The following is a 115,343-nucleotide window of genomic DNA, read 5'->3' on the forward strand; positions in this document are numbered from 1 at the left end:
AAGTTTCCGCTGCCGTCGAGTTCGCCCGAAGCGGCCGTCCGGCTCGCACGGTTGTAGAAGAACAACCGCCCATCCACGGGCACAATATGAGTCCAGTCGCCGAATCCCGACATATCGGCGAGATTGACGAAGTTTCCGCTGCCGTCGAGTTCGCCCGAAGCGGCCGTCCGGCTCGCACGGTTGTAGAAGAACAACCGCCCATCCACGGGCACAATATGAGTCCAGTGACCGAATCCCGACATATCGGCGAGATTGATGAATTTTCCGCTGCCGTCGAGTTCGCCCGAAGCAGCCGTCCGGCTCGAGTCGTTGTAGAAGAACATGGTTGCCACCACCTGTCGTTGGAGCTGTTTTGGGAGGTCACACCATGGTCGAAGGCGGCAGTTGGTGCGCCTAGGGTAATGCGCTACCCGAAACTCGAACGGCCCCGGATGAAGGTGCGGCGTCCACGGCATTTCGGCTCGCGGAACCGCGCTGTTCGATATCTGGTTTTCGACAAGTGCGAAAGCTCGGCCACGCATCGACCGCCAGCTTCCGAAGCGTGACCGGAGGTTTGTCGAAAATCCCCGAAAGCTTTGTGACCGTAGCGCGGTTTTCCCCCCGCGCGAGCCCGAAGGCTGCACCATGGATACGTGCGGTGCGGCGAGTGCCGCATTCTCTTCCCGTTGTGTTCAGGACTCATACCCGCCACACAGGAGGAACCGAGATCCATGACGACTACCCGGAATTATCGGTGTACCACCCATGTCGCGACCGTCTTCGCAACGATGGCGACAGCGCTGGTCGTAACGGCTGCCCCCGCTCTCGCCGCCGCGACCATCGACATCTCCCGCGCCGGACCGACCATAGTTCAAGTCACCTACAGCTGCGATAACTCCGACGGAGTGACCAGCATTCAGGCGATGATGGGCGAACCCACCGCCGACGGCCCCGCCGCCCAGGGCATTCAGAACGCCGTCACCTGTGACAATACCCAGCACGACGCGAGCATTCCGATGACAGAAACCCCCGGCCAGCCACCGCTGCGATCGGGGCAAGTCCAGGTGCGAGTCGCACTCGTCAACAGCAGCGACACCGTCGTATCCGGGCAGGCGAAGCTATTCGCCATGCAATAAGGGAACCTCTCACGCCGGGCGTGGTGCGGGTGGCCGATCCTGGGTTTCTATGTTGGTCGGCTTGCTGGGCAAATGTCGTCCCAATCGAGCTTCGCTGTCCTCGACGCCGTCGCCGAGCACGGCGTCGCCAAGGTCGGCATCCCCGATATCAGCCGCCGCGCCGGCGTGCGCGACAGCTCCATCTACCGGCGCTGGGGAACCCGGGAGAACCTGGTCCTCGACGTGATGCTCACCGCGAGGGAGCGCACCCTGCCGCTGCCCGATACCGGCACACTGCACGGTGACCTGACCGCGTTCGAAGTTGCGGCGAATCTCGCGAGCCGACCTTGTGCGCGAGCGTGTTCCGCGTCGGCTCAGGTGTTGGGTCGACGCAATTCAAGGACGCTGCCGCTGATCCTCGCGATCCAGGGGTCAGTAGTAATGGCGTCTGCCCCCGACGGCCCGACCCGTCGACCCCAATAGGAACAACACGAGCCCGATGATGAGAACCACGATCCCGATGGTCCACAGGATCGGGATGCTGAATATGAACCCGACGATAAGAAGAATGATTCCGAGAATGATCATGGCCAGCTACCTCGTTTCGCTGCTGTATTCGAAGGGTCTCAGAAACCCTCCGGTGCTGGTATCGGTTACCCAGCCACGGCCACGGGAAGCAACAGCCACGATGATCAACCCGTGTGCTGCATATTCCAGTAGACGCCTCGAGATTCAGGATGTATACACCCCGCCTATCGAGCTCGATCGCGCTTTGCTCGCCAACGCACGACCGGCAACGGCGATAGGCCCATTCGCGGGAGTTGCGCGGATTTTGCGGCGAGCGTCGTCCGGCAATCCGAGTTGATCGAGGAAGATTACGCGTCAGGGCGTGGAATATCACCGCGCCACGCGCCGGTTTCCTGCTGCCGGCCTTCGATGAAGTGCTTGAAGCGCTGCATGTCGCCATTGACGCGGTGCTTCAGCACGCCGAGCTTATCGGCGGCGCTCTCCACGAATCCCTCCGGATCGATCTCCATTTGCGCGGTGATCCGCGTGTGGGTGTCGTCCAGACGATGAAAAGTGATCACGCCCGCGTGATCGGGACCACTGTCGGACTTCCACGCGACACGTTCGTCGGGATGCTGCTCGGTGATGGTCGCGTCGAATTCCCGGGTCGCGGGTCCAACGTGGATCCGCCAGTGGGTGTGTTTGTCGTCGAGCTGGTCTACCGCCTCCACGCCGACCATGAACTGCGGGAATGTCTCGAACTGTGTCCATTGGTTGTAGGCGGTGCGAACCGGTACTTCGACATCGACGGTCGCGGCCACGGTGCTCATCTCAGTTCCTTTCCGAGCTCGTCCCGATGCCGCCGCGTACGCGTCCGGCCGGGGTGGAATGTGCGCTCATGGACAATCAGTGGCGAAAGGCGTCCTTGACCTTCTCACCCGCATCCTTGAGGTTGGACTTGGCCTGATCGACCTTGCCCTCTTGCCTCTTTTCCTCGTCGTCGGTCGCCGCGCCGAACTTCTCCTTGGCCTTACCGGAGAGTTCCTCGGCCTTATTCCTTGCCTTGTCTGCAGTGCCCATGATTGCGGCCCCATCGTTCGAAGGTGCCCGGCCTACTGGCTCCAGCCGGTCTTCTGGCGATAACCCGCATTCCGACAGCCAAACAACGCTGCCGGACAGACTTGCCGCGGCACGCAGAGATAATGTCCCGTTCAGTCGGTGAGTTGGTATGTCGCGAAGATGCCTTTGTGGTCGCTGACCCACTGCGCCGGCGAGGCGACGAAGTTGTCCTGGCTTGTCTTTTGCAGTCGGGTACCGCGCACGATGGACCCGCGCGGGCCGATGATGCCGACGGCAGACAGACACAGTGCGGCGCCATGAGCGAAGATGTAGTCGACGCGGTCGCGTTCGTCGGCCTCAGGAGCCCAGGCGAGCTCGCAGACATCCACATCGATGTTGTCAGAGGGCCAGGTGAGTCCCGGATGGGTGGCCGGGTCTGGATACATCGATCGGTAGGCATCGATGAAACCAGCTTCTTGCAGGCGTCGAGTGGTCTCCCACGCCGACACCACCCCGTTGTGGTCGAACAACTTCGCTGTGGCGGGGGTCCAATCCAACAGGGACGGCTCGTTCAGATCGCCCCCCATGATGACCGAAGACCCGTCGGCGATTTCGGCTTTCGCGTCGGCGAGAAAGTTGCTGATGACCTCTGGGCGGCCCGAGGCCGCGTTGATGCGCTGAATCACGGCCAGGTCGGTCACCGGGCCGTCGGGCAGCTTGTTCCACTCGTGCTCGGCGAACTCGCCCGGCGCCGGGGCTCCGGGACCGTAGCCTCGGGGCAGGTTGGAGGCGTACCAGCGATACTCCAGATGCGCGGAGTAGACGGTGAGGCGCTTTCCGTCGATGTTCAACCGCGCCTTGACCATCCATTGCAGATCGGCGCTGTCCTGGACCGGAAACACCGTCAGAATTCCGGTGTCGTGCGAGGCAATGGCATTGAACTCGCGCCCCCGCCGCACCAGTTCGGCCGCGACGGCCGTGGTGGCTTCGGTTGCCTCCGAAAGCAGGACGATCGAGGCCTGTGTCGAGATGATGAGATCGGTGATCAGCTGAATACCAGTGGAAATCTTGCTACCGCTGTGCCACGTGTTCAATGCCAGCACCCGGATCTCGTGTGCCGCGGGTGCAGCAGCCGCGGAAATCTGCGAACCAGCCTCGAGCGCTCCGCCCGCCCCTGCCCTTGCCGACCCCAAGTCGCTTCGCCTCATCAACCCATCATGGCCTCCCACATCACGTCGGCGATCGGGCTCGAGTGGATTCCCGAGGTGCGTCCGCTTCGTTCGTACGCCCGCTCAGTCGATACGCATTCACAGCGAGTGGCTGCATCGCGAGAGTCGAGTAGTGAACTACCCGTGACCAGGCACGATGGCGGATGGAAACTGACGATGAGCATCGCGATCCGAGAACGTGTGGGAGCCGGGGCCATGGGTGGTGACATCGAGGTCTGGAAAGACAGAGTGCTGTCGGTCCTGGACACCGTGCCCGTGGGCAAGACGGTGAACCAGAAGAGATTGCTGACGATGATCGCCGCGCGGTTTGCCGCCAAGTTCGAGGCACGCGAACGCGATTCGATGGCCGGTGAGCCGATGTGGTGGGTCGCGGTATCCGACGCCCTGAGCAAGCTTGGTGACGACGGACTCGTCGTGACGGGATCACCGATCGAACTGACCGCGCTCGGCCGGAGCGAGGCGCCCGCCGCGATCGCGCGCGCGGCGGCCTATGTTCCGACGCGGGGGCGGATGACGGCAACCGGTGCGCCGGGCAGGTTGCCGATCGCGGGTGTTATCGCTCCTCCGTTGCGTGCGCATCTCGAGACTCGCAGATCGGGACACGCCCGAGCGGCGGAGGCGGGTACCGCGTTACCTGCCGGGGCCGACGATCCGATATCCATCATGGTCGAGCTCAACTCGAGCTACGGCCGCGGCCTCAATGCCGCGTTCAACCGGCTCAAAGAGCTGTGGAAGCTCGTCGCGGCCGGCGGTGCCCCCTACCGCCTCACCGACGAGTACGCAACAGGGCGGTTGGCCCCCGACCAGATCGAGGGGCTGGTGGCCGCGGATGCCGTGGCGTCTGACATGTCGGCGCGGGCAATGCAGCGCATCTGGCCGGACTTCGAGATCCACGGTCAGATCGACCAGTCCTTTGTGACGATCAAAGCCGAAGCCGCCCAACGATCGTTCAACGCGTACGGCGAGGGAATCGTCTGGGCCGTCGTGGATTCGGGCATAGATCGCAACCATCCTCATTTCCTCACCAACGAAACCCTCACCCATCCATCGGTGCGCGATCTGCATCGCACGTGCCCCGGAGACGGACCTCCCGTTCGTGACGGCGCCCTGCTCGACGAGGAGGGCCACGGCACCCATGTCGCCGGAATCATCGCCGGCGGACTGAATGGATGGGCGAAAAAGGTTGTCGTCACCGAGAATCGGTACAACACCGCCGACGGAGCCGAGCTGCGCAGGCGGACGGTCGTCGAGCCTGCGCGCCTGTCCGGGATCGCACCACGGGCGAGGCTGGTGAGCCTCAAGGTACTCGGTGCGAAGGGCAACGAGACAGCGCGGGTCGGGCGCGTGATCCAAGCTCTGTCATATGTGCGCAGGGTCAATGCGGCCGGCGACAACGCACCCCGGATCCACGGCGTAAACCTCAGCCTCGGTTACGGATTCGACCCGGCGTGGTACGCGTGCGGGAGCAGCCCGCTGTGCATCGCGGTCGACAACCTCGTCCGCAGTGGCGTCATCGTCGTCGTCGCGGCCGGTAACTCGGCCTACGTCAGCCTCTTCGTCGAAGACCAGAACGCACCGACCCGGTTCAGCACCGGAATGACGATCAACGATCCGGGAAACGCCAAACGTGCGGTCACCGTCGGTTCTACGCACCGGGATGCGCCACATACCTATGGGATCTCCTACTTCTCGTCGCGGGGACCGACGGGCGACGGGCGGATGAAGCCGGACCTGGTCGCTCCGGGCGAACGCATCACATCGGCTGCCGCGGGTGAGCTCGGCGCAGACGCCTTTCGATCGTTGGGCAGACACGAGGAAGGCGCGGCGGTGTATATCGAGCAGAGCGGTACCAGCATGGCCGCCCCGCATGTGTCAGGTGCCATCGCGGCGTTCCTGTCGGTCCGGCGCGAATTCATCAGTGACCCCGAATCGGTCAAGCGGATCTTCGTCGAGTCGGCGACGCCGCTGGGTCGCGACCGTTATCTCGAAGGCGGAGGACTCGTCGACCTGATGCGCGCTCTTCAATCCGTCTGAACCTGGCGACGAAGGAGTTAAAAGATGCCAGAATTTGTTGGCGATAAGCCACTTTGGATCGTTTCGTTCGATAAGGACGGCGATGTCGATCGAGACGGCGCCGACGCACTTGTCGCGGGCGTACGCCAGCGCGGCCTCACCGACCTGATCGTGTTCTCGCACGGCTGGAACAACGACCGCAGCAAGGCGGTCGACCTGTACCAGCGATGGTTCGGAAAACTGGACACGTTGCCGTCCGCCGCGACGCGCCGGATCGGCTACGCGGGCGTGATCTGGCCGTCGGAGCGCTGGTCCGATGAACCGATCGGGGACTTCGCGCCCGCCGTGGCGCCCACCGGGGCCGCGGCCGCACGCCGCCGGGACTCTGTTCCCGCTGGATCACCGACGCTCGACGCCGACACTTTGCAGATGTTGAAGGCGACCTTTCCGGACGGGGCGCAACAGCTCGATCGGATTGCCGAACTGCTGGGAACCGAAAAGCCGAACCCCGGCACCATTGACGAGCTGTTTCGACAAATGCGCGAGTTCAGCATCGCCACTTTCCCAGGAAGCACCGACAGCGAAGGCCCGAAGGACAACGCCGACACCGGATTCCCCGCGATGCTCAGTACGAACAACGATGCGTCAGAGGTGTTCCGGGACTTCGCGATGGAGCTGATGAGATCGGGCGTCGACCTCGATTCGGCGCAGGGTGGCGCCGCCGGAATCGGCGACATATTCGGGAAGGTGCTGCGGGGTGCCAAAGAGGCGCTACGGGCGCTGACCTACTGGCAGATGAAGAACCGCGCCGGTGTCGTCGGCGAGAACGGCCTGGGACCGCTTCTGGGACGGTTGCATCGGGAATTCCCGAGTTTGCGCATCAATCTGATCGGCCACAGCTTCGGCGCCCGGGTCGTGTCGTATGCCCTGGCCGGACTGCCCGACGGCCTGGTCCCGTCCCCGGTGAAATCTGTCACGCTGCTGCAGGGTGCGTTCTCGAGCTTCGCTTTCGCGGACCCGTTACCGTTCGACCGGAACCGGCGTGGCGGTCTGGCCGGACGATCCAACCGGGTAGACGGGCCCGTTTCCGTCTGCTTCTCGAGCCACGACGGAGCATTGAACAATTTCTATCCACTTGCATCGAAGGTCGCCGGAGACAACGCCGCAGGAGCGCACGGTGACAATCCGTGGACAGCGATGGGAGCCGTCGGCGCGTTCGAGGTAACCCAAGTCGAATTACGAGGCGTCGGCGACGATTATCCGTTCACCGCGGGCGAACTGATCAATATCGATGCGTCCGACACCGTAGTGAACGGCCAGCCGCCGTTCGGTGCGCACAGTGACATCGTGCACGAAAACCTCGCCTGGGTTGTCGTGAAAGCAAGCAAGCTCGACACGCCATAACACGAGTTCGACCGCGGCGAGCGCCGTGTCTGCGGAGAACACAGACTCCGTTCCGCGATCGTCCAAGTGGAGGTGCGCAAGACAAGAGGGAGATACCGGTGGGCAACCTGATGAGTTTCAAGGAGATCGGCGGGTTTCGGGTCAAACTATGGCGCGGCGAATCGATGTGCTTGATGGGATTCGACGTCGATGACCCCGAGCCCGACTTCGTCGGTTTCGCCGTCGAATACCGCGAACCGGGCGGACGGAAATTCCTGAACCTGCATAACCGATTGTCCTTCGATCCGCAGGACGCGGTCACAGGTTTTCGCACCCACCCGACTCTGGAAGCGCCGCTGCAGACCTACCGATGGGTGCACTTCCCATTCCAGCCCCGCGCCGGCACCTATACCTACCGCGTCACCAAAATGCACATGCCCAACGACGGCCAACTCGTCGCCGGCGAGCAGATCCAGCTGCCGATCGATTTGGGACCTGTGACCATCGACGGTTTCCTCGACGTCGGTTTCGCACGAAACTTCGCTTCGTCACAGGCCTTTGTGGAAAAGCGCGAGGAACTCGATCTGCCCGCCGACATCATTCCGGCCGAAGCCAGCCGCGGCCTCGAGTTCGCCGAACGCAAGGCAGCGATCGCGAGCAAGAAGGAAAACATTTATGAGTGGCTGGGTTTCGAAGCCGATCGGCTGCTGTTCGATTTCCTGGACTGGGCCGTCGCCGACCGCCACATCACTGTCGACGCGATGGCCTACGACCTCAACGAGCCCGACATCCTCACCCGGTTGGAGAAGCTGAAGAAGCGGCTGCGCGTGATCGTCGACGACTCCGGCGAGCACGGCGAACGCTCCAGCTCTGAAACCAAGGCGGCCACGCGCCTGCGGGCCAGCGCCGCCGACGTACACCGCGGCCACTTCGACGGTCTGCAGCACAACAAAGTCCTGATCGCCAAGCAAGACGGTGTGCCGGTACGGGTGCTGGGCGGGTCGACGAATCTTTCGTTCCGCGGCCTCTACATCCAGGCCAACAACATGTACGTGTTCACCGACGACGCGATCGCCGCGCTGTTCGCCGAGATGTTCGAGCGGGCCTTCACCGACATGGACGAGTTCGCGGCGTCCGAATTCGCCAAGGTCTGGCACTCGGTCAACCAGCGCGGGCGACCGAGTGTCGGGCTGTGCTTCTCCCCGCATCTCGACCCGGAATTGGCGCTGGCACCGGTGGGCGGTGCCATCGACCAAGCCGGCTCATCGGTGCTCTATTCGTTCGCGTTCATGAATCAGACCCGGTCCGGCTCCGTGCGCAAGGCCCTGGACCGGCTGATGCGCAAACCGCTGCTGAGCTACGGCGTGGTCAACGAATCCAGTGGCATGCAGATCAAAAAGCCCAGCGGCGAAACAGGTTTGGTCGACTTCGACTTCCTGTCCGAACATGCACCGCCACCGTTCAAGGCGGAATGGTCTGGCGGCAAGGGCATCAACATTCACCACAAGTTCGCCGTGATCGATTTCGACCGACCAACGGCCAAGGTGTACACCGGGTCGAGCAACTTCTCACCATCGGGCGAGCACAACAACGGCGATCACCTGATCGTCATCGAGGATCAACGCGTCGCGGTCGCCTACGCGATCGAAGCGATCCGGGTTTTCGACCACCTGAACTTCCGCAACCGGATGAGCGCGGCGGAGAAGGCGCGTAAGAGCCGCCTCAAGCGCCCACCGGACCCGATGCTGCTCGAAAAGCCAACCGCGATATCGAAGAAGCCCGAACCGTGGTTCGCCAAGTTCTACGTCACCGGCAGTCCCCGCGAACGCGACCGCAAGACATTCTCCCGCCGTGACCCCACCGACGATGACCGGCAGACACCCACATCGGACGCGGAGTCGGCAACCTCATTGCCGCACCACAAGGCCACACGCAGGCGGGCTAGACGCGGAGCAGAAGGTAAGCGGCCGTTACCGAGCCGATGACGGCGGCGCCGTAGCAGACCACGATGATCAACACGCTGAACCGCTTAAGCCGCAAGCCGTCGTACAGCATGTACCGGAAGCGGTGTGCCCAATGGAATAGAGCCAGCACACAGAGTCCGAAAAGGACCAGCCGGGTGAGAGGATGACGCAACACCGACAGCAGGTATGCGTAGTCCGGCTCGGGAAGCCAACCCAGCGGGAAGGCGAGGCCGAACAGAAACAGCAGCACAGGTATGAGCAGTGCCGCGGCCATTCCGCCGGCGCTGAACATCAGCCACCCCAACGGTTCCAGGGACTTCCTTTTCGTCATCTCAGCACCACCAACAGCACGATCACCGTGAGCAGAGCCCACGCCAGGTAGTGCAGCCCGAGGATCACGACCGGTGCGACGGGTCGGCTCCGCACACGCACCACCATCGCCTTGGGCGCGAGGTTGAACCAGGTGACGGTGTGCATGAGCACGAACAGCAGGGCGATCAGGTTCAGCGCGAGCACCCCCGGGCCTGCACTCCAGTTCAGGAACCGCTGGTACTGCTCGCTTCCCGAACTCACCGCGTTGACCAGAAGCAGGAGGTACACCACGAACCAGGCGACGAACAAACTGCTGAGTTCGCGCAGGACGAAGATCAGGTACGAGCGGCGTCGCACCCACCAGAACCTGGAGATCGGCTTTCGATACAACCGGGGTGTCGTGGTCATCGTGCCCGCCATGGCATGAGGAAGTCTCGCAGCGATTGCGTTGCCGCGGTGAGCTTGTAGCGTTGGATCGCCCCAGCCGGGTCGACCCCCTTCGGGCACGCGGTAGTGCACTCGCCGACAAGGGTGCAGGACCAAACTCCCTCGGCCGACGCGAGAACGTCGCGCCGATCTCCGGCTCCCTCATCGCGCGAGTCGAGGTTGTAGCGTTGGGCCAGTGCGATCGCCGCCGGACCGAGGAACACGGGATCGAGCGCGTAGACGGGACAGGCCGAGTAGCAGAGCATGCAGTTGATACACATGCTGTACTTCTTGTAGTCGTCCATTTCCAGCGGCGTTTGCAGGTACTCGCCGTCTTCGAGTCGCCCGGGTTCCGCCCTGATCAGCCATGGCTTCACCTCGGTCAGCTTGTGCATGAAGTCGCCGATCTCTACGACGAGATCCCGGATCACCGGGAAGTTGCGCAATGGCTCGACTCGCACCGGCCCCGGCGCGTAATCGGTCAGAAATGTGGCGCAGCTCAGTTGTGGCTCGCCGTTGACGGTCATGCCGCAACTACCGCAGATGCCCATCCGGCAGGACCAGCGGTAAGACACTGTTCCGTCGAGATAGTCCTTGATGTAATTGAGGCCGTCGAGCACGGTCCAATCTCTGCGCAGCGGAACCTCATACGACTGCAGTACCGGTTCGTCGTCTCGATCCGGTCGGTAGCGCGCAACCTGCAGGGTTATTTGGTCCTCCATCGCCATCACCTCCCGTATACGCGTTCGCCAGGAGGCCAGCGGGTGATCGTTACCGGGAGGTGCGAGACTCGGCCCGAACCGTCCGGCTCCCGATGGATCACCGAATGGGCCAGGAAACGCTGGTCGTTTCTGGCGGGGAAATCGGTTCGTTGGTGCGCACCCCGGGATTCCTCCCGCGCCAGCGCGCAGGCGATGATGCACTCCGCCACATCGAGCATGCACGACAACTCGAGCATCGCCACCAACTCGGTGTTGAACGCCCGGCTGTGGTCATCGAGGCAAGCACTGCCGAACCGATCGCGAAGCTCGCGCAACTTGTCGGCAGCCGCGGCGAGAGAGTCGCCGTCGCGGTAGATCCCAGCACTGGTCTCCATCGTCTCCTGCATCTCGGTGCGGATGCGCGCGATGTGTTCGGATCCCTCGGCGTGGCGCGTGAGCTCCCGTTCCAGCCGGTCCTGTTCGGCGCGACCTCGCGCCATGACCGCCGACGCCTGGGCGGCCGTGGCCGAGCTCGCGTACTCGGCGGCGGCACGACCGGCTCGCGCACCGAAGACCAGCAACTCGGGAAGGGAGTTCGAGCCGAGCCGGTTCGCGCCGTTGATACTGACGCAGGCAACCTCCCCAGCGGCGTACAGCCCCGCCAGTGGTGTCGCGCCATGGATGTCGGTATGGACGCCGCCCATCATGTAGTGGACGACGGGGCGCACCGGGATCAGCTCCCGGACCGGGTCGATGTTCTGGTATTTCGAGCACAGCTCGCGCACGAACGGCAGCTTCGTATCGATGAGATCCGCACCGAGGTGGCGTATGTCGAGGTGGACGACGGGTCCATACGGCGTGCCGATGGTCCGGCCCTTGTCGAGTTCGTGCACGAAGGCCTGTGACAGCCGGTCGCGTGGTCCCAGTTCCATACTTCGCAATACCGGCACCGGTGACGGCGTCCCGAGGTCGTAATCCTGCAAGTAGCGGTAGCCGTCTTTATTGAGCAGCCAGCCGCCCTCAGCGCGCGTTGCCTCGGTGATCAGGATGCCTGTGAACGGAAGGCCGGTCGGATGGTACTGGACGAACTCCATGTCCTTGAGCGGCGCGCCTGCCCGGTATGCCAGCGCCATACCGTCGCCGGTCTTGATATTGGCGTTGGTGGTGAACGGATACACCCGGCCGCAGCCACCGGTGCACACGATGACCGCGTTGGCGTGAATGGTTTCGATGCGTCCGGTGGCCAGTTCTATGGCCACGATGCCGCCCACCTTGTCGTCGTCGACGAGCAATGTTGTCGCGAACCACTCGTCGTACCTGACGATGTCCGGATAGGACAGTGTGGTCTGGAACAAGGTGTGCAGCAAGTGAAAACCGGTCTTGTCGGCTGCGAACCAGGTGCGGAGATTCTTCATGCCGCCGAACGCCCGGACCGCGATGTGTCCATCCGACCGGCGGCTCCAAGGGCAGCCCCAATGCTCCAGTTGGAGCAGCTCCCGCGGTGCCTCCTCGACGAAGGCCTCGACAGCGTCTTGGTCACAGAGCCAATCGCTGCCGGAGATCGTGTCGTACGCGTGCTCGTCGAGGGTGTCGTCGCGACCAGCGACTGCGGCGGCGCCCCCCTCGGCGGAGACGGTGTGGCTGCGCATCGGATAGACCTTGGAAACGATCGCGATGCTCAACTGCGGGTTGTGTTCCGCGATGGCGATGGCCGCGCGCAAACCCGCGCCGCCTCCGCCAACGATCACGACGTCGTGAAAAGCGGTCATGGTGCCACCCGGGGTGTGGTCGGTCAGGCCTCGAAGTCGGCGCTTTGCTCGTCCATCAGGATCTTGCCGTCATGGCGGACCGTTCTGATCCGAACGCTGCCGTCGTGGAATTCGTGCCGAATCCGGCGGCAGCCACAGTCGTAAGTCGTATCGTCGATGACCAAGCCCGCGTCGTCGTCTTCGCGGTGGCGAGCCCCGCCCCTCAGTTTCCCGCACGGGGCGCGTTCCTTGCTGAACTGCTCGGTGGCGCTGAGCATTTCCACCTCCCGGCAACCCGGTGGCACACCTGATTGATAGGTGTAGGCACATGAGTTTACGCGCATTGCGCCGAGGCCGCAGGAGGCATTTGGGTCTGCCGGACGTAGCTATCCGCTATGTCAGTCGAATCTCCTTGCGCGACAAGACTATCCATACTTCTCAATGCCCGTCAACGAGGTAGCACGCCATGAGCGTCAGATCTAGTTCGGTTCCAGACTGAGCCGATCGCAGGTTTGCTGAGAGTGGGCCGAATGCCGAGTACCGAGGAGCCGCGACGGCCCGGTCAGCCGCCGAGCCCGACCTCGATTACTCATCGAGGGGCTCGCCGCTGCCGCGGGTATCACCGAAGCACCATTGCGACTACCGGACGGTGCCGTCACTCGGTCGCGAAAGATCAACATGCCGCAGACATTCACGGTGTCGGCTGACAACCTATGGGCCGTATCGGGCGAACGACCTTGCAGCAGTGGAGCATTCGCAAGCGTCGTTCAACTCGGCGACCCCGCTGACCGCCAGGCTTGGCTGAGCGCCGCCATCCAACGCCTAGATGACGGGTGACGCACCGACCTCGCCGCATTACGGCGGAAGCGAGCTGGTGACGATGCCCCACCGTCGACGTTCGCCCCCTGGCCAGACCCGCAGAATCAGACCCGGCACAGGCGAGGAATCGGCGCCGCCGGTGCGGCGAACGCCCGACTACCGGTAGCAGTAGGAATCGGAAGAGGCGTCGCCGCCCTGGAGGCGCACCTGGTGCACCCGCAGACCTCGAAAGTCCTCGTCGTGGGGGAAGAACGACTCGTCGATGGTCATTCCGCCGTCGGGATCGGTGTGCATCACGGCCATCCAGGCACCGACCCCATCCGGGTAGAACTGGTCGTCCCACGCGCTGTAGAGCGAGTTGGTGAGGTAGACCCGCTGACCGTTACGGCTGATCTCGACCATCTGGGGGCCACCCGCAAGCGGCTGGTTCGGCGCGGCCGGATGGGGGATGCGGCCCACGATCCCGCCGAGCCGGACGGACCCGGTCTCTTTCGGGCTGGCCGGATCGTGCACGTCGAACTGCTTGAGCTCCCCGGTGCCCCAGCACGAGACGTAGAGGTATGCGTCATCGACCGACAGGTCGATGTCGCTGACCAGCGGCGGCACCGCGCCGAACGGTTTCAGCGCCGGCGGCAGCAGGTCGGGATCAGCCGGCTCGGCCGGGATGGTGATCACCTTGTCGACCGCCCACACACCACCGTCGTGGTGCCAACGCCACACGGAGGCCGACAAATCCTCGGTCGAGATCACCACGCCGACGAAACCCCAGGTGGCGTCCGGATCGTGCGAAGGGCGCAGCTCGAGTGGCATCTGGTTGTGTTCCCCGAGATCGACCCGCTGCTGGTGCCGACCGGCGGTGAGATCCCAGAAGTGGATCGCGTGGCCGTACTTGTTGGCCAGCAGCAGCTCCGGCTGCAGCCCGTCCTCGATCATGGACGGGGTGCCCCACTCACTGCTGATCAGGGTGTTCTGGTTGAGATGCCACCAGGCGTCGTACGCGAGGTATTGCGGCCCGCGGTCGGTCTCCCATTGCCGCAACACATCGAACGTGCCGTGATCTAGCAGCGCGATCCCGCCCGGCCCGTCCGATCCGTCTGCCCCGCCGAGGCAGGTCATGAAAACACCGTCCGGCCCGCAGTGCAGCGTGTGCGGGCGGGAGTAGCCGGCCTTGGCCGCGAGCTCGGAGCTGTCCACGATCTTGGAAAGGGCGGGCCGACATGGGTCGGGCTGGGTGTCGAACACGTACAGGTGCGACGAGCGCAGACCCGGCACGATCAGGTAGCGCCGAGCCAGCCCCTCCATGCGGTGGCCCTCGTGCTTCAGCGCGCTGCTGCAGGCGTTCCAGCCGAAATGGTGCAGCTCGTTGCCCAGGTGGGGCACCTCGGTCCAGCCCACCACCCTGCCGTAGGTGGCCGAGCCCGGATCCACATCGACTACCGACAGCGCATCCGGCTTCTGTGCCGCCCGGTCGAACGCAACGACGTATGCGAGCCGCTCCGGCGGCGCGGCAGCCGCGTCCGCTGCGCTCCGATAGAAGGTCGGGTCCATGTCCGAGTGATCCATTTCCAGCCTCCTTCGTGTCGATGGGCGCAGACTCACGCACCTCGCCCTTCCGGCGGCTGCGAGGTCGGCCCCACCCGCCGGTCGCGTGCCGTAATGGCGCGGGGGCAGACAGTAACCAGTCTCGGCCTTTCGACAGAGATCCACCAGCTACCTCCGGGCAGACCGTGCGGTAGGCCGCAGTCGCAATCCGGGAAAGCCGGGCGGACGAGTTCGTGACGGAAGTCGAACAGCAAAAGAAAGCATGACCGAATCCGGCCCCGCTGATCTCGAGACGCGGCATCGCGCAATGTGGGCATTGGGCGACTACCCAGCCGTCGCCACCGAAGTCATCCCTGGGCTGGGTCGGCGTCTCGTCGAGGTCTGCGGTATCGGCCCGGGTCGGCGTGTGCTGGACATTGCGGCCGGATCCGGGAATGCAGCGATCCCGGCCGCGGAGACCGGTGCGCACGTCGTTGCCAGCGACCTCACGCCGGAGTTGTTCGACGCGGGCCGACGTATCGCTGCCGCCCGGGGCGTCGACCTGCAGTGGCAGGAAGCCGACGCCGAGGCATTGCCCTACGCCGATGCCGAGTTCGACGCCGTGATTTCGTGCGTGGGCGTCATGTTCGCGCCGTTCCACCAGGCGGCCGCGGACGAATTGGTACGCGTCACCAAGCCGGGCGGCACGATCGGGCTGATCAACTGGACACCCATTGCCGCAGAATCCGACCGGATCGCGCGGTTGGACCGGAAACTCGCGGGTCTCGTGTCCCTACACGACCTGGGCAACGGGCGGATGGAGTGGGAGTACCTCTTGGTCACCGCCCGCCGATCGGCCTGACCTGGCCATATGGCGTTGCCCGGAAGCCACGGCGGTCGATGTGAGGGCCGTAGAGCGGCGGCTCCCTATGAGCAGGTCGAACTCCAGTGCGGTGATCACCACATTCGGTTCGGTGCCGGCGCGCCCGCGGCGATAGCGGGCGGCGATGCGTGGCTCAGCAATCGCGGCAGCGGGCCGCTGAGATCGGAGATCCTCAGCAACATCCCCGCATGTGCGACGAAAGGGTGGCGTACCTGCGATTTACTGGAATATCTCGCACTCTCGCCCTATGCATCGTTAACCGACTGTGCGTAAACTGTGACCGAGCTGAAATCAAAAATGTTGCCGTCACCCTTGCCTAGGGCGCGAAGCCCAGGGCAGACGGATTCAACCGACGGCGAGCCGAGCACGTGATCTAGAAGGCAGATTCAGAGAACAAGATCACTACAGTCACCAAAGGAGTTGGCCATGCACAAGAAGGTCGAAGAAGCACTACATCAGGATTTCGATCGCTGGACCGAACTGGTCGACCGCGCAGCGCACGCGGAGAACGAAGTCGAGCGGGAGAAACCCGCCTTGGCTGCGACGGAGCTGCAAATGAAGTGGTCCCGTACCGCCGCCGAGGACTGGCGAACACTGCACGACCACTGGTGCGAAGGAATCGACCGGATGCGAGCAAGTGTGTGAAGTTCAAATCGCGGGATGTTGTCGCGGCACCTGTCCGCAGCGGTTCCGAGGATGCTTCGGCTAGTTCGTAGTCGTGCAAAGTGATCGGACGGGCTCTCGGTCACTGTATGCCTGTACATTTCGCTCATCGCTGTGCGGCCGATTCTGTACGGTGCACGCGACGTAGTGTGCCGGATCGGGTTACTCCTCCCGCCTCGAGGACTAGTTCGCATGGTTTGTGGACACTGCCCGCGTGCCGGATACGGTGTTGGCCAGTGCGATGGCGACGCGGCGTTCGGACTCATCGGCGAACCGGCCTGTGAGGGTGACGCGGCCTTCAACGACGGTGGCCCGCCAGCGTCGATTGCCTGTGTAGTCGTCCAGGCGCTTCTGGACTTCTACCGCTGTCCTTTCGTCCGGCTCGAGCATCAGTCGCAGTAGGTCACTGCGGCTGAGGATGCCGACCACCAGTCCGTCGTCGTCAACGATGGGCACGCTGCGCAGTCCATGTCGCGGCAAGATCTGACCGACCTCGGCCAAGGTCTTGGTCTCGGACACCGCGACGGCCGGCGCTGTCGTCACGCTGCGCACCGTCTGTGTGCGGGCTTCGTCAGCGCGTAACACGTCGCCGCTTGGTCAACATTCCCACCAGCCTGTCCTGGTCATCGACCACCGGTATCGCGGCAAATCCGTAGTCTGCCAGGGGTATTGCTGCTGCTCGAACGCTATCGCTGTGCCGCACGGTCACCACCGGTCGTTGCATCACGTCTCCGGCTGTCCTGGTCATCCTCCCTCGGTTCCGGTTCGGCAGTCTGCGCATATCCTGCACAGGCCGGCTCGGCGAGGTCTGCATCTGTTTCTCGAACGTGCCGGCCGGCTACCAGCGCGACGGGACCGGTGGCTCGTTGCGCGAACATTGCCTCGATTCGTGCTTTTATCTCAGCGGTGCTCATCGCTCTACTCGATGCGCCCTCCCGGGACCAAGTTGTTGTCATCGACGTCTCCTTTTATGCGCTTCGTGCGCGATCTGCGCAGCAGGCATGCACCTGCCGAATCGCCCTGATGGCCAGGGCTGGAAACTCTCGACCTTCTCGAAGGTTTCCGTCTATTTTGTCCGCCATTGTCGCTTCATTCGAATTGGCAACGACAACTGATTGCGGCCATTAGCGATCGTGTTTTAGTCGGCGCTCCTCGCGCCGGCACAGGCTGCGGTTATCCGGCTGACACCCTCAATGATGGTGTGAATTGCATCTGCTCCACAGTCCGTCGGTAAGGCACCGTCCGCGAACGGTTGTCGGGCGGATCCAGCCGTCGCAGCTCCTCGTCGTCGAACCGCACCTCGAGTGCGCCGGAGTTGCCCGGCGACCCCGGAGGCACGCGGTGTGCGCGCACGACGACGGTCGTTCGGCGCGTTCGCCGACCTGATTGTCGCGGGGATGGTCGGCCGACAAGACCGAATGGGCGCTGCAGCCCTACTTGCGGTGCCGTCCGGGGCGAGAAGGTAGTGACAAAGCGAGGGGTGGTAGCCGGGTTGTATCGGCCAGCGGGTCAACACGTAGCGTCGCGATGAAATGGTCCACGGAGGCGAAGCCTGCGGCGTGGATATGCGAGAGCAGTTCGACTGCGGGGATAGCTACGTCGGTTCGCTTCATACTGGCTCCCTTGCCAGGCTGATGGTGTTGGCACAGCGACAGGGACTCGATCTCCAGCGAGAGCCCTGTCCGGTGTACAGCGAACGGCAATACGTGGGTGCGCCTGCCGCCTATGGCCTTCCGATTCACCGGAGCAAGCAGAATCGTAGCGAAGGCACGGCTATCACGGAGCGGTTTACAGACTGGCTTCATGTCGGCGAATCGGCCGCTGCGGGTCTGGTCCTGTTGTAGTGGTCCGGTCCCCTTCCCTTCGCGGTACTCGAGAACCGGTTCACCCGCCCTGCTGCATCAACTGAGTTGGTACATCCCTTTATGGGCCGGTGCGGATTGTCCAGCCCAATGCCGAGGCTGGGCGCTCCATAGTCAGGCGCGGCCTGTAAAATTCGTGCCCGATCGCACCAGGGGTCTCACCAGGGCTGCGGCCCGGCACCGACGATGCCGGGCCGGCACCGTGGTCGGCGGTCGACGGCGCTGCGGTCAGCGCTACCATGGACAGGCTGATCTTCACATCGCCGAAGCCGAAATCGTCTGGTGTATCGGTGATTTCACCGATTTGTCGCTCCCGGTTAGACATCGGGGTTTTGCGGATCTTGCGCGGCGAGCTGCTGCCACACCACGTCCGCGGCGTGGAACACCTGGCAGTCGGAGTGCACATGCAGGGTCGGCTCCAGATTGCTCCCGAGGCCTTCGAAAGCGCAGGCCTTGTACTCGACTTCCGTGAATTCCCCTGGTACGAAATAGATCCCGGTGTGGGTGTCGGTGTCGACCGCGATCAGATAACGCAGGTACGCGCCGGTGACCGGCTCGAGGTTCTGCCCCGCCGCGATCCGCGACGCCAGCACCCGTCGGCAGGTGGCGTGCCGCTCGGTGAGCACGTATTCCTGCGCGCCGGTCAGATCGAAGTGGTAAGTGCGCCTACCGGGGCCCTCGACACGGTCGTGATGGTCGGTCAGGACCCATCCGTTGCACGACCCCAGTTCCGTCGCGGTCCAGCGCGCGTCGCGACTGCGGTAGATCGCCGCGGCGAGCCACAACACGAGTGCGCAGTGGCGCGGGAAGTCCCCCTCGGCCAGTACGCGTCGGCGCGCGCGTGCCAGCGCGCCGAACAACAGTGCCTCACCGGCGAATCCGGCCGTGGCATCGGGGTCAACGGCGAGAACATGGGCCTGGTCGCGGGCCAGGATCCACTGCTCGGCGTCGGACGGTTCGGTGACGGCGCATGCCTCGGCGGTGACGAGTGCGGCGACCGTGTCACACAACGGCGCGGCGGGCGCGCTGGAAAGGATCTCGTCGATGTCGGCGGGCACCTGCCGTATCCCCCACACCAGTGCGGCACGGAAGATCTGGTGCTGGGCGAGGGTGTCTGCGCCGGTGAGCTCACCGGCGAGGCTCCACAAGAGCGCGGTGGCCTCGGCCGGAGAGTGTTCGGCGGGCGGGTCGTAGAAGGCAGCGACAGCCTGCTCACGCAGCTGCCCGACCAGGTCTCGGCGGGCGGCGAAAGCGGCGGTGACGGATTCGGTCATGACGAGATGGCAGCTTCTTCCTAGTAGCATCGGAATCTGTTGTGTGGCTAGGGGTTTCGTGTTCGACTGGGTCAGCCGGATCTGATTACAGCGTGATGTGCCGAAGCGGCCGGGTTCACATCAATCCAGGCGGCAACCGTGATGGGCTCGCAGAATGCCCAGCAGCCGAGTTTCGCGCCACAGCCCGGCCACCGATAAGCACCGCCCACTGCTCCGCACCCCCTGTCGCAACTGCTTCTCCCCCAGCGCATTCCGTATCGAACTTACCCTGGAAACATCCAGGCGTGGCTGCATCAGGTGATGCCGGCAACCGATCTATTGGCTGTCCCCGTCCGAGCTACAGCCGCGCGCAGACCGTCCCTCACCGGACACCCCCGGACCTGAATCTCGTGCGACCTGCTCGTACATCGACTTGACTCTGTTTGCCCGGTCCGCGACATCGAGCTACCGGATGGACGTGCTCATCGGACACGCCCGATTATCGTGAGTGGGGCTCGGGCGTGAGATTGCCAGGGCCCGAATCACTTTCGGCCGGGGCTAGGGCCTGCCACATCGCCTGGCCGATAGCGACCACGCCGCGGGCGGGCAGGGCGACGTCGCCTATGACCGGGTTCGTGTCCAGGCGTGCGGGATACCCGAGGTCGCGGCCGTCGAGTACGGCCGTCGACTGCGTGATCAGGTACATCTGCTGGGGCATCAGGATTCCGACGTGGCCGCTCGGCATGACACCAGCCATGCTCAGATGACCCAAACCCAGTGCGGCGGCGAATATTTCCCGGGCACGCACCAGCGAACGCGACCGCCAGGTGGCAAGCGGCAGACGCCCTCCGACGGCGTTGAGCATATGCAGCGCCGCAGTCTCGTGTGCGGTCAGCGTCCAGTCCAGCGCGGGTTCGTCGACGGTGACTCGCAGCGATGCCGGTCCGATCCACGCCACTCGAATCGTGGCAAAACCGGTGTAGGCACACGCGGGACCGTAGTAGCGGGGGCAGGCGGTCTCCAGCCGGTCGCCGTCGACGAAGATCGACCATCGACCGTCGGGGTCGCGGTGCCAGACGGTTTTGTATGGGCCGAAGTCGTTTTCGGGGAAGACGCGCAAGGCGAGGATGTGGCCGCTGTCGAAGGGAAGACCGAAAACGCCCCAGCCCTTGACGTATTCGTGGCCGGGCCACGGCGCGTGGCCCCGGTATTCCGGCAGATCGGTCAACTGGGATGCCAGATCTAACATAGTACTCACCTCCGGCGCGGCGCGCCTGAGTAGCTGAATGTGGTGGCCGGGACCTCGCCGATCCCTGAATGTGGTGGCCGGACCTCGCCGATCCACTGCCGCGTCGGGATGGCGCGCCGCAGTTCGGCGTTGCTCGGCGTTGAAGCGGATCGGGCAGACGAAGTAGCGCCCACCAGCAACCTCGTAGCGCTTGCACGGCTCTCTGCGGCGGAAAATCGTCGCAGGCCACGCCGAGCGCGGTGCCTTCGAGCGCGCGGGAGGCTTCCTTCGTCAGGAACATCGGGGTCTCGCGCCCGGTCTCGGCGGCGCAGACGGCAACCAGGAATGCGACGGTGCACCTTCTTTGGGTCGTCCCAGACCCGTGGTCGAGCTGATCACGGCTTTCGACATCGCGAAACCTCACTTCATGCACTGCCGCCGGACGACAGAATGGATCATGAAACGAACGCTAGGCGCGACGGCTATGCATGTCGTCGGGTGTTCTCCCTACGAATCGGTGACCAGCGTGTCCAGCAAGCCGTGCTGGACCGCGTAGAGCGTGGCGGTCGCTCGAGTCGACGATCCGGTCTTGACGTAGATGCGTTCGATGTGGGTGCCTGCCGTTTTCGGGGTGATGCCCAGGGTGCGTGCGACATGCCGGGTCGAGGCACCCCGCGCGATAAGCACGAGGACCTCGAGCTCGCGCGGTGTCAGACCGTCCGGGCCGCAGCGGTGGCGATGGCGCGGCTGTCCCGCAGCCTCGAGGACAGCGTCGACCGCCGCCGCGTCGAGTCGACCGCGGCGCACCTCGGCACGCAGTTCGGCGAGAATCTGCTTGGGCGGCAAGGCATCTCGATACGGACGCGGCTCGGTCACGGCCCGATACGTATCGGCCGCCGCCAGCAGGCGCGCCGACACCGGGATCGACGGTCCGGTCAGCCCGCGATGTGCACCGGAGCCGTCGAGGCGCTCGTAGGCCAGGGCCGCGATAGCCCCGATGCGAGCCAGCGCGGCCGGGCGGGCCAGCACCCGCTCGGTGTAGTACGAGTTCATCCGAAGCCGCTCGAGCTCGGTCACGCTCAGTGCTCCCGGCTTGTCCAGAATGGTGGCCGGAACACCATGTAACCCGATGTCGTGCAACAACGCCGCGCGACGCACCAAGGTGATATCGGCTTCGGGGAACCCGGCGACGGTCGCAGCCCGACCGGCGAGATCGGCTACACCACGAGAATGGCCTGCCCGATAGGGCGAGCGCAGATCGGTGAAGTCGGCGATCACCTCGAGGGCCGAATCCAGTTCCGCGCCGGTAAGATTGCGCCGCAGCGCCGGATCGGCGGCAATGAGCTCCCCATAGTCCGGCTCGACTTCCGCATCCGCCAGCAGGTCGCGGGCCGAGGCACAGAACGCGTCCACCACGGCCGGATCGAACTGCGTCCCACGCCGCGAACGGGCGACCTCGATCGCGGCATCGATTCCAGCACTACGGTGCAGCACCTCGACGACGTCGGCGAGATGGAACAGCCGCATACCGAGCCCGATTCGCTCCCCGGCGACACCGCCCGGCACGCCCTTACCGTCCCATCTCGCGAAGAACTGCCGCAGGGAGTCCCCGACGGCCGGGCCCAGCCCGAGCCGTTCCGCCATCGTCGATGTGGTGAGGCAGTGCGACATCAACCCCCGCTCGATGTCACGACCGCCCGTCGCCGCGATCGTCACCGTCTTGCGCACCCGCTGGGCGAACGGTCCCGAGGACCCCGCGTGCGACAGGAAGAAGACCGCCCCGCTCGCCCCGCGCAAATCCAATTTGTAACTGTCCGCGCGAAAAGCGATGTCATCGCCGAACCACGCGGCTACCTCGGGTGCATCGGCCACACATCCGGTCCATGCCAAAACCGCGGTGTAGTACAGGTCGGACCGCTCCTCGGCGCTCAACCCGACTCGCTCTCCGAGCCGCGAAGCCAGCCGCCACGACCGCAGCACATGCGCCATCGGCTGGCCCAGGCCGAGATCCATCGCAAACGAGAACGCGGCCAGTAGCGCGGCCAGCGAAACACCCGAGTCCCGAGCGTCACGCGTCATGTTGCGAGCATAGGCGTGTCCACGTGCGCAGCGGTTGATCCCTGGATGCTCAGCTGCAGCATCCGCCCTCGCCGACAGACCATGGGCAGGGCTTCGACGGGCAGTGTCTATTTCTTCAGCCGGTCGAGCGCCATGCGGACTCGAGATCGGGCGATCGAATCGAGTTCGTCCCAGCTCGCCACAGGCTCACCCTTATCCTCACGGCTCAGGTCGACCTTGACCCGCACCGAGACGTTGCCGTCCTGTACACGCACCACATAGGCCCGTGTGGTCGGGGCTCCCTTGGGAGTCGACGACCATTTGGTCAACGGCGTGGGGTCGGCGAGATCGCACGCATTGGTGATCGTGCTCATCGCATAGATCGTCGGCACCACGTTGCCCTGCGCCGACGTTGCCCTGCGCCGACGTTGCCCTGCGCCGACGTTGCCCTGCGCCGACGTTGCCCTGCGCCGACGTTGCCGTGGCGCCTGCGGGCACGGCGCTCGCGTCCCCGCCGCGGATCCAGTAACCGACCGCCGCACCGATGCAAAGCACCACCACCAGCACGACGACGCCAGCGATGATCAGCCCGGTCTTGCTGCCACCAGTCGGGTGCGGCTGCTCGTGACGGGGTGGGCCGTATCCGGTGCCGGACTGGATCGGGTGCGGCGCCGGTGCTGGCATCCAGGCACCGGAGTCAGGGCGCATCCGGGCAGACCAGCAGCCGAGCCTGCCGCAGCGGGCCGAAGAACGCGAGGCCCGTATCCGGGTCCGGGACGCTCTGCTCGTCCTCGATGGTCGGCTCGACGCCAAGGACGCCGACGCGGCATTGCGCGGACCTGCCATCGAAAACCGTTGACCGTCAGCGGTGTTCACCGATCGTGGAGCGGTCCGGCATCGCCGGGTAGCCTCAGAATATTCTTTGATGCGGGTGGGTGCATCGTCGGCCGGCAGCTTCTGATCGTTTGTCCGACAGGGGTATCCGGCTGGACCGCAAGCCACCGCATGCCGATGAGCGTGAGCGGCGCCGCGATTACCACGGAAGCCCCCTTGACAGGTCCTCTTGCCATTGCACTGTTTGGTGATAGTTTTTTTATATGGTCGGCTAGATCTCATACTCGCCGCGCATCGAGGGAGATGTTGTGTTCAGGGCCGGAAGCGTCGCCGCTGCAAGGGTTTGCGGAGGAATTCTCGGTACACTCGCGTGTCTGGTCGCGGTGAGCACCGCGTACGCCGATGATGAACCTGGCCCATTACTGGTGGGTGACACAGCGTATTTCGCCATGGGCAGTTGGAACTGCTCGATCGGCGCGGACGGCACAGTGGGTTGCGACCTCGCAGTCCCGGCCCCATCCATGAATGTGCTGTATGCCGGAATGCAGGTGTCGATGCCGAATGTGCCGGCCGTCATAATCGACTCGACCATGTGGCCGGCACATCCTCAGTGGAACTCCAACGGCAGTCACACTGTGCCGGGCGGAAATCCGCCGCTGCCGCGCATCACACCCGCGAGTTACCACGACCCACAGTATTCGATCACATATGCCGGAGCGAATTGCCAAGTCACCTATCAAGGTGCGGCAGTATGCACATCGATGGGGCACGGGTTCAGCCAATGGGGACCAGTGCCGCAAGGCTACTGATCCCCACGAATCACCGGCTACCGATACCAGACACCGGAATCCCAATCACCGTAGTCCCACACGTTGAAATCGTAGCGACCATGCGCACCCCCGAACAGATAGCCCCACCATCCTGCCGAGGTGTCGCAGATCTGGTCGTCGTGGTTGCACACCGTCAGCACCGGGAAATCGCCGAACCAGTCGTCGACACCGGCCAGCGGATAACCGACGATCCCACTCCCGGGAGTCGACGACAGGCCACCCCAACCAGGCCCGGGGGCTCGCTTGGGATCCGACAGGAGAATAGCGTTGGCATTGCCGACATCCTGGTGGGCGGTGACCCAGGCGTGGACGATGCCCGCGCCCTCGCTGTGCCCGATCAGCCTGATGTGGTCATGCGGACATTCGCTGCGATGCAGCCAGAACAAGCGGTCGAGTTCGTTCAGTCCCGACATCGGGTCGAGCGAATTGTAGCCGACAGGTTGATCCACAAAGGGGATGAACACCGACGAGGTGTTGTCGCCGAGACCGCCGATACCGATGGCCCAGTCGCCAATACAGTTGTCGGCGTGAGCCTTCGCCCCCATCTCGTTTGTGAAGGAAAGGATGATTGCCAACAGTAATGCGGCGAAGAGCGCCGTTGCTCTACGCATGGTCGTACTTCTTAATTTATCGTGCCTCCGGGTCCAGCCCGGCTTATGTCGGGAGTACCCAGAAGTTGCTCGCGTTCTTGCTTTCTGGCGAAATAGTTACGCAGGCCATCGATATATTGTCCGTAACGCAATGTCGGAGGCCATGATCCGCAAAGGGAATCCGCCCGCCCGAGCGATACGCTCTTCGATACTCGAGCTCCGATGGTCGAACGTCGCGGGACATCGCTGCGGGGAATGGTTGTCGCGGTAGACGTTTGAGATGAGGTATTCGCAAGGCGGCCGCTGACCAACCTTTCCGGTAAGTCAACCCAAGCCTTCGAACCGGGCCGGCTTCCCAGTTCGTCGCACTCAGGTTGGCACAGGTCATGATCGTTCCCCTAGGCGGGGATCGGCAGCGGCGGGGATTTGGGGAAAGTGACGGGAAGCTCGACCAGGGCACGGTGGAACGGTCCGGGCCGCCAGACCAGTTGCGCTTTGGACCGTGCCAGCGTGAGTTCGGGCAATGCGTCGAACAGGTAACCGATGGCGGTACAGGCGATTTGAATTACCGCGATGCGTGCGGGTTTCGGGCAGGCGTGCTTGCCCGTACTGAAGGCCAGCCCCCAATCCGCGTGGAGGAATTCGCCGTTGTTCACTGCGGGGTCGTTGTTGCAGGCGGCCATGCTGATCACGACCGGCTTGTTCGCGGGCAGCCACACTCCGCCTTTGTTGATCGGCTGCGGCGGGAAGGACAGGCAGTAGTTGGCCATCGGGGGGTCGTAGACCAAGATGTCGTTGACTGCGTCGATGGCCGGTGCGCCGAATCCTGCTGCGCCGCACACGAATCGGTCGTCGGTCAGCATGATCAGCAGCGTGTTGGCGATCAGGTTCACCGTCGGCTCGATGCCGGCGCCGTAGAGGGTGATCACCTGGTTGACCATTTCCTCGTCCGACAGCGGGGGTTGATGCGTGAGCAGCCTCGTACTGATGTCGTTGCCGGGCTGAGCACGCTTCATGGCGATGAGTTGGCCCAGTGCTCGGCCGAGTATTTCGTTGACGTGGGCGGTGTCGGTGGATTCGAACATCGCTGCCATCGCCACTCGGACCTGCTCGCCGATATCGTCGGGACAGCCCAGCATCTTGTTCACCAGCGAAAAGACCAGCGGCAGTATATAGTCGCCGATCACGTCGGCCGTCCCGATGCCGCAGAAGGTGTTGATCAGCGGTTCGGCGGTCTGGATTACCTGGTCACGCAGGCCCAGCTGGTCGATGCCGTCGAGGGCGGCCTGATTGGCGGCGCGGTAGAAGGTGTGGGCTTCGCCGGTGCTGCGCAGCGCGTTGGGCCGCCACCCCACCATCGGCAAGATCGGGCAGTTTGCAGGCACGGTGCGTTCCCAGGTGCGCGGGTCCGCGGGGAAATGCTCGTGATCACCGAGGATGTCCACGGCGAGCTCGTAGCCGATCACCAGCGTCGCTTCCACACCCGGCGCGAGCCAGACCGGTACCAGCGACCCGTATGTCTTGCGCATATGCCGGTAGGCCTGGTGCGGATCCTGCGCGAACTCTGGGGTGTGGAGTGCGTAACGATCGCCGGGACCGATGTTTTCGATCGGGACCGAGAGGGCGGGAGAGGGGTTCTGCGACACGGCCGGGTTCTCCTCTAGCTGGGGACTGGGAGCGGTGGCGTCGGGCGGAAGACGACCGGTAGCGCAACCAATGCGCGGCGGAAGGAGTCGGGCAGCCAGTCCAGATGCTCGGCGGGCAGCCCGATGTCCGGCAGGGCGTCCACCACCTGAGCGACGGACTCGTGCGCGATCAGCGTCGCTATCTTCTGATCTGGGTCCGGGCATACGTGCGCGCCGGCACTGAACGACAAGGAGGACCTATTGGCCTTGCGGTCGTCGGTGTTGCCGCTTTCGATCTCTGGGGCGGTCGGGCAGCCGACGAGACTGATCAGCACCGGTTAATGCTCCTCCAGCCCGGTGCCGGCGACGAGCTTCATTTGCGTAGGGAATCGCACACACGCAATCGCCAATGGCGGATCGTGGAACAACACCTCGTCGATCCCGTCCCGCGACGACAACACCCCGCCGAGCATGTCCCCGCCGAACCGGTCGCCAGTCATGAACGGCAGCAAAGTGTTCGCGATGAGGTTCCACGTCGGCGAGGTGGCGATCTCATTCAGCATCGCCAGCTGACAGGATTCGATGCCGCGGTCATGGTGTCGGTGTGCCCGATGGTGCGCGGGGTTGCCGGACTCAGCCGGTTCAGACCATCTGGTCCCTTTTGCGGGAATTGAATGCGGCTTTGCCGCTGGCTATTTCGTGCGGCCTCGCAAACAGCTGTGTGCGCAACGGGTGTCGCCGATCATAGGGTCCATAGGCGCAGCGCTTCGATCGTGCCGGCTCGTGCCGTTGTGGTTGCGGTAGTCGGTCTTGCCTGAGGTCAGTTGCAGCCGGGCGGTTTGCCAGCGAGATATGGGAACGCTTTGCGCGTGTCAAATCGGTTGGCGCACTGGCGGATCCGGGCTGCACCACCGTCGCCGGTCAGGGCGGGAAGGGACGGATTCCAGCTCGGCGACATGTGCGCAAGCGCAGCCGAGGTCAGCCCGGCTGCGGGCAGCGCTATCGAGAGCGCGAGCCTGTTCGGATCAACTACCGATCACACGGTTCGGCGATGCCGATAGCTGTTGTGCGAGCTCGTCACTCTGCCGGATTTGCGACGATGGCGTTGCGCCACTGAGGATCCGAGCGAGATCGAGTATCCATCACGAGCTCCGCGGACCACCATGCGGGGACGCGTCCGGCGCAGATTCAGCGGCTTGCGGCTGCTGGAAAATTCCCTCGCCTCGAGGTAAAGCATCACCGGATGGGTACGGCAGTACAACTACCCGCCGTCATGCAATCACCGAATCGAGCATCTTCTTCACTGCTGAAGGCCGCGCGGGCGATCGTGGTGCCGTCTTGCGCAACTCGATCATCCGCGCACCGATCTCCTGAAGCTGCTTACGCCCCAACTGCTCTCGCACCTTCGGAAACCAGGATCCCTCTTCCTGGTCGATATGATGATCGACGCTCTCGATCAGAACGGTGGCCTTGGCGGTGAAACGCTCGTCCTCGGGCTTCATCGCTGCCAACTCCATCACCAGTACATCGGCGACATGGTGCTCTTCATAGGATTCGAGGATGTCGTCTTCGAGGTCGGGCACCAGCTTGCGCACCGCCGGATACATGCACTCGTTTTCCAGATAGGTGTGCACGGTCAACGCCTCGATGATCTTGTCGACCAGCCGTGCCTTCGTGGCGTGCGCACCGTCGCCCGCCTTCTCGAAATCACGGAACAGTTTCCGAATCCCCTTGTGGTCTTCACGCAACAGCACGATCGCATCAGTAGACACCGCGACTCCTCGGGCTCGGACACTCATGGGATGGATCTATGCCAGGCGTGCCCGCAATATCACGACCGAAACCGCCACGGCGGCCTCGCTGCACAAGCTCGACGCCATCGCCGACGAATAGGCCGATCCGGCAAGCGAACTCAGCGCGAGCTATCCCGAATTCGAACGCCACGGCTGAACATTTCACTCGGCACATCGCTCGCAGGTCGCACCTGACTCGCGCAGTGGCTGCATCGACACCGGAATCCCGGTCGGTGCGTGTGCGCCCGTTGGCCGCAGGCATATGCGGATCGTGCGCGAGATCCCAGCGACAGCCTCGTCGAGGAACTGGTCGAGATCGTGCAGGTGGGCGCGGCGGCGCCAGTTCGCGGATGATGGACCGCCGAGTCGGCCCGCCGCAGAACAGCGCGGGCCGATCCGGCGCCGAAGAGCGGGCTAGTCGCGGAAACGACGCCGAGCGAACTGTGCTACTCGATTCTCATCTCTTCGTAGGCGACAGTGACGCACTCACTCGCCAGCTCTGCATCCTCAGCGTCGAGCGAAGGCTCCGTCCAACTGGTCGGCAAGGCGCGCAGCAAGCGAATCCGCCGACCAGGCTTTTTATCAGCGTCCATCACGGTGATGGTGATGTCCTCTCTGCCGGAGTCCACGCCGCCGTCGGCCAGCGTTCGCTCGATCCAATCGGTGAACGCTTTGCTCCGATCAAGCCCCCGCGTGATCCGCACCTCCCCCAGCGTTCCCTCCGACGGCGTGCTGATACCCCTCACGTCCTGCACCGTTTCCACCCTGAAATCACCCAGATCGATGGCGAAGCTACGGCTGTCGGTCTTGTCCTGGATTTGCATGTCGACCTCCTGAATTCGTAACCGGTTGGGTTCTCTCTCATGAGGCAATGCCACTCGAGAATACGGTGTGGCTCGGGCCACCGTAGTGCGAATTCGACCAATCCCGTCGTGGTTCTGGTCGGGCCCTCGGGCGTTTGGGGCCAGCAGCATTCGCGTGGTCGATCGGGCTGAGCCGTTCGTGTCAGGTGGGCAGGTCGACCGGGTCCCTGGCACCCACACCGGAGGTGAATTCGTGCACTCGCCACGGTCCGCCCGCACGGGCATGCAGGGGTGGTGTGTCATCACCGGCGTTGTCGCGCAGCCCCGTCAGCAGCTCGCGCAGTGCCTGGGTGGCGGTGAAACGCGGTGTCCATCCGAGATCGTCCCGGGCCCGTCGGTATCGAGAATCGGCAGGTGCATCATCGCGTCGAACAACTCCGGCGGTGCGGGCACCAGATGCGCCCGCCAGGCCACCGCGAGCCCGGCGCGCACAAGCGGCACCGGCACGCGTCGAGGGCCGACACCCCTGTCGATGGCCTCGAATTCCGGGGCCCGAGATGCGGTTACTCGCCAGCCGGGGATGTGGTGGCTCCTCCGGGAGTGTCATCGGGATCGGGCGCTTTGGGCTCCGGGTCGACCACTGGACCTGCAGCGCCTCCAGCATTCGCGCCGCTCCCCTCGCCTGCACTGCTGCCGGTAATTTCGTCGGCGCTCGTTCGGCGGCCTTCGTAGGGCGGTACAGCGGGTTCCGCGTCTCCAGGAGTGAGGGTCCCACTCGTGCCGGTCCGCTCTTCCGTCGGGTTGTGGTCGTGCGTTGAGGTGACTTCCTCTTGGTCGAATGTGCCAGTCGGGCGATCTACCGATCCGCCGCCCGGCGTATCGGATCCGGTGTCTCGCGAGCCTTTGGCTCCTCGTTCCGATTGGGGTTCTTCAGGCAGATGTTCGCTAGCCATAGCTGCATCGTCTCCTCGAATGGAGCACTGGAGGATGTGCCGTCTGTTCCATGGCTAGGCCGATTGAACCGCAGTCAAGCCATCGTGACGACGATGTGATGACCAAATTGCGCAGCGAAGTTCTGCTGATCGAAGCAATCCGCCTCGTCGATCCGACACCAATCCAAATCTGATCTCCGTCTCAACATGGTTGCGATCCAGGCATAGCCAAGCTTCACTTTCCGGCTCGATGCGGTATACGCGACTTCGATGGGTTGCTGCCTCGTAACGTGACAGCCACCGTCGGGGGCGCAGCCGGTAAGCATTCGGATCTGAACTCGCACTATCCCCGCCCCCTGGGGGTAAACTCCCGTTTGCTCATTGGTGTCCATAAGGTGAACGCGACGGAGTGGTGATGAACATTTCCGATGGCGTGGTGGACGTGATCACGCGGACGGCCGATGCAACGACGGCGGCGGCCGGGGCCGTGGGCGGCGCTGCTGTCGAGGGCGTGGTCGGCGGTATCCGAGGTGCGGCGGCCGGTGTGAAACACGGCTTGGGCAGCGGTAGCCACTCGGCACCGGCGGCAGTTTTGACGTTGGCGGCGATCGGCGCCACGGGTCTGGTGGACTGGCCGGTGCTGCTGGGCGTCGGCGGCGCTGCCCTGGTGGTCCAGCGTCTCGGGCAGCGATCGGGTCGAGTGGTGGCACCCGCGGTCGGCGATCGCGCCGGACAGACCCCTACCCGCACGCAGAAGGCGACCAAACGGCCCGCCACTGCGACGAAGGCGGCCTCCGCGCCCAAGAGCACGACTCGGGCACGACGTTCGCCGAGTAAGCGTTAGTCGTCGACGTGGATCTGGGCCTACTGCTACGGACCGCGTCGTCCCTGCCCTCGCGCGTCGTCGGCGCGGGTGTGCGTTCGGCCGCGGGCGCTGCCGCCGCGAGTGTGGAGCTGGTCACTGCGCCGGTGCGCACGGTGCTCGATCCCCGGGTAGTCGAGGCGGTCACCGAGGCCGCGTCGGAACTGCTCGGGGGTAGCCCGGCCCGGCGACATTGGTGCGGCCGGCGCCGCTGCTGGATCGAAGTGCGTGGCCTGGGCGGGCGCGAGCCGAACGACGAACTGGGTCCCGCGGTCCTCGCCGCCGTGCGTTCGCATCCGGGCGTGATCTCGGCGGCGCTCAACTATCCACTCTCGCGGGTCATCGCCGAAGTAGACGACCCGACTGTCGTCGACGAGCTGTGCACCGTGGTGGCCGCTGCCGAACGCCGACATCAGTCCGGTTCGGGTCTGCGGCCGCTCGACCTGCCCGCCGACGGCATCGTGCTGGCAGGCAGCGTGGTTTCAGCGGCGGTGAACGCCGTGGGTTTGGGTATCGCGCTGGCCGGCCGGGTGGGCGGTTGGCGGCGGCTGCCAGCAGGCCTCAACGCCGCTGTCGCGCTCGTCGATTACCAACCGCGGCTGCGTCGCGCGGTCGAACAGCGCCTCGGCACGAGCGGAGCTGATAGCGCGTTCGCGCTCGCCGCGGCCGCCGCGTACACCGTCACCCAGCAACCGGCCTCGCTGGGCGTCGAGATGTTCATCCATATCGCGAAAGCCGCCGAGACTCGCGCCGCGGCCACGCTCTGGCAACGCCGCGAACCCCGTCTCGCGGCGCACGCGAGATGTGTCGACGGTGTCCGTCCCGGCGACCGACCGGCACCCCTGCCGCCTGGACCGGTCGAGCGCCACGGCGACCGCAGCGCGGTAGCGCAAGCGGCCGCCGCGCCAGCGATCGGCATGGTCACCGCCGACCTCGATGCCGCCGCCCGCGCCGTCGCCGTCGCCGCGCCCAGAGCCGCTCGCACCAGCCGGGAGTCGTTCGCCGCGACACTCGCCCGCAACCTGGCCGACCGGTACGGTGTGCTGACCTTGCGGCCCCGGGTGTTCCGACGCCTGGACCGGGTCGATGCCGTGGTAGTCGATCCTCGGGTGTTGTACGGCGAGGAACTGCGGGTCGCGCGCATCCGCGATGTGCCCGAGCACGATCGAGCCACGGTTTGGCAGTGGGCACAGGAGCAATTGGACCGTGGCGCATGGCAGCCCGGGTGGCAGCCGGTCCCGCGGCCGCTGTCCGGCAACGGCGGGGGCGGCGCGGTGCTCGTGCGGTTCGCGCATCATCCGCTGGCGTCGGCAGTGCTGCGCGAAGCGCGCCGCAGCGGTGCGGAGGCCGTCTCGGTCGACGTCGATATGCTCGATGACCTGCGCTCGTCGTTCGACGATCTCGATCCGGTGCCCGGGTCCGTCAATGAAGCGCTCGCCGACTCGGTGCATCGGTTGCAGCGGGAGGGCCGCACGGTGGCGGTGGTGTCGAGTGCCGCGGCCCAGGCACTGGCCGACGCCGACGCCGCGATCGGTGTCACCGCGGGCGGGCCACCGCCGTGGCACGCCGATGTACTCGTCGACAACCTGCCGGATGTGTGGCGGATCCTGCACGCGCTGCCCGCGGCCCGTCAAGCCAGCGAGCGCGGCGTCGAAATCGCCGCCGGCGCTTCCCTATTGGGTGCGTTGCTGATGATTCCCGGGGTACGGGGCCGCGGCACCGGCCCGGTCAGCGCCGGCGCCGCGGCAGGCGCCTGGACGGGATACCGGCTTGCCCGCGCCGCGCTCGAAAGTCCACCGCCGCCGACCGCGAGCGTGCACGAATGGCACGCCATGTCCGTCGAAGACGTGCGTAGTGTGCTGGCGCCGCGGGCCGCCGAAGCGGACAAGCGGACGCAGTCGGTGCCTGCGGCCTATCCTGGGCGATCGGTCATCGCGCCGGTGCGACGAGCGATGGGAGATTTCACCGGCGCGATGCGCGCGGAACTGTCCGACCCGTTGGTCCCGGTGCTGGCGGTGGGATCGGCGGCCAGCGCGGTGCTCGGCTCGCCCGTCGACGCGATCCTGGTCGGGTCGGTGCTCGCCGGGAACGCGGCCCTGGCCGCGACGCAACGGATTCGGGCCGAACGGCTGCTGCGACGACTGCTGGCCGCCCAAGCTCCACCGGCCCGCAAGGTAATCGATGCCGATCGCTACATGATGGTCGACGCCACCGACTTGCGCCCCGGTGACGTCATCGAGGTACGGCCCGGTGAAGTCGTGCCCGCCGACGCGCGGCTGACCGAGGCGACCGACGTGGAAGCCGACGAATCGTCATTGACCGGGGAATCACTGCCGGTGCCCAAGCAGGTCGACGCCACACCGGCCGCGCCCGTCGCCGAACGAGCCTGCATGCTCTACGCCACCACGACAGTGGTCGCGGGCACCGCCGTCGCGATCGTCACCGACGTCGACGAGCAGACCCAAGCACGTCGCGCCACCGCCGCCGCACACGAGGACAGTCCCGCGGTCGGCCTGCAGACGCAGCTGAAAGATCTGACGAACAAGACGTGGCCGTTCAGCCTCGGCGGCGGCGGATTGGTCACCGCGCTCGGGCTGTTGCGGCGCACGGGTCTGCGCCAAGCGGTCAGTAGCGGTGTCGCCGTCGGCGTGGCCGCGGTCCCGGAGGGGTTGCCGCTGGTCGCGACGCTGGCGCAACAGGCCTCGGCGCGACGACTGAGCCACGCGGGCGCACTGGTGCGAAGTCCGCGCTCGGTCGAGGCACTCGGCCGTGTCGACGTGGTGTGCTTCGACAAGACCGGGACGCTGAGCGAGAACCGACTCCGGGTGACCAGGGTGCGTGCCGCTTCCGGTCTGTCCGAGGACGATGTGCTCATCCAGGCCCTGTGGGCCACACCGCTCGCCAACGGTGAGCCACACGAACACGCCACCGACCGCGCGGTCGCCGACGCCGGGCGACATCTGAACCGCGGCGAGTCGGCCGCACATCTGCCGTTCCGGTCCGATCGCGCTTTCTCGGTGTCCGTGCACGATACGCAGTTGTCGATCAAGGGGGCGCCAGAGGTAGTGCTCGCCGCATGCGTCGATGCCGACGAGACGGCACAGCAGCAGGTGCGCGAGATGGCCGCCGAGGGGCTGCGGGTGATCGCCGTCGCCACACGGCAGCTTTCGGCGACGCAGGCACAATCGGTCCGCGACGACACCGACGCCTTAGCCGAATTATGCGGCGCCGAACTGAGATTCGCCGGATTGCTCGGCATATCGGACACGCCGCGCGCGGACTCGCCCGAGGTGCTGGCCGAGCTGGCGGCCCGCGGCATCGGGGTGCGACTGATCACCGGTGACCACCCCGTGACGGCCACCGCGATCGCCGCCGAAGTGGGCATGCCCATCGACGATGATCAGGTGATCAGCGGGCCCGAATGGGAGGCGCTGTCCCGGCACGAACAACAGCAGGCGGTACAGAGTCGGCGAGTCTTCGCCCGGATGTCACCCGAGCACAAGGTACAGATCGTCGAGACAATTCAGCGGCTGGGGCACGTGTGCGCCATGGTCGGCGACGGCTCCAACGACGCAGCGGCCATCCGCACCGCAACCGTCGGCATCGGCGTGGCCGCACGCGGCAGCGACCCCGCCCGCACCGCGGCCGACGTCATGCTGCTCGACGGGCGAATCCGTGCACTGCTGGATGCCCTCGACGAAGGCCGGCAACTGTGGCGGCGCGTGCAGTCGGCGGTGTCTGTACTACTCGGCGGCAACGCCGGCGAGGTGGCTTTCGCAATCGCCGGCACTGCCCTCACCGGCCGGGCACCGCTGAACACCCGCCAACTGCTGCTGGTCAACATCCTCACCGACGCGCTGCCCGCCGCAGCACTCGCGGTCAGCCGGCCCAGCGCCGAATCGCGGTACACCGGCCGTGGACCCGACCGAGCCGCATTGTGGCGGACGGTAGCAGTGCGGGGCGCGACGACCGCATGCGCCGCCATGGTCGCGTGGGTGCAGGCGAAATTCACCGGCCGCCGACAGCGCGCCTCGACGGTCGCGTTGGTGGCATTGGTCGCGACACAGCTGGGACAGACGCTGATCGACTCCCACAGCCCGCTGGTCCTCGCCACCGCCGCCGGCTCACTGCTGGTCCTCGCCGCCCTGATCAGCACCCCAGGAATCAGCCAACTACTCGGCAGCACGCCCCTGGGCCCGATCGGCTGGTGGCAGGCCCTGTCCACCGCCGCCGTCGCCACCGCCGTCGCCGCCATCGCTCCCCGACTGTTCGCCGCGGGCGGTCGCCAGCGGGATCATCAGTCGAGGATCTCGATGACCCCGAGCCGCCACAGCACCGCGTACACCTCGCGCAACGGCACGGTCAGCACCTGCGTCAATGCACCCGTCAAAGAATCCGAGCCAACGCCCGCGCCATTACTCATCACACTGGACACCATGCGGATGCCAGGAGTCGAATACTCGAACACACCATGACCGGGAGGCAACACATGGCCGAAAAATCATCAACCGGCCACCGAAACGCCGTCGACCGGGTGCTGGCCGCCCAAGGTTTCGCGGTGGATCTGCCGGTGCTCGGCCGTGTCCGCATCCCCAGGCCCGAACAGTTGGCGTACTACGGTGCCCTCGGTGCCCTGGCCGCCGCGGAGATCATCGAATGGCCCGTCGCGGTCGTCCTCGCGACCGGGCACTGGCTGGTGCAGAATCAGCACAACCGCGTCGCCCACGAGATCGGCGAAGCCCTCGAAGACGCGTAGATCAGCACGTCAGCGAGATCCCTCCCATCAGCGGGCATGTCGTCCCCACAATCGTTCCACTGGTGCAGTCGCGCGGTTGCCGGGCGTTTCGGCACCTGCCGCGCTGCGCAGAGCCGGTCGAACGGGCGCGCAAGGCGGGCGTCCAGCCGGGCCGCGAATCGGGAGATGACCACGAGTCCGGGCTGGTACCGCAGCGCAGAACGTGAACCTCGGCGACCTCGGTAATCCCCTCCGACCTGAGGCCAGCGGTCCGGGTCGGCGCTTTGGCCAGGATCATGCCCTGGGCGACGACGATCCGCTCGGCGTGGAAACCTTTGCCACCCACTGGCTTCCGCTGTCGGAGGCACCCGACGCCTACCGGATGTTCCAGCAGAAAACCGACGGCGCGGTGAAGCTCGTGCTCGACCCGACCTGAAAGGCGGCGCGCCGCAGGAGTCGTCACCGGCGTCATGGGCAACGTCGACTAGTCATTCGTCGCCGGGTGAAGACCAGTCGCCGAATGACTCACCGGTCGACATGAAGATCGTGCGACGGGCGACTTGCACGGCATGGTCGGCGAACCGCTCGTAATAACGGCCCAGCAGCGTCAGATCGACCGCAGCGGCCGTCCCGCCATCCCATTCATCGCAGAGAACCGCTGCCAGCAGGTCGTGATGCAGACGATCCATGGTGTCGTCCTGGCGATCGAGCGCTGCGGCGTCGCCCGGGTCACCGGACCCCAGCACCGCGGCGGCGCTGGTGGCCATCGCGACAGCGGCGGCCCCCATACGGGCCACGATCGGTTGCGTCGATACCGGGACCGCGCACGCGGGATGCCTGCGGCGCGCGATATTGGCGATATGTTCGGACAACACACCCATCCGAGCGAGGTCACCGACGAGCTGGATCGCGGTGACCACCTGCCGCAACTCGCCCGCGACCGGGGCCTGCAACGCCAGCAGCGTCACCGCTGCGTGCTCGCAATCATCGCGCTGGGTATCGAGGTCACGGCAGATATCGATGGCTTGCTCGGCGAGCTCGAGATCGGCGCGTAGCAGCGCATTGGTACCGGTTGCGACGGCGGTCCGGTCAAGCTGACACATCGCCTGCAACTGAGCGGCCAGCCGGTCGAGGTTCTCGTGGAAGCGAGTCCGCATCCCTCATCTTCACCCACCGACAACACCCACGTGGCCAAGGCCACGGATCCCGCTGGCAAGCATCGGTGGACACCGACATTTCGCATACCGGGAACCGAGCGCCGCGTACCGATGTTTCGGCGGCCGGGTTGGGGTATTCGCGGCACAGGAGGTGATGGACATGCCGAAGGCATGGTCGAACAAGCGGGAGCGGCAGTTCGAGCACATCAAGGATTCGGAGAAAGAGCAGGGTGCGTCCAGCCGGCGGGCGGAGGAGATCGCGGCACGCACGGTGAACAAGAACCGTGCTCAGTCCGGCGAGGCCCATACCGCCAGTCGGTCCTCGGTGCAGGACATGTCGCCGCAGCGGCGTGGTGGTCTCCGGTCGGGAACCAATCGACCGAAGGGCCCGACCCGCGATCAGCTGTACAACGAGGCGAAAATGCGCAATATCGAGGGCCGCTCGAAGATGACCAAGGGCCAACTGGCCCAAGCGCTCGGCCGCGCCTGATCGGATCAGGTCGACATGCAAAGGTCGAGAAAGAGCGGCGGTTGGCGATGAAACCGGTCCAAGTCGAAACGGTCACCCTGGCGCACACGAACATCGCAGCGCCGCGAACGGATTGGTGTCCCGCCCGCACGAGGGAGATGACCTGGCGCTACCCGGGTGCGGGGCCCATGTGCACGTGGGTGTCGATGCCATGAATGCAGACACCGACCCAGAACCCGAGGAGCGCCGAACCCCGGAAGGGACGGAGCCAGGCCACCGCGACTTGGTCGCACAACCTCACACCCCCGACGAAGCCGGACCGATCCTTACCGCGGAAGCGGCGGCGGCGCGGGCCAGGACGGCGCAGAACCCGCTGGGCAAGCCGGGGCGACGATTCGATCGGCGATCGCCATTCATGGTCGGCTTGACAGGCGCAGCCGGAGTGGCGGTGACCTACGGCGCGATCCAAGCACTGATGGCCGTGAGTCAAGTGCTGGTCTTGATCACCATTGCGTTGTTCCTGGCGATAGGGTTGGAGCCTGTCGTGTCGTGGTCGGTTCGGCCGTGGTTTCCACGATGGGCCGCCGTGACCGCTGTGTTCCTGGTCGCGATCGGCTTGCTGGCCGGTTTCCTTGCCGCCGCGATACCTCCGCTGGTCACCCAAGGTAGCGCTTTGGTCCACAACGCTCCGGACTACGTCGACCATCTTGCGCACCGATATCCGCTCATCGACACGCTCAACACACGCTTCCATCTGCAGGACCGTCTCCAACAATGGCTCGGGTCCGATCCCTCGAAGCTGGCCGGTGGCGTCCTGGGCGCGGGGCGCCTCGTATTCAGCATCGTCAGCGGCACGGTGATCGTCGCGGTGCTCACCGGCTACTTCATGGCCAATTTCGCACAGATTCGGACCTCGATCTACCGGCTGTTTCCGCACTCGCGCCGAGCTCGCGCGATCCTGATCGGCGACGAGATCTTCGTGAAGGTCGGCGGCTATATCCTGGGCAATCTGGTCATTTCGGTGATAACCGCAGCGTTGACATTCATCTGGCTGCTGATCTTCGATGTGCCCTATCCGCTATTGCTGGCCGTCCTGGTTGCCGTCCTGGACTTGATCCCGGTAGTGGGCTCCACGTTGGCCGGAATCATCGTGGCCCTGGTCGCACTCACCGTGTCCCTGCCCGTCACGGTGGCCACCATCGCCTTCTTCATCACCCTGCGGTTGTTCGAAGACTACGTACTTGTGCCCAGAATCATCGGCAGAACGGTGCGGGTGCCGGCGGTCGTGACGGTGGTGTCGGTTCTGCTCGGTGGAGCCTTGCTCGGGATCGTCGGGGCCCTGCTCGCCATCCCGGTCGCTGCCGCGGTGCTGCTGATCATCAGTGAAACGGTGTTGCCGTCTCTGGACGAGCGCTAGCTACCAACGGGCGGATGGCTCGCTGGCCACCCGCCCGTGATCGACCGGCGAATGTCGAGTCAGTGGCGAAAGGCGTCCTTGACCTTCTCACCCGCATCCTTGAGGTTGGACTTGGCCTGATCGACCTTGCCCTCTTGCCTCTTTTCCTCGTCGTCGGTCGCCGCGCCGAACTTCTCCTTGGCCTTACCGGAGAGTTCCTCGGCCTTATTCCTTGCCTTGTCTGCAGTGCCCATGATTGCGGCCCCATCGTTCGAAGGTGCCCGGCCTACTGGCTCCAGCCGGTCTTCTGGCGATAACCCGCATTCCGACAGCCAAACAACGCTGCCGGACAGACTTGCCGCGGGTCAAGGGCTAGCTTGTCCTGGATCAATCAGGGATTTTGGGACGGCGCTCCGGGATCGGCCCCCTGCTGCTTTTCACCTGGCTTCGAGTCCGGATCGACCTTATCCGCGCGCTCCCACTCCTTGTCCAACTCGCTTCGCGAATCCGCCGCAGCACTGCGATGCACATGCGCCTGCTGGGCGAGCTGCTCGGCCTGCGCCGCCTTGACCTGGCCTTCTGCCTTTGCCGCCCGGCTCCTGGCGGCAGTCTCCGCCGCCCGCGCTTCCTGCCGACCGACCTCGAATTCCCGTTCCGCCGCACGGTCACGGATTCTCTCGGCTTCGACCCGCTGCTGTTCGCGCCGCCTGCGCATCAACACCCATGCGCCGGCCACAAGCAAAATAACCAAAACAACAACGACAATGATCACGATCACAACGGTGGTGCTCATCTTTCGACTCCTCGCACTCACCCCCCTTTCTTTCCTAACGCCACTCGACTACCCGGGAACTGCGTAAATATGTGATCGGACACCTGAGGCGATCCGCCGCGTAGGTATCGCCGAGCATGACGAGATCATTCGCGCCTACATATCAAGCTTGTCCGGATCGAGATTCGCGTAGTCGGCTCCGCCTCGGTTGAACCACTCCTCGAGCACGCTGACGTATTCGGTCACCGCGTGTTTCGCTGCTTCCTGGCGACGGGTATCCTCACGATCCGACTCTCCCTGAGGCGGTTCGTGGGACCGAGGTGAGTTCCCCACGGATCAGTGCCAGACAGAGGGCGTATTGGGGTCGTGCGCCGATTTTCTCGAAATGCTTCTCGACCTCGTGCAGGTGGAAGCGGTGCAGTTCAGCGGATTGTTTTTGCTCGCGTTGCTGGCGCACCTCCCGCATTCCATGGTGCTGGTCCTCGAGTTTGCTTACCAGCGAATGGGTAAGGTCGGCACTTTCGGCATCCAGTGCGGTTAACCGCCACAGTTCCCGACGCTGCCGCTCGAAAACCGCCAACTCGGCGGGCATCAGCACTTCGATGCGCGACATCCTGATCTCCATGCCAGGTTCGACCGGTGGGTTGCGCTCGGCCTCGTCTAGGAGCCACCTGTTGAGTGCCGGTACGGTGGCCGATGCTGCGTCACGTTCAGGGGATGGAGGCTTCGTGAGGCTGAGAGTTGGGGTGTCGACATCGGCGCGAGAAGTGCCGTGGGACAAGGTTCTTGAACCCGGCCGGGCGGTTTGCTGCGGGTTGCTGACTGCTGCGGCACCGGCGTTGGCTCGTCGTCTTCACGGTGCCTACGCGGTTGCCGCGCTGGCCGGGGGAAGGATCGTCACCGTTCACCAGAGTCGTTGTCGGCTGAGGAAATCGAGGTCGCGCGTGCTCGGATGACCGCGGATGTTGTGGCGACTGCGGAGCTGGTTGATACGAAGGCGCCACGGTCGTTCTGGCTGTCGGCGAGTTATCTGTTGTGGCCGAACTCGAAGATGAATCCGACCAACCGCAAATCGCTGTCCATTCCGCAATGGCGCGATCAGATCAATCAATGGCGTGAGCGCCCCACAGCAGTGCTGGACGCGCCATGCGTGTTGTGCGGACAGCCTGCGTGTGGGTTCTACGGCAAGGTCGAGGTCCCGCTGGCGGCCAGTATCGAGCACCGCAATACCACCGTTCCGGGTCATGATGGGATGACGTTGTGTGTTGGCTGTTTGACCAGCTTTTACGCTCTTCCTTACGGGTGTTCGATCAAGTTCTGGACACCCGTAATCGCTTCGCGGCCTTCGCCCTGCCGGATGAGCGAAACGAGACTGCCACGACGAGCCGAACGTGACCCTCGAGGGTGACAAGCGACCCCGACGTCGGTGCACGGGGGACCGACATACACGGTGCTATGCCGCTGCGGCCCGTATTTCGAACCGCGCGGCGAGAGACCGCCTACTCCATCCGCATGACCCTCGGTCGAGGTAGCTGGAGATTCGCGACAACGCCTGCCGACGTATAGTCGAGTCTATGACCAGTGGCACCGCACCGGCGGCGGCCCGGCAGGGATCGGACCTGTGGGCGCGAGCGTTCGCGGCACTGTACGACCCGCTCCTGTGGAGAGGCGAGCGGGCTGGCATGGGGGCGCGTCGACGCCAGTTGCTCGGCCGCGCAAGAGGACGGACGGTCGAGCTCGGCAGCGGTACCGGTCTCAACCTGCAGTACTACCCCGACGACCTCGATGAGTTGATCCTGACCGAACCCGAGGCCGCGATGCGTGCGCGGTTGGACCGGAGGCTGCGCAGCACCCAACGTCGGGCGAAGGTGCTCGACGCGTCGGCGGATCAACTGCCGTTCGCGGAAGAATCCGTGGACACGGTCGTCTCCACGCTCGTCTTGTGCACTGTCGACAGCCCCGATGCGGTGTTGCGCGAGATCAAACGCGTGCTGCGCCCCGACGGCAGGCTGCTGTTCCTCGAACACGTCCGCTCGCAGTCGCAGCGACTTGCTCATTGGCAAGACCGCCTCGAGGGCCCGTGGCGCCGGTTCGCGGAGGGTTGCCGCTGCAACCGTGCCACGCTCGAGCTGATCCGGGCTTCCCGATTGGAGCTCGACGACGTCCAGGAAGCGACGTGGCGGGGAATGATGGTCCCCATTGTCCGACCGCTGATTATCGGCGTGGCGACCAAAACGGATGGCCGTCGCTCTTAGCCCGAATCCACCGACATAATCGGGCGCGGACAGTGATGGATAACCAGACAGCCGCACGGAACCGGGGTGTGCCCAGTCGGATCCAGCATGTGCGCAGGGCCGCAAGCTCCGGGTAAATCGCGAATTCGTTCTATGCGGGTTTCGGTCAGTCGGCGGCGGCGTTCCGTGGGGCCTGAAGCGCGGTGGTCCGCGCACCTGTTGTCGTGTGTCATCGCCCCACTACCCCCGTTCGCGATCCATCCGCCACCAAACACGCGCCCGTAGCTTACCGAGCTTGACTCGTCGTGCCGTTTCGAAAATTCATCTGAGCAGCGAGCGTCCCGTCGATTACACAGTCGCCGATCGACAGATCAGCCAGCATCTGGGCGCGCCACCCTGACTACAGCCATGCCGGTCGTCTCCTCAGCCATGCCCGTGACACCTGTGCCGAGTTTGCTTGGTGGCAGCGACGTTTCGATGACCGCAGTAGGACGGGTTGGCGTCGACCTTATCGCGCTGGTGTTGCTGCTGCTGGCAATGTGCTGGGTCGGGTCGTCGATCGTCTCGATCGTCGATCCGGCTCCTGGGGAGTCGCGATGGATCGCCGTGCTAGCGATGGTCGTCTTCTTCGCGATGTTGGCGGCGCCTGGGGCTGTCCCGCTCAGCATTGCTGTGTGTCGTGTTCGTCGCAACGGCAGAGTCGTTCGGGGGTCGTCGCACGCGGGTGTGGCGAGCCGGTTTCTATTGCCATCGGTGCGGGTTTGCGTTCTGGCCTACTCGCCAGCGCCGGGTATTCCGCTGCCGCCCGCGGTCGGCCGAGCGATCGACCGCGCCGTCGAGAATCGCGCCCGCGGCCCGATCCTGCTCAACCTGCGCGGCCGACGGATGGATCGCCACTGCGCAACCCGTCGGTTGCGGCGCCTGGCCGAGGTGTCGGTGGTACGGCTACCAAAACTGCACCCGCACATGCTGCGCCATACCTTCGTCACCACCATGCTCGACGCCGGCGTGGACCTGCGCGACGTCCAGATCGCCGCACGGCATGCCGACCCGCGCACCACCATGCGCTACGACCGGGCCCGCACCAACCTCGACCGGCACCCGAACTACATCCTGGCGGCCTACATGGCCTCAGCCACATGACATCTCAACCATCCGCACGTGCCGATGTCAGGTCGATCGGATCTGTCGGCGTTCCGGATGGCCGGGCGGCCGGGCGTCGCGATCAGTGGCCCGCCGACGGCTGGATGTTCTCCAGGTCGTCGAGCAGGCCGGGGTGTTTCGGCTGCCAACCGAGGACTTCGCGAGTGTGGATGCTGGACGCGGGCTGGTCCATCGCGAAGATCGGGCCGAACGGGCCGAAGGCTTCCGCAGGCACGGGCTCGACCGACAGGTTCAGTCGGCGGCCGATGACGGTGGCGATGTCCCGCACCGCGTCGCCCTCGTCGGCGACGGCGTGCCAGCAGGTACCGGCCGGGGCGGATTCGAGGGCCAGCCGGAACAGGACCGCCGCGTCGAGGGCGTGCACGGCCGGCCAGCGCTGGGCCCCGCCGCCCGGGTAACCGGCGACCCCGGTGCGGCGCGCTCGATCGGTCAGCAGGCCGGCGAATCCGCCCTTGCCCTCGTTGTGCACGGTGCGCGGCATGCGCACGGCCGTGGCGCGGACTCCACGCGTGGCCATCTCCAGCAGCGCATTGACCGTTCGGCCGCGACCGCCCACCGGTCCGTCGGTCGGCAGCGGATCGGCCTCGGTGGAGGCGCGGCCCGGCACCCAGGGCGTGCCCGAGACGGTGACGATCGGACGGTCGCTGCCGATCAGCGCCTCGCCCAGCGCGGCGACGGCGGCGCTCTCCTCGACGACGGCCTGCGCGAGCCCGTCCGGGTCGCTGTAGTCGCGGCTGAAGGCGAGGCTGATCACGCCGTCGGACTGTGCGGCACCGGCCCGCAGGACGTCGAGATCCGCGATCGTGCCACGCAGCACCTCGGCGCCAGCGCCCCCGAGCGTCTGCGCGGAAGCGTCCGAGCGGGCCAGCGCGAGGACGGTGTGGCCGTTGCCGAGCAACTCGGCGACGACGGCGGAGCCGATGGTGCCGGTACCGCCGGTGACGAAGACATGCATGAGACTCTCCCGCTCAGTGATGGGACTGTTATCTCATCACCGTAGCAGACTGATGGGACACCTGTCGCATCAGTCTGCTAGGGTGGCAGGCATGGCTCGTTGGGAACCCGGGGCGCGAGAACGCATGGTCGTCGCGGCCGTGGACCTGTTCACCGAGCAGGGATACGACGCCACCACCGTGGCGCAGATCGCCGAGCGCGCCGGAGTCACCAGAAGTACGTTCTTCCGGCACTTCTCCGACAAACGGGAAATCCTGGTGGCCGGGCAGGAGACGCTGAGTCGGCTGCTCGCCGAGGGCATCACGGACGCACCGGCGAGCGCCGGCCCGTTGGAGGCGGTCGCCGCCGGCCTGGAGCGGGCATCGAACGAGATGGGCCCGATGAACCGCGAACTCGGCCCCCGCCTGAAAGCCGCCGTGGCGGCCAATGCCGAACTCCAGCAGCGGGATGCGCTCAAGAACATCGGTCTCGCGGCCGCTATGACCGCTGCACTCGTCGCCCGCGGCGTCCCCGATCCGACCGCGGACCTCGCGGCCGAGTTGGGGGTCCTCGCATTCAAGCGCGGCTTCGCCCGGTGGACCGAAGCCGACAGTGACGACGCGACCGGACTCGCGCACCATACGCTGGCCGCCCTGGCGGAGCTTCGCACCGCAGCCGCCACGCTGGGCTGACCCGCTCCACCAACCCCGCCCAGCGCCGACAGCATGCGGCATCGGCGCACCGCATGACGAGTGCCGGTTCGGCGGCTGCGACGCCCAGATCCCCAACTGCTTCCTATCGTCCCGGGCTGGAACTACATGGTCCGCCTCTACCGCCACCAACCGCAGATCCTCAACGGCACCTGGACATTCCCCACCGCCCAACCCATCCGCTGACCCCGCGCACAGCAGCGCAAACATCCGATTCTGCCGCTGACCGCGCTGATCGAACCGGCCAGCGCGGGGCGCCGGCAGCCGGAACCTGGTGCGGTGCAGAACGTCCGCTTCTGCCGATTTCAGGACGTGATGGGCGATTCCCAGGTGCGCCCCGACTCCGAAGGGAGTCAGTACGGATTATCTTCGGCCGGCCTGCTGGGATTCGCCGCCCGCATGGACGCCGTGCAGGCCGTCGAGGTCAATATCGCGCCGGAACCCTCGAACCGGACCCTTACTATCTCAAAAATTTCTCTTTATGAGACGTCGGGTCGATCGTGGGAAGTTGTGAGATTCCGGTAGACGGTTGCGCGGGATACGCCCAGGGTGGCGGCGATCTCGTCGACGGTGTATTTGCCGGAATCCCGCATCCGTCGCGCGGATTCGGCCATCGCGGAGGTCATCGAGCTTGGTCGGCCGCGGCTGGTCCGGTGCCGCGGGGTGTCGGCGGGCCGTTCCGGGGACGGAGTGGCGTGACGAGGCTGTGGCACGCCCAGCAGTCGCCGTACTCCGTCGAGAATCGCTGCCCGCAACTGTGTTTCGGGCTGGTCGGCGAAGAACACCACCGGATCGCTGAGCGCCGCGTAGACCTGCGCGGCCCGTACCCGTGCGGTGAAATCGGCGCCGGGACCGGCGATCAGTTCCTGCGCGGTCAGGGCGATGTCGCGCAGCCGCACGTAGGTTGCGTTATCGGCCGACAGCGCCTGGTCCTGCATGTGCACCCGCAGCAGTGACCGATGCTGGAGCCAGGTATCGATCAACCCTTCGGCCACCGCCCACCCTCGCGCCTGCGGGTTCTGGATCGACCGAACAGATTCGAGCATGGCTTCGGTGTCGGCCAGCAATGGCTCGACCAAGGCGACGACGATGTCACTCTTGCTCGGAAAGTGGTAGAGCACAGCGGTTTTCGTCAGGCCGACCTGCTCCGAGATTTCCCGCACGGAGACCGCGTGGTAGCCGCGCTCAGCGAACATCACCAGCGCGGTCCGCAGAATTCGGGTACGGGAATCCTCAGTCACGGTTACCGATCCTACCCCTTGACTGACCAGAGGTCAGCAACCTATCCTTGAGCCCTGACCAATGGTCAGCTATTTTGAGACAAGGAGAATGTGGTGAAAAACGAACGGATTCTGATTTCCGGTGCCGGCATCGCCGGGCAGGTGTCGGCGTACTGGCTTGCGCGGCACGGATTCCGGCCCACCGTGGTCGAACGAGCACCCCGGCTGCGGACCGGCGGCCAAGGGGTGGATGTTCGCGATCAGGCGATCGAGGTGGCCGAGAAGATGGGAATCATGGCCCGCGTGCGGGATTCCGCGGCCGACGTCGCGGGCATGCGGTTCGTCCGCGCCGACGGCCGCGACCTCGCTCGGATCGACATGCAGGGCATCAAGGACAAGAACGGCAGCACCGAGGCGGAGATCATGCGTGGTGATCTCGTCCAGATCCTGCACGACATCACTGCGGAAAACGTCGAGTACATCTTCGGCGACTCCATCCGCGGGCTCGAGCAAGACGACGACGGCGTCACCGTCACCTTCGAACACACGCCGACACGACGCTTCGACCTGGTAATCGGAGCCGACGGCCTGCACTCGGCGGTCCGGCGACTGGCCTTCGGCCCGGAGTCCGAATTCGTCCGGCACATGGACCACTACTTCGCCTTCGGTAACACCGACTCGACGCTGGGACCCGATCGGTGGATGACGGTGTTCAACACGCCGGGGCGCTTCGCCGGGATCTACCGCTCGGGCAATCACGCGCAGGCCAAGGCGTACCTCATGTTCCGCAGCCCACGGCGCGATATCGACCCGCGCGACCAGGAGGCAGCACGGGCACTGCTCGCCACCGAGTTCAGTGGCGAAAACGCATGGCACATCCCGGCACTGCTCGAGAGCGTACTCGCCGACCCGGACGCCTACATCGACACGCTCGGCCAGGTCCGCATGAACTCGTGGTCGATCGGCAGGATCGCACTGGTAGGCGACGCCGCCTACTGCGCGTCTCCGGTCTCAGGTGCCGGAGCCGAACTGGCGCTGATCGGGGCCTACCGGCTCGCCGGCGAGCTGGCGACCGCCTCCGGCGACCACCACATCGGTTTCCACTGCTACGAGCAGGCCCAGCGACCATTGGTCGAGCGCAAACAACAGATCGGCCCCAACCTGCGACTGATGGCGCCGAAATCACGGGTCGGCATCGCCGTGCGCAACATCATCACTCGCCTGCCGCTGCTGGAATCGATGGCGGGCATGGAACGCATCATGGCCCCCAAAGCCACCGAGCAACTGCCCGATTACGACCTGCCGACAACTACGACCGCGGAATGAACGCTCTCGAGACATACTCCAGCCCAGACCGGGCACCGGTAGGGACTGCCGGGACCGGCAGTCCCTACCGCTCCCCCGCATTTTGATTCACTCGAGTCAACGGTGGATGGCTACCGACATCGGCAGGACGTAGGCCATGACTCCGCCAATAACCGTCTGGTGGTGGAGGGAATGCTGACTCGGCTACGGACCAGCCTGCCGTGGCGCGAGGACTTCTCGCGAACATCCTCTTCTGCCGCATACCGCGCTGACCGAACCGTCCAGCGCGGGGCAGCCGGGGCCGAAAGCGTCGAAACGTGCCGACAAAGCTGCGGCAAGGGTGTTCAGGACAGAAGGTCGTGCATCCCGGCTCGTCGTCGACGAGCCGATCCCTCCCAGCACCTCAACCGCCATATCGATGTCACCGCGCCACATCCTGGCGTTGCCGCTCGGATAGCGCGTACCAGCGTGCGTAGGTCTCCTGCACCACATCCTCGGCCTCGGCCAGCGAGCCGAGCAGCCGATAGGCGAGATTGATCAGCTGACGGCGTTCACTGATCACCGAGCGCAGTTGCGGATCGGTCATGGTGTTCGGCTCCTTCGGTCGATGCTTCCCTCACCGAATCCGACGAAATAGCGGCCCGAACTGTGAGACGACCTGACATTCCGACCGCCTACATCGTCGGGAGGTCGTGACAGTTTCAGCAGAGCAGGAGTTGCGGACATGATCAGAATCGCCATCATTCTCGGCAGTACCCGGCCCAACCGCAATGGTCCGCAGGTGGCGCAGTGGGTTCTCGACTCGGCATCGCGCCGCAGCGATGCCGAGTTCGAACTGATCGACCTGCGCGACCACCCGCTACCGCATCTCGACGAACCGGTGCCACCGATGTTCGGCCCGTCGGTGCATGCGCACACCCGCGCCTGGGCCGAGCGAATCGCCCCGTTCGACGGCTTCGTGGTGGTGACCCCGTAGTACAACGGCGGCGCCCGCGCGGCGGCGCAGCTGCGGACGGTCTGCAGCACGCTGGGCATGGCCGATGTGAGCCGTCCGGTGGAGATCTCGGTGCTCACCGATTTCGAGAACTACACCACCTTCACTCCGCGCGACCACCATGCCGCCGCCCTGAGCAAAATGCTGGATCAGCTCATCGCCTGGAGCGCTGCGCTCGCACGGCTACGGGTCAGCGCCGAAACCACTCTTGTCAATTCCTGAGGAGCCAATCATGACCGTATCCAACGACCTCCAGTCACGCGCTGACCGTATCGAGCCGGATGAAGTCGAGATTCGCCAGCAAATCGACAAGCTAGTCGAAGGACTGCGAGCCAAGGATCTCGAGGCCCTGAGGCAGCTGTACGCAACCGACGTCGTGTCCTTCGATATCGAGCCACCACTCCAGCATGTCGGGATAGCGGCGAAACTCGAGAACTGGGCGAAAGTCTTCCTGTTCTTCGAGAGCGTGACCTATGAGGTTCGCGACCTGACGCTCACCGTAGGCGGTGAGGTGGCATTCGGGCACGGCTTCGGCCGGCTCAGCGGCACGCTGAAGAACGGAACGGCGACGAACGGTATCTGGGTACGGTTCACCTTCTGCCTCCGCAAGATTGACGACACCTGGTTGATCACGCACGATCAGGGGTCGGTGCCGCTCGACATCCCGAGCGGGAAAGGCGTGGTCGACCTCGAGCCCTGACGGGTCGCGGGAATGTTTGTCGGGAGCCGTCGCTGTGCGGGCTTTCGCATTGGGTCGTGGGTCGTGTTTTAGAAGTCGGTGGGGCGGCCGTGCGCCCGCCTTCACCGGTCCCAACGGACGAACTGTGCAGGAGTGGATTATCGAATGCCGGATGGCCGAGGCGCGTCGACTCTTGACCGGCACGGACATGCCCGTCGGCGAGATCTCTCGCCGTGTTGGAATTGCGGACCCCGGATACTTCACCAGACTGTTCCGCCGCGCGTACGGTGTTTCACCCGCCTCTGGGGTGGCCAGCAGAAGCGATGATTCATGCCACTCGCGCGCGGCGGCCTGTGTACGAAATATTCAAATTTGAATGTGCGGGCACTCCAGCGTCGCCGCACGACGACACCGTTATCAACAAACAGTAAGCGCGACAAGCCAACGCAACGCTAAACCAGCGCCCCCCGGAACCGAACCAGCTGAATAGAGGCCATGAACGTCGGGCGGGACCGTCGGATCGGCGCCCGATTCAGCACACACGGCCAAGACAAGAGATGATGACAACGCGGGCACGGCAGCAGCTTTCAGACGATCCTGTGTGTGGTAACCAAGATCATCACCGAAAGCGGCCGCGCCCGCCCTCAACGACACGCGAAACCGCTGCTCACACAGTCACTTCAGGACTATGGCGGCCCCCTGGTACACAGATCAACCCGGTACTCACTGCGGGAAACTGCCGATCCCCGGGAGGCGCCTCAGGGCGCCTGCCGGGAGATATTGTCAGTACCTGTGGATGTTGAGGTTAAAGCGACCTCCATGGCGGCAGGCGACACGGTCGTAAAGGTGATGTAGACCGGCTGCTCGGGGCGCTTGCTGTTGTGGAAGTTGGGCCGTTATTGCTCCCGGCTGCGATGGTGCCCATTCGTATTAGCAGGTGAACTGTGATTCCTTATTGACTGATGACGGCGGGGTTGCCGTCGGTCCAACTACTACTCAGTTTGCGCGAGACGAATCGCCAGCCGTTCGTAGTGCGCCGCAACCGGTCGTGGTAGCTTCCGCCGGCGAGGAAATTTTCACCGCCGGGCAGGCCCCGACGTATGTGCTGGGCGTGGTAGTAGCACGTGTGTTCCGCCTCGTCCTGATGCAGAGTGATGACATGGTTGCCGTTTAAATGCTGGGTGGCGTCGAGCTGTTCGAGGCTGGTGCTGATCCGGGCGACAATTGCGGTCGGGCCGTCGAGTCGTTCGCTTGTTGCGCTGTATTCCCAGCGTGCGTCATCAGTGAACAACGCGGCCAGCGTTTCCCAGTCCTTGGTGTCCAGAGCCGTCGCGTACGCCACAACCGTATCCAGGATACCGGCACGGTCGGTGAGTTCCTGAATCTGCGGGGAAATCGGGGACATATGATCCGCCTCGTCTATAGGTGCACGATTTGTTACTGGTACATGAACAGCCACGATGGACAGGGGCGGAAGGAAGCACTTTATGTCCCACAGTCACATCGATGTGTCAGCCCTGGCCAGCCAGGATTGCCCGGCTCGTGCAGCTCCCGGGGCCATGTCGGTGAGGGTGTACTCGACCTTCGGCGGCACCGTTGGGTATACGGTGCGCGTGAGCAAGCCGTCGCGCTCAAACCTGCGTAGCTTCAGCGTGAGCATGCGTCCGCTGATTCCCCTTATCGATTGTTCGAGTTCGGTGAAACGGACCGGACCTTGCGCGGCCCGCGACCAAGATGCCGATACTCCGATTGCCGGAGACGTGATCGAGGACATCCGAGACCACCTCTGTTGACGCATGCCGGGTGGCCGACCCGGCACCGGAGCGCCATTGCCGCCGCGTAAGCCGAGTACGACCGTCGACCGGGTTAGTGCCGATTTGCACCCCGCCGCAACGACAACGACCTGGTATCAATCATTTCCGTACTTTGGCAGGGGGAAACCTCTTCAGGAGGCTGTCAAGATGTTGTCGAGACCTGCGGATGAGGTAGTTCAGGCGACCTCGTCTGTGGCCGTCGGCGACGGACTGGCCAGCAGCGGATACGGTCGGTTACGGATCCCATGGCCGACCGTCGAGCCCGCAACCGCACCATGCGGTAACTCCGTAGCGCCGGATTGGGCGGATTTGCTCCCCAACTTGCCCGGACAACTCGCCGCCACTCGGAAAGGCTCACTGACCGATCAGGCTCCGAACACCTTCGCGACCTCAGCGGCGATCTCGTCGGCCGAGACTTCGCGGATGTGCTTGTATACACCCCAGCGGTGACCGTAGGGATCGATGAATTGCCCGGCCCGGTCACCGTAGAAGGTGTCCGACAGCGGATGGAACTCGGTCGCACCGGCCCCGAGGGCGCGTTCGAATGTGGCATCCACGTCGTCGGTTTCGACCTGCAATGCAAGGTAATGGCCGCCGAGGGTCGACGGCGATATGATCCCCATATCCGGATGTTCGTCGGCGAGGTGGACCTCGGTGTCACCGATGCGCAGGCCGATCGCCAGAACGCCGCCCTCCGGCAACGGAATTCGGCTGATCTCCACTGCACCGAAGACGTCGCGATACCAATTCGCGGCTTCGATGGCATTGTCGACGACGAGATGGGGCGAGATTGTCGGCATGATTTCCTCTCCGGTAGTACTGACTTGTTTGTCACGGGCTGGTATGCGTCAGGTTCGAGACCGTGAGATGACGTTCTGGTTGACCGGGCCGTAAACGAAATCGTGGGACATCTCGATGAAATCTTGTGGAAAGCCGAGGTCGAAGGCTGCGGCGTCGTTGAGCCGCCGCACAGCGTCGGTCGGCAGCCGCAGTTCGAATGCCCCGAGGCTATCGACCAATTGGTCGAGCGTCCGGGCACCGAGGATCGGATGCACCCAGGCGTGCTGAGCTCGGGTCCATGCCAGGGCAACCTGCGATGAGCTGACGCCGAGATCATCGGCGACGGAGTCGACCGCTCTGGCAATCGTCAGCTCACGTTCGGAAATGGCGTCGCGGCTGATGCGCGATCCGGCGGTAGCGCCGGTGCGGGTGAACTTGCCTGAAAGGATGCCCCGGGCTGGTGGCCAGGACGAACCGGTCACGCTCGGCGGCGAGGAGGTCGCCGACGATGCGTTCACTGGAACCCTCGGTGTACCGGTTGGCGGTGTCGATGACGTTGCCGCCCGCTTCGGCGTATGCCGTGAACATCTTCCGGCACTCGGCTATCGACGCTCCCCAGCCCCAATCCTCGCCGAAGCCCATAGCTCCCAGGAAAGCCTCCGAGACTCGCAATCCGCTACGTCCCAATGTCGGGTACTTCATATCGCCTGACTATACACATTGTCTAGACAGACTGTCTAGACGATGTGTCCAGCGCCCGGTTACGATTGGGAGATGGTGACTGCAGGCAAACCGGCAGCTCGACGTCCCCGCCAGGAAGAGGGGCGCGCGGTCCGGCAGGACATTGTGGATGCGACGCGTGCGCTGCTGGCCGAACGACGTTTCGACGAGCTCAGCGTGGCCGATATTCTCGCTCGCGCCGATGTAGCGCGCGGCAGCTTCTATTTCTATTTCGGAAGAAAGCACGATGTGCTGGCCGAACTGGTCCGCCAAGCCGTCGCGGGCGGTCATGAGGCAGCGCAACCATGGCTTGGCCGGCAGGAGGCCGACGAGCGCCGAGCAGCGGTACGGTACGGCGTCAGTCAGGGTGCCCAGTTGTGGTACGAGCAGGCACCCGTATTACGAGCGATCGTCGAAAACTGGCGTAGCGACCCCGGACTCACCGCGCTGTGGCTGGAGCAGATGAACACATTCACCGCCGCGACGGCAGCCAGACTGGAAGCCGATCGCGCTGCGGGCATTCTGCGCCCCGACATACCGGATACGAACGCCCTCGCCGCGACCCTGACGTGGCTCGGCGAGCGCCTTTACTATCTCGCTGCCATCAATGTGGCCCCCTTCGACAACCAGGAAACGCTGATAGACGTGCTGACCCACATATGGATGAGCGCCCTTTATTACGGCGCTAGTCCCGGCGGTCCAGTGAGGGCCGGCGGCTGAAGCCGTCGGCCGCGATTGCCACAGCCCACCAGAACAGTCGGGGTTTCGGGAAATACAGTTCCGCCGCCCAAAACTTGCGCAAGGGTGGGCGCGCGGTCGGGTTACGCACGACCACATACCCTTCCTCGACCAAATTACTCGGCCCCGTCAGCCGGTAGGTCCAGCGCACGTTGGTAGTAGGGCCTCACGAAGTCGACGGTTCAGATGTCGAGCGTCATGGGTCTTATGTTTCTCCAGTGTCGGTGGTGAGATCGACGAAGAAAAGTGGAGACCCGACCGATTCGCGGTTCGGTGGATCTGTGGGGGATGCTGAATGGTCCAGGCCGCTGGTGTCTTCATGCTAATCCGCGAGGGAGCGGGATCGCGAGCAAGAGAGTTCTTGGGCCTACTGGTGCACAGTTGCATCGCGTGGTTCTGCAGCCGTATCGGTAACATTGACCGCAGTCCGCAGTCGCAGGATGGTCCGGGGTGCCGCTGAACGGACCTTGGCAGATGGACGACGGCCACACATCACCGACGTCCACCGAAACGACCAGCGTGGCGATGGGCTACTGGACTGGAGCTCGGGCTCGCCAGACGACATCGCCTTCATCGCCTGAGGACGGATCAATGTGCCAGCGCCCCAATAATTTTCGATGATACATATAATCAAACCTCTTGATGTACACATCAACTTCGCAGTTGCCCGCAGAACGCGGATCGCAAGGGCAAGTGGCGAAACCGGCCTGTCGGAGCACGCTGTGAGACACCAACCGCTTGGCGGCGGTAATGCGGGCCGCGCATCCTCGGATCGCGCTGTCATCGCGGGCATGCACAGTCCCGAGAGCGGCTTCGATCATCTCCGCAGTGTGAGATCGGAGTCGGGCGGTGGGCAGTCGCAGTTCTCCGCCCTGGCGCGAATTCCGAAGAAAGTAAACGAAACGCTCCTGGTCGCCGCCGCCAGTGATCGTGCGCTCAGAGCGCGCGAACGCGGTGAAGCCGGCCAAGACACCGTCGACCCGGATCTCGCAGCGACATGAGCGCTGACGCCTGGATTTCCGAGCTGATAGGCGCCCCTTCTTCGGCGTCCGATTCAGCGGATGCCGGGCGTGCGCGGATCCGGACCGAGGCAGACTTGAACGACGCAGCCCGGCGGGGTATCCGCTAATGGTGGTGCCAACGGGTAGTTCAGGCAGCTGAAGACATTGCAGCCCGGATATGCCGCGGGCCCGATACCGAAGACGGCGATCAGCAGATTCGTATTCACGTACTCGCCCGGATCCTCGCGTGGCGGCGGTTCGACATACGGACCGGGATCGGGCACCGGATGGTCCTGGAATGCCGCGAACAGTCGGCGGAAGAATTCGTGCGGCAACTCCGTGGTGTTCTGCAGGGCCCCCGCAATGCCTTGGTTGCTGACATTTCCGAAGACTCCGGTCCACACCACCGTCAAATCCAGACTCGGCACGATGAAGACGTTCTGCATGCCGAGTCCGACCATGAAGTACATGTCGGCGGGCTGGAAGCCGGAGTTCTCAGAGCATCCGAGGCCGATCCAGAACAGGTAGCCGAAGCACTTGTTCGCTGGTGACGGCTGGCGTGCCATACGCAGATAGGTCTCGGAGACGAGTTGCCGTGTGCCCCAGCGTCCGTTGTTGCTCACCAGCAGGCCGAGCTTCGCGAAATTGTTCGGCGGTATCAGCAGATGGGCGTATCCGTAGGTGTGACCGGCGCGATCGCGCGCCCAATAATAATCACCGCGTTCGATGCCGAGCGGATCGAAAAGCTCACGCTGCGCGAACTGCTGCAGCGGTTCCCCGATGGCCAATTCGATGACATAGGCGAGCAGATCGACAGCGCGTTCGCTGTAACTGAATGCCGCGCCCGGCGGATTCTCCAACGGCACTCCGAGCGCCTGCACGGCACTATTCGGATCGATCGGAATCACCCCGGTGATACCCTCGGAGAGTATACCCACCGCCAGGCCAGACGATTCGGTCAGCAGATTCTCCACGGTGATCGACCGATGCTGCGCATCACCGAGTCCGGGCGGCAGATACCGATCGATCGGCGCTGCTATATCGAGTTTCCCCTGATCCCAGGCTATTCCGGCGAGCAACGACATAACACTCTTCGTCGCACTCCAGATATTCCAGGCGACATTCCCGGTCGCGTCGTTCGTCGGCCCCTCACCGATCAGGCAGTTGTGCCGGAACACCTGCACATTCAACCGATTACGCGCGCTCGCGAATGCCACGGCGTCCGCGAGTATTCCCGAATCCAGTCCAACCTGTTCCGGGGCCGCCCGTTCTGGCTCTCGCCCGGAGGACACTCCACACGACAGCTGCTCGGCGGGCGCGGCGTGCGCGCTCCCGGCGACAACGCTCCCCGCGACCAGCGATACCGCCGCAGTTCCGGCCAGGAATCTGCAAATGCGACCCATAGCGAAAGGCTATCGTGTCCAATCGGGTCGGAGAGGACAACAGGCCGAATATGGTTCAGCCGAATACAAGCCGGGCGTCCCGCTCGACGTCGAATACCCCAAGACTCCTCTTGCAGGACATCGGCAGCGTGTCCATTCTGCGAACCATGCCCTTCTGCGACGACCACGTGAACCCGAGCCACGGGCTGAGGGGGCTATTCGTCGTATCAGGACTCCTCCCATGTTTTGCGTGCCCTGCCGAGGGCGCCAACCTGCGACAGCATTTCTGCAGGTAAATGGCCGTCTCTGAACATCTATAACGCGGAAACGTGTAGGTCGAATGGTTGGCTGAGTAGGTGCCCCAAAGGAACACAAACAAGGGCAACTACGACCAACAGATGAATCACGATTCAGGATATGCAGACAGCCGCGCCCGTAGCATTCCCGGCTGCCAGCCGCCACACCCCACCCGATGGGTTTTCGAACTTGCGAGAAATCCAACTGCCACACCAGATTCGGCCGCAACGGCATCACCGCGAACGCGCCCCTGTGCGCTGAGCAAGTTTTCTGCGTTCCCGCTGATAGTCGGCAAGAAGGGATCCGCCTTCCTCCCGGAGAATCCGCGCCACCGTACCCTCGGACACGCGGCGCCCGCCGTGGCGGAACATGGACCAAATCTTGCGGTGTCCGCGCGCCGGATTCGCAAAGGCGTGTGCCCGCACAAACTCCCAGACGACCTCCGGCACCGGGGTCGGCCACGGCTTCACCGGCTGCCAACCCGCTTTCGTTTCGTCCACCAACGACTCCAGGTTCATTCGGGCACAACGAATTTCGCGCACCACCACGAGATCGGCATGCCCCGCATCGATGCGAATCACCTCGAGCGCATCGAAGGGCCCAACCGGCCCTGCGGACCGGTGCGTCACCCCGGCGGCGCAGCGACTGGCACCCACTAGGGCCAGACCAGCAGGACGCTGGTCTGGAACGCCTCAGACCGGTCCCGTCGCCCGGCAAGGCATCGGCCGGACGAGGCCACAGGCAGCACTCGGCCTGGTCATCCGGGTACGACAAATCCATTCCGGCGCGATCGGCCTCAGATTCCTTTCGATCAGGGCTTGCATTCGGCTGCGACTCGAGTCACGATGCATCTGCATCCACAACTGTATGCAGTTTTAGGGGACGGAATTGACCCAACAACACATAGTGACGCGGCACCGGATCGCGTCCAGCGATCAACGGCATGCCGAAGTTGTCGACTTCATGCTGCTCGAGGCCGAGCTGCTCGATGACCTCGACGAACGCGAGTGGCTCAACGACATGGTGAGCCCTGACATCGTCTACGAAATGCCGGTCCGCGAGACGGTGGAACGAGCCCGCGGGTTCGGGTTCTCGTCGGACACCTTCCACCTCAACGAGAACCTCGGATCGCTCCGATCGCGCGTGGCCCGCGGCGAAACGCTGTATGCCTGGGCCGAGGACCCGCCGTCCCGCGTGCGGCATTTCGTCACCAATATCCGGGTGTCCGAGCACGAAAACGGCGATCCCGATTACCTGCGGGCACGCAGCAACATCCTGATCTACCGGACCCGCCAGGATCAGACGAATCCACAGATGCTCTCCGGTGAGCGCCGCGACGTGCTGCGCCGTGAAGACGGACGCCTCAAGCTGCTGCACCGGGTGGTGTACCTGGATCTCACCGTCATCGGTACCCACAACCTCTCGCTGTTCTTCTGACCACGATTCGGTGAGCAAGCCCTCGCCCGCGGTCCAATCCAATCCTTAGCCACCACAGCCCATTCAGCCCAGGAGCGACGTATGACGGCGGCACAGGAAAGCACGCTTTCCCCCAGAGTCCAGCAATTGATGGACCGGATCGAGACCGGATTGCCGGAGGGACGAATCCCGTCCAATATCTTCGGCAACCCCGATGTACACCAGGCCGAACTGCGCCGGGTCTTCGGCCGGGCCTGGGTCTACCTCGGTCACGAATCCGAGATCGCGGCCAACGGCGACTATATGGTCCGCCGTATCGGTGAGGACAACTTCGTCGTCACCCGTGACGAATTCGGCCAGATCCATGTCCTGTTCGACGCGTGTAAGCACCGCGGTGTGCAGATCTGCCGGGCCGATTCCGGCAACTCGTCACATTTCCGCTGCCCCTACCACGGCTGGACCTATTCCTCCGACGGCACGCTCGTGGGCGCTCCGCTGTGGAAGAACGCCTTCGGCAATATGAGCAAGGCCGACAACGGTCTGAGCAAGGCCGCGCAGGTGGAGTCGTTTCACGGGCTCATCTTCGCCACCCTGGACCCGACCGCACCCCCGTTGCGCGAATACCTCGGCGGGATGGCCTGGTATATGGACCTGCTGTTCGGCCTGGACGCCGATGGCGTCGAGGTCCTGGGTAAGCCGCAGCGGTTCGTGCTCGACGCGAACTGGAAGTCCGGCGCCGACAACTTCTCCGGCGACGACTACCACCTGGGCACGCTGCACAAGTCGGTGTACAGCATCGGCGCCTTCCCCGTGCCGTTCAGCGAGAACATGATGGGCTACCACATCCAGGCCTCACCCGGACATTCGCTCTCGTTCTCCATGGCAGACGATCCGAACGAGCCGGGACCCAAGTTCTTCGGTTTCCCGGAGGACCTGGCCGAGAACCACTTCTCCGCGGCGAGTATCAGCCCCGAGCAGCTCGAGGTCGCCCGGCGCTCACGGGTGCTGGTGGGCAATGTGTTCCCGAACTTCTCGATCCTGGCGCTGCCGATGACCGAGGACGGCGCCAACCATCCGCCGACCGGTGTGCTCACCGTGCGCTGCTGGCAGCCCAAGGGGCCCGGCCAGGTGGAGATGTGGAACTGGTTCCTCGGCTACAAGAACATGACCCCCGAGCAGAAGGACCGTGCCTACCGGGCCGGGCTGGGCACCTTCTCGCTGGGTGGGGCGTTCGAGATGGACGACACCGAACCGTGGATCACGGTCGGTCGCACCGGACGTTCGGTGGCCGCCGAGCTGCTGGATTTCGAACTGAACTACGAAATGGGTATGCCGGGAATCGGCATGGCCCACCCGGTGCAGGACTGGCCGGGCCCCGGCAAGGTGTACTGGACCCGGTACGAAGAGGGCGTCCAGCGCAATATGTACGGCTACTACGCCGATCTCATGCGCTCGGAACCGGGTCAGTGGCCGGAGCATTCGTTTTGAGCGCCCCCACCACCGATGAGGAGCAGATCCGGGCTCGCTACCGGGACGGCGGCCTGCTCGGTTCGCTGTCTCCGGGATCACGCCCGGCTCTGCTCGTGGTGGATCTGCAGTACGGATTCACCGAGGCGCAGTACGGTCCCGGGTTCGACCTCGACGGCGTCGTGGCCGCCACCCGAGAACTGATCGACACCGCCCGCGCGAGCGGGATACCGGTGTACTTCACCACGATTGCCTTCCCCGCCGACTCCGACGGGATCGCGGGCACCTGGCTGCGCAAGATGCCGGCGATGCGGTGCCTGCGCACCGGTGATCGCAGTGTGCAGATCGATGAGCGTCTGGGGATGCGTTCCGACGACCCGCTGGTGGTCAAACAGACCGCCTCCGCGTTCGCGCACACCGATCTTGCGGCCCGGTTGACGGCCGCCGGAATCGATACGGTGCTGGTCGCGGGAGCCACCACCTCCGGCTGCATTCGCGCCACGGTTGTCGACGCGTGCGCGGCCGATATCCCGGCCTTCGCGGTCCGCGAGTGCGTGGGCGACCGGGAGGAAGGCCCGCATCGGGCGGCACTGCTCGATATCGATGCCAAGTACGGCGAGGTGATCTCGCTCGCCACCGCACGAGCTATTTCGAGGGGACTCTCATGACCGCTACCCTCCAGTCGGCGCTCTACCGTGCGCCCGCCATCGACACACCGGCCCGAGTGGCCGCAGGCACCCCCGGACGGCTGGTCGTCCCCGGGGTGGAATCGCCCGAATGGGGTTTCGAGCAGGAACGTGCGCTGGGATTCTTCGGCGCGCCGGTGGATGCGGCTGCTTTTCTCGCGGAGTTGGAACTGTCCGGCCTGCGCGGTCGCGGTGGGGCCGGGTTCCCGGCCTACCGCAAATGGGCCTCGGTGGCAGGCCCCGGCGACAGTGTGGTGGTGGCCAACGGTCACGAAGGTGAACCCGCATCGTCCAAGGACGCGTGGCTGCTCACCCGGCGGCCGTATCTGGTGCTGGATGGTCTGTTGCTGGCCGCCGCGGTCACCGGTTCGAAGGAGGCCGTCGTCTATGCATCCGCGCCGGAAGTGGTTGCCTCGGTGCAGCGTGCCATCGCCGAAATCGTCACTGCCGGACTGGTTCCCGAGGGCGTGACCCTGCGGGTGCACCAGGGCCCGCCCGGATATGTGGCCGGTGAGGAATCGGCGGTGGTCCAGTGCCTCAACGGCTGGCCCGCCAAACCGACCAGCAAGCCGCCCCGGCCGTTCGAGGTGGGGGTCCGCGGCCTGCCGACTCTGGTGAGCAATGTCGAGACCCTCGCGCACGCGGCCTGGATCCGCCGTTACGGCGCCGCGGAATTCGCCACGGTCGGCAGCGCCTCCTCGCGAGGTACCTCCCTGTTCACCATCACCGGTCAGGTCGGCGAGCCCGGGGTGTACGAGATGTCGCTGGGATCGACTATGGCCGAATTGGTTTCGGCGGCCGGTGGCGCCCGGGGCCCGATGGCCGCCGCTCTCATCGGCGGCTGGTTCAACGGTGTTGCGGTGGGTGACCACAGCGCACTCGAGTGCTGCTACGACGCCATGCGTGCCGCGGGTACCGGGCTGGGCTGTGCCGCCATCACCGTGCTCGGCCCCGATGACGATCTGCTCGCGGTGGCCGAGGAATTGAGTGGCTGGTTCGCCATGGAAAGTGCGCATCAGTGCGGCTCGTGCTTCACCGGCACCAAGGCGATCGCACGGGCGTTCCGGCAGGCCCTGGCGGGTAACGATGTGTCCCGGCAGATCGCCGACCTCAGCCGGTGGGGCTCCGAACTGACCGGTCGCGGGGTGTGCGGCTTCATCGACAGCGCGGCGGCGCTGGCCCGTGCCGGAGCCGTCGAGATCGAGCGCCGCAACGCACGAAGGGAGCCCTGATCATGCGGGTGAAAGTGGACAACAGCAAATGCGACGGCTACGGCACCTGTTTCGAGATGTGCCCGTCGACCTTCCGCTCCGACGACTGGGGCTACGCCTCCGCCATCGGTGACGGAACGGTCCCCACCGGGGACGAGGCACTGGCCCGGCGCGTGATCGGGCTGTGCGGCCAGCAGGCGATTCGCGAAATCTGAAGGAGAAGAATGTATCTGGGTCTCGAACGGGGCATCGCACTGGTGACGGCCGCGTCACGCGGTATCGGGCGAGCAACCGCCGAACGCCTGGCGTCGGAGGGGATGACGGTTATCGCGGCGGCACGGTCCGTCGGCTCCGGAACCGAAACCTTCGGTTCCGGCCAGATCGTGCCCTATCCGCACGATCTGGGCGATGGCGCCGCCACCGCCGAACTGATCGATTCCGTGATCGATAAGTACGGGCCGCTGGATGTCCTGGTGCTCAATACCCCGGGCCCCCAGATCAAACCGGCACTGGACACCACCTGGGACGATTGGCAGGCCGCACACGAGTTGCTGCTGCGGCCGGTGGTCCAGCTGGCTGTTACCGCTGGAAATCGGATGCGGGACAAGGGTTCCGGGTCGATCATCCTGCTGTCGTCGACCTGGGTCCGTCAGCCGGCGGCCGGTGGCGTGCTGTCGGCATCCTACCGTTCCGCCGCGTCGGCATTCGTCAAATCGCTGGCTGCCGAGCTGGCGCTCAGCGGTGTGCGGGTGAACCAGGTGATGCCGGGCGCGACCGGTACCGACCGGATGCAGCGCATCGTCGAGATGAAATCGCAGAACAACGGTACCGAGGTCGATGAGGAAATCGCCAAGGTGGTGGCCGATATCCCGGTCGGACGTTGGGCGGAGGCATCGGAAATCGCCGACGCTGTCGCCTTCATCGCCTCACCCCGGGCGTCGTTCATCACCGGCGCCTCGATTCCGGTGGACGGTGGGGCAGTTCGCGCGAGCCACTGATCCACGAGTTCCGGAACGACAGCCGGGTTTTGCAGAAATCACATATCGAGAGGGGTATTTCCATGCCGAAGACATTGACCGAGAATTTTGTCGAGCAGTTCAAACTGTGCAAGCTGACCGCGAACGAGACTGTCGGCGTGATCGCCGAACTCGGCCAGAAGACCGAGTACGTCGATGCGGCCGTGGCTGCTGCCCGGCAGCTGGGAGCCGGCGTGCTGGTATTGCACGCCTCCAGCCTGTCCAATCCAATGCTGCCGCCGTATCAGCCGGACGGCCGCGAGGTCGCGCCGCTGCTGGCCGCCGCGGGTGAATGCGATTTCGTCGTCGACGTGACCGTCGGTGGTCTCATCCATTCCGATGTGCGTACCCGCATCACCGGCAACGGCAAGCGCATGCTGTTCGTGGCCGAACCCAATGATGTGCTGGAGCGGCTGATGGGCAGCCCGGACCTGCGGGCAGCCGTGGAATCCGGTGGCCGTAAGCTGCGGGCCGGTTCGGCCCTGCATGTCACCAGCGCCGCGGGCACCGATCTGACCGCCGATATCTCCGGCGACGGCCTGCCGATCACCCATCAATGGGGCTACGTCGACGAGGCGGGCCGCTGGGATCACTGGCCGTCCGGTTTCGTGGCCTGCTTCCCGAACGACCGCACCGCCGAGGGCGTTATCGTGCTCCAGCCCGGTGACGCACTGATCCCGTGGCAGCGTTACGTCCAGGACACGGTCACCATCGAGGTCGAAAAGGGCTACATCAGGCGGATTTCCGGTAAGGGCACCGACGCCTACGTGCTCAACGACTACTTCCAGGCATGGGGCGACACCGAGGTGTGGGCCACCAGCCATATGGGCTGGGGTCTGCTGCCGCAGGCACGCTGGTCGGCCTTCGAGGTCTACGACGCCCGCACCCTGTACGGGCAGGAATTGCGTTCCACCGCAGGCAATTTCATGTGGTCCACCGGATCGAACCGGTTCGCCGACCGGGAGACCCCGGCCCATCTGGATGTGCCGATGCGTGGCTGCACCGTGGAGATCGACGGCGAGGCCGTGGTTCGTGACGGTGCGCTGGTTGTGGAGGAGTGAGCGTGATGGACAAAGCCGCAATCGAACGGGCCATCCTGGCGATGGCCCGCGACACCGAGCTACTCGAACAGGTCAAGGCCGAACCGGCCCGGGCCCCGGAACTGCTCGGCGTGGAGCAGGAATGGGCCCTGACGATTCTGTCCGGCAATCGGGACAAACTGCGCGCCATCGGTCTCAACGACGGACTGACCATCCTGGTGAGCCGCTGGTTCAACGACAATCTCGGGGATACCACCAGCAAGGGCGGTTTCCACGTGGACGAAACCATCCCTCTGCCCGATCCGGATGTGCCCCGCAATGTGGTGTTCGCCGGCGGTTGCTCACATGTGCCGGATCTGCTGGCCCGTCCGGAAATCGACCCGGCCGACGCGGTCGGCCGACTGCGTGAGGGTTACGACCGGCTGAAGCAGGATCTCGTTGCCGCCGACCCCGATGTCGTTCTGGTGACCGCGGACTGCCATTTCCAGAGCTTCGAGACCGGTCACTATGTGGTGGGTGTCGGTAACCAGCACGTCGGTTCCATGGAGTTCTTCAAGCGCAGCGATCTGGACCTCGAACTGACCGGGCACCCGGAGTTCGCCCACGCGATCGCCGAGTCGGTCCGCGCTGCCGGACTCGAGGTCGAGGAGGCCGAACGGGTCGACCTGGACCACGGTCTGATCGTGCCGTTGCGGTTGGTGCTGCCGCGTCCGGATGTGCCGGTGATTCCGATCATCACGCAGCCGCATCGCAGCTTCTCGCCGTTCAATGCCCGCCGCTACGGTGAGGCGCTGCGCAGCCTGGTCTCCGAATCCGGCCTGAAGGTGGCGTTCCTGGCCACTGGCGGCCTGTCCCATTGGCTCGATCCCGGCCATTTCGGTGGCGTGGATGTCGAATTCGACACCTACATCCTGAAATTGCTGGAGACGGGCCGGGGCCTGGACCTGTGCGGGCTGGAACCGTATCCGCTGCTCGAACACGGCCAGTACGAGATCCAGAACTGGATGATCATGCTCGGTCTGATCGGCCCCGGTGTGCGCGGCTGCGTGTACAGCTACGAGCCGATGGAAGCCTCCGGCGGTGGCTGGACCGTGGTCAATATGGATCTGGCGCGTGCCGAGCGCGAGCGTTCGGCCCTGACTGCGGCAGGGCAGTCGGCGTGACCGACCGGACGCTGCGGGTCGGGCTCACCCAGTGGCATGCCACCACCGATATCGAGGCCAATCTCGCGACTGCCGTCCGGCTCGTCCGGGAGGCGGCCGCCGACGGCGCCGAGCTCGTGGTGCTACCGGAGAACGGCCTGATGCTCGGCAGCAATGCCCAGATGCGGGCGGCCGCTTTCACCGAGGACGCGCCCGAGATCGGCGAATTGCGCCGGGCCGCAGCGGAATCCGGGGTCGCCGTGGTGTTGGGCGGAATGAAGAACCGCACCGACGCCGGTGTCTTCAATTCCGCGGTGGTCATCGGCGCCGACGGCGAGGTGGCCGGGCGCTACGACAAGATGCACCTGTTCGACGCCAATATCGGCGGCCAGTCGTTCGAGGCGTCCTCGGTCGAACAGCCCGGCGCCGGGCCCGTGCTCCTCGAACTCGACGGCCTCCGGATCGGGCTCACCATCTGCTATGACGTCCGGTTCCCGGAACTGTTCCGGGCGCTGGCCGTCGCCGGAGCCGAGGTGCTGCTGGTACCCGCCGCGTTCGTCCGGTCCACCGGAGAAGCCCACTGGCACACATTGTTACGTGCCCGGGCCATCGAAAACCTCGCGTATGTGGTGGCTCCGGCCACCGTGCACGCGCCGGATCCCTCCTACACCGACGCCTTCGAAACCTATGGCCACGCCCTCGCGGTATCGCCGTGGGGTGAGGTCCTCGCCGACCTCGGCGAAGAACCCGCGGCGGTGCGGGTGGTCGAGCTGGATCTGTCCGCGGTGACCGCGGCCAGGGCGAAATTGAATGTCCTGGCGGGTCGCCGCAGCGCGCAGGAGTACGGGGCATCGCCACGTTCGGTGCGCGTCACGAACCGGATTCCGGAGGAAATCCAATGAGCGAGACGACCCCATTCCCACGGTCCGATCTGCCACCCGGTGTGGTCGAGGCAGCTGAATGGAACGGTATCGGTAACGAGTTCACCGGTGTGCAGTTCCGCAAGGTCTGGACCCGTAATGGTGAACGGCTGCAACTCTTCGTACCGCGCACCGGTCAGAGCATCCTGCTCGACGCCATGGCGCTGGAAGCCCTGGCCGGCCAAAGCCCGGACTTTTTCAGCCACATGATCGCGGTGGGGTTCGGTTCGGCGGACGAGTGACCATCGCGACGGGCGGCGGCACGCGCCGGGGCGATGCCGTCGAGGGCATCTATCTCGTGCTGCGGGAGCGGATCGTCAACGGCACCTACGGTCCTGGAACCGCTTTGTCACAGGTAGCGCTGGCAGCCGAACTCGCGGTGTCGCGGACGCCGTTACGGGAAGCGTTGCGCCGGCTGGAAGCCGAGAATCTGGTGCGGGGCCAGGCCAATCGGGGTGTTGTCGTTGCTCCCCTCGAGCTCGGTGATGTGGAGGACTCGTACGCGATCCGGCTACTCGTCGAGCCGGCCCTGTTGTCGGCTGTCCTGGACCGGGTCACCGCGGCGGATAGCGATGCGATGGCCGCCGCCTTGGAACGGATGCGCCGACACCGGAATTCACCCCGCGACTTTCAGCGGGCCCACTGGGACTACCACCGGGTCATGCTCGGGCGGTGCCCGGCGGCCACCGGTGAGCTGATCGACTCGCACCTGTCCCGGATCGACCGCCACCAACGGCTGTACTTTTCGCACCCGGTCGTGGTGGAGGACGTCACCGGAACCGATCAGTTGCTCCTGGACGCGGTCATTGCCCGCGATGCCGAGCTGGTCCGCCACATCCTCGGCTTCCACCTGATCGACACCGCGCTGGGACTGATCATGGCCATCGATCGCGGCCACGAGTTCCGGTCGCTGCCGGTGGCGGTCACCGCGGAGGCCGGTCGACTCGACGATCTGGATCGGCTGCGTAGCGGCGGCCGGGCCCGGATCGTGCACGCCGGCGGCGCCGGATCGGATTTGCCGATTCTGCGGACAACCAACTTGACCTCGGCTCGCTGACACACAGCCGAGCGCCGGCCACCGGCCGGGCGCGAAATGACGACACAGAAAGCAGACATACGACGATGACGAGTTCCTACCGCGTGGGCTTGATCGTGCCCAGTTCCAACACCACCATGGAGACCGAGATCCCGGCGATGCTGCGGGCGCGCGAGGAGATCCGGCCCGACGAGCAGTTCACCTTCCATTCCTCGCGGATGCGGATGCAGCACGTAACCCCGGAACAGCTCGCCGCCATGGATGCCGACTCCCTGCGCTGTGCGGCCGAACTCGCGGATGCTCGGGTGGACGTCATGGCGTACGCGTGCCTGGTGGCGATCATGTCGCAGGGCCGTGGCTACCACTGTGAATCCGAACCGAAGCTGGCCAGGGTCGCCAAGGAGGAGAGTGGTGCCGATATTCCGGTGCTGTCCTCGGCCGGAGCGCTGACCGAGGCGCTGGCCCACCTGGATGTCAAGAAAATCGCGGTGGTCACTCCTTATATGAAGCCGCTCACCGCGACCGTCTGCGACTACATCGAGCACCAGGGTTTCACCGTGGTCGATTCGCTGAGCCTCGAGGTGCCCGACAACCTCGCCGTGGGCCGGCTCGATCCACAGAATCTGCTGGAACATGCCCGGTCCGTGCAGACCTCGGGTGCGGATGCGCTGGTGATCAGCGCCTGCGTACAGATGCCATCGCTGCCGGTGCTGGACGCACTGCAGCAGCAGTTCGATATTCCGGTGTTGTCCGCGGCTGCCGCCACCACCTGGCGTCTGCTGCGCAGCCTGGATCTCGACCCCGTCGTTCCGCGGGCCGGCGCTCTGCTGGCCCCGTAAACGGATCCCCACCCCATCTCCCTTCATGACAGCCCATCTCTCGGATCTTTTTCACAGCCCAATCACGAATCGAGATTTTCATGAGTTTCGACGCTCTTTTCCAGACCGGTCGCATCGGCACGGTCGAAATCCGCAATCGGGTGCTCAAGTCGCCCAATAGTTCCGCGTCCGCCAATGTGGACGGAACGGTCAGCGAGCGGATGGTCAACCACTATCGGCGATTGGCCGAGGGTGGTGTCGGCCTGATCATGACCGAATACACCTACGTCGACGACGACGCCAGCAAGGCCATTCACAATCAGCCCGGTATGAGCCGCCACGAACACATCGCGGGCTGGGGATGGCTGGTCGACGAGGTGCACCGGGCCGGTGCGAAAATCGGTCTGCAGCTGGCGCACGGCGGCCGGCAGAAGTTCCTGGGTACCCTCCCGTTGAAATCCGCCTCCGACAGCTCCTGGGATTATGTCGAGGCGATCGAGGGCAATATTCCTCAGCCGCTGACCGTCGCCGAGATCGACGCGATCGTCGAGGCTTTCGGCGCGGCGGCACTGCGGGCGTGGAAGGCCGGTTTCGATCTGGTCGAGGTGCATGCCGGGCACGGGTACATGATCACCAATTTCTTGTCCCCGCATACCAATTCACGCACCGACGAATACGGCGGCAGCTTCGAGAACCGTTCCCGGGTGCTGATCCGGATCGTGGATGCGGTCCGGGCGAAAGTGCCACGTGATTTCCCGCTCAGTGTGCGGGTTTCGGTGACCGACTACGAGCCGGATGGGTTCCCGGTCGAGGAGACGGTCGAACTGTGCAAACTGCTCGAGGCTCATGGTGTCGATGTCATCCATGCCTCAGGTGGTCACCACGCCACCATGGAGTGGGAGGTCAGTCCCTGGTTCAACACCCGGGCTCCGCATCGCTGGGGCTGGGAGAAGATCAAAGCGGCGGTGTCCATCCCGGTGATCGGGTCCGGCTCGCTGGTCTCACCCGAAGTCGCCGAGGACGTGATCGCCTCCGGTTCGGCTGATTTCGTCTCGCTGGGCCGGGCCATGCTCGCCGATCCCGACTGGACCCGTAAGGCCCAGGAAGGACGAGTCCTGGATATCGTCCCGTGTATCCGCTGTAACGACGGATGCCTGTTCCGGGGTCTGGACAAGGGCCGCTCGGTGGGGTGCACCGTGAATCCGACTGTGGTGGAAGAGTATCGGTTCCCGATCGAGCCCGCTCCGGTCGCCAAATCCGTCGCGGTGGTCGGTGGTGGCCCTGCCGGTCTGCGCAGCGCCGCCATTCTGGCCGATCGTGGCTATCGGGTGCGCCTGTTCGAGGCGGAGGAGCTGGGTGGTCTGCTGCTGCATGCCCGGGGATCGCAGGTGAAGCAGGATATCGCCGCGCTGGCCGAGCATTTGGTGCATCAGGTGAAACAGCGCGATATCGAGGTGGTGCACACTCGGGCTACCGTCGCTGACCTGGTAGCCAGCGGCGTGGATGACGTCGTGCTGGCCACCGGTGCGCCGTTGCGGGAGCCCGAGTTCCCGATCGCCGATGGAATCGCGGTCGTCCAGGCGGCGAAGGTGCGCGCCGACCAGCCTTTGCGCGGCCGGGTGGTGGTGATCGGCGGTGGTTTCCAGGGTTGCGAAACCGCACTCCGGATCGCCGAAATGCCGGACACCGAGGTGCTCGTGCTGGAACAGCAGGATGCGCTGATGACCGGTGACGAGGTCGTCTACGACGTTATGAAGCTGCCGGTGTTCATGGACAAGGCCGGAATCCGGGTGCGGACCGGCGCCCGGGTCACCGAGGTGACCTCAGCCGGCGTCGTTGTCGCCACGGAGGCGGGTACCGAGACCGTTGCGGCCGACACGGTGGTGCTGGCGCTCGGTCGTGAGGCCGCGGCCGACGGGTCGGCCGACGAGTTGCGTCGCGCCGGAATCGCCGTTCACGTGGTGGGTTCCGCGCAGCGGCCCGGCCGGGTTTACGACGCGATTCACACCGCGTTCGCCGCCGCCCGCCAGGTCTGACTTCGGCTGAATACCGGACCGGTGGGGGACTCCTCCACCGGTCCGGTATCCGGGTCAGTGTTGCTGTTGCGGTGGGTAGCGCAGAACCAGATTGGAGGTCGTGAAATCGGGCAGTACAGGATCGGAATCGATCCAGTAGATCGGCGCCGGGCGCTTGATGTACCCGTTGTCGTGCTCGATGACGATCTGCTGGCCGCGCATCGCAAGCAGCAGCGAATCGAAGCGGTGGTCGGGATCGGCGTCGAGCACGAGACCAACCGCCGCGTCGATCAGGTGAAACTCCATGATCCGCCGGGCCGACGGGGCATTACGAGCCCGGATGGCATCGAGGAAGTACTGGTCGGCTTCGATGAAATCTTCCGGTGTCCGGCCGTGCGACAGGTAGAAGCTCTGATGCCGGTGGATCATCGTGTGCAGCGAACGGGTCAGCTCGGTGAAGGTCGAGGGATACCGGACGAGGGCCACATCATGGAACAGCTGATGGGCCTCCTGGAAGCGCCGGCTGTGTGCCCGATGTTCCCGCATGGCGTTGAGACGGGTTTGCATCTCGTCGATATCGCCGTCGGTCAGGGTCTCGATGATGGCGCCGACGGTGGGTGGTTCCAGCAGCAGGCGCAGGGCGTAACTCTGCTCGGTCTCGGAGTTCACCACCGGCGCCACATGCATTCCGCGATTGGCATGCGCAACGACCAGAGCGTCGGCCTCCAGGCGCTGCAGCGCTTCACGCAGCGGCGTCCGGCTCACTTCCAGTTCGGCCGCCAACTGTGCCTGCGACAGCCGCAGCCCGGGCTGATAAGTCCCGGCAATGATCCGGTCCCGGAGCGTGTGGTAGATCGAATCGACCGTGGTGCCAGCGCGGGTTCGGCGAGCAGAGGCTGTCATTGCCGTCATCCTAGGGCTACTGGCGGATTCACAGGCTGTTCGGTGGTCGCGCGTGTGTGCGAAACCACTTAATTGTATCCAGATATGTACACAAATGGTGGATCGGCGCTGCCGCCGATTGCCGCAGAATATGAAAGAGGTCCCGCTGTGGGCGCTTTGGATGGGCAGGTCGTCGTTTTCACCGGGGCGGGCGCGGGAATCGGCCGCGCCGTCGTGCACCGCTATGTGGCCGAAGGAGCCCGCGTGGTCGCGGTCGATATCTCCGAACAGGTCCTCGAGCTGAGTGCCGAGCTGGGTGATGCCGTACGCCCCCTGGTGGCGGATGTGGCCACCTGGGAGGGCAATGTGGCTGCGGTCGAATCCGCGCTCGCGGCCTGGAACCGGGTGGATGTATTCGTCGGCAATGCCGGCATAAGCGATGCTGCCCGCCCGCTCGAGGATATTCCCGGCGACCAGCTCACCTCGGCATTCCGGGAACTGTTCGGGGTGAATGTGCTGGCTCCGCTGCTAGGCGTGCGGGCAAGCCTGGAGGCCCTGATCGCCTCGCGCGGCTGTGTGATCATCACCGGGTCGTACGCCAGTACCAATGCCGCCGGGGGCGGGGTGCTCTACACCTCCTCGAAGCATGCTGTGCACGGTCTGGTCAAACAGCTGGCCTACGAGCTGGCGCCGGATGTACGGGTCAACGGTGTGGCCCCCGGTGTGGCCCCCACCCGCTTGCGCGGTACCACTTCGCTGGGTCAGGAGCCGTCGGATTCGGTGCTGGACGGCACCCGGGAGGCGCTGCCGTTGCAGGAGGTCCCCGGAGTCGACGCCTATAACGGGATCTTCACCCTGTTGGCCTCGCGCACGGAGACGGCGGCCATGACCGGTGCCCTGGTGACCGCCGACAGTGGCCTGTCCATCCGGGGTATCGCCAAGCCGGGCGGACGGCTCTGAAAACGGGACGTCGCAACCGGATACGTCGACGGAGCAGGCCGGCACGTCACCCACGCGCGTAGCAGCCACGGTCGGTATCGAATGCCATTGCTACCTCGCCGATCTCGTCGTGATCGAGGTCGAGGACGGGCAGCACGGATTGGTGGCGGCGTGACCACTACGGCAACCGGTCGAGCCCGGCCTGATATTCCATTCGGACGCCGGGGTCGCAACCGGTCCACGGCAGCTCACGCAACGAGCCTCCCACTACCCCGCGGCAGCGTGATACTGCTCGCGATGCTCGATCCAAGGCCGCTGCCGCTGTTCCTCACTCATCGCCAACAACTCACGCAACTTCACCCACGCCACCTCATCAACCGGCGTATAAATCTGCATCCACGCATGCGACAGCGCAGGCAGCGACATGCTCGTCAAGAACATCTCCAACTCCCCCACCGCCAGATTCCGGATCTGCTTCGTACGACTAGCCGGAACAGCGACGTCATTACGAGCCCACAAAGAAGCGAAAGTCTCACTCTCCGCGCACAATTCGGAGACGAAATCCTCCCAACTCGGATCACCGAGATTCTTCACATACGAACCACGCAGATAACCCACCATGCGCCGCAAATCATCCCAATTATGGTGATAGGTATTGCAGCACTCCGGAGTCAAAAACACCCGACGAGCCACATTCCGCTCCCCCTTCACAAACCCCGGACACAATGCCTCATAGGACTTATTGTGCGCCAGCACGTCATAACGCGGACTCAACACCACACCCGGCAACGGCTCCAAATGATCCAAAATCACCTGAAGCTCCTCCGGCAAAGCCGTACCCGCATGCGCAGTAGGCACCGTCGGCACATCCGCCAACCGATACAAATGCGCCTTCTCCGCGGCATCCAACGACAACGTCCGCGCAACCGAATTCAACACCTGCACACTGACATTGATGCTGCGCCCTTGCTCGAGCCAGGAGAACCACGGAAAGGGGTAACCATGAGCAACGCCTCCATCGAACCGAAACACGCAGCTCAGACACATCTTCCACGTGGCGGCACTCCTGGGTCCGCCGTATAGCTGGCTTAACGCGTGGCAGAGTCCTCGGCCAGCAGTGTCATGGACGGCAGACGCGGCAAACCACTACAGCGGTCCATGTTTCGGCGATGCACGCGCGTACAGCTCCGGTGTTGTAACACCGCCACGCCTCCTCTGCCAGCGGCCGAACATCAGGGCTCCACACCTGCGCTAACAACGTGTCTACATCTGCCACCGGACAAATCCTCCATTCCGCGCCCTGGTTGCGCGACCCATTTCACCTTCGTCGGCTGCCCCGAACCGATACCCCCGACCGTGAACCCTCGTTTGTCGCACCCAGTATTGTTTGGATCACGGATTACATAAGCGTTGGCGCCGTGCGGGTTCGGAGGCCAGGGCTACGTGGCGGCGATAGGATCGCCGGCTTGAAAACGGGCACGTGCCGTTCAGCCGCAGTGCACTTTGAATACCTGCCACTCGTCATCACCGATGAGGCCGCCCCAGTCGATGCAGTCGCCCTTTGCCTCGACCTTCACCGGACCCGCGAACTCGGTGTATTCGGCGTCGTCGACGACTACGGCGCGACTATCCCCTGACCGCCGGAGCCCGGCGCCCATCCGCACGGGTTTCCCCGCCTGGTCCCGGACGGTGACAACGCAATTGTTTTTACCGTTGTAGGTCAGAAAGGCGGTGCCACCGACGATGTCGTGCGAATCGATCACGTCATATCCCTTACCGCACTGACCACCGTAGGTTGCCGCGGATGCCGTCGCGGGGAGGAATACCGCCATCCCGGCAGTGATTCCGATTACGCTCGCACACACGGCAATTGTCTTCTTGGCGTTGATCACGTAGAAACCTCTTCTTCTTGACGTGCAGTCTCGCGTACGCGGGTAGCGCAAGATCTCCGAACGGCGCTCGACGCTATTGACACACCGTCGAGGGCTTACCAGAAGAAACGCTGTGCACCACATGATGGTTCACTCTGTTTCGAAATTTCCCGTTCCCCTCTGGCTGTCCGTGGAAGCATCGGACGACCGCAACCGACTCGCACCGCCCGAGAGTGATTCCATCTGCGTCAGTAGTTTGTCGTCGCGATCTGCGATCCCAGCAGGGATGCTGTCACCATCCGCCAAGATCGAGAACTCCCTGGGCAGCCTTCGGGTCTGGCAAGCGACCGCCGGAGAATTGGATCGGCATCTCGAGCGGCTGGTGAGCTTGGGGTTGCGCCGTAAAGCCATGCAGCACAAGATCGTCCTGCGCGCGATGCTGCAGATCGCCGTCCGCCACGGTGCCGTCGAGACGAACCGACCGACGGCGTCGGCGCATTCACCACTTTCGGCTCCCATGAATACGCTCATCGCTCGCGATATCCGCGCGGCCCGGGCCGCGGGCTACTGTGCCGGGCTCGATCCCGAGAGCGCCGCATCGGCGCTTGACCGCCGTGATCGAACAGCTCTGCCTCACCTGGCAGTACCAGAACGACGGTCCTCACATCGAGCTCACCGACAAGGCCGCCGTCGAGTCCTGTGGCAATTGTGGGGCCACGCGGTGTATTGGACCGACCCGCTTACGGTGAGCACATCCGACGAGTGACGCCCGATCGACCGGCACGTCCGTCCTATGCGGCGTCGATTTCCGAAGTCGTTGGGGCCGTGGCAGTCTCGAATGTGCCGGGTTGCCGGCGGACGAATATCGCGACCGGGACCGCGGTGATCAGCAGCGCGACGCCGGCGACGGTGAGGGCGAGATGGGTGGCGTCGGTGAACGCGTGCTGGATGGCGTTGCGGACCGGTCCGGCGACGGCGGGCGGGAGGGCAGAGCTGTGCTCGCCCGCTGCGGCGGCGGACACGACGGCGTCGGTGAGCGGTCGAGGCAGGTCGGCAGCACGGAGTTCGTCGCGGAGGTTGTCGGCGAACCGCGTCGTCAGGATGGTGCCCAGAACGCTGGCACCCAGTACATTGCCGACCTGGCGGAACAAGTTGACCGTGGCGCTGGCCATACCTGCCTGGTGTGGTGCGACGCTGTTGACCGCCGCCGCGGTAGCGGGTGCGATGAGCATGCCGCTGCCGATACCGGCGAGCAGTAGTCCGGGCCAGATCCGGCCGAACCCGGTACCGGGTGGGCTGGCGAGGAGCGCGAAGATGCCGGCGGCCATGACGACGAGGCCGAGCGTGAGCATCGTCGTGAACCCGATGCGATGCACGATACGGGCGGCGACGGCGCTGATGAGGACGAAGGGGCCGAACATCACCAGGAGCCGCACGGCGGCGGCGAGGACCGTAATTCCCTGCACGTGCTGCAGGTAGAGCACGGTGACCAGCGCGGTGCCGGTGAATCCCAGCAGGGTGACCGCGGCCGTACCCATCACGGCGCTGAAGGATCCGGACCGGAAGAGCTTCACGTCCAGCATGGGATCAGGATGGCGGGCTTCGTAGCGGATGAACGCCACCAGTGACACGGCCAGCACAACGTAGGCACACAGGACGCGGACCTCGGTGTATCCCAGTGAGCCGCCTTCGATCACCGCATAGGTCAGTGCCGCGATGGCGAGGGTGCCCAGCACCATCCCGATGGGATCGAGTGCCCGGGTGGGGAGTCTGCTCTCACGAATCAGTGTCACCGCGCCGAGAAGGGCAATTACACCGAGTACGACATTGATCAGGTAGATCGCATGCCAGGAGAAGGCACCCACCAGCACCCCCGCTCCCAGCGGACCGATCGCCAGGCCGATTCCGGAACTTCCGGCCCAGATGCTAACGGCCTCGGTGCGTTCGCGCATATCGGTGAAGGTGTGGCTGATGATGGCCAGGCTGGTGGGTAACACCATCGCGCCGCCGATTCCCATGATGGCCTGGGCGGCAATCAATACGACCGTGTTGTGCGCGGCGAATGCCACAGCACTGCCCGCCGCGAAGAGAGTCGCGCCGGTGGCGAAGATCAGCCGCCGGCCGATGAGATCCCCGACGGTCCCGCTGCCGAGCACCAGACTGGCCACGACCAGGCTGTAGGCACTGGCGACCCAGACGGCCATCGACGACGAGGGGTGCAGATCGGCCTGGATGGTGGCGAGCCCTCCGAGCGTGGAGGAGACATTGACGAAAGCCATCATCGGGCCGATGCACACCACGGCCAGGATCCACCACCGACCACGGGACGTTGCGTCGTGATCGGCGGATGCGGTCACCTCATTACGTGTCACGGCATTCCTCACTGAGTCGAAATCTGCTGGTCGATGAGTGCGAAGAGTTCGTCGGCACTGGCCGCCGCCTCGACGGCGGCGCGATCGCTTCCGGCCGAGGATTCGCCGCCGTGGAGCGCTTCGGCCAGCAGCGAGCGGATCCGCTCGGCCAGACGTGCCTTGTCCCGATCCGACGTCATGGTCGCGAACAGCGATTGCAGCGAGTCGATCTGGTCGTCGACCGCTGATGTGGCCGATGTGGCCGCCCACCGCGACCCCAGCAGCTTCGCTACCGCGGCGGCGGTCGGGTAATCGAACACCAGGGTCGACGGTAGTTTCATCGCTGTCTCCTCGGCGAGCCGGTTCCGCAGCTCGACACCTCCGAGCGAATCGAATCCCAGTTCGTTGAACGGGATTTCGGGATCGACGGCCGCGGCCGACGGATGTCCCAGAACCGCCGCGGCGAGTTCCCGCACGAATTCGAGTATCAGCTCATCTCGCTGATCCTCCGGCGCGGCGGCCACCTGTGCGGCGAACCGGCCGGTGCTGCCGCCCGGCACTCGACGCGCTCGAGCGGGCACCAGGCTCTCGAGCACCTCGGGCAACAGCCCGGTCCGGGCTTGCGCCGCCAGTGCCGCCCTGTCGAATTCGACACAGGCGGCCACCGGTTCGTTCGAGGCGATCGCGGCGTCGAACAGTGCGGTCCCGTCATCGATGCCGAGCACCTTGATGCCCAGTCGTTCCCACCGCGTCAGCGCGGCTCGGTCCATCGCGCCGGTCATACCGACGTCTTGGTTCCACGGTCCCCACGCCAGCGAGAGCGCGGGCAGCCTCTGGGCGCGGCGGGCGAGTGCGAGTCCGTCGAGGAACGAGTTCGCCGCCGCGTAGTTGCCCTGTCCGGGTGCACCGAATGTCGATGCGACGGAGGAGAACATGATGAAGGCCGACAGGTCGTGTCCCCGGGTCAGCTCGTCCAGGTGCAGGGCACCGTCGACCTTGGGCGCGAGTACACGGTCGATCTGCCCGGCGGTCAGTTTCTCGAGCGTGGCGTCGTCGACCACACCCGCGGAATGAATCACCGCCGTCAATCGATGTTCGGCCGCGATCGAATCGAGCACCGCAGCGACATCGGCGCGATCACCGACATCGCATGCGGCAACACGCGTTTCGGCTCCCAAGGCGGTCAATTCGGCCACCAGGTCCGCGACGCCCGGGGCCGCTTCACCCCGGCGCGACACCAGCAGCAGGTGCTCGACACCGTGCGTCACCACCAGATGCCTGGCCAGGACCGCACCCAGACCACTTGTGCCGCCGGTGATCAATACCGTGCCGTGCCCGAACATCGCACCCCGGTCGAGCGACTGAGGTTCGTCGGTGACCGCACCGCCGGACAGTCGCGGTACGAACATCTGCGAGTCGCGGACCGTCGTCTGTCCCCGATCCGATTCGACGACAGTGCGCACGACATCGGCGTCCACCATGCCGTCGTGATCGAGTAGCGCGATCCGGCCGGGATGTTCGGACTGTGCGGTGCGGACCATGCCTGCCACCGCGGCGGCGACCACATCGACCGGCTCGTCCGCCACGGCCGTCGCACCGCGGGTCACCACCACCAGACGAGCATCGGCCAGCCGCTCGTTCGACAACCACGACCGCAGCATCGTCCAGACCGTGTGAACCGAAGCCCGCACCTCGGCGGCACGTGCGCCGGAGGACGCGGTAGCGACCCCGTCGGCGAGCGAGTAGACGACCAGATCCGGAATCTCCTCGGCCGCAGCCAATTCCGCGATGTCACGATAATGCCGGTCGATCCCGGACACCCTCGCCGACCCGACTGTAGCCATGACGGCGGCGGTGGTGGCGGCGGCAGCCCGATCCGCGCGAACCCATCGCAGGTGCAGCGGCGCGGCACGGCGAGCCGAGCTCGCGGTCAAGGCCCGGACATCGACCGGGCGCGCGGTCACAGCATCGATTGTCAGCACGACCGAACCGGTGTCGTCGACGACGACCATTCCGATCTGCCCGCTGCCGTCGCGGACCACCCGCACACGCACCGCCCCGGCACCGGAACGCCACAGCCGCACTCCCGCGAACGAGAACGGCAACGGCACCTGCCCGGCGGCCAGGTCGTCGGACAGCCCGTCGATCGCCACGTGCAGACAGGCGTCGAGCAGTGCCGGATGCACGGCGAACGCCGAGGCCGAACCGCTCACCGAGTCGTCGAGTGAGACTTCGGCGAAGGTCTGCTCGCCGCGAGTCCACGCCGCGGTCACACCCTGGAATACCGGGCCGTACTCGAAACCGCGCTGCGCCAATCGATCGTAGAAAGACGCATCGCTCGACGGCACCGCACCGGCCGGGGGCCAGCTCCGCTCGTCCCACACCGGGGCGACGCCGGCGGCAGCGGTCAGCACACCCCTCGCGTGCAGCACCCACGAATGCTCCGCAGCCGAGTCCCCCTCGGCGGCGGGGTGGGAGTAGATCGCGAAGGCGCGCCGTCCCTCCTCATCGGGTGCGGCGACACTCAACTGCAGATCGACCTCGATGCCGTCGGCCAGTACCAGTGGGGATTCGAGTAGCAGTTCCTCGATGACGTCCACCCGCAGTCGTACGCCCGCGCTCAACGCCAATTCCGCGAACGCCGTCCCGGGCAACAACACCGAACCGAATACCGCGTGGTCGGCGATCCACGGATGCGTCCGCAGCGACAACCGCCCGGTGAACAACCACTCGTCCCTGCCCGCTACCGGCACCGCATTCGCCAACAGCGGGTGCCCGAATGTTCCGGTGACGACTCCTGCCTGTGGCTGCACCCAATAGCGCCGATGCTGGAACGCGTAGGTCGGCAACGCCACCCGATCCATGCCACGCCCGGCGAACACCAGCGGCATATCCGGCTCCAGCCCCGCCGCGTGCGCTTGCGCGAGGAGGGTGACGAACCCGACCGTCTCGTCGATCGTCCGACGCGACGACGCCGCCACCAGCATCGACTTCGTCTCCGCTCGCGGATGCTCGGCCAAACACTCGGCGGTCATCGCAACGAGCACCGCGTCCGCGCCGACCTCCACGAACCTGCGCACACCGGCACCGACCAGGGTGTCCACACCGGGAGCGAATCGCACGCAACCACGAACCTGCGCGACCCAGTACTCCGGATCGCACACCTGCGCACGCACCTGCGTGCCCGACACATTCGACACGATCGGCAACAACGGCTCCCGATACGTCAAACCCTGTGCCACAGCACGGAATTCGTCCAGCATGGGCTCCATCAACGCCGAATGGAACGCATGCGAGACCCGCAACCGCGTGGTCTTTCTCCCCTCTTCCGACAGCCGTCGCGCGATCTCGTCGATCACATCCGCGTCCCCTGACAGCACCACCGATTCCGGACCATTCACGGCCGCCAGCGACACGTGGTCGCCGAATTCGCCGAGCACGCGCATCGCCTCGTCCTCCGGCACGGCCACCGCGAGCATCGCCCCGTCGGCCGGCAACGCCCCCATCAACCGGCCCCGCGCCGCCACCAGCGCGCACGCGTCCTCGAGCGACCACACGCCCGCCACGAACGCCGCCGCCAGTTCACCGATCGAATGTCCCGCAACGACATCCGGCGACAGGTCGAACGATTCCAGCAGCCGGAACATGGCGACCTCGAACGCGAACAACGCCGGTTGGGTGAACTCCGTCCGATCCAGCATCTGCCCCGGATCGGCGAACATGACGTCCTTCAGCGACCCACCGAGCCGGCTGTCGAACTCGGCGCACACCTCGTCCAGCGCGGCCGCGAACATCGGAAACGCCTGATACAGGCCCGAGCCCATCCCTGTCCGCTGCGCTCCCTGACCGGTGAACAGGAATGCGGTTCTCCCCGAACCCGCCATGCCGTCGACCACCCCCGGCAGCGGCGAACCCGATGCCAGCGCGGCCAGGCCCGCGAGCAACTCCTCCCGGTCGCGCCCGACGACGGCGCCCCGCCGGTCGAGCCGTGCGCGCGTGTCCACCAACGAGCGTGCTACCGACCACAGATCGATATCCGGGCGGTCGGCCAACCATGTCCGCAACCGGTCCGCCTGTCCCCGCAGTCCCTGCTCCGACTTCGCCGACAGCATCAGCGGCACCACGGAAACATCGGCGACGGAAGGGCTTTGCCGCACATCGGGATCACCGCCGTGCACCGATACGCCGGTCGGTGACGGCGCATCCGGCGCTTCCTCGACAATGACATGTGCGTTGGTTCCGCTGATCCCGAACGACGAGACGCCCGCACGCCGTACCCGGTCACCGGTCAGCCACGGCTCGGGCTCGGTCAACACCCGCACCGACCCAGCCGACCAATCCACGTGCGGCGACAAGGCGTCCACATGCAGTGTCTTCGGCAACACCTGATGCCGCAGCGCCTGCACCATCTTGATCACACCGCCCACACCCGCGGCCGCCTGTGTATGGCCGATATTCGACTTGAGTGCGCCGATACGCAACGGCCGGTCCGACCGCTCCTGTCCGTAGGCGGCGATCAATGCCTGTGCCTCGATGGGGTCGCCCAATGCCGTCCCCGTCCCGTGCGCCTCCACCACGTCCACGTCCTGCGCACGCACACCGGCATCGGCCAGCGCCGCCGCGATCACGCGCTCCTGCGACGGACCGCTCGGTGCTGTCAGGCCATTGCTCGCGCCGTCCTGATTGACAGCGCTGCCACGGACCACCGCGAGGATGTTGTGCCCCAGCCGCCGCGCATCCGACAGTCGTTCCAGCACCAGCACGCCCGCGCCCTCCGACCAGGCCACACCGTCGGCGGCCGCCGAGAACGCTTTGGACCGGCCATCGGCAGCCAGACCGCGCTGCCGGGAGAACTCCACGAACACCGTCGGAGTGGCCATCACCGTGGCACCGCCCACCAGCGCGAGGGAGCTTTCCCCCTCACGCAGAGCCCGGCACGCCAGATGCAGTGCCACCAGCGATGACGAGCACGCCGTATCCACCGTCATCGCCGGACCTTCCAACCCCAGCGAATAGGCGACCCGGCCGGACACCACACTGCTCGCGGCGCCGGTGGCGACATAGCCTTCCACCTCGGGCCCACCCAGGCGGGTCAGGGCGTCGTAGTCCTGGTACATCACGCCGGTGTAGACACCGGTGTCGCTCCCCCGCAACGAGGTCGGGGCGATCCCCGCATGTTCCAATGCCTCCCACGACACCTCGAGCAGCAACCGCTGCTGGGGATCCATCGCGATCGCCTCACGCGGGCCGATTCCGAAGAAGCCCGCGTCGAATTCGGCCGCGTTCATCAGGAAGCCGCCCTCCCGGGCGTAGGACGTGCCGGGATGGTCGGGGTCCGGATGGAACAGCTGGGCCGTGTCCCAACCGCGATCCGGCGGAAACTCGCTGATGGCGTCCGCGCCGGAGAACACCAGATCCCACAGGTCGTCCGCGGATTCGACCCCGCCGGGATAGCGGCACGCCATTCCGACGATCGCGATCGGCTCGTCGGCTCGCACCCGGCGCGTGGTCTTGCGCTGCTTCGGCGTGGACGAGTCGCCCATCCGGGACCCGATGAAGGCGGCCACCGCCCGGGTGGTGGGGTGGTCGAAGACGAGGGTGGACGGCAACCGCAGGCCGGTGGTCGTGGTGAGCCGGTTGCGGATCTCGACCGCGCCCAGCGAATCGAAACCCATTGCGCTGAAGGGCTTCTCGATATCGACCAGATCACCCGCGGCATATCCCAGCACTGCGGCGACCTGGCCACGGACGAATTCGAGTACCGCCGCGTCGCGAGCATCCGGTGCCAGCGACGCCAGCCGCCGCGCGAGGTCGCCACCTCCGGCCGCGCGGCGCGCGGACGGCACCAGCGACCGCAACATCGAGGGCAGCATTCCCGACCCGGCAGCGACGGCCAATGCCGCCGTGTCCAGGTCGACCGCGGCGACGAACGGAGCTCCGGCGCCACCGGCCAGATCGAACAATTCGAGACCGTCGGATTCCGACAGCGGGCGAGAACCCATGCGCGACAACCGGTCCAGATCCGCATCGGTCAGCTCGGCCGCCATTCCGCTGCGCCCGCCCCATGGCCCCCAGGCCACCGACACCGCTGGCAGGCCCGCATTGACGCGGCGGAGCGCCAATGCGTCCAGTACCGAATTGGCCGCCGCATAGTTGCCTTGTCCCGACGATCCGATCACCGCGGCAACGGAGGAGAACAGGACGAACGCCGACAGATCGGAGGTGAGCTCGTGCAGATGCAGTGCCGCATCGACTTTCGGTGCGAGCACGCGGTCGACCTGCTCGGCGGTGAGGGTGTCGACGGTGCCGTCGGCCAGCACGCCGGCGGCGTGGATGACCGCGGTCGGCGCGGGGCCGTCGGAGATGTCGTCGAGCAGCGCTGCCACGGCGGCGCGATCGCTCACATCACAGGCCGCCACCCGGGTCCGGGCCCCGAGTTCGGCCAGTTCGGCCACCAGTTCGGCGACACCCTCTGCCCGCCCACCGCGCCGCGACACCAGCACCAGTTCGCGCACCCCGTGCCTGCCGGCCAGATGCCGCGCCACCAGCGCACCCAGTCCGCCGGTGCCACCGGTGATCAGCACCGCACCCAGGCCGAGATCGATTGTCCGCGCGGCGGCCGGATCGCGGCGGGTCAGCCGCGGCGCCAGCAGCGCACCCGCCCGCAGCGCCAGCTGCTTCTCGTCGGTGGCCATGGCCGCCGAGATCAGTTCCGGGGTCACCGCGCTGTCATCGTCGATGTCCAGCAGCACGATCCGGCCGGGATTCTCCGACTGCGCGCTCCGGAGCAGACCCCAGACGGCCGCGGCGGCCAAATCGGGGTCTTCGCTGGGCAACCCCGCACCATTGCGCGTCACCACCACGAGTCGGGCGTCGGCAGCGGGCAGGCGCAGCCAGGATCGCACCGAGGCCAGCACCGCGTGCACGCGATCTCGCACGATGGCCGCCGCCGACCGGGAACCGGCCTCGCTGTCCGCAGCGCGGCGGTCGGGACCATCGGCGAACCACACCAGCACATCCGGAGCGTCGCCGGTGTCGCCGGTCTCGACAGCCAGGTCCGGGTAGGTCCGTGCGAATCCGGGCACGGCCACCCCGGCGATCAACAGGCCGTCCACTTCATGGGACGCGTCGCCGGAGCCGACTCGACTCCATTGCACGTCGTAGAGCCCGCGGTCGGCAATCGATCGATCACCGCGCAGCGCCTGGCTGTTCACCGGGCGCGCCCGCAGCGATTCGACGGTCAGTACCGGAGCGCCGGTGTCGTCACCCAGTTCCAGCCGCATGCTGTCGCCGACGCGCCGGATGCGCACCTGTGCGGCGGTCGCCCCCGGGCGATACAACCGGACGCCGCCGAACGAGAACGGCAGCGGCACCTGTCCGGGCGGCAGATCCGCGGCCAGATCCTGCACCCCGGCATGCAATGCGGCGTCGAGCAGCGCGGGATGGATGCCGAATCGGCCACCGTCCACGCCGACTTCGGCGGGCAACCGCACATCGGCCACCATGTCACCGCCGCCATCGCGCCAGACGCGGCGCGCCCCCTGGAATGCGGAGCCGTAATCGAATCCGCGCGCGGCCAGCCCGTCGTAGAGGACATCGCCGGGGATCGCGTCGTCTTCCGGGTTGTCGTCGATCTTGTAGGCCGGACCCTCCATTTCACCGCCAGGGGCGAGAATGCCACGCGCATGGGTTGTTCCACTCGCGCCCGCCGATTGTTCGCCGACGATCCGGGACGCCACGACGAATCGCCTGCGCCCCTCGTTATCGGGTTCTTCGACCGCGATCTGCACGTCGACCTCGGTCCGCTCGCCGAAACGCAGCGGCGCCTCCAGCAGCAGCTCGTCGACGACCTCGACACCCAGCCGAGCGCCGACCGCCAGGGCCAGCTCCACGAAACCTGTTCCCGGGAGCAGAATCTCGCCGAAGACGGTGTGATCGGCGATCCACGGATGCGACGCCACCGACAGCCGACCGGTGAACAGCCATTCGTCACTGCCCGCCACCACGATCGACCCGCCGAGCATGGGGTGGTCGACCACCGTCACACCGGCCCGGCCCACATCGCCCCGCACTGCGGTGGGTGCGATCCAATGGCGCTGATGCTGGAATGCATAGGTCGGCAAGAGAATTCGACGCGATTTCCGGCCCGCGAACAAGGGGCTCCAGTCCACGTCCAGTCCCGCGGCGTGCGCGGCGGCCAGGAATGTGGTGAACTGCGCGACTTCCGCATAACCACGCCGGGCGGCAGCGGCCACCACGGTCCGCCCCTCGGTCCCGGGTTCCTCGGCAAGGCATTGCCGTGTCATTGCGGCCAGGACGGCATCCGGGCCGACCTCCAGGAACCGCCGGGCCCCGGTCGCGGCCAGCGCGCGCACGCCGGGCTCGAACCGCACGGCCGCACGGACCTGGCGCACCCAATACTCCGGATCGGTCAGCTCCCGCTCCACCACAGCGCCGGTCACATTCGACACCACCGGAACGCTCGGCTGATGATAGGTCAATCCCGCTGCCACCGAGCGGAATTCGTCGAGCATCGGATCCATCCGGGCGGAATGGAAGGCGTGGCTGACCCGCAGCCTGCTGGTCTTGCGCCCCCGCTCGGCGAGCAGCCGTTGGACGTCGTCGACCGCCTCCGCGTCGCCGGACAGCACCACGGCCGCCGGTCCATTCACCGCGGCGACCGACAGCCGATCGGCGTATCCGGCCACCAGCTCGATCGCCTCGTCTTCGGTGACAGCCGCCGCCAGCATCGCACCGCCGCCGGGCAGGGCGCCCATCAGTCGCCCCCGCGCCGCCACCAGCGCGCACGCGTCCGCCAGCGACCAGACCCCCGCCACATACGCCGCCACCAGCTCGCCGATGGAGTGCCCGAGCAGCACATCCGGTGTCACACCGAACGATTCGACCAGCCGGTAGGCCGCCACCTCGTACGCGAACAACGCGGGCTGGGTGAATTCCGTCCGATTCAGCAGAGCCGCACCGGCATCACCGTCGGCGGCGAACATCACGTCCTTCAGCGCTCGTCCCAGCAACGGGTCGAGTTCGGCGCATACCTCGTCCAGCGCGGCCGCGAACACGGGGAACGCCGCGTACAGTTCCCGGCCCATTCCGGGTTGCTGCGCGCCCTGGCCGGTGAACAGGAACGCCGTGCGTCCCGCGCCCACGACGCCATCGACCACGCCCTCCGACGAGGCACCGTCGGCAAGGGCCGCAAGTCCCGCTAGCAGTGCCTCCCGGTCACGGCCCACGATCGCTCCGCGCCGGTCCAACAGCGCCCGCGACGTGATCAGCGAATGGGCCACATCCCATACATCCGCATCGGGTTGACCGATTAACCACTGCCACAGCCGATCCGCCTGCGCCCGCAGGCCGGGTTCGGATTTCGCCGACAGGAGCCACGCGACGACATCGGAGTTCGTATTCGACGTAATCGTTTCGGCCGCTACCTGTTCCGGAGCAGCCCCCGCGACCGGTTCGGCGGGAGCCTCCTCGATGATCACGTGCGCGTTGGTGCCGCTGGCCCCGAAGGACGAGACACCCGCACGGCGCACCCGCTCACCCGCGGGCCACGGCTGCGCCTCGGTCAGCAGGCGCACAGTGCCCGCCGACCAATCCACATGTGGCGTAGGCGCATCCACATGCAATGTCATCGGCAACGTCTCGTGCCGCATCGCCTGAACCATCTTGATCACACCGCCCACCCCCGCCGCGGCGGACGTGTGACCGATATTCGACTTGAGCGAACCCACATATAACGGCCCGTGTTCACGCCGCACGCCGTAGACGCCGATCAGCGCGCGCGCTTCGATCGGGTCCCCGAGCATCGTGCCGGTCCCGTGCGCCTCCACCGCGTCGATGTCGCCGGGTTCCAGTCCGGCATTGGCCAATGCCTGTGCGATGACACGCTCCTGCGACGGGCCGTTCGGTGCGGTCAGCCCCTTGCTCGCGCCGTCCTGATTGAGCGCGCTGCCGCGAATGACCGCCAAGACGTGGTGCCCCAGGCGTTGCGCATCCGACAGGCGTTCGACGACCAGCATGCCGATACCTTCGGAAAATCCGGTCCCGTCCGCAGCGGCCGCGAATGCCTTGCATCGGGCATCGGTGGCGAGCCCGTGCTGGCGGGCGAATGCGATCAGATGGGACGGATCCGACATCACCGTGACACCGCCCGCCAGGGCCAGCGATGTTTCGCCGTTGCGCAGCGCCTGGCACGCGAGATGCAGGGCCACCAGCGACGACGAGCACACGGTGTCGATCGACATCGTGGGCCCCTTGAAGCCGAATGTGTAAGCGACCCGGCCGGATACGACGGAGTTTCCCGCACCGAGATAGGCGTGGCCTTCCGCCTCCGCGGTCAGTGTCGGGGAGCCGACCCGAGGTCCGTAGTACTGGTGGAAAACGCCGGTGAAGACACCGGTATCGCTGCCGCGCAGCGACATCGGGTCGATGCCCGCGTACTCCAGCGCTTCCCAGGACGCCTCCAGTGCCAAGCGCTGCTGGGGATCCATCATCGCGGCTTCCCGCAGGCCGATCCCGAAGAATCGCGCGTCGAAATCGCCTGCCGAATACAGGAATCCGCCTTCACGGGTATTGGTCGTGCCGGGAACGTCCGGATCCGGATTGTAGAGTTTCTCCAGATCCCAGCCCCGGTCGGTCGGGAACTCGCCGATGGCGTCGACGCCGGAGGCCACCAGGTCCCACAGTTGCGCGGGCGATTCGACGCCGCCGGGATAGCGGCAGCTCATCCCGACGATCGCGATCGGTTCCCGCGCACGCTCCTCCAGGTCCTGGATGCGCTTGTTGGCGGCGCGTAGGTCCCTGGCGAATCGCCGCAGGGACTGGGTCAGCCGTTCCTCATTGCTCATGATCGACCGAACTCCTCGTCAAGCAGATCCAATAGTTCGCTGCCGGAATGCTCGGCAAGGTCATCGTCGAATTCCTCGTCCTGCCATCGATCGCCGAAGTGCGACCGGAGGCGGTCGCCGATACCGAGCAGTGCGGTAGCGGCAGCGGGGTCGTCACCGGCCGCGGCGAGAGCCTGTTCGACCATCGCCTCCAGCCGGGCGATATCGACGGGTGCGGAAACGGCGGCCGGTGGGGCCGCAGGTGACGCCGAGATCAGCTGTTCGTGCAGATAGCGGGACAGTTCGACCGGGGTCGGGTAGTCGAACACCATCGTCGAGGACAACCGCAGACCGGTGCTCTTCGACAGCCGGTTGCGCATTTCCACACCGGCCAGCGAATCGAAGCCGAGCTCGTCGAATCCCTTGTCGGCCCGAATATCCCCCGCCGAGGAATGCCCCAGTACCGCGGCAGCCTGCTCGAGGACCAGCTCCAGAACCGCGCGATCCCGCTCGGCCTCCGGTAGCCGATCCAGTACCAGACCCTGCGATGGTCTTTCCTCCGCGGCGGCGGACGGAGAAGGCACCGCGATTTTTCGCAGGACCGGGGGAACCGTTGCCATATGCGCTTCCCGCCGAAGCGCATTGACGTCGAGACGGAACGGCATGAGCGCGGATACGCCCGCCGAGGTCGATCCGATCCCCACAGCGGTATCGAACAGCCGAAGGCCGTCCGCCGGCGCCAGCGGATGCACGCCGAGGCGGGCCATGCGTGCGGCACCCACGTGATCCAGGGTGCCGCCCATACCGCCCGATCCGACCACGGTGGGCTCCCACAGACCCCAGGCCAGCGCCACAGCGGGCAGCCCTTCGGCGCGGCGCCGCGCGGCCAACGTGTCCAGGAAGCTGTTGGCGGCAACATAATTGGCCTGTCCCGCGGCGCCGATGACAGCGGCCATCGACGAGAACAGCACGAAGGCCGAGAGATCAGCGTTCCGCGTCGACTCGTGCAGATTCCATGCCGCGTCGACCTTCGGCGCGAGCACGCGGTCCAGCTGTTCGACGGTGAGCGTCGCGATCGTCGCATCATCGAGCACACCCGCGGTATGAACCACGGCCGTCAACGGCTGTTCGGCCGGTATCGAATCGAGCAGTGCCCGCAACGCGGACCGGTCCGCGACATCGCAGGCCGCGATGCGCGCGTTCGCTCCGAGCTCGCACAGGTGCGTCGCCAATTCCGTTGCGCCTGTGGCTCGCTCGCCACTGCGGGACACCAGGAGCAGGTGCCGGACACCGTGCTCGGCAACCAGGTGACGGGCCACCATCGCGCCCAGACCACCAGTACCCCCGGTGATCAGCACGGTGCCGGAGCCGAATGCCGGTCTCGCGGCGGCGATCACCTCCGAGTGCCGCAGCCGCGGCACCAGCATCGTGTCCGCGCGAACGGCCACCTGCGGCTCGTCGGCCGCCAGTGCCGACAACACGGTCTCGACCGACAGCGGAACGGACGTGGACTGCTGGTCGAGCAAGACGATCCGGCCGGGATACTCGGACTGCGCACTGCGAACCAGGCCCGCCACCGTGGCCGCCGCGAGATCCGGTGTCTCGCCGGGCAGCCCGAGGCCGTTGTGGGTGACGACGACCAACCGCGACCGCTGCGACGGATCCTTGTCCAGCCACCCCTGCAGCAGGTGTAGTGCCGACCGGGCCCGCTCATGTGCGGCGACGGTGACATCCTCGTTTCGCGCTGCCGCGTCCGACCACACCAGCACAGCGGGCATCGCACGATCCGATATCAGACTGTCGAGGTCCGGATAGTGTTCCCGCACACCGGCAATCGAAGCCGACCCCAGTGCGATGACCTCGTCGGTCACCTGCACGTCGGGTGCCGGGTGAACCTCCGCCCATTCCATTTCGTACACCCCGGCGTCACCGGCGAGCGGGCGGCGGAACTGGGTGACGTCATAGGGGCGCATCACGATCTCGTCGAAGGAGACCACCGGGTTGCCGTCGCCGTCCACCGCCGCCACGGCGAGCACGTCCTCACCTTTCGCCACGGCGATCACCCGCAACGGACCCGGCCTGCGGACATCGTGGAATCGGGCGCCGCCCCACCGGAACAGCAGCATGCCGCGGCTCGGGTCGGAGCTGGGCTCCGGCCACACCAGACGGGCCATCCCCGCATGCGCGATGACGTCGATCAAGCCCGGATGCAGCAGGAAACCGTCCGATTCGACGGCCGGATCCAGCGCAACCTCGCTGAACACGGCGTCGCCACGCTGCCACGCGCGTTCGATGCCGCGGAAGGAGCGACCGTATTCGAGTCCCGACACGGATTCGATATGCGCGGGTACCCATTCCGGGTCGATCGGGTCCGCATCCGACGGCGGCCACGGCTGCGCCCGAAGACGTTCCAGCAGCGGCTCCGCCGCCGGCCGGTCACCGGTCAGAATGCCGCTGGCGTTGCGTACCCACTCTCCCTCACCGACGCGGTAGTGCACCGTGCAGTGCCTGCGGCCCGTATCGTCGGCTTGGCCGACAAGCACCTGCAGATCGATGTCGGCGCCGTCCTCGGGCGGGAAGATCGGGGCCTCCAGCGTGAGCTCGTCCACCCCGGCGCAGCCGAACCGCGGTCCCGCCGCACACAACATCTCCACCAGCGTCGTACTCGACACGACCATCACGCCGTAGCTCACGTGATCCGCGAGCCACGGATGGGTCCGGCGCGAGAGCCGCCCGGTGAGCATCCATTCGTCCTTGCCCGCGACCTGCACCACACCGGTCAGCACCGGGTGACCCGATACTCCCGGCGACGCCCCACCGGCAACCGGTTGCAGCCAGTACCGCCGATGCTGGAATGCATAGGTGGGCAACGGCACCCGCGATACCGGACGATCCGCATACAGCGGCGTCCAATCCACACCAGCACCCGCCACATGCGCTTGTGCCAATGCGGACACCAATTGCAACGGCTCGCCGACCGAACGCCGGGCAACCGCGACCACCGTCGATGCGGCCTCCACGTCCGGAATCTCGGCGAGACACTGCCGGGCCATCGCGGACAACACGGCATCCGGCCCGATCTCCACGAACCGCCGCACCCCGGCCTCGGCCACGGTGGCGATCCCGGGCGCGAACCGCACACAACCGCGCACCTGCTCGACCCAGTAACCCGGATCGGTCACCTCGGCACCGGCCACGGCGCCGCTGATGTTCGATACGATCGGGATCTTCGGCGGGTGGTAGGTCACACTGTCGGCCACCAGCCGGAACTCGGCGAGCACGGGATCCATTCGCGCCGAATGGAATGCGTGGCTCACCCGCAACCGGTTGGTCTTGCGTCCGCGTCCGGTGAGTACACGCTCGATCGCGTCGATGGCGTCCGCGTCTCCGGACAGCACCACCGACGACGGGCCGTTGACCGCCGCGATCGAGACCCTGCTGCTGTATTCGGCGACGATATCCGTCGCGTCGGTCTCCGTGATGGCCACTGCCAGCATCGCTCCACCCTCGGGCAGAGCTCCCATCAACCGACCGCGGGCAGCCACCAGACGGCAAGCATCGGGCAGCGACCACACCCCCGCCACATACGCGGCGGCCAGCTCACCGATCGAGTGCCCGATGAGCATGTCCGCGGCGATACCGAACGACTCCAGCAACCGCGACAGCGCCACCTCGAACGCAAACAACGCGGGCTGGGTGAATTCGGTGCGGTGCAGCAGTCCCTCGGTGTCATCGAACATCACCGCGAGCAACCCGGGCGCGGAATCCGCTCCCGGATCACGCGTCAGGAGAGCATCGAATTGGGCACACACCTCGTCCAGAACCTGCGCGAACACCGGGAACGCCGCATAGAGGTCCTTACCCATCCCCGCACGCTGCGCACCCTGTCCCGTGAACAGCCACGCGGTCTTCCCCGTCGCCGCGACGCCCTCGACCGCACCGGAAGACACCTTGCCCGCCGCCAGATCCGCCAGACCGGAAAGGATCTCGTCGCGCCCCGTCCCGACGACCGCACCCCGGAATTCCATATGGGAGCGGAAGGCGCTCAGCGAGTATGCGACATCGGCGATCTCTCGCTCGGGTCCGGCCACCAACCACTGCAGGAGCCGATCCGCCTGCGCCCGCAACCCTGCCTCGGATTTGGCCGATACCAGCAACGGCAACGGCAGGTCTGCCGGAGTTCGGTTGGGTGCCACCGGGATTCGTTGTGGCGGCGCTTCCTCCAGGATCGCATGCGCATTGGTGCCGCTGACACCGAACGACGACACGCCCGCGCGGCGAACACGCCCGTTGCGCGGCCACCGCTGCGGCTCGGTCAGCAACTCCACACCGCCGGCCGACCAATCCACATGCGGGCTGGGCACATCCACGTGCAGCGTCATCGGCAGAGTCTCGTTCCGCAACGCCTGCACCATCTTGATCACTCCGGCCACGCCTGCGGCGGCCGAGGTGTGCCCGATATTCGACTTCAGCGAGCCGATCCGCAGCGGCGCTCCCGGCCGATCCTGACCGTAGGCGGCGATCAGTGCCTGCGCCTCCATCGGATCACCCAGTGTCGTCCCGGTGCCGTGCGCCTCCACCGCATCGATGTCGGCGGGCCGCAACCCGGCGTTGGCCAGGGCCGCCGCGATCACCCGCTCCTGCGACGGTCCATTCGGCGCGGACAGACCGTTCGACGCGCCGTCCTGATTGATCGCCGTCCCCCGCACCACAGCAAGAACGTTGTGGCCCAGGCGGCGGGCATCCGACAGCCGTTCCAGCACCAGCATTCCGACGCCCTCGGAGAACGCGACACCATCGGCCGCGGCGGAAAACGATTTGCACCGCCCGTCCGGGGACAGACCACGCTGCCGAGCGAAATCGACGGAAAGATAGGGATCGGCGTAGATCGTCGCGCCGCCCGACAATGCCAGCGATGCCTCACCCTGCCGCAGCGCCTGACAGGCCAGATGCAGCGACACCAACGACGACGAACACGCCGTATCCACGGTGACCGACGGCCCTTCCAGGCCGAACACATAAGACAGCCGGCCCGAGATCACGCTGCCCTGGGCTCCGGTGAGCCGATAGCCCTCGAACTCGGGGGTCACCCGATTGAAATAACCCGAGAAGCACGCACCCACGAATACCCCGGCATCGGTGCCACGCAGCGAAACCGGATCGATCCCGGCATCCTCCAGGGCCTCCCACGATGCCTCGAGCAACTGCCGCTGCTGTGGGTCCATCGCCGTCGCTTCCCGCGGGCCGATCCCGAAGAATCCGGCGTCGAAATCCGCTGCGTCGTCGAGGAATCCGGCGCGGCGGGCGTATACGGTCCCGGGTTTGTCCGGATCCTCGTCGAACAAACGGTCCAGATCCCAGCCGCGGTCCGATGGGTACGCACTGGTCGCATCGATCCCCGAGGCCACCAGATCCCACAGTTCGTCCGGCGATTTCACCCCACCCGGGAACCGGCATCCCATGCCCACGATCGCGATCGGCTCATCCGCCGATGTTCGGCGCGCGACCTTCTTGCCCGGTCCGCCCGTCGTCTTCGGCTCGTGCCTCGACAGCACGTGTTTCGCCACCGCGGCGGGAGTCGGATGATCGAACACTAGGGTCGACGCCAACCGCAACCCCGTGACCTTGGCCAACCGGTTGCGGAACTCCACCGCACCCAGCGAATCGAAACCGATCTCGTCGAAAGGTTGATCGGGCCGGATATCGGCCGCCGAATCGTGCCCCAGCACAGCCGCGGCCTGCCCCAGCACCATCTCCAGCACCACGTCGCCGCGCTGCGCGTGCGGCACCCGCGCCAACCGCTCCCCCAGCGAACCCGCCGCGAAACTCGCCTCCGACCGGCTCACGGCCGGCAGCGGACGCCGCGCGAACCCGCTCAGCACCGCGGGGATCCCCACGGGATCCGAGACGCGCCGCAGCACACTCGGGTCGAACCGCAGCGGAGCCAGCCGCCCATCGTCGCTCGCGACCGCGAGAGCGGCATCGAAAAGGCGCACACCGTCGGCATTCTCGAGTTGCCCGAGCCCCCACCGGCCCAACCGCGCCAACGCCGCACCGTCCACCTCGCCGGCCATCCCGCTGCCGGAGTGCCACGGTCCCCACGCCAGCGATATGGCGGGCAAGCCCGCGGCTCGACGCAGGCCGACCAGGCCATCCAGGAATCCGTTCGCCGCGGCGTAATTGCCCTGTCCGGCCGAACCCAGCACTCCCGTGATCGAGGAGAACACCACGAATGCCGACAGATCTCGGCCGCGCGTCCACTCGTCCAGGTACCACGCTCCGTCGACCTTCGGCGCCAGCACCCGATCCACCTGCTCGGCGGTCAGCGATTGGAGGGTGCCATCGTCGACAACCCCGGCCATATGCACCACGGCGGTCACCCCACCATCGGAGTCCATGGCGTCCAACAGGTTCCGCACCGCGTCACGATCGGTGACGTCGCAGGCCACGACGCGCGCGTCGGCGCCGGCCCGCGCCAATTCGGCGACCAGCTCGTCCGCGCCTGGCGCCTGCGGGCCGCGCCGGGAGGTCAGCACCAGCCTGCGCACACCGTGCTCGGTGACCAGGTGCCGGGCGAACTCCGCGCCCAGACCACCTGTGCCACCGGTGATCAGCACCGTCCCCGCACCCGACCACGGCGACAGGGGATTGTCTTTCCGAACCTCGGTGCCGGTGCGGGTCAGCCGGGGAACCAGAATCCTGGTGTCGCGCACCGCGACCTGCGGCTCCCCCAAGGCCAGCACGGCCGCGATCCGATCGGCGTCCACCGCTTCGGCCGGGTCTTCGTCGAGGAGTATGAACCGCCCCGGATTCTCCGTCTGTGCGCTGCGGACCAACCCCCACACCGCGGCGGCTGCCACATCCATGGCAGCGTCCTCGCCGGGAAGACCGACACCACCCGTGGTCACCACCACCAGCGAGGCATCCGACAGCCGTTCTTCGGCGAGCCATGTCCCGAGCACGGCCAGTGTGCTGCGCACCCGTGCCCGCACCACACCCGGATCGTCGACGACCTCTCCGGCGATCGCCGGACGCCAGACGACGATATCCGGAACATGTTCCGCGGCAACGATATCGGCAATGTCCCTGTGTGATGCCGCGATTCCCGGCACCACCGTGTCCGCGAGGACGGCCGACGCCGGCATAGAGCCTGGGACCGCAGGCGGGGCCGTGGTCTTCCAGCCCACCCGATACAGACCGGCGTCCTGATCATCGGACAGACCGCGCCGGAACTCCTCGACGTCGTACGGACGCAGCAGCACCGAATCAACCGAAACGATCGGCCTGCCCTCCGGATCGACTGCCGCGACCGACACCGTATCCGCGCCGGTCTTCTCCGAGATGATCCGCAGGGCCGTCACTTCCGCGGGCGTCGGCCGGTGCAGACGCGCACCGCCCCACCGGAACAGCAGCCAACCGGTATTCGGATCGGACTCCGCGAAACGGAATATGGATTGCGAGAGTCCGGCATGCATCACCAGCTCCAACAGCGCCGGATGCAGGTCGTGGCCGGATTCCGATACCGCGTCGGTATTCAGCGTCGCCTCGGAAAAGACCGTGTCGCCACGCTGCCACACCGCATTCACGCCGATGAACGCCGGACCGTAGTGCAGCCCGGTATCTTTCGCGATCTGCTCGGCAAGTGCCACCCGGTCGACATCGACGAGTTCGGCATCGGCCGGCGGCCACGCCTGCTCACCGAGCCGGGATACCAAGTCCGAGTCGCCATTCCACCGTGGCGCGAGGAAACCGGTCGCATTGCGCACCCATTCGTCGCCGGACGACCTGCGGTAGAAGAACTCGAACGAACGCCGCCCGGACTCGTCCGCGGCCGCGACCAGGACCTGCACTTCGATCTCGTCGTCACCGGGACGGATCGGCGCCTGCACGATGATCTCCTCGACCACCTCGCAATCGATCCGCCCGCCGGCGGCGAGCAGGAATTCGAGCAGCAACACGCCCGGAACCACCACGACACGATGGGCCATGTGATCGGCGATCCACGGATGCGTACGCACCGAGAACCGGCCGGTGAACAGCCACTCGTCGGTCCCGGCCACGCCGACCACACCGGTCAGGATCGGATGATCCGCCGACGCCGCCGCATCGGCACTGGGCTGCAACCAGAACCGGCGACGCTGAAATCCGTAGGTCGGCAAAGCGACCCGGCGCACCGCTCGCCCCGCGAACAGCGACGCCCATTCCACCCGCGCACCCGCGACGTGGATCTGCGCCAGTGCGGTGACGAACTGCGACACCTCGTCGACGGATCGGCGCGCCGCCGCCACGATCCGCGACACCGATTCGACCTCGGCATTCTCGGCCACGGTCGCACGCGTCATCGCCGCCAGCACCGCATCCGGGCCCACCTCCACGAATCGCCGCGCACCCGCCGAGACGAGGGTGTCCACTCCCGGAGCGAACCGCACACACCCCCGCACCTGCCGAACCCAATACTCCGGATCGGTCACCGCGTCCCCGGCGAGCTCTCCGGTTTCGTTCGACACGATCGCGAGGCGCGGCGATCGATACGCGATACTTCGTGCCACCGAACGGAATTCGGCCAGCATCGGCTCCATGAGGGCGGAGTGGAAAGCGTGGGAAACGTCGAGGCGGTTGGTCTTGACGCCGGTACCCGACAACGCGGACTCGATCGCCTCGATGGCCTCCAGGTCCCCGGACAACACTGCCGAGGAGGGGGCGTTCACGGCCGCGATCGAGACTCTTCCGGCGTGCTCGGCGATCAGTTCGGCGGCCCGCTCCTCCCCGACGGCGACGGCCAGCATCGCGCCGCCTTCGGGCAGCGCGCCCATCAGCCTGCCGCGCGCGGCGACCAGAGCGCAGGCGTCCTGCAACGACCACACCCCGGCCACATACGCGGCGACCAGTTCACCGATGGAATGCCCGAGCAGCACATCCGGGGCGATACCGAAGGATTCGAGCAGCCGGAACATCGCCACCTCGAAGGCGAACAACGCCGGCTGGGTGTTTTCGGTGCGCGCCAGCACCTCGGCGGAGTCGCCGAACATCAGGTCTTTCAGCCGCCGGCCCGACGCGAGGTCGAACTGTGCGCACACCTCGTCCAACGCCGCCGCGAACACCGGAAAGGCCGTGTACAGGCTCTTGCCCATACCCGCGCGCTGAGCGCCCTGGCCGGTGAACAGGAAAGCGGTTGTGCCCGCCCCCGTGCGGCCTTCGATCGCGCCGGGCGAACCGGCCGCGAGATCGGCAAGACCGGCGAGCAGTTCCTCCCGGTCACGCCCGACCGCCACACCGCGCCAGTCCAGCAGCGCCCGGGAGGTCGCCAGCGAATGCGCCACATCCCAGGCATCCGCATCGGGGTCGTCGAGCAACCACTGTCGCAGCCGGTTCGCCTGGGTTCGCAGCGCTGCCTCGGATTTGGCCGAGATCATCAGCGCGACGACATCCGACGCCACGGGCTCGGCCGTGACGACCTGCTCGGATTCGCCTGCCGACTCGGCGGCCTCCGGATCGGCAGGGGCTTCCTCCAGGATCACGTGAGCGTTGGTGCCGCTGATTCCGAACGACGACACACCCGCACGCCGCACCTGCCCGCCCGCGGGCCACGGCTCGGCCTCCGTCAGCAACCGCATCGTGCCCGCGGACCAATCCACATGCGGCGTGGGCGCATCCACATGCAGCGTCTTCGGCAGCACACCGTGGCGCATCGCTTCGACCATCTTGATCACACCGGCGACACCCGCGGCGGCATTGGTATGACCGATATTCGACTTGAGCGACCCCAAACGCAGCGGCCCACGCTCACCCCGCGCACCGTAGACCGACATCAGCGCACCCGCCTCGATCGGATCACCCAGCTTGGTGCCCGTCCCGTGCGCCTCCACCACGTCCACATCCGACGGTGCGAGGCCCGCATTCGCCAGCGCCGCCGCGATCACCCGTTCCTGCGCCGGACCGTTCGGCGCGGTCAGCCCCTTGCTCGCACCGTCCTGGTTGATCGCCGTCCCGCGCACCAGCGCGAGCACGTCGTGGCCCAATCGCCGTGCGTCCGAGAGCCGTTCGACGACCAGTATCCCGAGCCCCTCCGAGAGACCGGTCCCGTCCGCGGCTGCCGCGAACGCCTTGCACCGCGCATCCGCCGACAGCGCTCGCTGACGCGCGAAGGCGATCAGATGGGACGGGTCCGACATCACGGTCACACCGCTCACCAGAGCCAGCGACGTCTCGCCCCGCCGCAGCGCCTGGCACGCCAGATGCAATGCCACCAGCGACGACGAGCACGCGGTGTCCACGGACAACGCGGGGCCCTTGAAACCGAACAGGTAGGAGACCCGGCCGGACAGCACACAGCTCGACACGCCCAGAACGGCATGACCTTCGGCCTCCGCCGTCAGCGCCGGCGAGCCGATGCGAGGGCCGTAGTTCTGGTGGAAGACACCGGCGAAGACGCCGGTGTCGCTGCCTCGCAACGACTTCGGGTCGATGCCCGCATCCTCGAGAGCTTCCCAGGAAGCCTCCAGCGTCAGACGCTGTTGTGGATCCATCGACGCGGCCTCGCGTGGACCGATCCCGAAGAAGCCCGCATCGAATTCGGGCGCCGAATGGATGAACCCGCCCTCGCGCGTATAGATCGTCCCGGGCACACCGGGATCAGGGTCGAAGAGTGTGTCCAGATCCCACCCGCGGTCGACGGGAAAGCCGCCGACCGCGTCGGCACCGGAGGCCACCAGATCCCACAACTGCCCGGGGGATTCCACGCCGCCGGGAAAGCGGCAGCTCATCCCGACGATCGCGATCGGCTCGCGCGCACCCTCTTCCAATTCCTGGATGCGCTTGTTGGCGGTTCGCAGGTCCCCGGTGACTTTGCGCAGATACCGGGTGAGCTTTTCCTCGTTGCTCATGAGCGACCGAACTCCTCATCAATCAGATCGAACAGCTCGTCGGGGGAATGTGTGGCGAGGTCGGCGTATTCGTCCTCATCGCCGCGCCACCTCCCGCCCAGGTGGGACCGAAGCCGGTCGCCGATACCGAGCAGTGCGGTGACCGTGGCGTCGTCGTCTCCCGCCGCGGCCAGGACCCGATCGACCATCGCCGCCAGATGGGCGATATCATCGGATGTGGTGCCGGCCGCATCCGGCGAGACGGCCACCGCCGGGGCCAACCGCTCGTACAGATAACCGGCCAGTTCGGGGGCGGTCGGGTAGTCGAAGACGAGCGTCACCGGAATCTGGAGACCGGTGGCTTTCGACAGCCGGTTGCGAAGCTCCACACCCGACAGCGAGTCGAGCCCGATCTCGTCGAATCCCTTGTCTGGCTCGATATCTGCGGCAGACGAGTAGCCCAGTACGGCCGCCACCTGTTCGATAACGAAGTCCACGACGGCCTGCTCCCGTTCGGCTTCCGGTATCAGGCCCAGCTCCAAGCCGCGCGAGCGCTTGTCGCTCACCGTATTCCGCTTCGAATGTCGCACCAGACCCCGCAATACCGCGGGGACCGGGTCGGGCAGCGCGGTCCGGTCGAACCGCGCGGCAACCAGCGCGGACTCCTGATCCACCAGTGCCGCGTCGAACAGCGCCAGCCCGTCCTGTTCGCCCAGCGCGACGATTCCCTCCCGCCGCAACCGGGCCAGGTCGGCTTCGCCGAGAGCATCGGTCAGCCCGCTGCGCTGTTCCCACAGACCCCATGCCACCGATGTCGCGGGCAGACCGCTCAGGTGCCGGTGGTGTGCCAGCGCATCGAGGAAGACGTTGGCGGCGGCGTAATTCGCTTGTCCCCGAGTGCCGATCACGCCCGCGACCGAGGAATAGAGCACGAACTGCGACAGATCCAGATCCTCGGTCGCCTCGTGCAGATTCCATGCCGCGTCGACCTTCGGGCGCAGCGTCGTCGCGAGCTGCTGCGGTGTCATGTCGGCGAGCAGACCGTCGGCCAGCGCACCCGCCGTGTGGACGACGCCGGTGAGCGGATGCTCCGGTGCAATACTCGCCAGCAGCTTGTCGAGCGCCTCCCGGTCGGCCACATCGCAGGCGACCACGTCCACCTGTGCGCCCAGCGCCGTCAATTCCTCCGCCAGGCCGGCGGCACCGTCGGCGGCGGGACCGCGCCTGCTCGCGAGCACCAGCCGCCGCACACCGTGCTCGACGACGAGATGGCGGGCCGCCATCGCACCCAGAACACCGGTACCGCCGGTGATCAGCACGGTGCCGTCGGGGCGCAGCGGGGTCGGAATAGTGAGCACGTTGCGGCCGATATGCTTGCCCTCGCCCACGAACCGGAACGCCTCCGGCGCCTGCCGCAGATCCCATCCGGTGATCGCAGGCGGTGCCAGTACCCCCGTATCGATCAATTCGACCAGGGCACTCATGATCTCGCGCAATCGATCGAGCCCGATCTCGTCGAGATGGAAGTAGCGGTAGTGCACGCCCGGGTGCTGCTCGGCGACCTCGCCGGGATCACGCCGATCGGTCGCCACCATCTCGAGGAAGCGGCCACCGCGCGGCAGCAATCTCAGTGAGGCGTCGACGAATTCGCCTTCCAGCGAATCGAGCACGATGTCTGCACCACTGCCGCCGGTGACCTCGAGGAACTTCCGCTCGAAGTCGAGGGTGCGCGAGTCACCGATGACCGCATCGTCGAATCCCATGCCGCGCAGCACATCCCATTTGGAACGGTCGGCGGTGACCAGCAGCCGCAGACCGAGATGACGCGCCAGTTGCACAGCGGCCGTGCCGACACCGCCGGTGGCGACATGCAACAGCAACGTCTCCCCCGGCCGGGCGTCGGCGAGATCGACGAGGCTGTAGTACGCGGTAATGAACACCACAGGCACGGCGGCCGCCTGTGCGAACGACCATCCCCGCGGTATCGGAGCCAGCCGCCTGCTGTCGGTCACAACGACCGAACCGATGCCCTCGATCATCCCGAAAACCCGGTCGCCGATGGCGAATTCGGTGACGTCCGGCGCCACCTCCAGCACCACGCCCGCACCTTCCATGCCGATGGTGGCGTCCGGGTTCGGATACATACCCAAGGTGATCAGTGCGTCCCGGAAGTTGACGCCCGAGGCGCGCAGACTCACCCGAACCTGACCGGGCCCGAGCTCCTGCACGGCAGTGCGGGTGTCGACCAGAGCGAAGTTGTCACCGGTCAAAGAGCCCTTGCCGAGCTGACGCAACGCCCACGCCGGGGCCCGCAGCGCGTCACCGCCTCCCATCTCGCCGCCGCGGTCGGATGTCAGCCGCGGCACGTAGGGAACGCCGGCGCGCACCGCGACCTGGGGCTCGTCCGCCGAGGCCAAGGCCGTGGCAACGGCATCGCGACAGTCGTCCCAGCGGTCCACGTCCACAACGGTGATCCGGTCGGGATGCTCGTTCTGTCCGCTGCGCAGCAGGCCCCAGACCGCCGCGCCGACGAGATCCACGGGCTCGCCCGCGGCCGTCGCGACCGCACCTCGGGTGACCACGACGATGCGCTGATCCTGGGCCAGCAGCTCCTTGCCGCGCGCCACGACCTCGGCCAGCCGACTCTGCACCGCATCGGGCACGTCCGTATCCGCTGCCGCCGTGTCGCCGCTCACGAGACCATCGAGTCGAATCACGGTCGCGGGCCGGCCGTCCACGGTCACCGTCTCGCCGTCGTCCGTGCTCGCCCACCGCGTGGCCGCGGCCACGTCGTCCGGATTCGGCGCGGGCAACGGAACCCAGCGCAGACGGTAGGTACCGTCCGCCGCCGCCGCGCCCACCGCGCCGATCTGGATCGGACGCAGGGTCAACGCCGCGATCTCGGCGATCGGTGCGCCCCGAGAGTCGGTGAGTGTGAGGGTGATTCGCTGGTCCTGCGGGTCGGTCCCGGCCGGCGCCACTCGAACCCGGGCCGACGCGGCACCGACCGCGTCCACGGTCACGTTCTCCCACGAATAGGGCACGAGGATCTCACCGGGCGCGGCAGGCGCACTCATCCCACCGAGGCCGATCGTGTGCAGTGCCGCGTCCAGCAGTGCCGGATGCACCCCGAACCGATCCGCCGACTGTGCCTGCTCCGGCAGCGCGACCTCCGCGAAGAGTTCGTCGCCACGGCGCCACAAAGCGGTCAGCCCCTGGAACATCGCCCCGTAGTCGTAGCCGCGCTCGGCCAACTCGGCGTACGCATCGCCGATGTGTACCGGCAGCGCTCCGACGGGCGGCCAGCTCGCCGCATCGGCCCCGATCGGTTCGGGAGCCGAAAGCTGTGAGGCGACAACGGTTCCCGTGGCATGGCGTACCCATTCCGAGCGTGGTGCGCCGGACGATCCCGTGCCGTCCTGGTCTGATTCGCCGTCGCTCTGCGGGCGCGAATACACCGATACGGCTCGTGCTCCCGCATCATCAGGTGCGGCCGCCATCACCCGCAGTTCAACGGCGCCATCGGCCGGTAGGACCAGTGGCGCAGCCACGACCAGCTCGGCCAACCGGGGACAGCCGACCATCGTCCCGGCATGCAACGCCAATTCGACGAAGGCCGTCCCCGGCAGCAGGGCCGCTCCGTTGATCGCGTGATCGGCCAGCCACGGGTGATCCGCCAGCGACAGGCGCCCGGTCAAGACCACCGCTTCAGAGTCCGGCATCCAGACCGCCGCACCCAGCAGCGGATGCTTCGCCTCGCCCAGCCCCGACTGGTACACATCCCGGGCGGCGCTCGGCTGCAACCAGTACCGCTTGTGTTGGAAGGCGTACGTCGGCAGATCCACCCGAGCGACGGGTCGGAGCGTACCGAGCGCCCGTGTCACGACCGGAGCCAACGCGTCGGCCGCCACGTCGACGCCGGCACAGTAGGCCTGCGCCAACGCGGTGGTGACCTGCAGCGGATCGCCCTGATCACGCTTCAGCGTGCTCAGCACGGCCACCCGATCGGCCAGACCCAGCTCTCCCGCCGTCGCCTCGATCCCCATCGTCAGCACCGGATGCGGGCTCACCTCGATAAAGGCATTCGTCCCCGCACGCTGCAACGCCGCCACCGACTCCGCGAACCTGACCTGTTCACGCAGCCCCCGATACCAGTACCCGGCATCCAAGGTCGCCGTGTCCACGTAATCGCCGGATACGGTCGAGAAGAACGGCACCGAACCCGATACCGGCACAATCGATTCCAGCTCCGCCAGCACCCGATCGCGAACGGCCTCCACCGCCGCCGAATGCGAGGCGTAATCCACCGGAATCCGCTTGGCCCACAGACCATCGGCCGCACACCCCGCCAGGAATTCCTCGAGAGCCGCTACTTCACCGGAAACCACGATCTGGCCCGGACCGTTGACCGCTGCCACCGATAGCCGGCCGCCGAAACCCGCCAACCGCTCGGCAACCACCTCGGCGGCCGCGCTCACCGAGGCCATACCGCCGTGACCCGCAAGGTCTTGTGCCACAACGAGAGAACGAAGCGCCACGATGCGCGCGCCATCGGACAGCGACAGCCCGCCCGCGACCACAGCCGCCGCGATCTCACCCTGCGAATGCCCCACCACCACCGACGGCTCCACACCCGCCGCACGCCACACCCGCGCCAACGACACCATCACCGCAAACAACACCGGCTGAACAACATCCACCCGATCCAACGACCCAGCCCCAGCCTCACCCCGCAACACCGCAGTCAAAGACCAACCCACAAACGGCGCCAACGCCGCCTCACACTCCACCACCGACTCCGCAAACACCCCACCCCCAGCCAACAACCCCGCACCCATCCCCACCCACTGACTCCCCTGCCCCGGAAAAACAAACGCCACCCGACGCGGCACCACACGACCCGACACCACCGCAGCCTCTTCCGAGACCCGCGCCACCGGATCGGCCAGCGCGGCCAACCCCGCCATCAATCCGTCGCGATCGCGACCGACAACCGCACCGCGCCACTCCAGCTGCGACCGGTGACGCAGCAATGAATGCGCCACATCCGCCGCGTCGGTATCCGGGTGCGTGCGCAACCACTGCTCGAGCCGAACAGCCTGCTGCCGCAATGCCTCCGGACTCACCGCCGACAACATCCACGACATGGCATCCGAATCGGCGGGGTCCGAATCTTGTGCGGCAATGGGAGATTCGGCGCGAGTCGGGAGCGGCGCCTCCTCCAGGATGGCGTGGGCGTTGGTGCCGCTGACACCGAACGACGACACGCCCGCGCGACGTGCACGCCCGTTGCGCGGCCACGGCCGCGATTCGGTCAGCAACTCCACCTCGCCGGCCGACCAGTCCACCTTCGGGCTCGGCTCGTCCACGTGCAGGGTTTTCGGCAGCGTCTCGTGCCGCAACGCCAGCACCATCTTCATGACACCGCCCACACCCGCCGCGGCCGTGGTGTGCCCGATATTCGACTTCAACGACCCGAGCCACAGCGGCCCACTCGATCGCCCCTGCCCGTAGGTTCCGATCAGGGCCTGCGCCTCGATCGGATCACCTAGCGGCGTTCCCGTCCCGTGTGCTTCCACCGCATCGATATCGGCCGGCTCCAGCCCCGCGTTCGCCAACGCCGTGGTGATCACCCGCTCCTGCGAAGGACCATTCGGCGCCGACAAACCGTTACTCGCCCCGTCCTGGTTGATCGCGCTGCCCCGGACCACCGCCAGCACGGGGTGACCCGCGCGCTGCGCGTCCGACAGGCGCTCGAGCACGAGCATGCCGACGCCCTCGGAGAATGCCGTGCCGTCTGCCGTGGCAGCGAACGACTTGCAACGACCCTCACGCGATATGCCGCGCTGCCTTGCGAAATCGATGGAGAGATAGGGATCGGCGTAGATGGTCGCACCGCCCGTCAAGGCCAGCGAGGTCTCCCCCTGCCGCAGCGCCTGACAGGCCAGATGCAAGGCGACCAGCGACGAGGAGCACGCGGTGTCCACGGTGACCGAAGGTCCTTCGATACCGAAGACATACGACAGCCGTCCCGACGTCACACTGCCCTGCGTACCGGTGAGCCGATGGCCCTCGAACTCGGGGGTTACCCGGTTGAAATAGCCCGAGTAGCACGCCCCCACGAACACGCCGGCATCGGTGCCGCGCAACGCGACCGGGTCGATTCCCGCGTTTTCCAATGCCTCCCAGGATGATTCGAGCAAATGACGCTGCTGCGGGTCCATCGCCGATGCCTCGCGCGGACTGATTCCGAAGAAGCCGGCATCGAAATCACCGGCGCCGTCGAGGAATCCGGCACGACGGCTGTACACGGTGCCCGGCTTGTCCGGGTCCTCGTCGAACAGCCGCTCCAGATCCCATCCGCGATCCGACGGGTACTCACTGGTCGCGTCGATTCCCCCGGCGAGAAGGTCCCACAACTCATCCGGCGACGTCACACCGCCGGGGAACCGGCAGCCCATTCCCACGATGGCAATCGGCTCGTCGGTCCGGGTCCGGCGGGCCACCTTCTTGACCGGTTCGCTCGCGGCTTTCGGCTCCACCTTCGACAACACCAGTTTCGCCACAGCCGCGGGGGTCGGATAGTCGAACACCAGAGTCGACGGCAGCTGAATGCCGGTGGCCTTGTTCAGCCGATTCCGGAATTCCACGCCACCCAGCGAATCGAAACCGATCTCGTCGAAGCGCCGATCGGGCCGGATATCGGCCGCCGAATCATGTCCAAGCACCGCCGCCGCCTGCGCCAGCACCACCTCCGACACCACGTCGGCACGCCGGGCCTCGGGCACCTGGGCCAACCGCTCGGCCAGCGCACCGGACGCGGGCTTTCCCACAGCCTTCGCCGGGCGCATCGAACGCGGTACGAAACCGCGCAAAACGGCCGGAACCGCATCGAGATCCGACACGCGCCGCAATACGCTCGGGTCGAACCGGATCGCGGCCGGACGCTCCTGCGAACCGGCGACCGCTTCGTCGAACAACCGCAGGCCCTCGGCATCACCGAGCCGGCCCAGCCCCAGCCGCTCCCATCGTGCGAGTGCGGTGCTGTCCAGTTCCCCGGTCATGCCGCTGCCGGAGTTCCACGGCCCCCATGCCAGCGACACCGCAGCCGATCCCGCCGCGCGGCGGCGCTGCACCAGACCGTCCAGGAAAGCGTTGGCCGCGGCGTAATTGCCCTGCCCGGCCGAACCCAGCACCCCGGCCATCGACGAGAAGACCACGAACGCCGACATATCGCGGTCACGAGTCAGCTCGTCCAGATACCACGCCCCGTATACCTTCGGCGCCAGCACCCGGTCCACCTGTTCACTGGTCAGCGACTCCACGGTGCCGTCGTCGACAACACCCGCCGCATGCACCACCGCAGTCACACCGCCGTCGGAATCCGTGGCGTCCAACAGGTTTCGCACCGCGTCACGGTCGCCGACATCACACGCGACCACGCGGGCATCGGCGCCCGCCCGGCGTAGTTCGGCGACGAGCTCGGACGCCCCCGGCGCCTCGGGACCCCGCCGCGACGACAGCACCAGCCTGCGCACGCCGTGTTCGGCGACCAGGTGCCGGGCGAACAACGCACCGAGACCACCGGTACCACCGGTGATCAAGACCGCGCCGTCGCCGAAAGCCGGCGCCGCGCCGGTGTCGCGCACCTCGTCGGCCTTCGATGTCCGGGTGAGCATGGGCACCAGAACTCCCGCACCCCGCACCGCGGCCTGCGGCTCACCCGAGGCCAGCACCGCCGCGATCCGGTCGGCGCCCGACCGCTCGGCCGGATCCTCGTCGAGGAGAACGAACCGCCCCGGATTCTCCGACTGCGCACTGCGGACCAACCCCCACGCCGCGGCCGCCACCACATCCGGCACCTCGCCGGGCAGCCCCGCCCCACCGGTGGTGAGCAGCACCATCCGGACATCGGACAGTCGCTCCTCGGCAAGCCAGGATTTCACCGTGGCCAGCGTGCTGTGCACCCCGGCCCGCACCGCTGCTGGACCATCCGCCGCCTGTTCCGGGACGCGCCACACCACGACTTCCGGAAGCTGTTCCGCCGCAACGAGTTCGGCGACGGAAGTGAATGACACGCCGATCCCCGGTACCGCCGAATCAGCGAGCACGGCCATCGACGGCGCCGGCGACCCGGCCGACGCTGCCGTGGCAGGCTCCCAGTGCACCTGGTACAGACCGGCCGCGTCCTCGGACAAGCCGCGCCGGAATTCCTTGGCGTCGTTGCGACGCATCATGACGGCGTCGATCGACAGGATCGGATTGCCGTTCGTATCGACGGCCGCGACGGCGATGGTGTTCACTCCGGCTTTCACCGCCATGACCCGCAGCTCCGTCACCTCCGTGGGCACCGGCGCGTGAAAACGCGCACCGCCCCACTGGAACAGCAACCACCCGGAATCGGGGTCGGGCTCCGCGGCCCGGAAAACCAAGCGGGACAGCCCGGCATGCACGACCAGCTCCATCAAGGCCGGATGCACACCGTGCCCGGACTCCGGTGCCGCGTCGGTGTCCAGCACGACCTCCGAGAAGACCGTGTCGCCACGCTGCCATACCGCCGGCACACCGATGAACGCCGGACCGTACTCGAGTCCGGTGTCCTCGGTGATCTGCGCCGGAAGCGTCAGCCGATCCACGTCCACGCGTTCGGCATCGGTCGGTGGCCACTCCTGGTCCCGCAGCCGCGACACCAACGCCGAATCGTCGTTCGGCTCCGCCGCGAACACGCCCGTGGCGTTGCGCACCCACGCCTCATCGGAGGCATTCCGATAGAAGAATTCGAACGAACGCCGCCCGGACTCATCGGCCGACTGCACCAGCACCTGCAGATCGACCGCGTCCGCGCCGGGCCGGATCGGCGCCTGCACCATGACTTCCTCGACCACCTCGCAGCCGATCCCGCGACCGGCGGCGAGCAGGAACTCGAGCAACAGCACGCCCGGCACCACCACGACGCCGTAGGCCATGTGGTCGGCGATCCATGGATGCGTGCGCAACGAGAACCGCCCGGTGAACAACCATTCGTCGGTATCGGCGAGCTCGGTCACACCCGTCAGAATCGGATGACCTCCAGAGTCGCCTGCCGCCGCTTCGACAGGCTGCAGCCAGTACCGCCGATGCTGGAAGGCGTAGCTGGGCAACGAAACCCGCTGTGCACCGCGACCGGCCGACAGCGGGCGCAAGTCCACACTCATACCTGCCACATGGGCCTGTGCCAGCGCGGACACGAATTGCGTCGGCTCGTCGGCCGCACGCCGGGCCGCGGCGACCACCGTCGATGTGGCCTCCACATCCGGGATCTCGGCCAGGCACTGTCGAGTCATCGCGGACAACACGGCATCGGGGCCGATCTCCACGAAGCGTCGCACCCCGGCCGCTACCGCGGTCTCGATACCCGGTGCGAACCGGACACAGCCACGCACCTGGTCGACCCAGTAGCCCGGATCGGTCACCTCGGCGCCAGCCAAGACACCCGACACATTCGACACGATCGGAACGACCGGCTCGTGATAGGTCAACCCCATTGCTACACTGCGGAATTCATCGAGCATCGGCTCGATCAACGCCGAGTGGAACGCATGGCTGACCCGCAACCGGGAGGTCTTGACTCCCTCGCCGGCCAGCTTGTCCTCGATCTCGGCTATCGCCGCGGCGTCACCGGACAGCACCACCGACGACGGACCGTTCACCGCGCCCATCGATACCCGGCCCTGGAACTCGGCCAGCATCCCGGCTGCCCGATCCTCCGGTACCGCCACCGCGAGCATCGCCCCGCCCTCGGGCAGCGCGCCCATCAGCCTCCCGCGTGCCACCACCAGTGCGCACGCATCCGCCAGCGACCACACCCCCGTCACACAGGCGGCCACCAACTCGCCGATCGAATGCCCGATCAGCACATCCGGCGCCATGCCGAAGGACTCCACCAACCGGAACAGCGCCACCTCGAAGGCGAACAGCGCGGGCTGGGTGAACTCCGTGAGGTCCAGCAGCGCCGCGTTCTCCTCATCGAACATCAGGTCTTTCAGCGACCGGCCGAGCAGCGGATCGATCTGGGCGCACACCTGGTCCAATGCCGACGCGAACACCGGAAACGCGCCGTACAACTGCGCGCCCATCCCGGCTCGCTGCGCACCCTGACCGGTGAACAGGAACGCCGTCTTCCCCGGGATGACCTGCCCCTCGAGGACCGACGACGCCGCCTCGCCCGAGGCGAGAGCGGCGAGACCGGCCAGCACCTGTTCCCGGTCGCGGCCCACGACCGCGCCGCGCCGATCGAAGTGTCCGCGTGTCTCGACCGAGGAATACGCGATATCGGCGACACCGGCATCGGGCCGGTCGATCATCCACTGCCGCAGCCGATCCGCCTGTGCGCGCAACGCCTCGTCGGACTTGGCCGACACCAGCACAGCAACCACATCGGTCGCCACCGCGGCGGCGTCTTCGTCCGGCGACGGTACGACCGCCGGCGCTTCCTCGAGAATCACATGCGCGTTGGTGCCGCTGATCCCGAACGACGACACACCCGCACGCCGCACCCGATCGGAGACGGGCCAGGGCTCGGCCTCGGTCAGCAATCGCACCGACCCTGCCGACCAGTCCACGTGCGGCGTCGGCGCATCCACATGCAGCGTTCGCGGCAGAGTTTCGCGCCGCAGGGCGGCCACCATCTTGATGACACCACCGATACCGGCCGCGGCGACCGCGTGACCGATATTCGACTTCACCGACCCGATCCGCAAGGGCTCCGACCGGTCCTGTCCGTAGGTGGCGATCAATGCCTGCGCCTCGATCGGATCACCCAATGCCGTTCCGGTGCCATGGGCTTCGACCGCGTCCACATCCGATGCCCGGAGCCCGGCATTGGCCAGCGCCTGCGCGATCACACGCTCCTGCGATGGACCGTTCGGCGCGGTCAGGCCATTGCTCGCACCGTCCTGATTGATCGCGCTGCCGCGCACCACGCCGAGAATGTCGTGCCCCAGCCGCTGTGCGTCCGACAGCCGCTCGACCACGAGCACCCCGACGCCCTCGGACCACGTCACGCCGTCGGCCGCGGCGGCGAACGCCTTGGATCGCCCATCCGGCGCCAGCCCTCGCTGTCGCGCGAAATCCACGTACAGACTCGGACTCGCCGACACACTCACACCGCCCGCCAGCGCCAGCGATGCTTCCCCCTGACGCAATGCCTGGCACGCCAGGTGCAATGCGACCAGCGACGACGAACACGCGGTATCGACCGTGACCGCCGGGCCTTCCAGACCGAAAACATAAGAGACACGGCCGGATATCACGCTGTGTGATGTCCCGGTCAGCCGGAAACCTTCGTATTCACCGACGACCCCGGCCGAGTATCCCGACGAGCAGGCGCCGACGTAGACGCCGGTATCGCTGCCGCGCAGCGACGCGGGGTCGATACCCGCGTCCTCGAGCGCCTCCCAGGAGACCTCCAGCATCAGCCGCTGCTGCGGATCCATCGCCGCCGCCTCGCGCGGGCCCACGCCGAAGAAGCTCGCATCGAAACCGCCGGCGTCATCGAGGAAGCCGCCCTCCCGGGTGTACACGGTCCCCGGCTTATCCGGGTCCGCATCGAACAACCGCTCCAGATCCCAGCCTCGATCCGATGGGAACGGCGCGATCACGTCCCGTCCCGCCGCGACGAGTTCCCAGAGATCCTCGGCCGATCCGACACCACCCGGGAAACGGCAGCCGATACCGACGATGGCGATCGGCTCATCGGAGACGGCCCGGTGAGTCACTCGTGGCACATCGGGATCGATCCCTTCCAGATGTGCACGCACCAGCCGCGCCACCGCCATCGGCGTCGGGTGGTCGAAGATCAGGGTCGCGGGCAACGGCACACCGGTGGCCGATGCCAGGTTGCTCCGAAGCTGTTGTCCGCTCACCGAATCGAACCCGGCGGCGGTGAACGGCAGATCGGGTGCGACGGCATCGGCCGAATCATGGCCGAGCACCGCCGCGGCCTGTTCGGCCACGACCTCGAGCACGAGCGCGTCGCGGTCACGCTCGGCCGCGGCGAACAACCGCGGCGCCAGCGGGCCCTCCACCACGGCACGCCTGCTTCGAACCGGGGACGCGGTGCGCTGCGGAGCCGGAAGCGGCTCCACGCCATCCAGCGTCCAGCACTGCCGCCGCTGGAACGCATACGTCGGCAGTTCCACCCGCTGTGCCGGTGAGGCCAGCAGTTCCGGTGCTACATCGATACCCACGCAGTAGGCATGCGCCAAGGCCGCGGCGAACTGCTGTCGGCCGCCGTGGTCGCGCCGCAGCGTGCCGACGACCGCGACCCGGTCCGCCAGCCCCATCGAATCCGCCGTCAGCTCGATCGCCGTCGACACCACAGGATGCGGGCTCGTCTCCACGAACGCATTCGTCCCCGAGTCCAGTAACGTCTCGATCGCGTCGGCGAAGCGCACCTGCTCACGAAGCCCCCGGTACCAGTACCCGGCATCCAACTCGGCGGTGTCCATGAAATCCGCTGTCACAGTCGAGAAGAACGGCACCGAACCCGATACCGGCACAATCGATTCCAGCTCCGCCAGCACCCGATCGCGAACGGCCTCCACCGCCGCCGAATGCGAGGCGTAATCCACCGGAATCCGCTTGGCCCACACACCATCGGCCGCACACCCCGCCAGAAACTCGTCCAACGCCGCGGCCTCACCCGACACCACAACCTGGCCGGGACCATTGACCGCCGCGACCGACAACCGGCCCCCGAACCCCGACAACCGCTGGGCAACCACCTCCGCCGTAGAACCGATCGACGCCATACCACCCGAACCCGCCAGCACCTCGGCGACGGCACGCGACCGCACCGCCACGATGCGCGCGCCATCGGACAGCGACAGCCCGCCCGCGACCACAGCCGCCGCGATCTCACCCTGCGAATGCCCCACCACCACCGACGGCTCCACACCCGCCGCACGCCACACCCGCGCCAACGACACCATCACCGCAAACAACACCGGCTGAACAACATCCACCCGATCCAACGACCCAGCCCCAGCCTCACCCCGCAACACCGCAGTCAAAGACCAACCCACAAACGGCGCCAACGCCGCCTCACACTCCACCACCGACTCCGCAAACACCCCACCCCCAGCCAACAACCCCGCACCCATCCCCACCCACTGACTCCCCTGCCCCGGAAAAACAAACGCCACCCGACGCGGCACCACACGACCCGACACCACCGCAGCCTCTTCCGAGACCCGCGCCACCGGATCGGCCAGCGCGGCCAACCCCGCCATCAATCCGTCGCGATCGCGACCGACAACCGCGCCCCGCCAGTCCAACGCCGTGCGCGAATGGATGAGCGAATACGCCACATCGGCGGCATCACCGGCCGGATGTCCGGCCAGCCACTCCTGCAATCGAACAGCCTGCTGCCGCAACGCTTCCGGGCTCTGCCCGGACAACACCCAGGTCACCGGGCGGTCGGCGGCGGCCACACCCGCATCACCCGCGACCGGCGCCGGCGCCTCCTCCAGAATCACATGTGCGTTCGTGCCACCCATTCCGAACGACGACACGCCCGCCCGGCGCTGTGCCGCGCCCGGCCAGTGCTCCGTCGCGGTCTGCACCCGCAATCGCAGCGCTTCGAGTGGAATCTGCGGATTGGCGGTGTGAAAGTTCAAGCTGGGTGCCAGTTCCCGATGCCGCAGGCTCAGCACGGTCTTGATCAGGCCGGCGATCCCGGCGGCACCCTCCAGATGCCCGATATTCGTCTTGACCGAACCGACGGCCAGCGGTGCGCTCCCGGACCGCCCGGCGCCATAGATCTCGCCGAGGGCCCGCGCTTCCACCGGATCGCCCGCGGGTGTACCGGTTCCGTGCAGCTCCACATAATCCACCGACGCGGGTTCCACATCGGCGGCCGCCAGCGCGGCCCTGATCACCGCGGTCTGCGCGGACATACTGGGCGCACTCAGCACTTGACGCTCGTTGCCGCTGTTGATAGCACTGCCGCGGATCACCGCGTAGATCCGGTCACCATCGGCGACCGCGCGCGCCAGCGGCTTGAGTACGACGATGCCGCCGCCTTCGCCGCGAACCGTGCCGTCCGCACGTTCATCGAAGGTGTAGCACCGTCCCGACGGTGAGTGCGCGCCGAACTGCTCGTAGCGCTCACCACCCAGCGGCGACAGGATGAGATTCAGCCCGCCCGCCAAGGCCACATCACACTCGCCGCCGCGCACCGATTCACACGCCAGGTGCACCGCGACCAGCGACGAGGACTGCCCGCTGTCCACCACGATGCTCGGACCGGTGAACCCGTAGTAATTCGAAATCCGGTTGGCGGCGACGCCGCGCCCGACGCCCGACAACGAATGCCTGCCGACGCCGGGCTTACCCCTCGACGCCTCGATTTCGGCGAAATCGGTTCCGGTGCTGCCCAGGAACACTCCCGCGCGGGCACCGTCGCGATCGCGGTAGCCCGCGTCTTCGAGGGCCTCCCAGCTCAGCTCGAGACCGAGCAGCTGCTGCGGATCGATCGCACGCGCCTCATTCGGCGCCACCCCGAAGAAGTCGGCGTCGAATTCCGATGCCGAAGCCAGGAATCCGGCCTTCTCCTCGATTCGCGGGCGGTCTGCGGGAGCGGAGCCGATAGCCTCGCGCCCATCGCGCAGCAACCGCCAGAAGCTCTCGAGATCGGAAGCGCCGGGCATCCGGCACGACATTCCGACAATGGCGATCTCATTCGCGTCGACCATGATTCCTCTATCTCGCCTTATTCGATTCCAAGCATGTGTTTTTCGCGATCACGCGGTTCATCGGTTGCCCACGACGTCGCTCGCGATCGAGTGGAGCCATCGCCGAATCCCCTCTGCCGCAGCCGGTGCCGCGTCTTCGATGAGGGAGAAGTGGTCGGCGGATATGTGGACCGTGTCGCCGCGGTGCTGCCAATCCGGCACCGGCGCAGCAATATCGAGGCCCGGTAGCCCGACAGTGGCTCGCAGATTCAGCGTGGGCGCGGCAATGGGCCGCGTGCCGCGCTCGCCGAAGATCCGCACATAATTGCCCATGGCGACCAGTGCGTGGTCGTCGATATCGATCAGTTCGTGACCACGATCGAGCACCAAGCCGAGCGCGCCGGCGAAAACGGTGCCGATGAGGTCTTCACCATCCGGCGAATAGGTGTCGAGCATCGCGACACCGACCGGGCCACGACCACGCTCGTCGAGCCGTTCGGCGAGCGCGTGCGCGACCGCTCCGCCGATCGAGTAGCCGACGAGTACGAACGGATGCTCGCCCGTGGCGTTTTCGGTGACAACGGCAAGGTGGTCGAGCAGCGCGTCCCAGGTCGGCGGCATCGGTTCACCGACTCGGGTCCCCGGCAGTCGCAACGCGGAAACACCGAATTCGGCGCCGAGTTCGCGCGCCAAGCGGCCGAACTGGTGTGGTCCGTTGCCGACCAGGAACGACGGGATGCAGATCAGGCTGGGTCCGGCGCCGGCGCGCGACAGCAGCATGGGCGCCGAGAGGCCACTCGCGGCGGCCGGCTCATCGAAAGCGACGCTCAGTCTGGCACTTTCGATCAACAGCGGCATCGCCTCGGTCGCGTCCCCGCGCCGATGCGCCGCCATCACCAGCTCCGTCAACCGGCCACGTACTCCCGATGCGGCGGGCGGCGGCTCGTGCCGAACCTCGACGGCCCCCATCCGGGACCGCAGCAACTGCGCGACCGCGGCGGCGGTCGGATGCTCGAACACCAGCGTCGACGGCAGAGACAGACCCGTGATGGCGACGAGCCTGTTACGGAACTCGACGCCGCCCAACGAGTCGAATCCGAGTTCGGCGAACGGCACATCCGCGGCCACCGCGGCGGCCGACTTGTGTCCGAGGACGACGGCGGCCAGCGAGCGAATCTCCTGGAGAATGACCTCGTAGTGATCGTCCTCAGGCAGCATCTCCAAACGCCGTGCCAGCGAGCCGCGTTCGCTGCCGGGCTGCGCTGCCAGGGGCGCGCGCACGATCTCGCGCAGCACCGGCGGCAGCATGCCGGACCGAGCGAGCGATGCGAGCGCGTCCCTATCGAGCGACGCGGTCATCAGCAGCGAGTGGCCGGTGGCCAGCGCCTTGTCGAACATCGCCAATCCCGGCTCGGGGGTGATGGGTAGCAGCCCGAGCCGGGTGCGAATACGGCGGGCTATGTCCTCGGTATCTTCCCGATCGAGCACGCCTGCCATACCGAGCGTCCACAGCCCCCACGCCAGCGAGTGCGCGGGCAGGCCGGTTTCGCGACGACGATGCGCGAGCGCGTCGAGGAAACGGTTCGCGGCCGCGTAATTGCCCTGGCCCTGACCACCGAGTAGCGGGGCGGCGGAGGAAAAAAGCACGAACGCCGACAGGTCGTGATCCCGGGTGAGTTCGTGCAGATGCAGTGCCGCATCGACTTTCGGCCGCATGACGCGGTCGATCTGCTCGGTGGTCAGCGTCTCGACAGTGCCGTCGTCGAGTACGCCGGCGGTGTGGATCAAGGCGGTCAGCGGGTGGTGCTCCGGGATGGTCCGCAGCAGATCTCGCAGCGCATCTCGGTCGGCGACGTCGCAGGCGGCCACCCGGACCTGCGCACCCGCGGCCTCGAGATCGCCGACCAGATCCGCGGCGCCCGGGGCATCCGGTCCTCGCCGGGAAACCAGCAGCAGGCTCCGAACGCCATGTGCCGCGACCAGATGTCGCGCCGTCAGCGCACCCAGACCTCCGGTGCCACCGGTGATCAGAACGGTCCCGCCGCCGAACGAGACCGGTGCCGCATCCGGCCCGGCGGCCCGTATCAGCCTGGGTACCAGTAGCGTGTTGTCACGCGCTGCCACCTGCGGCTCACCGAGATCCGCGGCTCGCACCACCGTGCCGGATGTCACCGCGGCGGCGTCGTCGTAGTCGATCTGGACGACCCGGCCGGGATGTTCCGACTGCGCACACGCGATCAGACCGGATACCGCCGCTGCCGCGGGATCACACAATTCGCCCGGTATTTCCGCGGCGTTGCGGGTCACAACGACCAGCGTGGATTTCTCGGATCGTTCGTCGGCGATCCAGTCCCGGACCATCGTCAGCGCCGCATCGACTCGCAGCCGGGCCACCTGGGCGGCATCACCCGTCGCGGGGACGTCGTCACAGTGCCAGACGACGATCTCGGGTACGGACGGCATTGCGAGCAGAGCGTCCAGATCCGTGTGTGCCTCGACGCCCGGCATCGTGGTGGAGCCCAATACCGCTACAGCACAAGGATTCACGGAGATCGAGGTGGATGCCGGAGTCCACCGGAGGGTGTAGAGCGGGTGCGAGGTTGCGCGATCACGGCGCAGGGTGCGGGCATCGACCGGGCGCGCGACGAGGGTGTCGACCGCCACTACGGGTAGACCGCGCGTGTCGGCGGCATCTACTCGGATGGTGTCGTCGATGCGGGCGACACGCACCCGCAGGGCCGTGGCTTCCTCCCGGTAGACGCGCACTCCGGCGAACGAGAACGGCAAGGGCACCCGACCGTCGCCGGTATCGGCGAGACGGTCGATCGCGGTGTGGAAAGCGGCGTCCAGCAAGGCCGGGTGCACCCGGAACCGCCGCGCGTCCGCGTTCTCGGGCAACGACAGCTCAGCGAACACCTCGGCACCACGCATCCACGCGGCGCGCACACCCCGGAATGCCGGGCCGTACCCGAAACCCATGTCCGCCAACCGCTCGTACAGCCGCGCCGAGTCCACCGGTTCGGCGCCGACGGGCGGCCACACCCGTCCGTCCCACACCACGTTCGCCGCGCCGGCCACGGGCGCCAGCACCCCGGTCGCGTGCGCGACCCACTCCGCGCCGTCGGAATGCTCACCGGACACCCTGGAGTGCACGGCGAACCGACGCCTGCCCGCGCCATCGGCGGGCTCGACACCGAGCTGAATATCGACCGCGGTGTCGTCCGGCAGCAGCAGCGGCGCTTCCAGCAGCAGTTCCTCGACGACCTCGGCGCCGAGCCGAGCGCCGGCGGTCAACGCCAGTTCCACGAATCCGGTCCCGGGCAGCAACACCGAGCCGAAGACCGCGTGATCGGCCAGCCACGGGTGGGTCCGCAACGACATCCGTCCGGTGAACAGCCATTCGTCCCTGCCCGCCACGGAGACGACGCCGGTCAGGATCGGATGATCCGACGACACCGCGGAGGCATCGGCGGCGAGCGGCTCCAACCAGAACCGCTGACGCTGAAATGCATACGTGGGCAACGACACCCGGTGCAGCGGGCGGCCCGCGAAGATCGGCTGCCAATCCACCTCGGCGCCGCAGGCGTGCAGCTGCCCCAGCATCGTCACGCACTGCGTCACTTCGTCGACCGAACGCCGCGCCCCGGCGGCAACCATCGCCCCCGCCTCGACCTCCGGATATTCGGCCAGGCACTGGCGAGTCATGGATGCCAGCACCGCATCCGGGCCCACCTCCACGAATCGCCGCACCCCTGCCGCGACGAGGGCATCGACGCCGGGCGCGAATCGCACGCAACCGCGTACCTGCTGCACCCAGTACTCCGGATCGGTCACCTCGGCACCGGCGACACCGCCGGAGATGTTCGACACCACCGGAACGGTCGGCGATCGATATGTCAGACCCGCTGCCACGGAACGGAATTCGTCGAGCATCGGCTCCATCAACGCCGAATGGAACGCGTGACCGACCCGCAATCGCGATGTCCGCACGCCCGCGTCGGATAGCTCGCGCTCCGCCGCTTCGACGAGGTCGGCAGCGCCGGACAGCACCACCGACGAAGGGCCATTCACAGCCGCGACCGATAACCGATCACCGTGTACCGCAACGAGTTCGAGCGCTTCCTTTTCGGTCAGGGCGGCCGCGAGCATCGCGCCGCCCGCCGGCAACGCACCCATCAAGCGGCCCCGCGCCGCCACCAGCGCACACGCGTCCGCCAGCGACCACACCCCCGCGACGTAGGCGGCCGTCAGCTCGCCGATCGAATGTCCGGCCAGCACATCCGCGGTCACGCCGAACGACGCCATCAACCCGAACAACGCCACCTCGAACGCGAACAACGCGGGCTGCGTCCACTCCGTCCGATCCAGTGCGACATCGGCCGCGCCGACCCCCGGCGGCCGTGCCGCAGCGCTGCCGGAGAACATCACCTCCCGCAACGACCCGCCGAGATGGGGATCGAACTCGGCGCAGACCTCGTCCAACGCCGTCGCGAAAACCGGGAAGGCCGCATAGAGCTCCGCCCCCATCCCCACCCGCTGAGCTCCCTGCCCCGTGAACAGAAATGCCGTCCCACCCGCGACGGACGCACCGGCCGCCGAAGACCCCGACGCCAGGTCCGCC

81 protein-coding genes and 6 pseudogenes (1 of these 87 running past the window's edge) are annotated in these 115,343 nt (G+C 66.2%); 40 read left to right on the forward strand and 47 right to left on the reverse strand.

Annotated elements, in window-relative coordinates; all coding sequences use genetic code 11:
• Nucleotides 1-332: hypothetical protein (locus ACFYOW_RS02815; RefSeq protein WP_387283894.1), on the reverse strand; the 332-nt coding region annotated here is incomplete at its 3' end.
• Nucleotides 333-710: 378 nt separating this feature from the next.
• On the opposite strand from ACFYOW_RS02815, the gene ACFYOW_RS02820 reads away from it, so the two are divergent.
• Both ACFYOW_RS02820 and ACFYOW_RS02825 read left to right on the forward strand, forming a co-directional pair.
• A complete protein-coding gene (locus ACFYOW_RS02820) occupies nucleotides 711-1,115 on the forward strand; it encodes a hypothetical protein (RefSeq protein ID WP_387283896.1) in 405 nt (134 codons plus the stop codon).
• A gap of 72 nt (nucleotides 1,116-1,187) precedes the next feature.
• Nucleotides 1,188-1,577 carry a TetR/AcrR family transcriptional regulator gene (locus ACFYOW_RS02825; protein WP_387283898.1) on the forward strand — a complete coding sequence of 130 codons (390 nt, stop codon included), beginning with the start codon at nucleotides 1,188-1,190 and terminating at the stop codon, nucleotides 1,575-1,577.
• Here ACFYOW_RS02825 and ACFYOW_RS02830 read toward each other — a convergent pair.
• The 4 genes from ACFYOW_RS02830 to ACFYOW_RS02845 form a co-directional block, all read right to left on the reverse strand.
• Nucleotides 1,527-1,682, reverse strand: a complete 156-nt coding sequence (locus ACFYOW_RS02830; RefSeq protein WP_387283899.1) for a DUF6131 family protein — start codon at nucleotides 1,680-1,682, stop codon at nucleotides 1,527-1,529. The two genes, ACFYOW_RS02825 and ACFYOW_RS02830, sit on opposite strands and share 51 nt — an antisense overlap.
• A gap of 287 nt (nucleotides 1,683-1,969) precedes the next feature.
• Nucleotides 1,970-2,431, reverse strand: coding sequence for an SRPBCC family protein (locus tag ACFYOW_RS02835; RefSeq protein ID WP_387283901.1), 462 nt, complete (start codon nucleotides 2,429-2,431; stop codon nucleotides 1,970-1,972).
• A 76-nt stretch (nucleotides 2,432-2,507) separates the two neighbouring features.
• On the reverse strand, nucleotides 2,508-2,681 hold the full coding sequence (locus ACFYOW_RS02840; RefSeq protein ID WP_387283903.1) for a CsbD family protein: 174 nt from the start codon (nucleotides 2,679-2,681) through the stop codon (nucleotides 2,508-2,510).
• 131 nt (nucleotides 2,682-2,812) lie between these two features.
• The gene (locus ACFYOW_RS02845) at nucleotides 2,813-3,868 is read right to left on the reverse strand and encodes an endonuclease/exonuclease/phosphatase family protein (protein WP_387283905.1); all 1,056 of its coding nucleotides are present in this window, start codon (nucleotides 3,866-3,868) and stop codon (nucleotides 2,813-2,815) included.
• Nucleotides 3,869-4,045: 177 nt separating this feature from the next.
• Between ACFYOW_RS02845 and ACFYOW_RS02850 the strand changes: the two genes are divergently transcribed.
• The 3 genes from ACFYOW_RS02850 to ACFYOW_RS02860 all read left to right on the forward strand — a co-directional run bounded on the left by ACFYOW_RS02850 (nucleotide 4,046) and on the right by ACFYOW_RS02860 (nucleotide 9,270).
• On the forward strand, nucleotides 4,046-5,923 hold the full coding sequence (locus ACFYOW_RS02850) for a S8 family peptidase (protein ID WP_387283907.1): 1,878 nt from the start codon (nucleotides 4,046-4,048) through the stop codon (nucleotides 5,921-5,923).
• Between the two features lie 24 nt (nucleotides 5,924-5,947).
• On the forward strand, nucleotides 5,948-7,306 hold the full coding sequence (locus tag ACFYOW_RS02855) for a serine-threonine protein kinase (RefSeq protein ID WP_387283909.1): 1,359 nt from the start codon (nucleotides 5,948-5,950) through the stop codon (nucleotides 7,304-7,306).
• Between the two features lie 98 nt (nucleotides 7,307-7,404).
• Nucleotides 7,405-9,270, forward strand: a complete 1,866-nt coding sequence (locus ACFYOW_RS02860; RefSeq protein ID WP_387283911.1) for a phospholipase D-like domain-containing protein — start codon at nucleotides 7,405-7,407, stop codon at nucleotides 9,268-9,270.
• Here the strand turns inward: ACFYOW_RS02860 and frdD are convergent.
• The 6 genes from frdD to ACFYOW_RS02890 form a co-directional block, all read right to left on the reverse strand.
• Nucleotides 9,227-9,580 carry a fumarate reductase subunit FrdD gene (gene frdD, locus ACFYOW_RS02865; RefSeq protein WP_387283913.1) on the reverse strand — a complete coding sequence of 118 codons (354 nt, stop codon included), beginning with the start codon at nucleotides 9,578-9,580 and terminating at the stop codon, nucleotides 9,227-9,229. The two genes, ACFYOW_RS02860 and frdD, sit on opposite strands and share 44 nt — an antisense overlap.
• Nucleotides 9,577-9,969 (reverse strand): fumarate reductase subunit C, encoded by a 393-nt coding sequence (locus tag ACFYOW_RS02870; protein ID WP_387283915.1) that lies wholly within the window; start codon nucleotides 9,967-9,969, stop codon nucleotides 9,577-9,579. The genes frdD and ACFYOW_RS02870 overlap by 4 nt, the downstream gene beginning before the upstream one ends.
• Nucleotides 9,966-10,709 (reverse strand): succinate dehydrogenase iron-sulfur subunit, encoded by a 744-nt coding sequence (sdhB, locus tag ACFYOW_RS02875; protein ID WP_387283917.1) that lies wholly within the window; start codon nucleotides 10,707-10,709, stop codon nucleotides 9,966-9,968. Before sdhB ends, ACFYOW_RS02870 begins: the two co-directional genes overlap by 4 nt.
• A 5-nt stretch (nucleotides 10,710-10,714) precedes the next feature.
• Nucleotides 10,715-12,457: a fumarate reductase (quinol) flavoprotein subunit gene (gene frdA, locus ACFYOW_RS02880; protein WP_387283919.1), complete on the reverse strand. Its 1,743-nt coding sequence runs from the start codon at nucleotides 12,455-12,457 to the stop codon at nucleotides 10,715-10,717.
• A gap of 23 nt (nucleotides 12,458-12,480) precedes the next feature.
• Nucleotides 12,481-12,714, reverse strand: a complete 234-nt coding sequence (locus tag ACFYOW_RS02885; RefSeq protein WP_387283921.1) for a hypothetical protein — start codon at nucleotides 12,712-12,714, stop codon at nucleotides 12,481-12,483.
• 697 nt (nucleotides 12,715-13,411) lie between these two features.
• Entirely contained in the window at nucleotides 13,412-14,818 is a 1,407-nt protein-coding gene (locus ACFYOW_RS02890; protein WP_387283923.1) for a selenium-binding protein SBP56-related protein, read from the reverse strand.
• A gap of 241 nt (nucleotides 14,819-15,059) precedes the next feature.
• Between ACFYOW_RS02890 and ACFYOW_RS02895 the strand changes: the two are divergent.
• Nucleotides 15,060-15,509: pseudogene (locus tag ACFYOW_RS02895) on the forward strand (class I SAM-dependent methyltransferase); the annotation flags it as partial.
• A gap of 576 nt (nucleotides 15,510-16,085) precedes the next feature.
• Nucleotides 16,086-16,304 carry a hypothetical protein gene (locus ACFYOW_RS02900; RefSeq protein ID WP_387283925.1) on the forward strand — a complete coding sequence of 73 codons (219 nt, stop codon included), beginning with the start codon at nucleotides 16,086-16,088 and terminating at the stop codon, nucleotides 16,302-16,304.
• Between the two features lie 201 nt (nucleotides 16,305-16,505).
• Here the strand turns inward: ACFYOW_RS02900 and ACFYOW_RS02905 are convergent.
• The 6 genes and pseudogenes from ACFYOW_RS02905 to ACFYOW_RS02930 form a co-directional block, all read right to left on the reverse strand.
• Nucleotides 16,506-17,070 (reverse strand): annotated as a pseudogene (locus tag ACFYOW_RS02905) (CBS domain-containing protein).
• A 685-nt stretch (nucleotides 17,071-17,755) separates the two neighbouring features.
• Entirely contained in the window at nucleotides 17,756-17,935 is a 180-nt protein-coding gene (locus ACFYOW_RS02910; protein WP_387283927.1) for a hypothetical protein, read from the reverse strand.
• 566 nt (nucleotides 17,936-18,501) lie between these two features.
• On the reverse strand, nucleotides 18,502-19,458 hold the full coding sequence (locus ACFYOW_RS02915) for a hypothetical protein (RefSeq protein WP_387283929.1): 957 nt from the start codon (nucleotides 19,456-19,458) through the stop codon (nucleotides 18,502-18,504).
• A gap of 478 nt (nucleotides 19,459-19,936) precedes the next feature.
• The gene (locus ACFYOW_RS02920) at nucleotides 19,937-20,686 is read right to left on the reverse strand and encodes a hypothetical protein (RefSeq protein ID WP_387283930.1); all 750 of its coding nucleotides are present in this window, start codon (nucleotides 20,684-20,686) and stop codon (nucleotides 19,937-19,939) included.
• A 486-nt stretch (nucleotides 20,687-21,172) separates the two neighbouring features.
• Entirely contained in the window at nucleotides 21,173-22,744 is a 1,572-nt protein-coding gene (locus tag ACFYOW_RS02925) for an HD domain-containing phosphohydrolase (protein ID WP_387283932.1), read from the reverse strand.
• 107 nt (nucleotides 22,745-22,851) lie between these two features.
• Entirely contained in the window at nucleotides 22,852-23,097 is a 246-nt protein-coding gene (locus ACFYOW_RS02930) for a hypothetical protein (protein WP_387283934.1), read from the reverse strand.
• A 272-nt stretch (nucleotides 23,098-23,369) separates the two neighbouring features.
• Between ACFYOW_RS02930 and ACFYOW_RS02935 the strand changes: the two genes are divergently transcribed.
• A complete protein-coding gene (locus tag ACFYOW_RS02935) occupies nucleotides 23,370-23,582 on the forward strand; it encodes a hypothetical protein (protein WP_387283936.1) in 213 nt (70 codons plus the stop codon).
• Nucleotides 23,583-24,383: 801 nt separating this feature from the next.
• Here ACFYOW_RS02935 and ACFYOW_RS02940 read toward each other — a convergent pair.
• The 7 genes from ACFYOW_RS02940 to ACFYOW_RS02970 form a co-directional block, all read right to left on the reverse strand.
• Nucleotides 24,384-24,998 (reverse strand): hypothetical protein, encoded by a 615-nt coding sequence (locus ACFYOW_RS02940; RefSeq protein ID WP_387283937.1) that lies wholly within the window; start codon nucleotides 24,996-24,998, stop codon nucleotides 24,384-24,386.
• 377 nt (nucleotides 24,999-25,375) lie between these two features.
• On the reverse strand, nucleotides 25,376-26,623 hold the full coding sequence (locus tag ACFYOW_RS02945; protein ID WP_387283939.1) for a cytochrome P450: 1,248 nt from the start codon (nucleotides 26,621-26,623) through the stop codon (nucleotides 25,376-25,378).
• Nucleotides 26,624-26,637: 14 nt separating this feature from the next.
• Nucleotides 26,638-26,937, reverse strand: a complete 300-nt coding sequence (locus ACFYOW_RS02950; protein WP_387283941.1) for a hypothetical protein — start codon at nucleotides 26,935-26,937, stop codon at nucleotides 26,638-26,640.
• A gap of 3 nt (nucleotides 26,938-26,940) precedes the next feature.
• Nucleotides 26,941-27,165, reverse strand: coding sequence for a hypothetical protein (locus ACFYOW_RS02955; protein WP_387283943.1), 225 nt, complete (start codon nucleotides 27,163-27,165; stop codon nucleotides 26,941-26,943).
• A gap of 708 nt (nucleotides 27,166-27,873) precedes the next feature.
• Nucleotides 27,874-28,374, reverse strand: a complete 501-nt coding sequence (locus ACFYOW_RS02960) for a hemerythrin domain-containing protein (RefSeq protein WP_387283945.1) — start codon at nucleotides 28,372-28,374, stop codon at nucleotides 27,874-27,876.
• 467 nt (nucleotides 28,375-28,841) lie between these two features.
• The gene (locus ACFYOW_RS02965) at nucleotides 28,842-29,219 is read right to left on the reverse strand and encodes a phage tail protein (RefSeq protein WP_387283947.1); all 378 of its coding nucleotides are present in this window, start codon (nucleotides 29,217-29,219) and stop codon (nucleotides 28,842-28,844) included.
• Between the two features lie 306 nt (nucleotides 29,220-29,525).
• Nucleotides 29,526-29,705: a hypothetical protein gene (locus tag ACFYOW_RS02970; protein WP_387283949.1), complete on the reverse strand. Its 180-nt coding sequence runs from the start codon at nucleotides 29,703-29,705 to the stop codon at nucleotides 29,526-29,528.
• 840 nt (nucleotides 29,706-30,545) lie between these two features.
• Between ACFYOW_RS02970 and ACFYOW_RS02975 the strand changes: the two genes are divergently transcribed.
• Nucleotides 30,546-30,974, forward strand: coding sequence for a hypothetical protein (locus ACFYOW_RS02975; protein ID WP_387283950.1), 429 nt, complete (start codon nucleotides 30,546-30,548; stop codon nucleotides 30,972-30,974).
• Between the two features lie 1,991 nt (nucleotides 30,975-32,965).
• Nucleotides 32,966-35,191: pseudogene (locus tag ACFYOW_RS02980) on the forward strand (cation-translocating P-type ATPase); the annotation flags it as partial.
• Between the two features lie 98 nt (nucleotides 35,192-35,289).
• On the opposite strand, the gene ACFYOW_RS02985 reads toward ACFYOW_RS02980, so the two are convergent.
• On the reverse strand, nucleotides 35,290-35,430 hold the full coding sequence (locus ACFYOW_RS02985; protein ID WP_387285984.1) for an Rv1535 domain-containing protein: 141 nt from the start codon (nucleotides 35,428-35,430) through the stop codon (nucleotides 35,290-35,292).
• 51 nt (nucleotides 35,431-35,481) lie between these two features.
• On the opposite strand from ACFYOW_RS02985, the gene ACFYOW_RS02990 reads away from it, so the two are divergent.
• Both ACFYOW_RS02990 and ACFYOW_RS02995 read left to right on the forward strand, forming a co-directional pair.
• Nucleotides 35,482-35,748, forward strand: a complete 267-nt coding sequence (locus tag ACFYOW_RS02990; protein WP_063038195.1) for a hypothetical protein — start codon at nucleotides 35,482-35,484, stop codon at nucleotides 35,746-35,748.
• 280 nt (nucleotides 35,749-36,028) lie between these two features.
• Nucleotides 36,029-36,163 (forward strand): annotated as a pseudogene (locus ACFYOW_RS02995) (glutathione-dependent formaldehyde dehydrogenase); the annotation flags it as partial.
• Between the two features lie 52 nt (nucleotides 36,164-36,215).
• On the opposite strand, the gene phoU reads toward ACFYOW_RS02995, so the two are convergent.
• A complete protein-coding gene (gene phoU, locus ACFYOW_RS03000) occupies nucleotides 36,216-36,884 on the reverse strand; it encodes a phosphate signaling complex protein PhoU (RefSeq protein ID WP_387283952.1) in 669 nt (222 codons plus the stop codon).
• Between the two features lie 160 nt (nucleotides 36,885-37,044).
• Here phoU and ACFYOW_RS03005 point away from each other — a divergent pair, with 160 nt between their 5' ends.
• Both ACFYOW_RS03005 and ACFYOW_RS03010 read left to right on the forward strand, forming a co-directional pair.
• Entirely contained in the window at nucleotides 37,045-37,374 is a 330-nt protein-coding gene (locus tag ACFYOW_RS03005) for a plasmid stabilization protein (RefSeq protein ID WP_387283954.1), read from the forward strand.
• Between the two features lie 190 nt (nucleotides 37,375-37,564).
• Nucleotides 37,565-38,770: an AI-2E family transporter gene (locus ACFYOW_RS03010; protein ID WP_387283956.1), complete on the forward strand. Its 1,206-nt coding sequence runs from the start codon at nucleotides 37,565-37,567 to the stop codon at nucleotides 38,768-38,770.
• Nucleotides 38,771-38,829: 59 nt separating this feature from the next.
• Here ACFYOW_RS03010 and ACFYOW_RS03015 read toward each other — a convergent pair whose 3' ends face one another.
• The 3 genes from ACFYOW_RS03015 to ACFYOW_RS03025 form a co-directional block, all read right to left on the reverse strand.
• Nucleotides 38,830-39,003 carry a CsbD family protein gene (locus ACFYOW_RS03015; protein WP_387283903.1) on the reverse strand — a complete coding sequence of 58 codons (174 nt, stop codon included), beginning with the start codon at nucleotides 39,001-39,003 and terminating at the stop codon, nucleotides 38,830-38,832.
• A 137-nt stretch (nucleotides 39,004-39,140) separates the two neighbouring features.
• On the reverse strand, nucleotides 39,141-39,542 hold the full coding sequence (locus ACFYOW_RS03020; protein WP_387283958.1) for a hypothetical protein: 402 nt from the start codon (nucleotides 39,540-39,542) through the stop codon (nucleotides 39,141-39,143).
• Between the two features lie 259 nt (nucleotides 39,543-39,801).
• Nucleotides 39,802-40,134, reverse strand: a complete 333-nt coding sequence (locus tag ACFYOW_RS03025; protein WP_387283960.1) for a hypothetical protein — start codon at nucleotides 40,132-40,134, stop codon at nucleotides 39,802-39,804.
• Between the two features lie 339 nt (nucleotides 40,135-40,473).
• Here ACFYOW_RS03025 and ACFYOW_RS03030 point away from each other — a divergent pair, with 339 nt between their 5' ends.
• The 3 genes from ACFYOW_RS03030 (at nucleotide 40,474) to ACFYOW_RS03040 (ending at nucleotide 42,898) form a co-directional block, all read left to right on the forward strand.
• Nucleotides 40,474-40,929 (forward strand): hypothetical protein, encoded by a 456-nt coding sequence (locus ACFYOW_RS03030; protein WP_387283962.1) that lies wholly within the window; start codon nucleotides 40,474-40,476, stop codon nucleotides 40,927-40,929.
• Between the two features lie 166 nt (nucleotides 40,930-41,095).
• Nucleotides 41,096-41,776 (forward strand): class I SAM-dependent methyltransferase, encoded by a 681-nt coding sequence (locus ACFYOW_RS03035; RefSeq protein ID WP_387283964.1) that lies wholly within the window; start codon nucleotides 41,096-41,098, stop codon nucleotides 41,774-41,776.
• Between the two features lie 456 nt (nucleotides 41,777-42,232).
• Nucleotides 42,233-42,898 carry a tyrosine-type recombinase/integrase gene (locus ACFYOW_RS03040; RefSeq protein ID WP_387283965.1) on the forward strand — a complete coding sequence of 222 codons (666 nt, stop codon included), beginning with the start codon at nucleotides 42,233-42,235 and terminating at the stop codon, nucleotides 42,896-42,898.
• Between the two features lie 82 nt (nucleotides 42,899-42,980).
• On the opposite strand, the gene ACFYOW_RS03045 is transcribed toward ACFYOW_RS03040, so the two are convergent.
• The gene (locus tag ACFYOW_RS03045; RefSeq protein WP_387283967.1) at nucleotides 42,981-43,874 is read right to left on the reverse strand and encodes an SDR family oxidoreductase; all 894 of its coding nucleotides are present in this window, start codon (nucleotides 43,872-43,874) and stop codon (nucleotides 42,981-42,983) included.
• 91 nt (nucleotides 43,875-43,965) lie between these two features.
• Between ACFYOW_RS03045 and ACFYOW_RS03050 the strand changes: the two genes are divergently transcribed.
• Together ACFYOW_RS03050 and ACFYOW_RS03055 are read left to right on the forward strand one after the other, a co-directional pair.
• The gene (locus ACFYOW_RS03050; RefSeq protein WP_387283968.1) at nucleotides 43,966-44,544 is read left to right on the forward strand and encodes a TetR/AcrR family transcriptional regulator; all 579 of its coding nucleotides are present in this window, start codon (nucleotides 43,966-43,968) and stop codon (nucleotides 44,542-44,544) included.
• A 64-nt stretch (nucleotides 44,545-44,608) separates the two neighbouring features.
• A pseudogene (locus ACFYOW_RS03055) lies at nucleotides 44,609-44,748 on the forward strand (carboxylesterase); the annotation flags it as partial.
• Nucleotides 44,749-45,041: 293 nt separating this feature from the next.
• Here the strand turns inward: ACFYOW_RS03055 and ACFYOW_RS03060 are convergent.
• On the reverse strand, nucleotides 45,042-45,803 hold the full coding sequence (locus ACFYOW_RS03060; protein WP_387283970.1) for a TetR family transcriptional regulator: 762 nt from the start codon (nucleotides 45,801-45,803) through the stop codon (nucleotides 45,042-45,044).
• 93 nt (nucleotides 45,804-45,896) lie between these two features.
• Between ACFYOW_RS03060 and ACFYOW_RS03065 the strand changes: the two genes are divergently transcribed.
• Nucleotides 45,897-47,108, forward strand: a complete 1,212-nt coding sequence (locus ACFYOW_RS03065) for an FAD-dependent monooxygenase (protein WP_387283972.1) — start codon at nucleotides 45,897-45,899, stop codon at nucleotides 47,106-47,108.
• Nucleotides 47,109-47,508: 400 nt separating this feature from the next.
• Here the strand turns inward: ACFYOW_RS03065 and ACFYOW_RS03070 are convergent, their stop codons facing one another.
• On the reverse strand, nucleotides 47,509-47,673 hold the full coding sequence (locus ACFYOW_RS03070) for a sigma factor (protein ID WP_387283974.1): 165 nt from the start codon (nucleotides 47,671-47,673) through the stop codon (nucleotides 47,509-47,511).
• A 138-nt stretch (nucleotides 47,674-47,811) separates the two neighbouring features.
• On the opposite strand from ACFYOW_RS03070, the gene ACFYOW_RS03075 reads away from it, so the two are divergent.
• The 4 genes and pseudogenes from ACFYOW_RS03075 to ACFYOW_RS03090 all read left to right on the forward strand — a co-directional run.
• A complete protein-coding gene (locus ACFYOW_RS03075) occupies nucleotides 47,812-48,063 on the forward strand; it encodes an NADPH-dependent FMN reductase (RefSeq protein WP_387283976.1) in 252 nt (83 codons plus the stop codon).
• A 57-nt stretch (nucleotides 48,064-48,120) separates the two neighbouring features.
• Entirely contained in the window at nucleotides 48,121-48,303 is a 183-nt protein-coding gene (locus ACFYOW_RS03080; protein ID WP_387283977.1) for a hypothetical protein, read from the forward strand.
• A gap of 10 nt (nucleotides 48,304-48,313) precedes the next feature.
• Nucleotides 48,314-48,781 (forward strand): YybH family protein, encoded by a 468-nt coding sequence (locus ACFYOW_RS03085; protein ID WP_387283979.1) that lies wholly within the window; start codon nucleotides 48,314-48,316, stop codon nucleotides 48,779-48,781.
• 115 nt (nucleotides 48,782-48,896) lie between these two features.
• A pseudogene (locus tag ACFYOW_RS03090) lies at nucleotides 48,897-49,136 on the forward strand (helix-turn-helix transcriptional regulator); the annotation flags it as partial.
• 576 nt (nucleotides 49,137-49,712) lie between these two features.
• Here ACFYOW_RS03090 and ACFYOW_RS03095 read toward each other — a convergent pair.
• From ACFYOW_RS03095 to ACFYOW_RS03115, 5 genes are all read right to left on the reverse strand, one after another.
• On the reverse strand, nucleotides 49,713-50,165 hold the full coding sequence (locus ACFYOW_RS03095; RefSeq protein WP_387283980.1) for a nuclear transport factor 2 family protein: 453 nt from the start codon (nucleotides 50,163-50,165) through the stop codon (nucleotides 49,713-49,715).
• 93 nt (nucleotides 50,166-50,258) lie between these two features.
• Nucleotides 50,259-50,558, reverse strand: a complete 300-nt coding sequence (locus tag ACFYOW_RS03100; protein WP_387283982.1) for a winged helix-turn-helix transcriptional regulator — start codon at nucleotides 50,556-50,558, stop codon at nucleotides 50,259-50,261.
• A 381-nt stretch (nucleotides 50,559-50,939) separates the two neighbouring features.
• Complete coding sequence (locus ACFYOW_RS03105; protein ID WP_387283984.1) at nucleotides 50,940-51,374, reverse strand: VOC family protein; 435 nt, start codon at nucleotides 51,372-51,374, stop codon at nucleotides 50,940-50,942.
• Between the two features lie 48 nt (nucleotides 51,375-51,422).
• The gene (locus ACFYOW_RS03110; RefSeq protein ID WP_387283986.1) at nucleotides 51,423-51,836 is read right to left on the reverse strand and encodes an aldo/keto reductase; all 414 of its coding nucleotides are present in this window, start codon (nucleotides 51,834-51,836) and stop codon (nucleotides 51,423-51,425) included.
• Entirely contained in the window at nucleotides 51,727-52,056 is a 330-nt protein-coding gene (locus ACFYOW_RS03115; protein ID WP_387283988.1) for an aldo/keto reductase, read from the reverse strand. The genes ACFYOW_RS03110 and ACFYOW_RS03115 overlap by 110 nt, the downstream gene beginning before the upstream one ends.
• 72 nt (nucleotides 52,057-52,128) lie before the next feature.
• Between ACFYOW_RS03115 and ACFYOW_RS03120 the strand changes: the two genes are divergently transcribed.
• On the forward strand, nucleotides 52,129-52,794 hold the full coding sequence (locus tag ACFYOW_RS03120) for a TetR/AcrR family transcriptional regulator (protein WP_387283990.1): 666 nt from the start codon (nucleotides 52,129-52,131) through the stop codon (nucleotides 52,792-52,794).
• Between the two features lie 1,072 nt (nucleotides 52,795-53,866).
• Here ACFYOW_RS03120 and ACFYOW_RS03125 read toward each other — a convergent pair.
• A complete protein-coding gene (locus ACFYOW_RS03125) occupies nucleotides 53,867-55,216 on the reverse strand; it encodes a serine hydrolase domain-containing protein (protein ID WP_387283992.1) in 1,350 nt (449 codons plus the stop codon).
• 509 nt (nucleotides 55,217-55,725) lie between these two features.
• A complete protein-coding gene (locus ACFYOW_RS03130; protein ID WP_387283994.1) occupies nucleotides 55,726-55,992 on the reverse strand; it encodes a hypothetical protein in 267 nt (88 codons plus the stop codon).
• 388 nt (nucleotides 55,993-56,380) lie between these two features.
• Here ACFYOW_RS03130 and ACFYOW_RS03135 point away from each other — a divergent pair, with 388 nt between their 5' ends.
• From ACFYOW_RS03135 to ACFYOW_RS03195, 13 genes are all read left to right on the forward strand, one after another.
• A complete protein-coding gene (locus tag ACFYOW_RS03135) occupies nucleotides 56,381-56,929 on the forward strand; it encodes a 3-phenylpropionate/cinnamic acid dioxygenase subunit beta (protein WP_387283996.1) in 549 nt (182 codons plus the stop codon).
• Nucleotides 56,930-57,010: 81 nt separating this feature from the next.
• Nucleotides 57,011-58,396 (forward strand): aromatic ring-hydroxylating dioxygenase subunit alpha, encoded by a 1,386-nt coding sequence (locus ACFYOW_RS03140; protein WP_387283998.1) that lies wholly within the window; start codon nucleotides 57,011-57,013, stop codon nucleotides 58,394-58,396.
• The gene (locus tag ACFYOW_RS03145) at nucleotides 58,393-59,043 is read left to right on the forward strand and encodes an isochorismatase family protein (RefSeq protein ID WP_387283999.1); all 651 of its coding nucleotides are present in this window, start codon (nucleotides 58,393-58,395) and stop codon (nucleotides 59,041-59,043) included. Before ACFYOW_RS03140 ends, ACFYOW_RS03145 begins: the two co-directional genes overlap by 4 nt.
• Nucleotides 59,040-60,293 carry an NADH-ubiquinone oxidoreductase-F iron-sulfur binding region domain-containing protein gene (locus ACFYOW_RS03150; protein ID WP_387284001.1) on the forward strand — a complete coding sequence of 418 codons (1,254 nt, stop codon included), beginning with the start codon at nucleotides 59,040-59,042 and terminating at the stop codon, nucleotides 60,291-60,293. The genes ACFYOW_RS03145 and ACFYOW_RS03150 overlap by 4 nt, the downstream gene beginning before the upstream one ends.
• Before the next feature lie 2 nt (nucleotides 60,294-60,295).
• Nucleotides 60,296-60,487 (forward strand): ferredoxin, encoded by a 192-nt coding sequence (locus ACFYOW_RS03155; RefSeq protein WP_387284003.1) that lies wholly within the window; start codon nucleotides 60,296-60,298, stop codon nucleotides 60,485-60,487.
• Between the two features lie 9 nt (nucleotides 60,488-60,496).
• Nucleotides 60,497-61,270: an SDR family oxidoreductase gene (locus ACFYOW_RS03160; RefSeq protein WP_387284004.1), complete on the forward strand. Its 774-nt coding sequence runs from the start codon at nucleotides 60,497-60,499 to the stop codon at nucleotides 61,268-61,270.
• 62 nt (nucleotides 61,271-61,332) lie between these two features.
• Nucleotides 61,333-62,349 carry a hypothetical protein gene (locus ACFYOW_RS03165; protein ID WP_387284006.1) on the forward strand — a complete coding sequence of 339 codons (1,017 nt, stop codon included), beginning with the start codon at nucleotides 61,333-61,335 and terminating at the stop codon, nucleotides 62,347-62,349.
• A 5-nt stretch (nucleotides 62,350-62,354) separates the two neighbouring features.
• Nucleotides 62,355-63,491 carry a protocatechuate 3,4-dioxygenase gene (locus ACFYOW_RS03170; RefSeq protein WP_387284007.1) on the forward strand — a complete coding sequence of 379 codons (1,137 nt, stop codon included), beginning with the start codon at nucleotides 62,355-62,357 and terminating at the stop codon, nucleotides 63,489-63,491.
• Nucleotides 63,488-64,372 carry a carbon-nitrogen hydrolase family protein gene (locus tag ACFYOW_RS03175; protein WP_387284009.1) on the forward strand — a complete coding sequence of 295 codons (885 nt, stop codon included), beginning with the start codon at nucleotides 63,488-63,490 and terminating at the stop codon, nucleotides 64,370-64,372. The genes ACFYOW_RS03170 and ACFYOW_RS03175 overlap by 4 nt, the downstream gene beginning before the upstream one ends.
• Nucleotides 64,369-64,632 (forward strand): hypothetical protein, encoded by a 264-nt coding sequence (locus ACFYOW_RS03180; protein WP_387284011.1) that lies wholly within the window; start codon nucleotides 64,369-64,371, stop codon nucleotides 64,630-64,632. The genes ACFYOW_RS03175 and ACFYOW_RS03180 overlap by 4 nt, the downstream gene beginning before the upstream one ends.
• The gene (locus ACFYOW_RS03185; protein ID WP_387284013.1) at nucleotides 64,629-65,447 is read left to right on the forward strand and encodes a GntR family transcriptional regulator; all 819 of its coding nucleotides are present in this window, start codon (nucleotides 64,629-64,631) and stop codon (nucleotides 65,445-65,447) included. The genes ACFYOW_RS03180 and ACFYOW_RS03185 overlap by 4 nt, the downstream gene beginning before the upstream one ends.
• A gap of 65 nt (nucleotides 65,448-65,512) precedes the next feature.
• Entirely contained in the window at nucleotides 65,513-66,265 is a 753-nt protein-coding gene (locus tag ACFYOW_RS03190) for an Asp/Glu racemase (protein WP_387284015.1), read from the forward strand.
• Nucleotides 66,266-66,345: 80 nt separating this feature from the next.
• Nucleotides 66,346-68,280, forward strand: coding sequence for an FAD-dependent oxidoreductase (locus tag ACFYOW_RS03195; RefSeq protein WP_387284017.1), 1,935 nt, complete (start codon nucleotides 66,346-66,348; stop codon nucleotides 68,278-68,280).
• A gap of 54 nt (nucleotides 68,281-68,334) precedes the next feature.
• Here the strand turns inward: ACFYOW_RS03195 and ACFYOW_RS03200 are convergent, their stop codons facing one another.
• A complete protein-coding gene (locus ACFYOW_RS03200; RefSeq protein WP_387284019.1) occupies nucleotides 68,335-69,381 on the reverse strand; it encodes a GntR family transcriptional regulator in 1,047 nt (348 codons plus the stop codon).
• Here ACFYOW_RS03200 and ACFYOW_RS03205 point away from each other — a divergent pair.
• A complete protein-coding gene (locus ACFYOW_RS03205; RefSeq protein ID WP_387284021.1) occupies nucleotides 69,310-70,101 on the forward strand; it encodes an SDR family NAD(P)-dependent oxidoreductase in 792 nt (263 codons plus the stop codon). The genes ACFYOW_RS03200 and ACFYOW_RS03205 overlap by 72 nt on opposite strands.
• 246 nt (nucleotides 70,102-70,347) lie before the next feature.
• Here ACFYOW_RS03205 and ACFYOW_RS03210 read toward each other — a convergent pair whose 3' ends face one another.
• Together ACFYOW_RS03210 and ACFYOW_RS03215 are read right to left on the reverse strand one after the other, a co-directional pair.
• Nucleotides 70,348-71,112 carry a helix-turn-helix transcriptional regulator gene (locus ACFYOW_RS03210; RefSeq protein ID WP_387284023.1) on the reverse strand — a complete coding sequence of 255 codons (765 nt, stop codon included), beginning with the start codon at nucleotides 71,110-71,112 and terminating at the stop codon, nucleotides 70,348-70,350.
• 455 nt (nucleotides 71,113-71,567) lie between these two features.
• Nucleotides 71,568-71,972 carry a spore-associated protein A gene (locus ACFYOW_RS03215; protein WP_364388105.1) on the reverse strand — a complete coding sequence of 135 codons (405 nt, stop codon included), beginning with the start codon at nucleotides 71,970-71,972 and terminating at the stop codon, nucleotides 71,568-71,570.
• Nucleotides 71,973-72,237: 265 nt separating this feature from the next.
• Between ACFYOW_RS03215 and ACFYOW_RS03220 the strand changes: the two genes are divergently transcribed.
• Nucleotides 72,238-72,717 (forward strand): hypothetical protein, encoded by a 480-nt coding sequence (locus ACFYOW_RS03220; RefSeq protein WP_387284025.1) that lies wholly within the window; start codon nucleotides 72,238-72,240, stop codon nucleotides 72,715-72,717.
• A 25-nt stretch (nucleotides 72,718-72,742) separates the two neighbouring features.
• Here the strand turns inward: ACFYOW_RS03220 and ACFYOW_RS03225 are convergent, their stop codons facing one another.
• The 5 genes in view from ACFYOW_RS03225 to ACFYOW_RS03245 are tightly spaced (at most 57 nt apart) and all read right to left on the reverse strand, a layout consistent with a single transcriptional unit that may run on beyond the window.
• Complete coding sequence (locus ACFYOW_RS03225) at nucleotides 72,743-74,323, reverse strand: MFS transporter (RefSeq protein ID WP_387284027.1); 1,581 nt, start codon at nucleotides 74,321-74,323, stop codon at nucleotides 72,743-72,745.
• Nucleotides 74,324-74,331: 8 nt separating this feature from the next.
• Nucleotides 74,332-85,167: a type I polyketide synthase gene (locus tag ACFYOW_RS03230; RefSeq protein ID WP_387284029.1), complete on the reverse strand. Its 10,836-nt coding sequence runs from the start codon at nucleotides 85,165-85,167 to the stop codon at nucleotides 74,332-74,334.
• Nucleotides 85,164-96,029 carry a type I polyketide synthase gene (locus ACFYOW_RS03235; protein ID WP_387284031.1) on the reverse strand — a complete coding sequence of 3,622 codons (10,866 nt, stop codon included), beginning with the start codon at nucleotides 96,027-96,029 and terminating at the stop codon, nucleotides 85,164-85,166. The genes ACFYOW_RS03230 and ACFYOW_RS03235 overlap by 4 nt, the downstream gene beginning before the upstream one ends.
• Complete coding sequence (locus ACFYOW_RS03240; protein ID WP_387284033.1) at nucleotides 96,026-110,743, reverse strand: SDR family NAD(P)-dependent oxidoreductase; 14,718 nt, start codon at nucleotides 110,741-110,743, stop codon at nucleotides 96,026-96,028. The genes ACFYOW_RS03235 and ACFYOW_RS03240 overlap by 4 nt, the downstream gene beginning before the upstream one ends.
• Nucleotides 110,744-110,800: 57 nt before the next feature.
• Nucleotides 110,801-115,343, reverse strand: the 3' portion of a protein-coding gene (locus ACFYOW_RS03245; RefSeq protein WP_387284035.1) for a type I polyketide synthase. It continues 1,643 nt past the right edge of the window; the window shows 4,543 of its 6,186 coding nt (coding positions 1,644-6,186); the start codon falls outside the window, past its right edge; it ends in the stop codon at nucleotides 110,801-110,803.

Origin of the sequence: Nocardia sp. NPDC006982, assembly GCF_042869435.1 — a bacterium.
Taxonomy (GTDB): Bacteria; Actinomycetota; Actinomycetes; order Mycobacteriales; family Mycobacteriaceae; genus Nocardia.

What these genes read in the sequence shown, in the direction of transcription:
- ACFYOW_RS03045 (WP_387283967.1), bottom strand. Translation starts at nt 43,874, where the DNA reads ATGCATGTCTTCGTCACCGGCGGTACCGGCACCATCGGCTCCGCCGTC.
- ACFYOW_RS02920 (WP_387283930.1), bottom strand. Translation starts at nt 20,686, where the DNA reads ATGTTAGATCTGGCATCCCAGTTGACCGATCTGCCGGAATACCGGGGC.
- ACFYOW_RS02840 (WP_387283903.1), bottom strand. Translation starts at nt 2,681, where the DNA reads ATGGGCACTGCAGACAAGGCAAGGAATAAGGCCGAGGAACTCTCCGGT.
- ACFYOW_RS03105 (WP_387283984.1), bottom strand. Translation starts at nt 51,374, where the DNA reads ATGCCGACAATCTCGCCCCATCTCGTCGTCGACAATGCCATCGAAGCC.
- ACFYOW_RS03100 (WP_387283982.1), bottom strand. Translation starts at nt 50,558, where the DNA reads ATGCGTCAACAGAGGTGGTCTCGGATGTCCTCGATCACGTCTCCGGCA.
- ACFYOW_RS03085 (WP_387283979.1), top strand. Translation starts at nt 48,314, where the DNA reads ATGACCGTATCCAACGACCTCCAGTCACGCGCTGACCGTATCGAGCCG.
- ACFYOW_RS03025 (WP_387283960.1), bottom strand. Translation starts at nt 40,134, where the DNA reads ATGTCGCGCATCGAAGTGCTGATGCCCGCCGAGTTGGCGGTTTTCGAG.
- ACFYOW_RS03230 (WP_387284029.1), bottom strand. Translation starts at nt 85,167, where the DNA reads ATGAGCAATGAGGAACGGCTGACCCAGTCCCTGCGGCGATTCGCCAGG.
- ACFYOW_RS03160 (WP_387284004.1), top strand. Translation starts at nt 60,497, where the DNA reads ATGTATCTGGGTCTCGAACGGGGCATCGCACTGGTGACGGCCGCGTCA.
- ACFYOW_RS03075 (WP_387283976.1), top strand. Translation starts at nt 47,812, where the DNA reads ATGATCAGAATCGCCATCATTCTCGGCAGTACCCGGCCCAACCGCAAT.
- ACFYOW_RS03195 (WP_387284017.1), top strand. Translation starts at nt 66,346, where the DNA reads ATGAGTTTCGACGCTCTTTTCCAGACCGGTCGCATCGGCACGGTCGAA.
- ACFYOW_RS03010 (WP_387283956.1), top strand. Translation starts at nt 37,565, where the DNA reads ATGAATGCAGACACCGACCCAGAACCCGAGGAGCGCCGAACCCCGGAA.
- ACFYOW_RS03190 (WP_387284015.1), top strand. Translation starts at nt 65,513, where the DNA reads ATGACGAGTTCCTACCGCGTGGGCTTGATCGTGCCCAGTTCCAACACC.
- ACFYOW_RS02990 (WP_063038195.1), top strand. Translation starts at nt 35,482, where the DNA reads ATGGCCGAAAAATCATCAACCGGCCACCGAAACGCCGTCGACCGGGTG.
- ACFYOW_RS03015 (WP_387283903.1), bottom strand. Translation starts at nt 39,003, where the DNA reads ATGGGCACTGCAGACAAGGCAAGGAATAAGGCCGAGGAACTCTCCGGT.
- ACFYOW_RS03240 (WP_387284033.1), bottom strand. Translation starts at nt 110,743, where the DNA reads ATGGTCGACGCGAATGAGATCGCCATTGTCGGAATGTCGTGCCGGATG.
- ACFYOW_RS03155 (WP_387284003.1), top strand. Translation starts at nt 60,296, where the DNA reads ATGCGGGTGAAAGTGGACAACAGCAAATGCGACGGCTACGGCACCTGT.
- ACFYOW_RS03235 (WP_387284031.1), bottom strand. Translation starts at nt 96,029, where the DNA reads ATGAGCAACGAGGAAAAGCTCACCCGGTATCTGCGCAAAGTCACCGGG.
- ACFYOW_RS03140 (WP_387283998.1), top strand. Translation starts at nt 57,011, where the DNA reads ATGACGGCGGCACAGGAAAGCACGCTTTCCCCCAGAGTCCAGCAATTG.
- ACFYOW_RS02940 (WP_387283937.1), bottom strand. Translation starts at nt 24,998, where the DNA reads ATGCGTAGAGCAACGGCGCTCTTCGCCGCATTACTGTTGGCAATCATC.
- ACFYOW_RS02855 (WP_387283909.1), top strand. Translation starts at nt 5,948, where the DNA reads ATGCCAGAATTTGTTGGCGATAAGCCACTTTGGATCGTTTCGTTCGAT.
- ACFYOW_RS02825 (WP_387283898.1), top strand. Translation starts at nt 1,188, where the DNA reads ATGTCGTCCCAATCGAGCTTCGCTGTCCTCGACGCCGTCGCCGAGCAC.
- ACFYOW_RS03050 (WP_387283968.1), top strand. Translation starts at nt 43,966, where the DNA reads ATGGCTCGTTGGGAACCCGGGGCGCGAGAACGCATGGTCGTCGCGGCC.
- ACFYOW_RS03070 (WP_387283974.1), bottom strand. Translation starts at nt 47,673, where the DNA reads ATGACCGATCCGCAACTGCGCTCGGTGATCAGTGAACGCCGTCAGCTG.
- ACFYOW_RS03035 (WP_387283964.1), top strand. Translation starts at nt 41,096, where the DNA reads ATGACCAGTGGCACCGCACCGGCGGCGGCCCGGCAGGGATCGGACCTG.
- ACFYOW_RS03220 (WP_387284025.1), top strand. Translation starts at nt 72,238, where the DNA reads ATGCTGTCACCATCCGCCAAGATCGAGAACTCCCTGGGCAGCCTTCGG.
- ACFYOW_RS02910 (WP_387283927.1), bottom strand. Translation starts at nt 17,935, where the DNA reads ATGAAGCGAACCGACGTAGCTATCCCCGCAGTCGAACTGCTCTCGCAT.
- ACFYOW_RS02850 (WP_387283907.1), top strand. Translation starts at nt 4,046, where the DNA reads ATGAGCATCGCGATCCGAGAACGTGTGGGAGCCGGGGCCATGGGTGGT.
- sdhB (WP_387283917.1), bottom strand. Translation starts at nt 10,709, where the DNA reads ATGGAGGACCAAATAACCCTGCAGGTTGCGCGCTACCGACCGGATCGA.
- ACFYOW_RS02930 (WP_387283934.1), bottom strand. Translation starts at nt 23,097, where the DNA reads ATGAGCACGATCACCAATGCGTGCGATCTCGCCGACCCCACGCCGTTG.
- ACFYOW_RS03005 (WP_387283954.1), top strand. Translation starts at nt 37,045, where the DNA reads ATGCCGAAGGCATGGTCGAACAAGCGGGAGCGGCAGTTCGAGCACATC.
- frdA (WP_387283919.1), bottom strand. Translation starts at nt 12,457, where the DNA reads ATGACCGCTTTTCACGACGTCGTGATCGTTGGCGGAGGCGGCGCGGGT.
- ACFYOW_RS03180 (WP_387284011.1), top strand. Translation starts at nt 64,369, where the DNA reads ATGAGCGAGACGACCCCATTCCCACGGTCCGATCTGCCACCCGGTGTG.
- ACFYOW_RS02985 (WP_387285984.1), bottom strand. Translation starts at nt 35,430, where the DNA reads ATGGTGTCCAGTGTGATGAGTAATGGCGCGGGCGTTGGCTCGGATTCT.
- ACFYOW_RS02965 (WP_387283947.1), bottom strand. Translation starts at nt 29,219, where the DNA reads ATGCAAATCCAGGACAAGACCGACAGCCGTAGCTTCGCCATCGATCTG.
- ACFYOW_RS02890 (WP_387283923.1), bottom strand. Translation starts at nt 14,818, where the DNA reads ATGGATCACTCGGACATGGACCCGACCTTCTATCGGAGCGCAGCGGAC.
- ACFYOW_RS03165 (WP_387284006.1), top strand. Translation starts at nt 61,333, where the DNA reads ATGCCGAAGACATTGACCGAGAATTTTGTCGAGCAGTTCAAACTGTGC.
- phoU (WP_387283952.1), bottom strand. Translation starts at nt 36,884, where the DNA reads ATGCGGACTCGCTTCCACGAGAACCTCGACCGGCTGGCCGCTCAGTTG.
- ACFYOW_RS03030 (WP_387283962.1), top strand. Translation starts at nt 40,474, where the DNA reads ATGACCGCGGATGTTGTGGCGACTGCGGAGCTGGTTGATACGAAGGCG.
- ACFYOW_RS03120 (WP_387283990.1), top strand. Translation starts at nt 52,129, where the DNA reads ATGGTGACTGCAGGCAAACCGGCAGCTCGACGTCCCCGCCAGGAAGAG.
- ACFYOW_RS02975 (WP_387283950.1), top strand. Translation starts at nt 30,546, where the DNA reads ATGAACATTTCCGATGGCGTGGTGGACGTGATCACGCGGACGGCCGAT.
- ACFYOW_RS03115 (WP_387283988.1), bottom strand. Translation starts at nt 52,056, where the DNA reads ATGAAGTACCCGACATTGGGACGTAGCGGATTGCGAGTCTCGGAGGCT.
- ACFYOW_RS02925 (WP_387283932.1), bottom strand. Translation starts at nt 22,744, where the DNA reads ATGACGCGTGACGCTCGGGACTCGGGTGTTTCGCTGGCCGCGCTACTG.
- ACFYOW_RS02830 (WP_387283899.1), bottom strand. Translation starts at nt 1,682, where the DNA reads ATGATCATTCTCGGAATCATTCTTCTTATCGTCGGGTTCATATTCAGC.
- ACFYOW_RS02900 (WP_387283925.1), top strand. Translation starts at nt 16,086, where the DNA reads ATGCACAAGAAGGTCGAAGAAGCACTACATCAGGATTTCGATCGCTGG.
- ACFYOW_RS03170 (WP_387284007.1), top strand. Translation starts at nt 62,355, where the DNA reads ATGGACAAAGCCGCAATCGAACGGGCCATCCTGGCGATGGCCCGCGAC.
- ACFYOW_RS02845 (WP_387283905.1), bottom strand. Translation starts at nt 3,868, where the DNA reads ATGAGGCGAAGCGACTTGGGGTCGGCAAGGGCAGGGGCGGGCGGAGCG.
- ACFYOW_RS02820 (WP_387283896.1), top strand. Translation starts at nt 711, where the DNA reads ATGACGACTACCCGGAATTATCGGTGTACCACCCATGTCGCGACCGTC.
- ACFYOW_RS03125 (WP_387283992.1), bottom strand. Translation starts at nt 55,216, where the DNA reads ATGGGTCGCATTTGCAGATTCCTGGCCGGAACTGCGGCGGTATCGCTG.
- ACFYOW_RS02955 (WP_387283943.1), bottom strand. Translation starts at nt 27,165, where the DNA reads ATGCTGAATGAGATCGCCACCTCGCCGACGTGGAACCTCATCGCGAAC.
- ACFYOW_RS02870 (WP_387283915.1), bottom strand. Translation starts at nt 9,969, where the DNA reads ATGACCACGACACCCCGGTTGTATCGAAAGCCGATCTCCAGGTTCTGG.
- ACFYOW_RS03080 (WP_387283977.1), top strand. Translation starts at nt 48,121, where the DNA reads ATGGCCGATGTGAGCCGTCCGGTGGAGATCTCGGTGCTCACCGATTTC.
- ACFYOW_RS02835 (WP_387283901.1), bottom strand. Translation starts at nt 2,431, where the DNA reads ATGAGCACCGTGGCCGCGACCGTCGATGTCGAAGTACCGGTTCGCACC.
- ACFYOW_RS03095 (WP_387283980.1), bottom strand. Translation starts at nt 50,165, where the DNA reads ATGTCCCCGATTTCCCCGCAGATTCAGGAACTCACCGACCGTGCCGGT.
- ACFYOW_RS02885 (WP_387283921.1), bottom strand. Translation starts at nt 12,714, where the DNA reads ATGCTCAGCGCCACCGAGCAGTTCAGCAAGGAACGCGCCCCGTGCGGG.
- ACFYOW_RS03020 (WP_387283958.1), bottom strand. Translation starts at nt 39,542, where the DNA reads ATGAGCACCACCGTTGTGATCGTGATCATTGTCGTTGTTGTTTTGGTT.
- ACFYOW_RS03150 (WP_387284001.1), top strand. Translation starts at nt 59,040, where the DNA reads ATGACCGCTACCCTCCAGTCGGCGCTCTACCGTGCGCCCGCCATCGAC.
- frdD (WP_387283913.1), bottom strand. Translation starts at nt 9,580, where the DNA reads ATGACGAAAAGGAAGTCCCTGGAACCGTTGGGGTGGCTGATGTTCAGC.
- ACFYOW_RS02915 (WP_387283929.1), bottom strand. Translation starts at nt 19,458, where the DNA reads ATGACCGAATCCGTCACCGCCGCTTTCGCCGCCCGCCGAGACCTGGTC.
- ACFYOW_RS03040 (WP_387283965.1), top strand. Translation starts at nt 42,233, where the DNA reads ATGACCGCAGTAGGACGGGTTGGCGTCGACCTTATCGCGCTGGTGTTG.